77 protein-coding genes, 1 tRNA gene and 2 riboswitches are annotated in these 90,854 nt (G+C 65.6%); of the genes, 47 read left to right on the top strand and 31 right to left on the bottom strand.

The window, feature by feature from the left end:
- Positions 1 to 707 precede the first annotated feature (707 nt).
- A complete protein-coding gene (ettA, locus tag KF759_RS07630; protein WP_291224188.1) occupies positions 708 to 2,369 on the bottom strand; it encodes an energy-dependent translational throttle protein EttA in 1,662 nt (553 codons plus the stop codon).
- Between the two features lie 186 nt (positions 2,370 to 2,555).
- Here ettA and glyA point away from each other — a divergent pair, with 186 nt between their 5' ends.
- The 9 genes from glyA to KF759_RS07585 all read left to right on the top strand — a co-directional run bounded on the left by glyA (position 2,556) and on the right by KF759_RS07585 (position 9,863).
- On the top strand, positions 2,556 to 3,809 hold the full coding sequence (gene glyA, locus KF759_RS07625; protein ID WP_291224186.1) for a serine hydroxymethyltransferase: 1,254 nt from the start codon (positions 2,556 to 2,558) through the stop codon (positions 3,807 to 3,809).
- A gap of 70 nt (positions 3,810 to 3,879) precedes the next feature.
- Positions 3,880 to 4,398 carry a transcriptional regulator NrdR gene (nrdR, locus tag KF759_RS07620; protein ID WP_291224184.1) on the top strand — a complete coding sequence of 173 codons (519 nt, stop codon included), beginning with the start codon at positions 3,880 to 3,882 and terminating at the stop codon, positions 4,396 to 4,398.
- Positions 4,398 to 5,516: a bifunctional diaminohydroxyphosphoribosylaminopyrimidine deaminase/5-amino-6-(5-phosphoribosylamino)uracil reductase RibD gene (gene ribD, locus KF759_RS07615; RefSeq protein ID WP_291224182.1), complete on the top strand. Its 1,119-nt coding sequence runs from the start codon at positions 4,398 to 4,400 to the stop codon at positions 5,514 to 5,516. Before nrdR ends, ribD begins: the two co-directional genes overlap by 1 nt.
- 204 nt (positions 5,517 to 5,720) lie before the next feature.
- Positions 5,721 to 6,323 carry a riboflavin synthase gene (locus tag KF759_RS07610; RefSeq protein WP_291224180.1) on the top strand — a complete coding sequence of 201 codons (603 nt, stop codon included), beginning with the start codon at positions 5,721 to 5,723 and terminating at the stop codon, positions 6,321 to 6,323.
- Positions 6,320 to 7,426 (top strand): 3,4-dihydroxy-2-butanone-4-phosphate synthase, encoded by a 1,107-nt coding sequence (gene ribB, locus KF759_RS07605; protein WP_291224178.1) that lies wholly within the window; start codon positions 6,320 to 6,322, stop codon positions 7,424 to 7,426. Before KF759_RS07610 ends, ribB begins: the two co-directional genes overlap by 4 nt.
- Positions 7,427 to 7,470: 44 nt before the next feature.
- Positions 7,471 to 7,929 carry a 6,7-dimethyl-8-ribityllumazine synthase gene (gene ribH, locus KF759_RS07600; RefSeq protein ID WP_291224177.1) on the top strand — a complete coding sequence of 153 codons (459 nt, stop codon included), beginning with the start codon at positions 7,471 to 7,473 and terminating at the stop codon, positions 7,927 to 7,929.
- Complete coding sequence (gene nusB / locus KF759_RS07595) at positions 7,926 to 8,384, top strand: transcription antitermination factor NusB (RefSeq protein WP_291224175.1); 459 nt, start codon at positions 7,926 to 7,928, stop codon at positions 8,382 to 8,384. Before ribH ends, nusB begins: the two co-directional genes overlap by 4 nt.
- Positions 8,385 to 8,391: 7 nt before the next feature.
- Positions 8,392 to 9,363 (top strand): thiamine-phosphate kinase, encoded by a 972-nt coding sequence (gene thiL, locus KF759_RS07590; RefSeq protein ID WP_291224173.1) that lies wholly within the window; start codon positions 8,392 to 8,394, stop codon positions 9,361 to 9,363.
- Positions 9,360 to 9,863, top strand: coding sequence for a phosphatidylglycerophosphatase A (locus KF759_RS07585; protein WP_291224171.1), 504 nt, complete (start codon positions 9,360 to 9,362; stop codon positions 9,861 to 9,863). The genes thiL and KF759_RS07585 overlap by 4 nt, the downstream gene beginning before the upstream one ends.
- A gap of 24 nt (positions 9,864 to 9,887) precedes the next feature.
- Here KF759_RS07585 and KF759_RS07580 read toward each other — a convergent pair whose 3' ends face one another.
- Positions 9,888 to 10,292 carry a ribonucleotide reductase subunit alpha gene (locus tag KF759_RS07580; RefSeq protein WP_291224170.1) on the bottom strand — a complete coding sequence of 135 codons (405 nt, stop codon included), beginning with the start codon at positions 10,290 to 10,292 and terminating at the stop codon, positions 9,888 to 9,890.
- A 144-nt stretch (positions 10,293 to 10,436) separates the two neighbouring features.
- Positions 10,437 to 10,571, top strand: a riboswitch (molybdenum cofactor riboswitch).
- On the opposite strand from KF759_RS07580, the gene moaA reads away from it, so the two are divergent.
- From moaA to KF759_RS07505, 15 genes are all read left to right on the top strand, one after another.
- Positions 10,560 to 11,540 (top strand): GTP 3',8-cyclase MoaA, encoded by a 981-nt coding sequence (gene moaA / locus KF759_RS07575; RefSeq protein WP_291224168.1) that lies wholly within the window; start codon positions 10,560 to 10,562, stop codon positions 11,538 to 11,540. It overlaps the preceding riboswitch by 12 nt.
- 2 nt (positions 11,541 to 11,542) lie before the next feature.
- The gene (gene moaCB, locus KF759_RS07570; protein WP_291224166.1) at positions 11,543 to 12,544 is read left to right on the top strand and encodes a bifunctional molybdenum cofactor biosynthesis protein MoaC/MoaB; all 1,002 of its coding nucleotides are present in this window, start codon (positions 11,543 to 11,545) and stop codon (positions 12,542 to 12,544) included.
- Positions 12,541 to 13,797, top strand: a complete 1,257-nt coding sequence (glp, locus tag KF759_RS07565; RefSeq protein WP_291224164.1) for a gephyrin-like molybdotransferase Glp — start codon at positions 12,541 to 12,543, stop codon at positions 13,795 to 13,797. Before moaCB ends, glp begins: the two co-directional genes overlap by 4 nt.
- Positions 13,797 to 14,054, top strand: a complete 258-nt coding sequence (locus KF759_RS07560) for a MoaD/ThiS family protein (protein ID WP_291224162.1) — start codon at positions 13,797 to 13,799, stop codon at positions 14,052 to 14,054. The genes glp and KF759_RS07560 overlap by 1 nt, the downstream gene beginning before the upstream one ends.
- Positions 14,055 to 14,056: 2 nt before the next feature.
- Positions 14,057 to 14,554, top strand: coding sequence for a molybdenum cofactor biosynthesis protein MoaE (locus KF759_RS07555; protein WP_291224160.1), 498 nt, complete (start codon positions 14,057 to 14,059; stop codon positions 14,552 to 14,554).
- A complete protein-coding gene (locus KF759_RS07550; RefSeq protein ID WP_291224158.1) occupies positions 14,517 to 15,095 on the top strand; it encodes a molybdenum cofactor guanylyltransferase in 579 nt (192 codons plus the stop codon). The genes KF759_RS07555 and KF759_RS07550 overlap by 38 nt, the downstream gene beginning before the upstream one ends.
- Positions 15,092 to 15,466 carry a hypothetical protein gene (locus KF759_RS07545; protein ID WP_291224156.1) on the top strand — a complete coding sequence of 125 codons (375 nt, stop codon included), beginning with the start codon at positions 15,092 to 15,094 and terminating at the stop codon, positions 15,464 to 15,466. Before KF759_RS07550 ends, KF759_RS07545 begins: the two co-directional genes overlap by 4 nt.
- 285 nt (positions 15,467 to 15,751) lie before the next feature.
- On the top strand, positions 15,752 to 19,495 hold the full coding sequence (locus tag KF759_RS07540; protein WP_291224154.1) for a nitrate reductase subunit alpha: 3,744 nt from the start codon (positions 15,752 to 15,754) through the stop codon (positions 19,493 to 19,495).
- On the top strand, positions 19,495 to 21,039 hold the full coding sequence (gene narH / locus KF759_RS07535) for a nitrate reductase subunit beta (RefSeq protein WP_291224152.1): 1,545 nt from the start codon (positions 19,495 to 19,497) through the stop codon (positions 21,037 to 21,039). Before KF759_RS07540 ends, narH begins: the two co-directional genes overlap by 1 nt.
- The gene (gene narJ / locus KF759_RS07530; protein ID WP_291224150.1) at positions 21,036 to 21,722 is read left to right on the top strand and encodes a nitrate reductase molybdenum cofactor assembly chaperone; all 687 of its coding nucleotides are present in this window, start codon (positions 21,036 to 21,038) and stop codon (positions 21,720 to 21,722) included. Before narH ends, narJ begins: the two co-directional genes overlap by 4 nt.
- The gene (narI, locus tag KF759_RS07525) at positions 21,719 to 22,426 is read left to right on the top strand and encodes a respiratory nitrate reductase subunit gamma (protein WP_291224148.1); all 708 of its coding nucleotides are present in this window, start codon (positions 21,719 to 21,721) and stop codon (positions 22,424 to 22,426) included. The genes narJ and narI overlap by 4 nt, the downstream gene beginning before the upstream one ends.
- Entirely contained in the window at positions 22,423 to 23,328 is a 906-nt protein-coding gene (locus KF759_RS07520) for a peptidylprolyl isomerase (protein ID WP_291224147.1), read from the top strand. Before narI ends, KF759_RS07520 begins: the two co-directional genes overlap by 4 nt.
- Before the next feature lie 59 nt (positions 23,329 to 23,387).
- Positions 23,388 to 26,144, top strand: coding sequence for an MFS transporter (locus tag KF759_RS07515; RefSeq protein ID WP_291224146.1), 2,757 nt, complete (start codon positions 23,388 to 23,390; stop codon positions 26,142 to 26,144).
- Between the two features lie 123 nt (positions 26,145 to 26,267).
- Entirely contained in the window at positions 26,268 to 27,227 is a 960-nt protein-coding gene (locus tag KF759_RS07510) for a hemerythrin domain-containing protein (RefSeq protein WP_291224143.1), read from the top strand.
- A gap of 54 nt (positions 27,228 to 27,281) precedes the next feature.
- Entirely contained in the window at positions 27,282 to 28,352 is a 1,071-nt protein-coding gene (locus tag KF759_RS07505) for a hypothetical protein (protein WP_291224142.1), read from the top strand.
- 449 nt (positions 28,353 to 28,801) lie between these two features.
- Here KF759_RS07505 and KF759_RS07500 read toward each other — a convergent pair whose 3' ends face one another.
- The 5 genes from KF759_RS07500 to KF759_RS07480 are packed head-to-tail and all read right to left on the bottom strand — an operon-like array spanning position 28,802 to position 35,740.
- Positions 28,802 to 28,984 carry a hypothetical protein gene (locus tag KF759_RS07500; protein ID WP_291224140.1) on the bottom strand — a complete coding sequence of 61 codons (183 nt, stop codon included), beginning with the start codon at positions 28,982 to 28,984 and terminating at the stop codon, positions 28,802 to 28,804.
- 45 nt (positions 28,985 to 29,029) lie between these two features.
- Positions 29,030 to 29,368: a DUF2149 domain-containing protein gene (locus KF759_RS07495; protein WP_291224138.1), complete on the bottom strand. Its 339-nt coding sequence runs from the start codon at positions 29,366 to 29,368 to the stop codon at positions 29,030 to 29,032.
- Positions 29,365 to 29,883, bottom strand: coding sequence for a MotA/TolQ/ExbB proton channel family protein (locus tag KF759_RS07490; RefSeq protein ID WP_291224136.1), 519 nt, complete (start codon positions 29,881 to 29,883; stop codon positions 29,365 to 29,367). The genes KF759_RS07495 and KF759_RS07490 overlap by 4 nt, the downstream gene beginning before the upstream one ends.
- A gap of 18 nt (positions 29,884 to 29,901) precedes the next feature.
- Positions 29,902 to 33,831 (bottom strand): cobaltochelatase subunit CobN, encoded by a 3,930-nt coding sequence (cobN, locus tag KF759_RS07485; protein WP_291224134.1) that lies wholly within the window; start codon positions 33,829 to 33,831, stop codon positions 29,902 to 29,904.
- Positions 33,832 to 33,844: 13 nt separating this feature from the next.
- The gene (locus tag KF759_RS07480) at positions 33,845 to 35,740 is read right to left on the bottom strand and encodes a TonB-dependent receptor (RefSeq protein WP_291224132.1); all 1,896 of its coding nucleotides are present in this window, start codon (positions 35,738 to 35,740) and stop codon (positions 33,845 to 33,847) included.
- Between the two features lie 229 nt (positions 35,741 to 35,969).
- Here KF759_RS07480 and KF759_RS07475 point away from each other — a divergent pair, with 229 nt between their 5' ends.
- On the top strand, positions 35,970 to 36,887 hold the full coding sequence (locus KF759_RS07475; protein WP_291224130.1) for an AraC family transcriptional regulator: 918 nt from the start codon (positions 35,970 to 35,972) through the stop codon (positions 36,885 to 36,887).
- On the opposite strand, the gene KF759_RS07470 is transcribed toward KF759_RS07475, so the two are convergent.
- On the bottom strand, positions 36,865 to 38,523 hold the full coding sequence (locus tag KF759_RS07470) for an acetolactate synthase large subunit (protein WP_291224128.1): 1,659 nt from the start codon (positions 38,521 to 38,523) through the stop codon (positions 36,865 to 36,867). The two genes, KF759_RS07475 and KF759_RS07470, sit on opposite strands and share 23 nt — an antisense overlap.
- Positions 38,520 to 40,136 carry an FAD-dependent oxidoreductase gene (locus tag KF759_RS07465; RefSeq protein ID WP_291224126.1) on the bottom strand — a complete coding sequence of 539 codons (1,617 nt, stop codon included), beginning with the start codon at positions 40,134 to 40,136 and terminating at the stop codon, positions 38,520 to 38,522. The genes KF759_RS07470 and KF759_RS07465 overlap by 4 nt, the downstream gene beginning before the upstream one ends.
- A 125-nt stretch (positions 40,137 to 40,261) precedes the next feature.
- Between KF759_RS07465 and KF759_RS07460 the strand changes: the two genes are divergently transcribed.
- From KF759_RS07460 to KF759_RS07435, 6 genes are all read left to right on the top strand, one after another.
- Positions 40,262 to 41,383 carry a phosphotransferase gene (locus KF759_RS07460; RefSeq protein WP_291224124.1) on the top strand — a complete coding sequence of 374 codons (1,122 nt, stop codon included), beginning with the start codon at positions 40,262 to 40,264 and terminating at the stop codon, positions 41,381 to 41,383.
- Between the two features lie 42 nt (positions 41,384 to 41,425).
- Positions 41,426 to 41,521: riboswitch (TPP riboswitch) on the top strand.
- A 61-nt stretch (positions 41,522 to 41,582) separates the two neighbouring features.
- Positions 41,583 to 43,742 carry a TonB-dependent siderophore receptor gene (locus KF759_RS07455; protein WP_345777428.1) on the top strand — a complete coding sequence of 720 codons (2,160 nt, stop codon included), beginning with the start codon at positions 41,583 to 41,585 and terminating at the stop codon, positions 43,740 to 43,742.
- On the top strand, positions 43,742 to 44,311 hold the full coding sequence (gene pnuC / locus KF759_RS07450; protein WP_291224121.1) for a nicotinamide riboside transporter PnuC: 570 nt from the start codon (positions 43,742 to 43,744) through the stop codon (positions 44,309 to 44,311). Before KF759_RS07455 ends, pnuC begins: the two co-directional genes overlap by 1 nt.
- A 288-nt stretch (positions 44,312 to 44,599) precedes the next feature.
- Positions 44,600 to 45,046, top strand: coding sequence for an azurin (gene azu / locus KF759_RS07445; protein WP_291224120.1), 447 nt, complete (start codon positions 44,600 to 44,602; stop codon positions 45,044 to 45,046).
- Between the two features lie 96 nt (positions 45,047 to 45,142).
- Complete coding sequence (locus KF759_RS07440; protein ID WP_291224118.1) at positions 45,143 to 45,379, top strand: hypothetical protein; 237 nt, start codon at positions 45,143 to 45,145, stop codon at positions 45,377 to 45,379.
- Between the two features lie 157 nt (positions 45,380 to 45,536).
- Positions 45,537 to 47,537, top strand: coding sequence for a hypothetical protein (locus tag KF759_RS07435; RefSeq protein ID WP_291224116.1), 2,001 nt, complete (start codon positions 45,537 to 45,539; stop codon positions 47,535 to 47,537).
- Positions 47,538 to 47,925: 388 nt separating this feature from the next.
- On the opposite strand, the gene KF759_RS07430 is transcribed toward KF759_RS07435, so the two are convergent.
- From KF759_RS07430 to KF759_RS07420, 3 genes are all read right to left on the bottom strand, one after another.
- On the bottom strand, positions 47,926 to 50,409 hold the full coding sequence (locus KF759_RS07430; protein WP_291224114.1) for a transcriptional regulator: 2,484 nt from the start codon (positions 50,407 to 50,409) through the stop codon (positions 47,926 to 47,928).
- A 166-nt stretch (positions 50,410 to 50,575) separates the two neighbouring features.
- Positions 50,576 to 51,829 (bottom strand): 5-demethoxyubiquinol-8 5-hydroxylase UbiM, encoded by a 1,254-nt coding sequence (ubiM, locus tag KF759_RS07425; protein WP_291224112.1) that lies wholly within the window; start codon positions 51,827 to 51,829, stop codon positions 50,576 to 50,578.
- 92 nt (positions 51,830 to 51,921) lie between these two features.
- Positions 51,922 to 52,842, bottom strand: coding sequence for a uracil-DNA glycosylase family protein (locus tag KF759_RS07420; RefSeq protein ID WP_291224110.1), 921 nt, complete (start codon positions 52,840 to 52,842; stop codon positions 51,922 to 51,924).
- Between KF759_RS07420 and KF759_RS07415 the strand changes: the two genes are divergently transcribed.
- Complete coding sequence (locus tag KF759_RS07415) at positions 52,817 to 53,506, top strand: SDR family oxidoreductase (protein WP_291224108.1); 690 nt, start codon at positions 52,817 to 52,819, stop codon at positions 53,504 to 53,506. The genes KF759_RS07420 and KF759_RS07415 overlap by 26 nt on opposite strands.
- Positions 53,507 to 53,542: 36 nt before the next feature.
- Here the strand turns inward: KF759_RS07415 and KF759_RS07410 are convergent, their stop codons facing one another.
- Positions 53,543 to 54,709 (bottom strand): aminotransferase class I/II-fold pyridoxal phosphate-dependent enzyme, encoded by a 1,167-nt coding sequence (locus KF759_RS07410; RefSeq protein WP_291224106.1) that lies wholly within the window; start codon positions 54,707 to 54,709, stop codon positions 53,543 to 53,545.
- Between the two features lie 94 nt (positions 54,710 to 54,803).
- Between KF759_RS07410 and KF759_RS07405 the strand changes: the two genes are divergently transcribed.
- On the top strand, positions 54,804 to 55,268 hold the full coding sequence (locus tag KF759_RS07405) for an Lrp/AsnC family transcriptional regulator (RefSeq protein WP_291224104.1): 465 nt from the start codon (positions 54,804 to 54,806) through the stop codon (positions 55,266 to 55,268).
- 5 nt (positions 55,269 to 55,273) lie between these two features.
- A complete protein-coding gene (locus KF759_RS07400; protein WP_291224101.1) occupies positions 55,274 to 56,230 on the top strand; it encodes an SOS response-associated peptidase family protein in 957 nt (318 codons plus the stop codon).
- A 783-nt stretch (positions 56,231 to 57,013) separates the two neighbouring features.
- On the opposite strand, the gene KF759_RS07395 is transcribed toward KF759_RS07400, so the two are convergent.
- Positions 57,014 to 57,655, bottom strand: a complete 642-nt coding sequence (locus KF759_RS07395) for a HEPN domain-containing protein (RefSeq protein ID WP_291224099.1) — start codon at positions 57,653 to 57,655, stop codon at positions 57,014 to 57,016.
- Positions 57,656 to 57,753: 98 nt separating this feature from the next.
- On the opposite strand from KF759_RS07395, the gene KF759_RS07390 reads away from it, so the two are divergent.
- Positions 57,754 to 58,923 carry a peptidoglycan DD-metalloendopeptidase family protein gene (locus KF759_RS07390; protein WP_291224097.1) on the top strand — a complete coding sequence of 390 codons (1,170 nt, stop codon included), beginning with the start codon at positions 57,754 to 57,756 and terminating at the stop codon, positions 58,921 to 58,923.
- 262 nt (positions 58,924 to 59,185) lie between these two features.
- Complete coding sequence (locus tag KF759_RS07385) at positions 59,186 to 61,177, top strand: DUF2075 domain-containing protein (RefSeq protein WP_291224096.1); 1,992 nt, start codon at positions 59,186 to 59,188, stop codon at positions 61,175 to 61,177.
- Between the two features lie 63 nt (positions 61,178 to 61,240).
- Here the strand turns inward: KF759_RS07385 and KF759_RS07380 are convergent.
- A tRNA-Met gene (locus KF759_RS07380) sits at positions 61,241 to 61,317 on the bottom strand.
- Positions 61,318 to 61,573: 256 nt separating this feature from the next.
- Between KF759_RS07380 and KF759_RS07375 the strand changes: the two genes are divergently transcribed.
- The 3 genes from KF759_RS07375 to bfr all read left to right on the top strand — a co-directional run bounded on the left by KF759_RS07375 (position 61,574) and on the right by bfr (position 63,026).
- Complete coding sequence (locus KF759_RS07375) at positions 61,574 to 62,104, top strand: RNA pyrophosphohydrolase (protein WP_291224094.1); 531 nt, start codon at positions 61,574 to 61,576, stop codon at positions 62,102 to 62,104.
- 79 nt (positions 62,105 to 62,183) lie between these two features.
- On the top strand, positions 62,184 to 62,393 hold the full coding sequence (locus KF759_RS07370) for a (2Fe-2S)-binding protein (RefSeq protein WP_291224092.1): 210 nt from the start codon (positions 62,184 to 62,186) through the stop codon (positions 62,391 to 62,393).
- Between the two features lie 162 nt (positions 62,394 to 62,555).
- On the top strand, positions 62,556 to 63,026 hold the full coding sequence (gene bfr / locus KF759_RS07365; protein WP_291224090.1) for a bacterioferritin: 471 nt from the start codon (positions 62,556 to 62,558) through the stop codon (positions 63,024 to 63,026).
- Between the two features lie 8 nt (positions 63,027 to 63,034).
- Here bfr and KF759_RS07360 read toward each other — a convergent pair whose 3' ends face one another.
- Positions 63,035 to 63,460, bottom strand: a complete 426-nt coding sequence (locus KF759_RS07360; RefSeq protein ID WP_291224088.1) for a CopD family protein — start codon at positions 63,458 to 63,460, stop codon at positions 63,035 to 63,037.
- A 111-nt stretch (positions 63,461 to 63,571) separates the two neighbouring features.
- On the opposite strand from KF759_RS07360, the gene KF759_RS07355 reads away from it, so the two are divergent.
- The 7 genes from KF759_RS07355 (at position 63,572) to KF759_RS07325 (ending at position 70,057) form a co-directional block, all read left to right on the top strand.
- Entirely contained in the window at positions 63,572 to 64,294 is a 723-nt protein-coding gene (locus KF759_RS07355) for a DUF6776 family protein (RefSeq protein WP_291224086.1), read from the top strand.
- Positions 64,281 to 64,721, top strand: a complete 441-nt coding sequence (locus KF759_RS07350) for a polymer-forming cytoskeletal protein (protein ID WP_291224084.1) — start codon at positions 64,281 to 64,283, stop codon at positions 64,719 to 64,721. The genes KF759_RS07355 and KF759_RS07350 overlap by 14 nt, the downstream gene beginning before the upstream one ends.
- Positions 64,722 to 64,772: 51 nt before the next feature.
- The gene (erpA, locus tag KF759_RS07345; protein ID WP_291224082.1) at positions 64,773 to 65,144 is read left to right on the top strand and encodes an iron-sulfur cluster insertion protein ErpA; all 372 of its coding nucleotides are present in this window, start codon (positions 64,773 to 64,775) and stop codon (positions 65,142 to 65,144) included.
- A gap of 11 nt (positions 65,145 to 65,155) precedes the next feature.
- The gene (gene nudC, locus KF759_RS07340) at positions 65,156 to 66,115 is read left to right on the top strand and encodes an NAD(+) diphosphatase (RefSeq protein WP_291224080.1); all 960 of its coding nucleotides are present in this window, start codon (positions 65,156 to 65,158) and stop codon (positions 66,113 to 66,115) included.
- A gap of 59 nt (positions 66,116 to 66,174) precedes the next feature.
- Complete coding sequence (gene ampE, locus KF759_RS07335) at positions 66,175 to 67,056, top strand: regulatory signaling modulator protein AmpE (RefSeq protein WP_291224078.1); 882 nt, start codon at positions 66,175 to 66,177, stop codon at positions 67,054 to 67,056.
- Between the two features lie 108 nt (positions 67,057 to 67,164).
- On the top strand, positions 67,165 to 67,941 hold the full coding sequence (locus KF759_RS07330) for a ferredoxin--NADP reductase (protein WP_291224076.1): 777 nt from the start codon (positions 67,165 to 67,167) through the stop codon (positions 67,939 to 67,941).
- A gap of 637 nt (positions 67,942 to 68,578) precedes the next feature.
- Positions 68,579 to 70,057 (top strand): alpha/beta hydrolase, encoded by a 1,479-nt coding sequence (locus KF759_RS07325; RefSeq protein WP_291224074.1) that lies wholly within the window; start codon positions 68,579 to 68,581, stop codon positions 70,055 to 70,057.
- Positions 70,058 to 70,240: 183 nt separating this feature from the next.
- Here the strand turns inward: KF759_RS07325 and KF759_RS07320 are convergent, their stop codons facing one another.
- The gene (locus tag KF759_RS07320; protein ID WP_291224072.1) at positions 70,241 to 72,115 is read right to left on the bottom strand and encodes an MFS transporter; all 1,875 of its coding nucleotides are present in this window, start codon (positions 72,113 to 72,115) and stop codon (positions 70,241 to 70,243) included.
- 127 nt (positions 72,116 to 72,242) lie between these two features.
- Between KF759_RS07320 and KF759_RS07315 the strand changes: the two genes are divergently transcribed.
- Positions 72,243 to 73,898: a tetratricopeptide repeat protein gene (locus KF759_RS07315; RefSeq protein WP_291224070.1), complete on the top strand. Its 1,656-nt coding sequence runs from the start codon at positions 72,243 to 72,245 to the stop codon at positions 73,896 to 73,898.
- A 40-nt stretch (positions 73,899 to 73,938) separates the two neighbouring features.
- Here KF759_RS07315 and purD read toward each other — a convergent pair whose 3' ends face one another.
- The 14 genes from purD to KF759_RS07245 form a co-directional block, all read right to left on the bottom strand.
- Positions 73,939 to 75,222: a phosphoribosylamine--glycine ligase gene (gene purD / locus KF759_RS07310; RefSeq protein WP_291224068.1), complete on the bottom strand. Its 1,284-nt coding sequence runs from the start codon at positions 75,220 to 75,222 to the stop codon at positions 73,939 to 73,941.
- Between the two features lie 385 nt (positions 75,223 to 75,607).
- A complete protein-coding gene (gene purH, locus KF759_RS07305; RefSeq protein WP_291224066.1) occupies positions 75,608 to 77,185 on the bottom strand; it encodes a bifunctional phosphoribosylaminoimidazolecarboxamide formyltransferase/IMP cyclohydrolase in 1,578 nt (525 codons plus the stop codon).
- Positions 77,186 to 77,516: 331 nt separating this feature from the next.
- Positions 77,517 to 78,866 (bottom strand): hypothetical protein, encoded by a 1,350-nt coding sequence (locus tag KF759_RS07300; protein WP_291224064.1) that lies wholly within the window; start codon positions 78,864 to 78,866, stop codon positions 77,517 to 77,519.
- Between the two features lie 486 nt (positions 78,867 to 79,352).
- On the bottom strand, positions 79,353 to 79,685 hold the full coding sequence (locus tag KF759_RS07295) for a helix-turn-helix domain-containing protein (RefSeq protein ID WP_291224062.1): 333 nt from the start codon (positions 79,683 to 79,685) through the stop codon (positions 79,353 to 79,355).
- A 169-nt stretch (positions 79,686 to 79,854) separates the two neighbouring features.
- Positions 79,855 to 80,640, bottom strand: a complete 786-nt coding sequence (locus KF759_RS07290) for a zinc-ribbon and DUF3426 domain-containing protein (protein WP_291224061.1) — start codon at positions 80,638 to 80,640, stop codon at positions 79,855 to 79,857.
- A 60-nt stretch (positions 80,641 to 80,700) separates the two neighbouring features.
- Positions 80,701 to 81,483, bottom strand: a complete 783-nt coding sequence (locus KF759_RS07285) for a YiiX/YebB-like N1pC/P60 family cysteine hydrolase (RefSeq protein ID WP_291224059.1) — start codon at positions 81,481 to 81,483, stop codon at positions 80,701 to 80,703.
- A 76-nt stretch (positions 81,484 to 81,559) separates the two neighbouring features.
- Positions 81,560 to 82,459 carry a 50S ribosomal protein L11 methyltransferase gene (gene prmA, locus KF759_RS07280; protein ID WP_291224057.1) on the bottom strand — a complete coding sequence of 300 codons (900 nt, stop codon included), beginning with the start codon at positions 82,457 to 82,459 and terminating at the stop codon, positions 81,560 to 81,562.
- Positions 82,460 to 82,486: 27 nt separating this feature from the next.
- Positions 82,487 to 83,854 (bottom strand): acetyl-CoA carboxylase biotin carboxylase subunit, encoded by a 1,368-nt coding sequence (gene accC, locus KF759_RS07275; protein WP_291224055.1) that lies wholly within the window; start codon positions 83,852 to 83,854, stop codon positions 82,487 to 82,489.
- 13 nt (positions 83,855 to 83,867) lie between these two features.
- Positions 83,868 to 84,338 (bottom strand): acetyl-CoA carboxylase biotin carboxyl carrier protein, encoded by a 471-nt coding sequence (gene accB, locus KF759_RS07270; RefSeq protein ID WP_291224054.1) that lies wholly within the window; start codon positions 84,336 to 84,338, stop codon positions 83,868 to 83,870.
- Positions 84,339 to 84,386: 48 nt separating this feature from the next.
- Complete coding sequence (gene aroQ / locus KF759_RS07265; RefSeq protein ID WP_291224053.1) at positions 84,387 to 84,833, bottom strand: type II 3-dehydroquinate dehydratase; 447 nt, start codon at positions 84,831 to 84,833, stop codon at positions 84,387 to 84,389.
- A gap of 96 nt (positions 84,834 to 84,929) precedes the next feature.
- On the bottom strand, positions 84,930 to 85,466 hold the full coding sequence (locus tag KF759_RS07260; protein WP_291224052.1) for a TlpA disulfide reductase family protein: 537 nt from the start codon (positions 85,464 to 85,466) through the stop codon (positions 84,930 to 84,932).
- A gap of 11 nt (positions 85,467 to 85,477) precedes the next feature.
- Positions 85,478 to 87,703 carry a protein-disulfide reductase DsbD gene (locus KF759_RS07255; RefSeq protein ID WP_291224051.1) on the bottom strand — a complete coding sequence of 742 codons (2,226 nt, stop codon included), beginning with the start codon at positions 87,701 to 87,703 and terminating at the stop codon, positions 85,478 to 85,480.
- Between the two features lie 71 nt (positions 87,704 to 87,774).
- Positions 87,775 to 88,095, bottom strand: coding sequence for a divalent-cation tolerance protein CutA (gene cutA, locus KF759_RS07250; RefSeq protein WP_291224050.1), 321 nt, complete (start codon positions 88,093 to 88,095; stop codon positions 87,775 to 87,777).
- A 221-nt stretch (positions 88,096 to 88,316) separates the two neighbouring features.
- A complete protein-coding gene (locus KF759_RS07245; RefSeq protein WP_291224048.1) occupies positions 88,317 to 90,539 on the bottom strand; it encodes an endonuclease in 2,223 nt (740 codons plus the stop codon).
- Positions 90,540 to 90,854 lie beyond the last annotated feature (315 nt).

Raw genomic sequence — 90,854 nt, 5'->3', positions numbered from 1 at the left:
GGAGGAAAGCAGAGTCAAGCAAAGACCTTTCCCGAAGCCACGCGGATTGCCGCGACTGCATGAACGTCATTGGCGTTCTCCGTCGAAGGTTGTAGCGAAAACGGAAAAGACTGAAACACGGAGCACACGGAGTACACGGAGGGGAGCAGGGTCAAGCAAAGACCTTTCCCGAAGCCACGCGGATTGCCGCGACTGCATGAACGTCATTGGCGTTCTCCGGCGAAGGTTGTAGCGAAAACGGAAAAGACTGAAACACGGAGCACACGGAGTACACGGAGGGGAGCAGGGTCAAGCAAAGACCTTTCCCGAAGCCACGCGGTTTGCCGCGACTGCATGAACGTCATTGGCGTTCTCCGGCGAAGGTTGTAGCGAAAACGGAAAAGACTGAAACACGAAGAACACGAGGCACACGAAGGGAAGCAGAAGCAAGCAAAGATCTTTCTTGAAAGGAAATTCTTCTTGTGCTCCGTGTGCTCCGTGTGCTCCGTGTTTCAAGCTTTCCGCTTCAAAGGGAAGCAGGGCAAGCAAAGCTCTTTCTCGAAAAGAATTTCTTCGTGTGCTTCGTGTTCTTCGTGTTTCAAGCTTTCCGCTTCAAAGGGAAGCAGGGCAAGCAAAGCTCTTTCCCGAATAGCACTTCTCAGTGTGCTCCGTGTGCTCCGTGTTTCAAGCTTTCCGCTTCGAATCCCGCGGGTTCGCAGCCGCTGCCTTTATGCGAGCTTCTTGTAGCGCAGGCGATGCGGCTTGGCAGCCTCGTCGCCCAGACGCCGCTTCTTGTCTTCCTCGTACTCGCGGTAATTGCCCTGGAAGAACTCGACATGCGAGTCACCTTCGAAGGCAAGGATATGGGTGGCGATGCGGTCGAGGAACCAGCGATCGTGCGAGATCACGAACACGTTGCCCGGGAATTCGAGCAGGGCGTCTTCGAGCGCGCGCAGGGTTTCGATGTCCAGATCGTTCGACGGCTCGTCGAGCAGCAGCACGTTGCCGCCCTGCAGCAGGGTCTTGGCCAGATGCAGGCGGCCGCGTTCACCACCGGAGAGGCTGCCGACCATCTTCTGCTGATCGGGACCCTTGAAGTTGAAACGGCCGATGTAGGCGCGCGACTGGATCTCGATGCCGTTGATGTTGAGGATGTCGGCGCCGCCAGAGACTTCCTGAAACACGTTGTGGTTGCCTTCGAGTTTCTCTCGGCTCTGGTCGACATAGGCGATGTTGACGGTCGGGCCCTTGACGATCTCGCCCTTGTCGGGCTTTTCCTGACCGGTGATCATCTTGAACAGCGTCGATTTGCCGGCGCCGTTGGGGCCGATGATGCCGACGATCGAGCCTGGCGGCACCACGAAGGACAGATCGTCGATCAGCAGGCGATCACCGAAGGACTTGCTCACGCCCTTGAATTCCATCACCGCGTTGCCCAGGCGCTCGCCCGGCGGGATGAAGATCTCGTTGGTTTCGTTGCGCTTCTGGTAATCGACCGATTGCAATTCCTCGATGCGTGCGAGGCGCGCCTTGCCCTTGGAGCGACCACCCTTGGCATTCTGGCGCGCCCATTCGAGTTCGCGCTGGATGGCTTTCTGGCGTGCCTTTTCCTGGTTCTCTTCCTGCTTGAGGCGCTCGTCCTTCTGCTCCAGCCACGAGGAGTAGTTGCCCTTCCACGGAATGCCGCGACCGCGATCGAGTTCGAGGATCCACTCGGCGGCGTTGTCGAGGAAGTAGCGGTCATGGGTGACCGCGACCACGGTGCCGGGAAAGTCGTGCAGGAAATTCTCCAGCCACTCGACCGATTCGGCGTCCAGATGGTTGGTCGGCTCGTCGAGCAGCAACATGTCGGGTTTGGACAGCAGCAGACGGCACAGCGCGACGCGGCGCTTTTCACCACCCGAGAGCGTGGCGATCTTTGCATCCCAAGGCGGCAGGCGCAGCGCATCGGCGGCCACTTCGAGCTGGCGTTCGAGCGCGTGCGCATCGGATGCCGCGAGGATGTTTTCGAGGCGCTGCTGTTCGGCGGCGAGCTTGTCGAAATCGGCGCCTTCTTCGGCGTAGGCGGCGTAGATCGCTTCGAGTTTCTGCTGCGCGTCGAGCACTTCCGAAACGCCTTCCTCGACCGACTCGCGCACGGTCTTGTTCGGGTCGAGCTGCGGCTCCTGCGCGAGGTAACCGACCTTGATGCCCGGTTGCGGACGGGCTTCGCCCTGGAAGTCGGTGTCCACGCCCGCCATGATGCGCAGCACGGTCGACTTGCCCGCGCCGTTGAGGCCGAGCAGGCCGATCTTGGCGCCGGGGAAGAAGCTGAGCGAAATGTCCTTGATGATCTGGCGCTTGGGCGGCACCACCTTGCTGACGCCGATCATCGTGTAGATGTACTGCATGTGGGCTCCGGACAGGCTTGCGCCGGCGCGCGGGTGGCGTCGGTCGCGGCAGGGAAGGAAACGGGTGATTATCGCCGATCAAGGGGCGCTGCGTCATCGGTTGGGTGGCGGGCAGCCGTTTGTGCAGGCATAAATCTGCTGCAACGCGGTACCATTGCGGTTTCCCCGGCCGGCACAGGTTTCCCCATGTTTCCCAAGGATTCGCGCATCGAAGGTTTCGACCCCGAGCTGGCCAAGGCGATTGCCGACGAGCGCCGCCGCCAGGAAGACCATGTCGAGCTCATCGCGAGCGAGAACTACGCCAGCCCGCGCGTGCTCGAGGCGCAGGGCAGCGTGCTCACCAACAAGTACGCCGAGGGTTATCCGGGCAAGCGCTACTACGGCGGCTGCGAGTACGTCGATATCGCCGAATCGCTCGCGATCGAGCGCGTCAAGCAGCTGTTCGATTGCGACTACGCCAATGTGCAGCCGCATTCGGGTTCGCAGGCCAATCAGGCCGTCTATTTCGCCCTGCTCAATCCGGGCGACACGATCCTGGGCATGAGCCTCGCCCACGGCGGTCATCTCACCCACGGCGCCAAGGTCAATCTTTCGGGCAAGCTGTTCAACGCGGTGCAGTACGGCGTCAACGACAATGGCCTGATCGATTACGACGAAGTCCAGCGCCTGGCGACCGAGCACAAGCCGAAGATGGTGGTGGCCGGATTCAGCGCCTACTCGCAGGTGCTCGACTGGGCGCGCATGCGCAAGATCGCCGATTCGGTCGGGGCCTTGTTGTTCGTCGACATGGCGCACGTCGCCGGCCTGGTCGCCGCAGGCGTATATCCGAGCCCGCTGCCGCACGCGCACGTGGTGACCAGTACCACGCACAAGACGCTGCGCGGCCCGCGCGGCGGCATCGTGCTGGCGAAGAATCCGTCCGAGGATCTGGTCAAGAAGTTGCAGTCGATCGTGTTCCCGGCCCTGCAGGGCGGCCCGCTGATGCACGTGATCGCGGCCAAGGCGGTCGCCTTCAAGGAAGCGCTCGATCCGGCGTTCAAGACCTATCAGTCGCAAGTGGTCAAGAACGCGCAGGCAATGGCGAAGACCATGATTGCGCGCGGCTACAAGATCGTCTCCGGCGGCACCTTCAACCACCTCATGCTGATCGATCTGATCGGCAAGCCGATCACCGGCAAGGATGCCGAGGCCGCGCTCGGCAAGGCGCACATCACGGTCAACAAGAACGCGGTGCCCAACGATCCGCAGAAACCGTTCGTGACCTCGGGCCTGCGCATCGGTACGCCCGCGGTGACCACGCGCGGTTACGGCGAGGCCGACTGCATCGAGCTGGCCAACTGGATCTGCGACGTGCTCGATGCGCCCACTGATGCAAGCGTGATCGCGGCCGTGCGTGACAAGGTCACCGCGCAGTGCAAGAAATTCCCGGTGTATGGCTGAGGCCGATATCGACGGCAAGCGCTGAAAGCCTGTCTTCACGCTTGCCGCCGACTCCGCCCGTCACCCGCAGATGCATTGTCCCTACTGCCAGCACGACGATACCCGCGTCATCGACTCGCGCGAGTCCGATGATGGCGCCTCGATTCGGCGCCGGCGCGAATGCGCGGCCTGCGGCGAGCGCTTCAACACCTTCGAGACCGCCGAGATCAAGTTGCCGGCGGTGATCAAGAACGATGGCCGGCGCGAAGCCTTCAGCGAACGCAAGCTGCGCACCAGTTTCGACAGCGCCCTGCACAAGCGTCCGGTGTCGATCGAAGTGGTCGACGATGCCGTACGCGCGGTGATCGATGAACTGCGCAAGAGCGGCGAACGGGAACTGCCCTCACGTCAGATCGGCGAACTGGTGATGCGTGCGCTCAAGAAGATCGATCAGGTCGCCTTCGTGCGCTTTGCCTCGGTCTATCGCAGCTTCGAGGACGTGCAGGCGTTCCGCGAGGAAATCGAGCGCCTCGAGCGCGACCTGCCGGTGATCGAAGGCCTGCAGCTGCCGCTGCTGGGTGACGCCGCCGGCATTGCGCGGAAACGCTGATGCAGGCGTTCACGGCCAACGACCACGCGCATATGGCGCGCGCGTTGCGCCTGGCCGAGCGCGGCATGCATACGACCCAGCCCAATCCACGGGTAGGCTGCGTGATTGCGCAGGGCACCGACATCGTCGGCACCGGCTGGCACCGGCGCGCGGGCGAGCCGCATGCCGAGGTGTTCGCGCTGCGCGAGGCCGGCGCACGTGCGCGCGGCGCCACCGTCTATGCCACGCTCGAACCCTGCGGACGCAGCGGGCGCACGCCGCCTTGCGTGAATGCACTGATCGAAGCCGGCGTTGCGCGCGTGGTGTTTGCGAGCGAAGACGTTTCACAACATGCCAGCGACGCGAGTCAGCGCCTGCGCGATGCCGGTATCGGGGTCGAATCCGGTCTCATGCGCGAGGTTGCGCGCGAGCTCAATCGCGGTTTCTTCTCGCGCATCGAGCGCGGGCGGCCGTGGCTGCGCCTCAAGTTGGCGATGAGCCTGGATGGCCGCACCGCCCTCGCCAACGGCGCATCCAAATGGATAACCAGCGCGGCCGCGCGCGCCGACGTGCAGCGCTGGCGCGCGCGCAGCAGCGCGATCCTCACCGGCAGCGGCAGCGCGCTGGCCGACGATCCGCGTCTCACCGTGCGGCTGCAAACCGATGCGCCCGATGGCGGCGAGTTCGTCCCGCCGCTGCGTGTGTTGCTCGATCGAGAGTTGCGTACACCGGCGCACGCGCAGTTGCTCGATGGCAGTGTGCCGACCCTGGTGTTCCATGCGCAGGCAAGTACCCCGCAGGATGGGCGCTTTGCCCGCGTCGAATGCCTTGCCATTGCGAGCGACGCAGCCGGTCTCGAGCTGCGCGACGTGCTGCGCGTCCTTGCCGACCGCGGCTGCAACGAAGTGCAGGTCGAGGCCGGGCCACGCCTGGCTGGCGCGTGGCTCGCGGCAGGATTGGTCGACGAGCTGCTGCTCTATGTCGCGCCGGTGCTCCTGGGCGACGATGCGCGCCCGTTGCTGCATCTGCCTGCGCTTGCGTCGTTGGCGCAGCGCTGGGCACTGCGGGTCGTGGAACAGCGGCAGGTGGGCAAGGATTGGCGCCTGCTGTTGCGGCCAGGAATCGGGCCTGAAGCCTGAAACACGATGGACATGCAGCAAGATGTGGCTCGGGATTCATCCCGACAGGGAGCAAGTTGTGGGTCGGGATTCATCCCGACAGGGAGCAAGTTGTGGGTCGGGATTCATCCCGACAGGCTTGGCGCGGCAGAAGCGATCGTCGGGCTGAAGCCCGACCCACGGGCCGCGTCAACCGACAGGCAGACCAACAGACAGGACAAGACGATGTTCAGCGGAATCATCCAGGCAGTGGGCCGCCTCGCGGCGCGGCAGATGCATGGCGACGGCGCGCAGCTCCTGATCGCTGCGGACACACTCGATCTGAGCGATGTGGTGCCCGGCGACAGCATCGCGGTGGCGGGCGTGTGCCTCACGGTGACCGCGCACACCGGTACGCACTGGCACGCGGAGGCCTCCGCCGAAACCCTGCGCCTGACCACGCTGGGCAGCTTGCGCACAGGCGACGCCGTCAACCTCGAAAAGGCGCTGCGTCTGTCAGACCGCCTCGGCGGGCATCTGGTCGCGGGCCACGTCGATGGCATCGGCGCGGTTGCGCGCATCGATCACGAGCCCGGCGGCGCGCAGCGCTGGCAGTTCCGCGCGCCCGCCGCACTCATGCGCTACATCGCGGCAAAGGGATCGATCTGCGTCGATGGCGTGAGCCTGACGGTGAATGCCGTGGACGACGAAGGGTTCGGCGTCACCCTCATTCCGCACACGCTCGCGCACACCAGTTTCAGCGAGCGCGGCATGGGCGACGCCGTCAACCTTGAAGTCGATCTCATTGCCCGCTATCTGGAACGCCTGCATCCCGGAGCTGCCGCATGAGTCTTGCCAGCATTGCCGAACTGGTCGAAGAAATCCGCGCCGGCCGCATGGTCGTCGTGGTCGACGACGAGGACCGCGAGAACGAGGGCGATCTCATCATGGCGGCGCAGAGCGTGCGCCCCGAGGACATCAATTTCATGGCGCGCGAGGCGCGTGGCCTGATCTGCCTTGCGCTGACCGAGTCGCGTTGCCGCCAGCTCGGACTGCGGCCGATGGTGAGCAACAACACCTCGCCGCACCACACCAACTTCACCGTTTCGATCGAGGCTGCGCAGGGCGTGACGACAGGCATCTCGGCCTTCGACCGCGCGCGCACGGTGCAGGCCGCGGTAGCGGCCGCTGCCGGGCCCAACGATCTCACCCAGCCCGGGCACATCTTTCCGCTCACGGTGCGCAATGGCGGCGTGCTCACGCGCGCGGGCCACACCGAAGCCGCGAGCGATCTGGCTGCGCTCGCCGGTTTCGAGCCGGCCGGTGTGCTCGTGGAAATTCTCAGCGAGGACGGCTCGATGGCGCGCCGGCCCGAGCTCGAAGTGTTCGCTGCGCGACACGGCCTCAAGATCGGCACGATCGCCGACCTCATCCGCCATCGCCTGCGCACCGAACGGACCGTCACGCGCGTGTTCGAGCGCGCGGTCGATACCGAGTTTGGCGCGTTCCGACTCTTCGGCTACCGCGACGAGCTCAGCGGCCTGCCGCATTTCGCCCTGGTGCGCGGCGATGTCGGTGGCAGTGAGCCGGTGCTGGCGCGCGTACATCTGCGCGACACCTTGAGCGATGTGCTGCATCTGCGCGAGGAAGCGGGCACGATCACGGTCACCGCGGCGCTTCGCCAGGTCGCCGCGAGCGAGCGTGGCGTGGTGGTGGTGCTGTCCTCGCCTGACGAAGGCGCGCGTGCGCTCGATCGCCTGCAGGCGCCGGCGGCCGAGAACGCCGACGCGGCCTACGATGGTCGCCTGCATGGCGTGGGTGCGCAGATCCTGCGTGATCTGGGCATCGAGCGTCTGCGCGTGCTCGGCACGCCGCGTCGCTTCGCCGCGCTGGGTGGCTTCGGCCTCGAAGTCGTCGCCTATGAGGACGCCGGCCGCGGCGCCACCGCATAATGCGCAATCGCCGCGTCGCGGCCGCCTGCATGGAACCCTGATCGATGCCGACCTACCACGGCGAGGTGCGCGCAAATGCTGACGCGCGCATTGCCATCATCGCCAGTCGCTGGAACCCGAGCATCGTCGACGCCTTGATCGAGGGTGCGCTGCGCTGCCTGCGCGAGCATGGCGTGGCCGATGCCGACATCGATCTCATCCGTGTGCCCGGCGCCTGGGAGATCGCATCGACCGCCGACCGCATGGCCGGGCGCGTCGCCGCGGTGATTGCGCTTGGCTGCGTGGTGCGCGGTGACACGCGCCACTACGAGCACGTTGCCGACAACTGTGCGCAGGCGCTGATGCGCGTGGCCCTGGATCGGCGCATCATCGTGCTCAATGGCGTGCTCGCGGTCGAGCGCCATGCCGACGCGCAGGCGCGCGCCGGTGGCGAGCATGGCAACAAGGGCGAAGATGTGGCGCTGGCAGCGCTGGAAATGATCGATCTGTGGAGGAAGCTGTGAGCCATCCATCGCATGCATCAGGCATCGATCCGGCTGCGCGCTCGCGCGCGAGGCGGCGCGCATTGCAGGCGGTCTACGCCTGGCAGATGTCGGGCAATCGCATCGAAAGCATCATCGAGCAGTTCCGCCACGAGCAGGACATGCAGATCGCCGACCTGCCGTATTTCGAGGAACTGGTGCGCGGCGTGGCGCGGCTGCATGGCGAGTTCGATGCGGCATTGGCGCCGCTGCTCGACCGCGAAGTCGAGCGCGTCGATCCGATCGAACGCGCGGCGCTGCGCATTGCCGCGTTCGAATTGCGCGAACGCATCGACGTACCCTATCGCGTGGTGATCAACGAGGCGGTCGAGGCGACCAAGCGCTTCGGTGCCGAACACGGCCACACCTACGTCAACGGCGTGCTCGACAAACTCGCCGCGCAGTGGCGTTCGGCCGAGTACGCGGCTCGCGGTTGATGCGCTGATGGAATTCGAGCTGATCGAACGGATCCGCGCGCACTGCTCACTCGGCCGTGCCGACGTCTTGCTCGGTATTGGCGATGACGCCGCACTGCTGGCGCCACCGGCCGGGCACGAGCTGGCGGCAAGCACCGACACCCTGGTCGATGGCGTGCATTTTCCGCAGGGTGCTGCGCCACGCGACATCGGCTGGAAATCGCTGGCGGTGAATCTGTCCGACCTCGCGGCGATGGGTGCGAGGCCTGCCTGGGCCTTGCTCAACCTGACCTTGCCGCAGGCCGATGCGGACTTCGTCGATCAATTCGCGGCCGGATTCGCCGAGCTCGCGGGCCAGCATCATCTGGCGCTCGTCGGTGGCGACACCACCAGTGGTCCGCTCGCGGTCGGCGTGACCGTGCTCGGTTTCGTGCCAGCGGGTCGCGCCCTGCGCCGGAATGGCGCGCGCGTAGGCGATGGCGTGTTCGTCACCGGCACGCTCGGTGATGCAGTGGCCGGGCTGTATTGCACGCAGGCGCGCGGCGGCGCATGGGCGCAGCTGGGTGATTCCCAGCGATTGGCCCTGCTCGAACGCATGCGTCGGCCGACGCCGCGCGTGGCCGCCGGCATCGCGCTGCGTGACCAGGCCAGCGCCTGCATCGACGTCTCCGACGGCTTGCTTGCCGATCTGGGCCACATCGCGCGATGCAGCGGCGTTGGCATCGAGATTGATGCGCCCTTGCTGCCGGCCTCGCCAGCACTGCTCGACGCTTGTGACGAAGCCACACGCATTGCCTTGCAGGCCAGTGGCGGTGATGACTACGAACTGGCGTTTTGCGCTTCACCCGCACACGAGGCGACGATCCTGCGCGATCTGGCCCGCAGCGGCTGCGGCGCGACGCGCATCGGTCGCGTGACCGCGGGCGAGGGCGTGCGCCTGCTCGATGCGCAGCGCGGCGAGATCGTGCTGGCGCGCACGGGCTGGGAGCATTTCGCGTGAGTCTGGACGCAGCGCAGCGGCGTGCCTTGCTCGGCCATCCGGCTGGCTGGATCGCCTGTGGTTTCGGTTCGGGGCTCAGTCCCGTTGCGCCGGGCACCGCAGGTTCAGCCGCAGCCTTGCTGCCGTGGCTGATCTTGCGTGAATTGCCGTGGCCCCTCGTGCTCGGCGTGATCGCGCTGGTATTCGCGCTCGGCGTGTGGGCATCGAAGGTGGCGATTGCGCGGCTGCGCATAAGCGATCCCGGCGCGGTCGTGATCGACGAATTCGTCGGTCAGTGGATCGCTCTGCTGCCGCTCTTGTTTCTTGCGCATGGCTGGGTGTGGCTGTTCGCCGGTTTCGTGCTGTTTCGCGTGTTCGATGTGACCAAGCCGTGGCCGGTGTCGTGGGCCGACCGCAAGCTCAAGGGCGGTTTGGGCGTGATGCTCGACGACGTGCTCGCGGGCGCCTATGCCGCGCTGGTGCTGTGGTTTGCCTTGCTGATGAGCGCGACCGCGGCCTGAGCCCTGGACAGCGCATGGAGACGCTCATCCGAACTGCACCACGTCGCCGTTGCGGTCGAAGGTGGCGAAGTCGGCGACACGACCGTTGTTGATCGCATTGACCATGAAGCGCAGCGGCTGCACCGCCTCGTCGCTGTTGGGCGCAATGCCGCCGCGGCCGCTGAGGCTGCTGACGAAAACCAGATCCCAGTCCTGGCCGGTGTGTTCGGATTCGGCGGCCAGCGCGGCGAAACTCTCCACTTGTTCGGGCGCCTTGTCCACGCACAGCGCCAGCGTCAACGTGCCGCCTTCGCGGCGTTCGAAGCGCTCGCGCTGGTCGGGCGTCGCCGCCGCGGGCAGCTCGACACGCGCAAACACGAACAGCAGGCGCTGCGGCTCGGCTTGCTGGTGCGCGGCGCGCAGGAGTTCATCGAAGCTGGAAATCTGCATGGAAGCGGGAATGCGGCCGGAAAGAGTCGGGGATTTTCGCATGCCGGCCACGTGCGGCGGAATGCTCGGGCAAGGGTCGTGGCGTTGACCCGGATCAACCCGGCCGCCGCGGTTTGCCACTAAACTGCGCGGCAAGCAGGTCAATCCCTGCGAAACCTCCAAGCGTTCTGGCCTGGGTTCTGCGGAATATGGCTGGCACGCCGTGGCTGTTGCCACCGGGTCGATGTGGAAACGCGTCGGCCTCCCGTGATTGGAATGGAGTGGTACATGACGATCCTCACCGATCGCTTCGGGCGCTCCTTTCCGTATCTGCGCCTGTCGCTGACGCAAGCCTGCAATTTCCGTTGCAGCTATTGCCTGCCGGATGGTTATCAGGCCGATGGCAAGTCGCGATTTCTCGATCGCGACGAAGTGCTGCGGCTGGTGCGCGCATTCGCCGCGCTGGGCATGCGCAAGATCCGTCTCACCGGCGGCGAGCCGAGCCTGCGCAAGGATCTGCCGCAGATCATCGAGGCGATCGCCGCCGTGCCGGGCATCACGCGCATCGCGTTGACCACCAATGGCACGCTGCTGCCGCGGCATGTCGGCGTGTGGCGAGCGGCGGGCCTCACCGCGCTCAACGTCAGTCTCGACAGCCTCGATGCGCAGCGCTTTCACGCAATCACCGGGCACGATCGCCATGCCGAAATCAGCGAAGGCGTGGAGATGGCGCTGGGACTGGGTTTCGACTCCGTCAAGCTCAATGCGGTCCTGCTGCGTGGCGTCAATGATGATGAGTTGCCGAACTGGCTGGAATTCCTGCGCGAGCGCGATCTGGCCGTGCGCTTCATCGAACTCATGCGCACCGGTGACAACGCCGACTATTTCGCGCGCCACCATCTGCGTGCGCAATTCGTCGAGGAACAACTCGTCGCTGCCGGCTGGACGCTGCGCCAGCGCGCGAGCGATGCCGGCCCGGCGCGCGAATTCCAGCATCCCGACTATCGCGGCCGCATCGGCATCATTGCGCCCTATGCCAAGGATTTCTGTGCCGGCTGCAATCGTCTGCGCGTGACTGCACGTGGCGATCTGCGCCTGTGCCTGTTCGGCAATTTCGGCATTCCGCTGCGGCCCTTGCTGCAGTCCGACGCCGACCACGAGACGCTGGTCGCACGCATTGCCACCCAGCTTCATCTCAAGTCGGCGGGGCATGGCTTGCACGAAGGCAACACCGGCATCACGCCACACCTCGCGTCGATCGGCGGCTGAGCATGGACAAGAGCAACAGCAACGCCGCCTTCCACATGGCCGATATTCGCGACAAGCGCATCACGCGCCGCCGCGCGGTTGCAGTGGGCGAATTCCTGCCCGGTGCGCAGGCGTTTGCCGCCGTGGTCGAGCGTCGCCTGCCCAAGGGCGATGCCTTGGTGATGGCCGAAATCGCGGGACTCCAGGGCGCCAAGATGGCCTCGGCCTTGATGCCGCTGTGTCATCCGCTCGCGCTCGAATTGGTGCGCGTGCGCTGCGTGCCGGTCCCCGCGCGCCATGCGATCCGCGTCTACTGCGAATGCGCGACGCAGGCGCGCACCGGCGTCGAGATGGAAGCGCTCGCCGGCGTCAACGCCGCGCTGCTCACGCTCTATGACCTGACCAAACCGGTCGAGCCGGCCCTGGCGCTCGGCGGCATCCGCCTGCTGTTCAAGGAGGGCGGCAAGAAGGGCCTGTGGATTCATCCCGATGGCCTCGACGATGAAGAACGCGCGCACTATCGTCCGCGCGATCTCGCGCGCCTGGATGGCGTGCCTTGCGCGGTGCTCACGCTCAGCGATCGCGCCAGCCGTGGTGATTACGTCGATGAATCCGGCCCGGTGTTGGGCGAGGGCCTGCGGAAACTGGGTGGCGAGCTGCGCGTCGAACGCGTGCTCGCCGACGGCATCGAGCCCTTGGCGACGCAGTTGCGTGAACTGGCCGCGAGTGGGGTCCGCCTGTGCCTGTGCACCGGCGGCACGGGTCTGGGCGCGCGCGATCTCACGCCCGAGGCCCTGCGCAGCGTCGCCGATCGGCGCGTCGAGGGTTTGGCCGAAATGATCCGCAGCGAAAGCGCGCAGCACACGCCGCTGGGCTGGCTCAGTCGCGCCGAGGTGGTGCAGGTGGGTGCGATGCTGGTATTCGCCCTGCCGGGCAGCCCGCGCGCAGCGCGTCAGACGATGGCGATCCTCGCGCCACTGCTCGCACATGCCCTGGCGATGATCGACGGCAGGCCGCACGCATGATCGGCTATGACGAAGCGCTCGCGCTGCTCCGCGCGCAGTGCGCGCGCCTGCCGTGCGAGCGCATCAGCGCGGCGCAGGCGCTGGGGCGCGTGCTGGCGAGTGCGATCGACAGCGGCGAAGACCTGCCGCCCTTCGCCAATTCGGCGATGGATGGTTTTGCGCTGCATGCCGGAACCGCGCCACTGGCGGTCGGCACGCAATGGGATGTGCTCGGTGCGAGCGCGGCGGGCGATGCGCAAGCGGCGGCCCGCGATGGCGCCTGGGAAATCATGACCGGTGCCTGCCTGCCCGAAGGCATGGACAGCGTGATTCCGGTGGAGCAGGTCGAAGTACTCGCGCGCGACGCCGAAGATCGCCCACGACGGATAGCGCTGCGCGCGGACGTGACGCCGGGCCAACACGTGCGAGCGCGCGGCGAGGATGTCGCGCGCGGCGCGCGCGTGATCGATGCGGGCACCTGTCTCGCCGCCGAGCACCTGGCCGTGCTTGCTGCGCTGGGCGTGGCCGAGGTCGACGTCGTGCGCCGCCCGCGTGTGGCCCTGCTCAACACCGGGCGCGAACTCGTCGATGATCCGCGCCAGCCCCTGGCACCGGGCCAGATCCGCAACAGCAATGGGCCGCTGCTGGGTGCGCGCCTGCGCGCAGCCGGCGCGGAGCTCGTCGCGCAGCAGGTGGTCGGTGACGATGCGCAAGCATTCGTGACAGCGCTGGATGAGGTGCTCGCAAGCCGCGCCGATCTCGTGCTGAGCACGGGCGCAGTATCGATGGGACGCTACGATTTCATTCCCGACGTGCTGCGCGCGCAGGGTGCGCGGATCCTGTTCCACAAGGTGCGCATCCGCCCGGGCAAGCCGATCCTGCTTGCGCGGCTCGCGGGCGGCGCGCTGTTTTTCGGCCTGCCCGGCAACCCGGTGTCGAGCGTGGTGGGCTTGCGCTTCTTCGTCGAGCCGGCACTGCGCGCGCTGCTGGGCATGGTGCACGAGCGGGCGCTGCGCGTGCGGCTCGCGAACTCGGCAGGCAAGCCGGTCGCTCTGCGGCGCCATCTCAAGGCGCGCCTGCACGCCGATGCGCAGGGACAACTCGCGGTGCAGGTTCTGGGCGGGCAGGAGTCGTTCAAGCTCGCGCCGCTGCTGCAGGCCAATGCCTGGGTGGTGATCGACGAAGACGCCGGCGAAGTCGCGCCGGGAACCCTGGTGGCGGTGTACGGATTGGGCCATCTGCAACCGGCCGCGCTGGAAGGAGCTTTGCGATGATGATCGAGATCAGCCTGTTCGGTGCCTTGCGCGAATGCGAGCCCGGTGCGCGCCTGCAGCTGGATCTGCCGGGCGATGCCGGCGTGACGGAGTTGCGGGCGGCGCTGCTGGCGCATGCGCAGTCGCATTGGCCGGCGCCACGTGCGAGCCTGCTCGGCAAGTGTGCATTGGCTGACGAGCGCAGCATCCTGCGCGATGGCGATGCGCTGCCGGGCGGCGGACGCGTGGCGGTGTTGCCGCCGGTGAGTGGAGGTTGAGCATGAATCCCCATCATCTTTTGGTGGTCGACGCGGCGCAGGACAGGCTCGACCCGGCAGCGGCGATCGAATTCGTCTCCGATCCCGCCTTCGGTGGCATCGACGTGTTCATCGGTCGCGTGCGCGACCTCAACCACGGCCGCGAGGTCATCGGCATCAGCTACGACCTGTTCGATGCGCTTGCGCTCAATGGCTTCGCGCAGATCGCCGCGCGCGCGCAGGCGCAGTTCGGCCCGCACCTCAAGCTCTACATCGCCCATGCCAAGGGTCGCCTCGCGGTCGGCGATCTGGCGGTGGTGATCGCGGCCGGCACGCCGCATCGCGACGAGGCGTTTCGCGCCTGCCGCATGGTGATCGAGGCGGTCAAGCATGAAAGCCCGATCTGGAAGCAGGAGCATTACGTCGACGGCGACAGCGTCTGGAGCGAGGGTTGCTCGCTGTGTGGCGAGGTTGCCGATCACGATGACCAGCCGCAAGCGCATGACGGACACACGCACTGAGTCGCCCTGGAACGGCGTTGTGCTCGCCGGCGGGCGTTCCACGCGCATGGGCCGCGACAAGGCCCTGCTCGACTGGCAGGGCCGGCCGATGGTCGAACACATGGGCGGCGTATTGCGCGAGGCGGGTGCGCAAGGTGTCGTGGTCAGTGGTGATTACCCCGCTTTCGATGGCATCGCCGATGAGAAAGGCGGACTTGGTCCGCTGGGTGGACTCGGCAGCGTTGCCGCACACCTCGCCGATGGTGTGCTGGTCCTGGTGCCGGTGGACATGCCCTTGCTGGATGTCGCCTTGCTGCGCAGTCTGGCGCAGACCGACGCGGACTGCGTCTGTTTCGTCGACCACGTGCTGCCGTTGCGTTTGCGCTTGCACGATCGCAGCCGCGCGTGGCTGCGGCAGGCCCTGGAGTTGCCGCCGGCGCAGCGTTCGCTGCGCGCGCTGCATGCTGCACTCGGAGGCATGCAGTTGCCGCTGGCCGATGCGCAGCGTGCGCGCTTGATCAATTGCAATACGCCGGAGCAATGGCAGGAGCATGGGCGATGAAGATCCAGATGCAGGGCCAGGCGCTGCGCTTGCGCATCGATGAGGCCGAACTTGCGACTCTCTTCGATCAAGGCTGGATCGAGAACCTCACCTGGTTGAGCCACGAAGCCGCCTGCTGTCAACGGATCGAAATCGCCGACGCCGAGCTTGCGCTGCAGGGCGATGCGACGGCGTGGTGCCTGCGGATTCCACGCCAGCAACTTGCGGACTACGTCGCGCGCCTGCCGTGCCGGGACGGGCTCGAATGGAACTTGCCAATCGGATCACGGCGCAGCGTGCAGGTGAGTTTCGAGGTCGATGTGCGCGACAGCGTACGCAAGCGTGGAGCGTCGCGCCGCACTCAGCCCACAACGGGGGAAAACAGGGGCTGATCCAAATCAAGCGCGAGTCCGGAGCCGCGGCGTATACTGCCAGCGAGCAACGCCGTGAGCGGACGTCTTCCATCGACGTCGCAAGGACTGACACGACAGCACACAGCCGTTCGGCGTTCGCGCCGAGCGGTTTTTTTTTGAATCAGTACCGAACATGTACACATTTGAGTGCGGAAATCCGGCCTGGTGGCGACGCCCTTGCACAGACCGCAGGCGGCCGGCCAGCCCGTTCGCCGGTCTGATTGCGCCATTGGCTTCAATCTTGGTATGCCAGGAGACGTTTGGATGAGTTACTTCCTCGACCGCTTGCAATTCTTCAAGCGCAATCCGCAGCCTTTCGCCGATGGTCATGGCTTCACCAAGACCGAAAGCCGTGAATGGGAAAACGCCTATCGTGCGCGCTGGCAGTACGACAAGATCGTGCGCTCCACCCACGGCGTGAACTGCACCGGCTCGTGCAGCTGGAAGATCTACGTCAAGAATGGCCTGGTGACCTGGGAAACCCAGCAGACCGACTATCCGCGCACGCGCCCGGACCTGCCCAACCACGAGCCACGTGGCTGCCCGCGTGGCGCCAGCTATTCCTGGTACCTGTACAGCGCCAACCGCGTGAAATACCCGTTGGTGCGCGGCGCCTTGCTCAAGCTGTGGCGCGAGGCGCGCAAGAGCAAGTCACCGGTGGACGCCTGGGCGAGCATCGTCGAGGACACCGACAAGGCGAAAAGCTACAAGACCAAGCGCGGCATGGGCGGTTTCGCCCGCGTGCGCTGGGACGAGGCCAACGAGATCATCGCCGCCTCCAACCTCTACACGGTCAAGAAGTACGGTCCGGATCGCGTGATTGGCTTCTCGCCGATTCCGGCGATGTCGATGATTTCCTATGCTTCGGGCGCGCGCTACCTGTCGCTGCTCGGCGGTGCCTGTCTGTCCTTCTACGACTGGTATTGCGATCTGCCGCCGTCTTCGCCGCAGGTGTGGGGCGAGCAGACCGACGTGCCCGAATCGGCCGACTGGTACAACAGCCGCTACCTCATCGCCTGGGGCAGCAACGTGCCGCAGACGCGCACGCCCGATGCGCACTTCTTCACCGAGGCGCGTTACAACGGCACCAAGACCGTTGCGATCACGCCGGACTATTCCGAAGTCGCCAAGCTCTGCGATCACTGGATGCATCCCAAGCAGGGTACCGATGCCGCGCTCGCGTTCGCGATGGGACACGTGATCCTCAAGGAATTCCATGTCGACAAGCCGGCGCCGTATTTCGTCGACTACTGCCGTCAGTACACCGACATGCCGATGCTGGTTCGCTTGGAAAAACGCAGCGACGGACGTCTCGTGCCCGAGCGCTTCCTGCGCGCTTCCGATCTGGGTGGTCTGGGCGAGAGCAACAATCCCGAGTGGAAAACCCTCGGCTATGACGAGGGCAGCGGCCAGATCTGCGTGCCCAACGGCTCGGTCGGTTTCCGATGGGGCGAGAAGGGCAAGTGGAACATCGAGGAAAAGGACGCCCGGGGACGCGCCACGCGCCTGCGCCTGAGCCTGAAAGACGGCAACGACGGCGTCGAGGCGGTGAGCTTCCCGTACTTCGGCGGCATCGAGCATGACAGCTTCACCGCGTCGAAATTCGACGACGTGCTCGCACGCAACGTGCCGGTGCGGCGCCTGAAACTTGCCGATGGCAAGGAGTGGGCGGTGGCCACGGTGTATGACCTCATGCTGGCCCAGTACGGCATCGATCGCGGTTTCGGCGGCGACAATGTCGCCCGCAGCTTCGACGACAACCTGCCGGGCACGCCGGCATGGCAGGAGAAGATCACCGGCGTGCCGCGTGCCGACGTGATCGAGATCGCGCGCGAATTCGCCAACACGGCGGCCAAGACCCGTGGTCGCAGCATGATCATCGTCGGCGCGGCGATGAATCACTGGTACCACAACGACATGAACTACCGCGGCCTCATCAACATGCTGATGATGTGCGGTTGCATCGGCCAGACCGGTGGTGGCTGGGCGCATTACGTTGGTCAGGAAAAGCTGCGTCCGCAGACCGGCTGGCTGCCGGTGGCCTTTGGCCTGGACTGGAGCAAGCCGCCGCGGCACATGAATGGCACTTCGTTCTTCTATTTCATGTCCGACCAGTGGCGCTACGAGAAGATCGAGGTCAATGAATTGCTGTCGCCCTTGGCCGATGCGGCCAAGTATTCGGGCAGCCACGCTGACTTCAACCTGCGCGCGATCCGCATGGGCTGGTTGCCGAGCGCGCCGCAGCTCGATCGCAATCCGCTCGAGATCGCCAAGGCCGCCGATGCCGCGGGCATCAAACCCGCCGAGTACGTGGTGCGCGAGCTCAAGGCCGGTACGCTCGATTTCGCCTACGCCGATCCGGATGCACCGAAGAACTTCCCGCGCAACCTGTTCATCTGGCGCTCGAACCTGCTCGGTTCCTCGGGCAAGGGGCACGAGTACATGCTGCGTCACCTGCTCGGTACGCGCCACGGTGTGCAGGGCAAGGACCTGGGCGAGCGTGGCGCGATCAAACCCGAGGAAATCAAGTGGCACGATCAGGCGCCCGAGGGCAAGCTCGACCTGCTCGTCACGCTCGATTTCCGCATGTGCACGACCGCGCTGTATTCGGACATCGTGCTGCCGACCGCAACCTGGTACGAGAAGAACGATCTCAACACCTCGGACATGCATCCCTTCATCCATCCCTTGTCCAAGGCGGTGGATCCGGCATGGGAAGCACGCAGCGACTGGGACATCTTCAAGGGCATCGCCAGGACGGTGAGCGCGCTGGCGCCGGGCGTGCTCGGTGTCGAGAAGGATGTGGTGCTGGTGCCGACCCTGCACGACACCCCGGGCGAACTGGCGATGCCGCTGGGCGTGACCGACTGGAAGAAGGGACAGTGCGAGCCGATTCCGGGACGCACGATGCCGAGCGTTGCGGTGGTCGAGCGCGACTACCCGAACCTGTACAAGAAGTTCACCTCACTCGGGCCGTTGCTCGATGCACAGGGTAATGGCGGCAAGGGCATCAACTGGGATACCAAGGACGAGGTCAAGTTCCTCGGCGACCTCAACCACCGCGTGCGCGACGAAGGCGTCAGTCAGGGACGTCCCAACATCATCACCGCGATCGACGCCGCCGAATGCGTGCTGCATCTGGCGCCCGAAACCAACGGTCACGTCGCGGTCAAGGCCTGGGAAGCGCTCGGTGAGTTCACTGGCCGCGACCACACCCATCTGGCGGTTGGCAAGGAGCACGAGGCGATCCGCTTCCGCGACATCCAGGCGCAGCCGCGCAAGATCATCTCCAGCCCGACCTGGTCGGGTCTGGAAGACGAGCATGTCAGCTACAACGCCGGCTACACCAATGTCCACGAGCTGATTCCGTGGCGCACCGTCACCGGCCGCCAGCAGTTCTACATGGATCACGAATGGATGGTCGCCTTCGGTGAAGGCTTCATGCAGTACCGGCCACCGGTGAGCACCAAGACCATCGAGCCGCTGCACAACAAGCGTGGCAACGGCAACAAGGAGATCGTGCTCAACTGGATCACGCCGCACCAGAAGTGGGGCATCCACAGCACCTATTCCGACAACCTCATCATGCAGACGCTCTCGCGCGGCGGCCCGATCGTGTGGATCAGCGAGATCGATGCGCGCGAGGCCGGAATCGAGGACAACGACTGGATCGAGTTGTTCAACGTCAACGGCGCGATCGCCGCGCGCGCGGTGGTCAGCCAGCGCGTGATGGCCGGCATGGCGATGATGTATCACGCCCAGGAACGCATCATCAACGTGCCCGGATCGGAAATTACCGGCACCCGCGGCGGCATCCACAATTCGGTGACCCGCGTCGTGCTCAAACCCACCCACATGATCGGCGGCTATGCCCAGTTTGCCTATGGCTTCAACTACTACGGCACCGTCGGCAGCAACCGGGACGAGTTCGTGATCGTGCGCAAGATGAAGAAGATCGATTGGCTGGATGGCGAGCCGGTACCGGCCAATGCCCAGGAGGTGGTGTGATGAAGGTTCGTGCGCAAATCGCGATGGTGCTCAACCTCGACAAGTGCATCGGCTGCCACACCTGTTCGATCACCTGCAAGAACGTGTGGACTTCGCGCGAAGGCGTCGAATACGCATGGTTCAACAACGTCGAGACCAAACCCGGCGTCGGTTATCCCAAGGAATGGGAAAACCAGGAAAAGTGGAACGGTGGCTGGGTGCGCACGCGCGGCGGCAAGTTGCTGCCCAAGGCCGGCGGCCGCTGGCGCATGCTCTCCAAGATCTTCGCCAATCCCGACCTCCCGCAAATCGACGACTACTACGAGCCCTTCGATTTCGACTACCAGAACCTGCACGAGGCGCCTGAAGGCAAGCACCAGCCGACCGCGCGGCCGCGCTCGCTGATTTCCGGCGAGCGCATGCAGAAGATCCATTGGGGTCCGAACTGGGAGGAAATCCTCGGCACCGAGTTCAAGAAGCGCGCCAAGGACAAGAATTTCGACGGCGTGCAGAAGGAAATCTACGGCGCCTTCGAAAAGACCTTCATGATGTACTTGCCGCGGCTGTGCGAGCACTGTCTCAATCCCGCGTGCGTTTCGGCGTGCCCGTCGGGCGCGATCTACAAGCGCGAGGAAGACGGCATCGTCCTCATCGACCAGGACAAATGCCGCGGCTGGCGCATGTGCGTGTCGGCCTGCCCGTACAAGAAGATCTACTACAACTGGAAGTCGGGCAAATCCGAGAAGTGCATCTTCTGCTACCCGCGCATCGAGATGGGCGAGCCGACCGTGTGCTCGGAAACCTGCGTCGGTCGCATCCGCTATCTCGGTGTGCTGCTGTATGACGCCGATCGCATCCAGGAAGCCGCCTCGGTGCCGTCCGAAAAGGATCTCTACCAGGCCCACCTCGACATCTTCCTCGATCCCTTCGATCCGGCCGTGATCGAGGCGGCGCGCAAGGAAGGCATTCCTGACAACTGGCTCGAGGCGGCGAAGAATTCGCCGACCTACAAGCTCGCGATCGACTGGAAACTCGCGCTGCCGCTGCATCCGGAATACCGCACCCTGCCGATGGTGTGGTACGTGCCGCCACTGTCGCCGATCCAGTCGGCGGCCGAGCGTGGCCGCGTGGGCATGAACGGCGAACTGCCGGATGTGGCGTCCTTGCGCATCCCGGTGCGCTATCTCGCCAACCTGCTCACGGCGGGTGACGAGGCGCCGGTGGTGCGCGCGCTCGAACGCATGATGGCGATGCGCGCCTGGCGCCGCGCGATGAACGTCGATGGCGTCGAAGATACCAAGGTGCTCGAGCAGGCCGGCCTCACCGTCGCGCAGGCGCAGGACATGTACCGTTATCTGGCGATCGCCAACTACGAGGATCGCTTCGTGATCCCGACCGCGCATCGCGAGTACGCCAACGATGCCTTCGGCGAGCGCGGCGGCTGCGGCTTCTCGTGGGGCAACGGCTGCAGCGGTGACAGCCCGTCGGATCTGTTCACCCAGCGCAAGACCACGCGCTATTCGGTGCATCCGAACCGGCAGGAGAAGTTCGAGGTGGCCGAATGAGCATGCTCAAGCTGCTCGGCGTGCTGATCGACTATCCACAGGACGAACTGTGGCAGCATGGCACCGAGTTGCTCGCGGCCTGCGATGACGAGGCCTTGCCGAAGGCGCGACGCGGCGCGCTCGGCGAGTTCGTGCAGGCCTTGCTTGCCACCGATCCGTTGGATGCGCAGGATCGCTGGCTGCAGACCTTTGACCGCGGCCGTGCGATGAGTCTGCTCCTGTTCGAGCACATCCACGGCGAATCGCGCGATCGTGGCCAGGCGATGGTCGATCTGATCGATGCCTATCGCAAGAACGGCTTCGAGCTCGACGCCAAGGAGCTGCCCGACTACCTGCCGCTGCTGCTCGAATATCTCGATCAGCGGCCGCAGGCAGAGGCGCGCGACTGGCTGCACCACGTCAGCCATATCGTCAGCCTGCTTGCCGCGCGCGCAGCCGAGCGTGAAAGTCCCTACGCGCTGTTGTTCGAACTGCTCGTCGAGTATGGCGAAGGCAAGTTCGACCTCGCCCTGCTGCGTCGGCGCGTGCGCGAAGAACCGCGCGACGACACCATCGAGGCGATCGATCGCACGTGGGAAGAAGAAGCCGTGCGCTTCGGACCCGAGGCGCCTGCCGACGGATGTACGCCTTCCACCACAGCCAGGCCTGGCCACCTCGCCTCTCATTCACAGGTGCAATCATGAGTTACTTCGATCTGCTCGCGTTCCAGGTCTACCCGTACATCGCGCTGGCGGTGTTCTTCTTCGGCAGCTGGGTGCGTTTCGACCACTCGATGTACACCTGGCGAAGTGGTTCGAGTCAGATGCTCTCGGGCAAATGGATGCGCGTGGGCAGCAACATGTTCCACGTCGGCGTGCTGGTGGTGCTCGGTGGCCATCTGGTCGGCCTGCTCACGCCGCACGCGGTCTACTCGGTGTTCATCACCACCGCGCAGAAGCAGCTGCTGGCGATGGTGGTCGGCGGCATCTTCGGCGTGATCTGCCTGATCGGCCTGTTGATCCTGCTGGTGCGTCACATCGTCAACGCGCGCATCCGCGCCACCGACAATTGGCGCAACGTGTTGATTCTCGTGCTGCTGCTGGCCCAGTTGCTGTTGGGCCTCTACACGATCTTCATCTCCACGCATCACATGGACGGCAGCGTGATGGTCGTGCTCGCCGAGTGGGCGCAGCACATCGTCACCCTGCGCGGCGGTGCGGGTGAACTGCTGGCTGACGTGCACTGGGTTTACAAGGCGCACATCTTCCTCGGCATGACGCTGTTCCTGCTCACGCCGTTCACGCGTCTGGTGCACATCTGGAGCATCCCGATCAGCTATCTGTGGCGGCCTTACCAGGTCGTGCGTCGCCGCCAGCCCACCCTCAATTACGGACCGCGGCAGTCGTGAGCACCGGCAAGCTTCGCAAGATCCCGCTGACGATCATCGACTCGCGCGAGTCGGTGGCCAAGGACGCTCATGCCGAGCATCACGAGCATGATGCCGACGAGGGCCCGCGCAGCATCGGCCGGCCGCCGCCGTGCTTCGTCCATGTCGGCGAAACCGGCATCGACGAAGGTCAGATCGCGCAGGAAATGCAGCACCATCGCGATGCCGATCCGCAGCGTTCGCGCGATGCGGCCGCGCGCGCGCTGGTGGTGCGTGAACTCTTGCGCTTGGAAGTCCTGCGCATCGGCCTGGACGCCGCGGCTGACGCGGTGGATGGCGAAACCGAGGAGGAAGCAGCGATCCGCCTGCTGATCGAACGCGAGATGCCGGTGCCGGCACCCAGCCGCGAAGCCTGCGAGCGCTATTTCGAAGCCAATGTCGAACGCCTGCATCAGCCCGATCGCCTGCGTGTGCGTCACATCCTGCTCGCTGCCGCGCCCGAAGACATCGAGGCACGACTGGCCGCGCGCACCCAGGGTGAGGCGCTGATCCGCGAGCTGCGCGAGCATCCCGAACGCTTCACCGAGTTCGCGCAGCGGCACTCGATGTGCCCATCGAAGGATGAAGGCGGCGAATTGGGCTGGATCGAACGCGGTGACACCGTGCCCGAATTCGAGCGCCAACTGTTCATGCTGTCGCCCGGCCTCGGCAAGCTCACGCTCGAGACGCGCTACGGTCATCACGTGGTGTTGATCGACGAGGTCGCACGCGGCGCCGCGCTGTCGTTCGATGAAGCCGAACCCAAGATTGCGGCGTATCTGGAAACCCAGGCACGGCAGAACGCCATCCACCAATACCTGAGCCTGCTCGCCGACCGTTATGGCGTGCGCGGGCTCGATCCCGGCGAGGCGCGCGCGACCTGATCCGGAATCAGCGCTGCGCGATCGCTGTACCGCTTTTCAATCACGCACGAAGGCACTCCATGCAGGACTTCAATCCATTGGACAGCGGTCGTCAGCGGCGGGCGTTGTGGATGTCCACGGCCTCGTTCACCGTGTGCTTCGCGGTCTGGACGATCTTTTCGATCATCGGCGTACAGGTCAAGCAGGACCTGAATCTCTCCGAGACCCAGTTCGGCCTGCTCATCGGCATGCCGATCCTCACCGGCAGCCTGATCCGGCTCATGCTCGGCATCTGGGCCGATCAGTATGGCGGCCGACGCGTACAGGTCATCGTGATGCTCACGGCAGCGATCGCGACCTGGCTGCTCACGTTTGCCGATTCCTATCCGACTTTCCTGCTTGCCGCGGTCGGCGTGGGTATTGCCGGCGGCGCCTTTTCCTCGGGTATTTCCTACGTTTCGCGCTGGTTCCCGGCGGGTCGGCAAGGGCTGGCACTGGGCATCTACGGCGCGGGCAACGTCGGCGCCGCAGTGACCAAGTTGCTGGCTCCGATGGTGATGGTGGCCTGGGGCTGGAAAATGGTGGCCGAACTGTGGGCCGCCGGTCTGGTGGCGATGGCGCTGATCTTCTGGTTCAGCACCACGGATGATCCGGAACACGAAAAGCGCCGCCGCGAGGGCGTCAAGCCGCAGTCGCTGTCGAGCATGCTCGAACCGCTCAAGAACGTGCAGGTTTGGCGCTTCGCGCTCTACTACTTCTTCGTGTTCGGCGGTTTCGTTGCGCTGTCGCTGTGGTTGCCGCGCTACCTGATCGGCGTCTACGGTCTGGACATCGGCGTCGCCGGCATGCTCGCCGCTGCATACTCGATTCCGGGCAGCCTGTTCCGCATCTATGGCGGCGTGCTCTCGGACAAGTACGGCGCGCGGCGCGTGATGTACTGGACCTTCGGCGTCTCGGTGGCCTGTTGCTTCCTGTTGTCGTATCCGCCGACCGAATATCTCGTGCACGGCATCCACGGGCCGATCAAGTTCCATATCCAGACCGGGGTCGCGGGCTTCGTGGTGCTGGTCTTCATCCTCGGCTTCTTCATGAGTCTGGGCAAGGCTGCGGTCTACAAGCACATACCGGTGTACTACCCCGGCCATGTCGGCGCGGTCGGCGGCATCGTCGGACTGGTCGGCGGCCTCGGTGGCTTCCTGCTGCCGATCGCGTTCGGCGCCTTGAACGATCTCGTCGGCATCTGGCAAAGCTGTTTTGCGCTGTTGTTCGTGGTGGTGCTGGTGTCGCTGCTGTGGATGCACTTCTCGATCCGCGCGATGGAGCGTGGTGTGGCCGAGAAGGAGCTGCGCAAGCTGCCGGAATTGCCGGAAATGCAGCCCATCCACAAGCCCGAACACGAGGGCGTGCTCGGCAGTCACCTGCTCGAAGACTGGCGGCCCGAGGATCGTGGTTTCTGGGAAAGCCAGGGCAAACGGATCGCAAGGCGCAATCTGTGGTTGTCGATTCCATCGCTGTTGCTGTCGTTTGCCGTGTGGATGGTGTGGTCGGTGGTGGTGGCCAAGTTGCCCGCGGTCGGATTCCAGCTTTCGACCGATCAGCTGTTCTGGTTGGCCGCCTTGCCCGCGCTCTCGGGCGCGACGCTGCGAATCTTCTATTCCTTCGTGGTGCCGATCTTCGGTGGCCGCTTGTGGACTACGGTGTCGACCTGGTCGCTGATGATCCCGGCGCTGGGCATCGGTTTCGCGGTGCAGGATCCGCAGACGCCGTACTGGCTGTTGTTGATGCTTGCGCTGCTGTGTGGTTTCGGCGGCGGCAACTTCGCTTCATCGATGTCCAACATTTCGTTTTTCTTTCCCAAGGCGGAGAAGGGCCACGCGCTTGCGCTCAACGCAGGCCTGGGCAATCTCGGCGTGAGCGCGGTGCAGTTCGTCGTGCCGCTGGTGATTACCTTCGGCGTGTTCGGTGCCTTCGGCGGCGATCCGCATGTCGGCACCGATGGCGTTGCAGCCAACCAGCCATTGTGGCTGCAGAACGCAGGCTTCATCTGGGTGCCCTTCATTGCGGCCTCGGCAATTGCCGCGTGGTTCGGCATGAATGACCTGGCCTCGGCCAAGGCCTCGTTTGCCGAGCAGGCGGTGATTTTCCGTCGCAGCCAGAACTGGATCATGTGCTGGCTGTATCTGGGCACCTTCGGTTCGTTCATCGGTTACTCGGCAGCGTTCCCGTTGCTGGCCAAGATCGAGTTTCCGCATGTGCCCGTGCTCAAGCTCGCGTTTCTCGGGCCGTTGGTGGGCGCGCTCGCGCGCTCGTTCACGGGTTGGGTCTCCGATCGTTGGGGTGGCGGCCGCGTGACTTTCTGGGTGTTCATCGGCATGGCCATTGGCGTGCTGGGCGTCATGCACTTCACGCACACCAAGAGCTTCCCCGGCTTCTTTGCCTCGTTCCTGTTCCTGTTCTTCGTCAGTGGCGTGGGCAATGCCTCCACCTTCCAGATGATCCCGGCAATCATGCGCAAGGAAATCGGCAGGCTGATGCCATCGCTCTCACGCGAGGACAGCACGCGCCAGGCCGAGAAGGAGAGCGCGGCGATCATCGGCTTCAGTTCGGCGATCGCGGCCTACGGTGGCTTCTTCATTCCCAAGAGCTACGGCAGTTCGATTGCGCTCACCGGCAGCGCCGATGCGGCCCTGTGGGCATTCCTTGTCTTCTACATCAGCTGCATCGTGATCACCTGGGCGGTGTACACCCGGCGCGGAGGCTTGCTGCATGACATCGAGCGGCGGCCGCCGGCTGCGCCGCCCTCGTCACCGGCCGCGCCAGCTCCCGCAACAGGCTGACCACGATCCACGCAAGGGCAGCCCAGGCGGCACCTGATCGATTCGGTATCGACAGGTGCCGCAGGCCGCATCGCCGCGTGTCAGGAATCGTGCGACAGTGGTTGACCACTTGATGGCATCGTCATGAATCCCGTACTCGAACCTTCACCGCAGCGACGCCAGCTCGGCCGCTCACGCAGTTACACCTGCGACGACGTGCCACCACGCTTGTTGAACTGGCATGCGCCGCGTGCGAACCGCTGGGAACGATTGTGCGTGGAATCAGGCGAGCTCGCGGTGGAATGGCTCGATGCGGATGGCGTGCGCACGGAAGTCCTCGCCAACGGCATGACGCGCTGGGTCGCGCCGGGCACGCGCTGGCGCATCGACCGTATCGAGGCCCACGCGCGTTTCGCGCTGGAAGTCCATGCCGATGACGCCACTGCCGCCGCCGCGCCCTTGCCGCTGCGTGCCGCGCTGCTCGATGAGGCGCATTGCGTGACGATTGACACTGCTGCGGAACTCGCGCAGCTGCTCGATGAGCTGTCTGCGGGGGCACGCGCCCTCGTGCGTGCATCGTTCGACTTCAGTGCAGCGATGCGCGAAGCGATCGCACGCAGCACAGGCCGGCTGTGCTGGCATCCGCTCGCCGCTGATGGTGGCGGGCTCACCGCGCTTGTCGCGCGGGCAGGGCAGCCGATCGACCTGCTCGAATATCTCGGCCGCGATCATGCGGTGATCGAGTCTGCGCTCGCCGGCGCGCTGCGCGGGGATGCCGAGCGCATGCAATGGCTGCGCAACAGTCTCGCACGGCATCTGGTGATCGAAGAGGAGATGTTGTTTCCGGCCTATCTGGCCGCCGCTGGCAATCCCGGTTGGGTGCGCGGGTTGTGCAACGAGCACCAGCATCTCAAGCGGCACCTCGATCACCTGGATGATCCCGCTTCGCAGCGCCGTTTCCTGCTCCTGCTCGATGGCCACGACGAGAAGGAAGAACAGATCGTCTATCCGGACATCGTCCTGCGTCTGGGCAACGGATTGGTCGGTTTGTATCGGCAAGTCATGGACTTGGGTGTGGGCGAGGTTGTTGCGAAGACCGCATGAGGGTTTTCGTCGCGAAACCGCGTTCCAGACAGCAAGCCAACCACGGAATCCGCCATGCAACGCCTTGCCCGCACGCTCCTTCCCTTGCTCCTCGCCGTCCTGCCATTCGCGCAGGCGCGTGCCGACATCCTGATCGGCAGCTACAGCGGCGATGTCAATGAGCGCCGTCCGGTCCTGAGTTTTTCCGACGACGCCAATGGCGCCAGCGCGATACCGTTGCGCGTCATGGGCGGCCCGAACAGTGGCCTGATCGAACCGGTGTCGGGTGTATTCGAGCCTGGAGAAAACGTGCTCTATGTGGGCGACTTTCGCGGCCAGTCGGTCCGCGTGTTTTCAACCTCCATCACCAATGGTGATCCCGCGCCGCTGCGCGCGATCGGTCCGAGTTACGCGAATCAGGTTCACGGCCTGGCCGTGGACGCAGCACACGACGAATTGTTCATCGTCAGCAGTTGCTGCTTCAAGACATTCGATCGCAATGCCAACGGTGACGTCTTCTACAAGCGCTCCGTGCAATGGGGTGGCTTGTCCGGCAGCGTGACGCAGCAGAATTATCCGTCGAGCATCGTCTACATGCCGGCCACCGACGAAATCGCGGAAGCCGATACCGACAGCGCGTCGCCCTACACGCCCAAGGTTCTGGTGTTCAATCGCACCGACAGCGGCAACGTGGCACCCAAGCGCATCATCAAGGGTGCGAACACGGGTCTTGGTACCTATGCCGGTGCGCTCGCCTACGACCCGTCATCGCGCAAGCTGTTCGTAGGTGCTTTCACCACCAATCCCGACAACAGCCGCTCTGCGCGCATCGTGGTGTTCGACGACCTGGCCAATGGCGACGTGGTGCCGCTGCGCACCATTTACGGTTCCATTGCCGGCCTGGAATTGCCCGCCTCCAGTTCGATCGGTGGCCTCGCCATCGACCCCGAGCGGCAGCGCCTGATCGTTTCGATTTCCGATTTCGCGACAGCGGCCAACAACAAGATCCTCGTCTTTGCGCTTGCTGCAAATGGTTATGCGGCGCCATTGCAAACGATCGCCGGCCCGCAGTCGAGCCTTCCGACCAACCTGGGCGCGCCGATCTGGATGCCTGGCGATCGCATCTACCGCAACGGCTTCGAATAAGCGCCGGAATCGGGATGATCCGATCGTAGCCAAGGACTGCGTACCGGCCATGATGCGCGCGCCGTGGATGGCACGTGCACGCGCGGGATTGTTCGGGTTCCAGTCCGACGATGGCGTTTCCCGTTTCGATGCTTTCGGCACGAAGGCCGTCCCGCCAAGCGTAGAGCGGAGCTTGCTCCGCTGCTTTGGTGCTGTTGCGCATCGAAGCCGAGCACGCTTGGCGCTACAAGATCCGCCGCAAGGAAAGGGCAAGTGAACCTGCCCCGGCAACTTGACGCGCCTCGCCGCAACATGCGCGATCTGGCGCCTCGGGATCACGGGTATGGGTCCGCTGCAGGAGGTATCCGCGGCGACACGGAACCCATCGAGCCGGGGGCGTGAGTGATGTGATCCCGATGGCCTGACCGCCGGGCCTTCCGGCCTGGCATCGCTTGCCGCGATGGCCGTGTTCAGGCGGCCAACAGGCCGGCGACGAAGATCGAGGCGAACAGGAAGAAGACGGCATAGCCGATCACCGTCGCGATGACGCCGATCAGCAGGCCCTTGAGGAAGCTCGTGTCGAGGATCCAGGCATAGACCAGGGCACCGATCACGACCGCCGCCAGTATCGAAAGCGTCGGCGAGGGCAGCATGCCCTGCCGACTGCCGACCGGAGGTCGGCAGGAATGCGTCCTGGTTCAGGGCTTGCTTGCCGTCGCTTTCGTCGTTGCCGCTTCCGGCACGTAAACCACGCTGCCATCCTTCATGCGCCAGGCGACACCGGCCTTGGTGCCTTCACCCTGACCGCTCTGGCCATTGGCACGGAAGCGTTCGATCTTCTCGCCTTGCTTGACCAGCATCTCCATGTTGGCCTGGCCGGCATCCGTCACGATGGTGACGTTGTCGGCCTGCATCATTTTCAGGATCGGGTTCTTCGCCACGGTGATCAGCAGGGCGGCGATCACCACCAGGAACACGTCGATCAGGTTGACCACGGAGAGGATCGGATCGTCGGCTTCATCGTCGAGGAACTTCATGCTGCTTCCCTTGTTTCGCGCGGCTGACGTGCGAGACGATTGCCGGCAAGCCACACCAATTCCTCGGCCAGCCAGCGGCGCCGCACCGAAACGATCCAGAACGTGATCGCGGCAGTGATGAGCGCAAGAATGACCGCCGAAAACGCGATGGCGAGATTGTCGGCGACAGCATCCATCTGGCCGCCCGCGAGCGCCTTGAGCGCGGGCCCCATCGGGATCATGGTGGCGACGAGGCCGAGCATCGGTGCGGTGCGGGTGGCGATGCGCGGCAGTTCCAGCATGCGGTGGGCGACCACTTCGCGCTCGCTTTCACTCGCCTGCGGGTGTCGCGCGGCCCATTGCAGCAGGGCGTAGCCGGGGCAGGCGCCGGGCGGACGGCGGCGTTGCCAGCGCAAGGCGGCAAATTCGCCGAGCGCAAACAGCGCGTACACGAACAAGGCCGCGATCGCGACCAGGGAGATCGGCAGGAAGATCTGGCCGACTTGGTACATCAGGGTTTCGAGGAGCTGGCTCATGACGGGTCCTTGAACGATTCAGGCGACGTGGCGACGCAGGGATTGGCGCGCCATGCCGGCAACGATGACGAGGGTGATGACTGCGGGGATCCACGGCGGGCGCGGATCGTGCGGAGCGTCGGCATTGGCTGCTTGCTTCTCGAGCTTGATGCCTTCCACCTGTTGCATCGGTGCTTGGCTTGGCGCGGCCTGCGCAGCGCTGGCTATCGCCGCGCCGCTCGGAGTGAACTCGGCGAGCTCGCCACTGGCGAGGTATTTGAGGAAGGCCTGATTGTCGGTCTTCACGTCGAACCGCTGCGCCAGATCCTGATAGCGCGCCTTGAGTTCCTTGACGGTGGCTTCGGATGCCTGCCAATAGCCCTTGCGGGCGGCTTCAAGCATGCGTTCGATGATCTGAGCCTGGGCGTGCGGATTGTCCTTCTCGAACCATTGCCTGATGCCGAGTTGAAACTTGTCGCGCACGTAGACGTTGACCATTTCCTCCCACTGGTCGTCACGCACCACCGCATCCGAGACTGCGGTCCAGCCCCACAGGTTGTTGGTGGATTCGAGCACGCTCAAGGTGCCGGCATAGCCTTCGGCCATCAGCGCCTTGATGTAACCGGGATGGAACTCGCGCGTGCTCAGTTCCTTGGCCAGGAAGCCGGCAGCGGACTCGACCTTGCCGGCACCCCCGCCACGCAGGTTGGAGATGTAGAGCTTGGGCTCCTTGCCGTCGAGAGCGCGTACCGCCAGACCGATGCCGCCCAGATATTGAAACGGATCATCCGTGGTCAGCATGCCGTAGGTGTTGGAGGTGCGCGACAACACCGCGCCCTCGGTTCCCTTGAGCTGGCTTGCATACAGATTGAGAGTGCTGTTGCCGCCGACGCCGCGCTCGCCCCAGCGCGTCATGTCGGGTCCGTAGGCGTACTGCATCTTGTCCAGATACAGAGCAGCGAGTTTCTTGTCGCCCTCGGCCTTGCCGCCCCAGGTATCGCTGGCTGCGGTGGCGTCATCGAGGCCGGTGCCGTAGCGACCCGATGCCGAGGAGAATATGCGTGTTTGCGCCGCGTTTGCCGCTGCCGCGGCATCGATGCCCTGGGAAACCAGATCGGCCTGGATGCGCTGCGCATTGAGCGCAACCGCGTTGTCGTCTTCCTTGGCTTGGGCTGCCAACTCCACGGCGCGTGCAAGCTGCTTGATCGCATTCGGGAACTGGTCGCGGTAAAGGCCGGTGATCGACAGCACCACGTCGACGCGCGCACGTCCCAGGGTCTTGCGATCGACGAGCTTCACGTCCTCGACGCGACCGCCCTTGTCCCACACCGGTTCGACACCGAGCAACCACAGTGCCTGTGCTTCGAGCAGGCCCTGATGGCGCATGGTTTCGACCGACCACAGGCTGAAGGTGATTTTTCCGGGTGTCTTGCCTGATTCCTTGCGATGGGCTTCGAGCAGGGCCTCGGCGGCCTGCTTGCCGGCTTCCCATGCTTGCCTGGTCGGGACATGCGACGGATCGAAGGGATAGAGATTGCGTCCGGTCGGGTAGGCGTCGGGCTGCTTGATCGGATCGCCACCATAGGAAGTCGGAATGTGCCTGCCAGCGAGCGCGCGCAGCAAGGCGGGCTGTTCGTTGCCTGCGCCGATGGATGCGTACAGGCCGCGCGCACGATCGAGTTCGGCGGCCAGTTCCTTGTCGATGCCCGCGGGCGGCTTGCCGTCGACCAGCGTTGCCTGCAGCAGGCGATACGGTGGCGACTGCACGAGTTTGTCGTAGTCGATGGCGAGCGTTTCGTCGAGCTGGCCGGCACTGGCGCCGGCCTGACGCGCGGCTGCGTCGATGTAGGGCTTGCCCAGCATCAGCAGCACGGTGGCCAGGCGGTGTTCGGTCTCCGGCGCGCTGCCGAAACTGTGCAGACCCAAGGGCTGCGCCGTCTGTGCGAGCTCGTGCAGATGGGCATGGAGAACGTCGATGAAGGCAGGGAATTCGCTGCCGGCGCGCTGCTGGCTCCAACCCAGATCGGTGGCGATGTGGGCGCTGGCGACCTTGCGCAAGAGATCGGCCTTGATCTGCTCGCGCACGCTGCCGTCGATCTGACCCTGCCACTGATGCAGCAGGTCATGCATTTGCGTCAGCTCGTCGTGCAGTCCGGCCGGCCGGAACGGCGGGGTCTGGTGACTGATGATCACGGCGCGGCCGCGGCGGCGCGCTTGCAGGGCTTCGCCGATGTTGTCGGCGATATACGGATAGATCACCGGCACGTTGCCGACCGCGAGCATCGGATCATCATCCATCGCAAGGCCACGCTCCTTGCCTGGCAGCCACTCCTGCGTGCCGTGGGTGCCGAAGTGGACGAAGGCATCAGAATGCGTGCGCGCCCACAGATAGGCGGCCAGATAGAAATGATCCGGTGCGGCGCTGGTCGAGTGATAGATCGCCTTTTCCTTGTCGTCGATCGCGCCCGAGCGTGGCGGCTGTGGCAGCAAGACGACCTTGCCCAGCGCCAGTCGCGGAATCACGAAATGGGCGTCCTTGCCCGTCCCGAGCAACATCGGTGATGCGGCCGGATCACCACTGTCCTTGAGCAGCCGCTCGCGCGTGGCCTGCGGCAGTGTGTCCAGCCATTGGCGATAGGCCGACAGCGGCAGCTGCGCGGCGAGATCATCCTTGAGCAAGCCCTCGAGCTTGCCCTTGCGGTAGTACGGTTCGAGCAGGCGCTGCAGGCGCGGCAACAATTCCTTTTCGTCGAGGCTGCGCGTGTCATAGCCGGCGGATTCGAGCGCAGCGAGCGTGGTGGCCAGGCTCGCCGGCAAGTTGAGGAAAGAGGCCGCGAGGTTCTTTTCTCCGCTCGGATAGTTCCAGAAGAACATCGTCACGCGCTTGTCGTGCGGGCTCTTGCGCTGCAGGGCAACGAGGTTCATCGCCTTGGTGACGACCGCATCGAGCTGGGCATCGATCGGCTGCAGCTGATCGCTGGCCGCGTCCATTGCCGAGGCGACCTGGATGTCGAAGATGCCGGCATATTCGGCCTGCGCCATGTAGAAGGGCACGTCCATTACATTCACGCCGTGGGGGTCGGCACGCCAAGCCGCTTCATCGCCGCGCCGATAGGGCATGGCCTGAATCACCGGCACGCCGAGTTTTTCCATTTCCGCGCGCGGCCCGTCGGGGCCGAGCATGATGCGCGTGCTGATGACGGCATCGACCAGCGGCTTTCCCTGCGGTGCCAGCACGCGGCTCATCGCGCCTTTTTCCATTGCCGGATAGAACACCGCCATCGGTACTGCCCCTGCGCGTGCGACCCGTTCGATCAGGGCATCGATCAAGGCGCTTTGCAGGGATGCAATGGCCTGCTCGTGAAACGCGATTGCAATCACCGGCTTGCCGACATCGGCGGCCGTGCGCTTCCAGTCCAGATAGGCCTGCGGATCGGCGAACACCTGCGGTGCGGCAGGGTCGTAGATGCCGGCTTCCGGCACCAGGATCGGGTCCGGGATCGCCGCCGTAGATTTGCCCTCGAGCGTTGCCGCGAGCGTGGCGAAGAAGTGATCGAAGTTCTTGCGGCCGCCATTGGAGTAGTAGCTGGCCAGGCGGTCGATCACGGCCTTTGGCATGCCACTGCCGTCGGGCTTCTTGTCCCACACGAAGACGACCGGCGCGCTGGTCGCGGCCAGCGCCTTGCCGAGCTTGGCGCGCACGGCGTCGACCAGATAGCTGTCGATCAGCACCACATCGCGCCCGGCAAGGACCTCGGCGCCGGCGTCGGCCGGGATCTTGTCCAGATACAGGGCCTCGACATCAAACCCATGCGACTTGGCGATTTCGGCCAGTACCTTGAACTTGCCTTGCGGCACGTTGCTGGTGGCGATGAACAATGCCGAACGCGCCAGCGCATTGCCGCATGGGATCAGCAGCATCAACGACAGGAGGCAGGCGCGGGCGGCACGAAGGCAACTGAGCTTCACGGGCGTGTCCCTCTCAGAAGCGGTAGCGGACATTGGCCGAGATCGTGCGGCCGCGTTCGGCGTAACCGAACAGGGGGGATTCATCGGCCAGACGCAGGTTGCCGAGGTTCTCCACGGCAAGCTGCAAGTCCACGTGCGTGCCAATCGCCTTGCTCACGCGCAGGTTCCACAGGCGGTAAGCAGGGAGATTGCCCTGCGCCGAATACTGGCGTCCGACGTGTTGCACGCCCACGCGCGCGCTCCAGCCATCGGCGCCGTTCCAGTCGAGGTGCGAGGTGCCGCTCAGGCGCGGGCGGTACTCCAGCTCCTTGCCGCTGTTGCCGTCCTTGCTGTCCAGCCAGGCCAGACTCGTTTGCCACGACCAGCCGGCAGCAAGGTCCCAGGCGAAGCCGGTTTCGATGCCGTTGATGCGCGCTTCGTCGACGTTGTCGTATTGGTAGACGTGCCGCGGGCCTTCAACGCGCAGCAAGCGATAGGTGATGAGGTCTTCCACCGAGCTGTGGAATGCAGCGGCCTGCAGGGTGAACGGACCTTTTTGCCAGTTGGCGGAGAGCTCGAAGGAATCCAGGGTTTCCGGGCGGATATGGGCATTGCCCAGAAAAGTGTGCGGACCTTCGGCGCCGACATAGTTCGGCGAGATCTGCTTGAGCGTGGGCGCCTTGAACGCATGCCCGTAGCCGCCCTTGATCACCAGTTCCGGGGTGGCCTCCCAGACCAGATAGGCACGCGGGCTCAATTCGTGGCCGAACAGTTCGTGCTGGTCGTAGCGCAGGCCGGCGGTCAGGTGCAGGGCGTGGCCAAAGCTGGTTTCGTCCTGGACGAACAGCGCCTTGTGGTCGGCGGCGTCGTGACCGTTGAGCAGGCCGGCGTTGCTGAGTTCCTCGCGGCGTGCCTCACCACCGAAGGTGAGGGTTTGCTGGCCGAAGTCGGAAACCACAAAGCCATCGAGCACCTTGTCGGCCAAGGCCTGCGCACGCGTCGGTGCGACGCCTGCGGTACGGTGGTTGATGATGCTGGTCTCGCCGGAATATGCACGCAGTTGTCCGCGCCAGCCGGCGAAATCCGCACGCCAGGCCAGGTCGCTCTGGTGCCGACGAATGTCGTAGGTGTTGACGTACGAGGTGCCGGTGCGCGAGACGTCGTCGTAGAAGCGCTGCTCGTAGCCCTGGAACTGGTTGAACTCCAGTTTGTGGTGCTCGCCCAGTCCAAGCGTGGCGCCAAGGGTGCCCGCATGTGTGCGGTTGCCTTCGAGTTCCGCGTAGCGTGGATCGTCGCGGTCGGCCACTTGCGGGGTGTAGCCACTGATGCCGCTCAGGCGCACATCGAGCTGATCGCCCAGCGGGCCCGCGGCATACACCGAGCCCGCACCCTGACGATGGCCGTCATTGTCGGCGCTGCTCGCACCACGCAAGTTCAACTCGCCTTGCCAGTGGTCGCCCGGGCGCCGCGTGATGAGGTTGATCACTCCGCCGAGCGCTTCCGAGCCATACAAGGTGGACATCGGACCGCGGATGACTTCGATGCGTTCGACTGCGGCCATCGGCAACCAACCATATTGATAGTCGGAATGACCCACGACATCGTCGGTGGCGACGATGCGCCTGCCATCGACCAGGGTCAGCACGTGGCGGCCCTCCAGTCCGCGCAGGGACAAGGTCTTGCGGCCGCCAACCTGGCGTGGCGACAGAGTCACCCCGGGCACCTCGCGCACGGCTTCGAGCAGGTTCTGCGGATTGAGGGTGTCCAGCTCCTTGCGCTGCACGATCGTGGTCGAGGCGGGCGCGGTGCGCGTGTCCTGTTCCGACAGGGTGGCCGTGACCGTGACCGTGGCGAGTTCGGCCGATTCGCCGTTGGGATCGGCCTCCGCGTGGACGAACGCCGGCACAAGCGCCAGCTGGAGGGCAAGCACGATGGCCCTCGGCGGAGTCGAAAGCCTTGCCGGGGCAAGGGCACGGGTGCGGAACGAAGGCAGGAAGTCTGGTCGTGTCATGGGGGCTTGATCTATGGGATACTGATCGAAATGATAACGATTCGCATCCGCAACCGATTACCCGAAGATGCAAGCCCATTGCCCGAAAACGAAGGCCGCAGAGTCCGCCCGCAGGGAAATCCGCCGCCAATCGGGCGATTCCGATCGGGTGGATCCGACGACGCTCGATCGCGGTGGCCAGCTCTCGCACCGGCTTGCAAACGGGCTTTCCTGTGTCGTCGACTGCGGCGCGGTGCGCTGGCCCGAACCGGTTGAGCCAAGCCTGCATGTGCAGATCTGGTTGCGCGGGCATGCCACCCTGCGCGGCGCGGCATCGGCGCAGCGCATCAACCCGCATGGCTTTGTCCTGTGGCGGTTGGAGCCGGGTTGTCCATTGCCGACGATCGAAGCCAGTGCGTGTGCGAGGCATTTGGCGCTGAGCGTGAACTGCCCTCGCTTGCTGCAACTGGCCGGCGACGACGGCCGCCGCCTGCTAGAACGTCTCACGAGCGCTTCCGAGCCTTCGATGGGCTGCGCATCGAGCCAGCTCCTGCGCAGCGTCGCCGAGCTGCTCGAGACCTTGGCCGATGGCAGCAGCGGCAGCTTGTTGCGTGACGCCAAGTGCCTTGAGCTGCTGGCGCGACTGCTGCGCGCGCCAACCCAGTCACGTGCCCAGGCCCTGACACCGGCGCAGCGCGAGCGCGTACTCAAGGCGCATCAACTGCTGCTCGCAGATCTAAGCAGTCCAGCCGACGCAAGGGAGCTGGCGCGCAGCTGTGGCCTCAAGCCATTTCGGCTGAAACAGGGATTCCAGGAGCTCTACGGACAATCGATGCATCAGGTGTTCCAGACGGCTCGCATGCGCCATGCCTGGCAGTTGCTTGCCAGCGGAACGGCCAGCGTCGGTGATGCCGGACACGCGGTTGGCTATTCCAATCTCAGCCATTTCGGCACGGCGTTCCGCGCCCATTTCGGCGTGCAGCCGCGCGATCTCAAGCGGTGCGCAACACAAGGTCCGGACGCTGCACCGATCCGCGGCGGCGAAAGCAGGCACAGCCCTGCGCTCACGGCGCGATGCGCGCCTTGAGCGTACGCTGCAGCGAGCGCGGCAAGCGCGGCAGGCTGCGCAACAACCACGGCAGGAGCCTGCGTTTTGCCTTGCCCAGCGACTCGGGAACCATCGCCTCGATCAAATGCGGGCCCGGCGTCTCCAGCGCATAGCGCAGGGCCTTGATCAGGTCATCGGCGGTCTCGGCGCGTACGCCGTGCACGCCCATGCCCTGCGCGAGGCGCGCGAAATCCAGGCGCGGTTGGTCCAGATCCAGCTGCGCGCGCGCCTTGCCCCTTGCGGCCGCCGCGCCGACCCGATCGAGTTCGACATTGAGCACCGAATAGCTCGCGTTGTTGAACACGATCGCGGTGATGTCGAGTTGCTCGCGGGCCATCGTCCACAAGGACTGGATCGTATACATCGCCGCACCGTCGCCCACCAGCGCGAGCACGGGACGATCGGGGCAGGCGATCGCGGCGCCGATCGCGTTCGGCAACGCCTGACCGATCGCGCCGCCGGTGAGCGTGAGCAGGTCGTGGCGCGGCGCGCCAGCGGTCAGCACGCCGAGCATCAGTCCAGAGGTGATCGCTTCGTCGATGAGGATTGCGCGCTCGGGCAGCAGATGTCCGACGGCCTTGCACACCTTGGCGGCAGTCAAGCGACCGCGCGGCGCGGGTGGGCGCTGCGCGCCCTGCAAGGCCGGCGCCGACTCGCCCGCACCGAGCGCATCGACGAGTGCAGCCAGGCCCTGCACGGCATCCTGCGCCGGGCCGCACAGCGTGTGCACGATGCAGCCCTCGGGCAGCAGGTCACTGGGTCGGCCCGGATAGGCAAAGAAGGACACCGGCGATTTCGCATCCACCAGCACCAGATGTTGCACGCCGGCCAGTTGCACCTGAACCAGTTCGGCCAGATAGGCCAGTCGCTCGACGCGCGGCAAGCCGGCGCCGCGTTCCAGGCGCGTCGGGAAGGTTTCGGCGAGCAGCAGCACGCCGTGGCGCGCGGCCACGCGCGCAGCGGCGAGCAGGCCCGCCTCGCGCAGGGCGCCGCCGCCCAGCAGCAAGGCCGTGCGTGCACCGGAGGTGATGGCTTTGGCGATGCCCCGCACAGCCTCGCCATCTATGCCTGCCGGCGCCGCGGCTGCAGGTGTTGCGCAAGGCTGCGCGCCTTCGCTCCATGAGACATCGGCGGGCAGGATCAGGGTCGCGACCTGATGCGGCAGGCCACGCGCCGCGGCGATCGCATCGACCGCATCGCGGCACAGCTCGGCGCTGCTGCGCGAAGTGCGCACGAAGCCCGGCGAGACGTTGCGCGCGACGGTTTCGATGTCCGACTGCAGTTGCGCGTCGTAGCGCATGTGGGTGGTCGCGTGGTCGCCGACGATGTTGAGCAGGGGCACGCGTGCGCGCCGCGCATTGTGCAGGTTGGCCAGCGCATTTCCCAGGCCGCAACCCAGATGCAGCAAGGTCGCCGCAGGCTTGCCGCTCATCCGCGCGTAGCCGTCGGCGGCGCCACTGGCGACGCCCTCGAACAGCGTGAGCACGGCACGCATGCGCGGCTCATGGTCGAGTGCGGCGACGAAATGCATTTCGCTGGTGCCCGGATTGCTGAAGCAGACCTCGATGCCGGCATCGGCTAGGGTCTTGAGCAGGGCCTGTGCGCCAGTGGTCATCGTGATGCTCCGCAGATCGAGCGCGCGGCAGCGCGCGCGGTGAGGATGCAACCCGGCAGGAAGGTGCCTTCGAGTGAGCGCTTGCCGCAGGCACCGCCCCCGCCGAAACCCGCCGCCTCGCCGACGCAATACAGGCCATCGATCGGCGCATCCTTGCCGTCCAGCACGCGGCTGTCGAGATCGGTGCGCAGGCCGCCGAGGCTCTTGCGCGTGATGAGTTGGGTGTGGATCGCGATGAACGGGCCGGCACCACGTTGTTGCAGCGGAGCGGGCGCACAGGTACGCAGACGATCCGGGCCCCATTGCCGGGCGTGCAGGATGCGGCGGATCTGATCGTCGTTGGCCAGCTTGAGGCCGACGCCGAAATTCGCGTCAAAGGCATCGACGCTGGCCTGCAATTGCCCCGCATCGATGTCGTGCGATTCGGTGAGCGCATTCATCTTCTGCGCGAGCCCGGCAAGCGTGGCATCGACGAGCACATGCGGACTCTCGCGTTGCAACTGGTGCAGCAGGTCGCCGCGCCCGAGCAGGAGTTCGCGCAGGAAGCGCAGCATCTGCCGGTCGCGGATCGCCGGATTGTGCTCGGCGCCCGAGATCGCCAGTTCGCGCCGCGCGATGCGGCGGTTGAACAGTTGCCAGGTCCAGGGTTTGTCCTGCCCGGCAACGCGCTGGCACAGCCAGTGGGTGTCGAATCCGGTCACCAGCGGCTCGGGGCCGATGCGCCGGCCGCGATGATCCAGCCACAAGGCCGACTTGCACGGAATCAGCGACAGGCCGTGGCCTTCGAAGTGCGGAAACGGATGCGGTATGCCCGCGGCGTAATTCCACATCTCGCCGGCATGGTCGATGCGCGCGCCAAAGCCTTCGGCAGCCAGGTGATGCAAGCGGCCGTCGGCAAACGGATGCGCACCATTGAGCATCGCCGCCGGCAGCGGGCGGCTGCGCGGCCAGTTCGCGCGAACTTGCGCGTGGCTGCCGTTGATCCCGCCCATCGCAAGCACCACCGCCGCCGCGCGCAAGCCCACCTGCTCGCCGCTGACCTCGTCAACCGCGACAGCGCCATCGACGGTTCCGCCCGTCGCATCGAGCGTGAGCACGCGGTGGCGGTGCAGCAGGGTGAGCCGCGCGCTCCCCGCGGCCGCTCGCAGCGCCGCGAGCATGCGGCGCACGAGTTCGCGCGAAGTACCCCACAACACGTGGTAGCGCGGCAGGCTGTTGCCTTCCCCGAAGCGGCCGCGTTCCACCCAATTGACCGCAGGCAGAAACTTCAGACCCTGTTCGCGCAGCCAGTCGTGCACGTCGGGCCGTGAGCGCTCGACATAGTGCTGCGCCCACCGCAGCGGCCAGATGTCGTGCGGGCCGAGTTCGCCGAAACCGATCCAATCGCGCAGCGCGAGCTCGGGCGTGTCGTGGATCTTCGCGCGTGCCTGCAGCGGTGTGCCGACCAGGGCCATGCCGCCGAATGCCCACAAGGCGAGTCCGCCCAGACGCTCGGGCGTATCGCGGTCGACCAGCACCACCGATTTGCCCGCGCGCAACAGTTCGAGTGCGCAGACGATCCCGGCGAGGCCGCCGCCGATCACCAGCACATCCGCCGTCACCGTCTTGCCCATGCTCGAAGCCGGACCATCGCATGCAATTGCGCCGATGATACGCGCAGGCTCCACCCTTGCGGCGCACGCAGGCGACAGCAGGCCCGCCTCCGCGCCAGAATGCGCGACCTTGTTTGGAGATCTCGATGACGGATGGCGCGCACCGCGTGCATGGCCTCGCGGGGAAGGAGGTGGCACCGACCTGGCCGCCGCTCGGCGATGCCGAGCTGCACTTGCTGTTGCGCGCCTGGCCGCAACTGCACGGGCCGGTCACGATCCTCTGGCACAGCCCACGCCCGTTCTCGGTATCGGCGCGTGTGCGCTGCGGCAGCGATGAAGTGTTCGTCAAACGTCACCCGCTGCGCGTGCGCGATGCGATGACGCTCGGCGAGGAACAGGCATTCATCGCGCATCTGCGCAGCCACGGCCTGCCGGCTCCCGAGGTGCTGCTCGCCGCGGATGGCCGTGGCGCGATCGAGCAGGACGGTTTCGTCTACGAAATCCACGCGCTCGCCGCGGGCGAGGATCGCTATCGCGATTGTCCGTCGTGGACGCCGCTCACCGATCTGGAAGACGCGCATGCTGCGGGACGCATGCTTGCGCGCCTGCACAATGCCGCCGAAGACTTCGCGGCGCCGCCGCGCGCGGCCTGGTTGCTGGTCGCGCGCGACGAGGTGTTGCGCGCGGCCGATCCACTCGCGGCGATTGCGGCGATGGCGCCGATGCGGCCTGCGCTCGCCGATTTCCTGAGGCAGCGCGACTGGCGCAGCGCGCTCGCGCCGATCGTGGAGCGTCAGCAGCGCATCCAGCCGCTGCTCGCGCAGCAGAGGCGGCTGTGGACGCACAACGACTGGCACGCCTCGAACCTGTTCTGGCGTGGGGACGCGTTGAGTGCGGTGCTCGACTTCGGTCTTGCCGCACCGACCTTCGCGCTGTACGACCTCGCTACCGCGATCGAGCGCAATGCGATCGCCTGGTTGCAACTCGAACGCGGCGCGCAGGCAGTGCATGTGGCGACCGCACGCGCCCTGATCGACGGTTATTCGCAGCTGCGTGCGCTCGACGCTGCGCAGTGCCGTCTGCTCGCCGAACTGCTGCCGATCGTGCATGTGGATTTCGCGCTCTCGGAGATCGAATACTTCCACGGTGTCACCGCTTCGAGCGCCGATGCCGAGCTCGCCTGGCACACCTTCCTGCTCGGCCATGCGGCATGGTTCGACGGCGCGCCGGGACGCATGTTGTTCGAAGCGATCGCCGCCATCACGTGATGATGCGCTCGCGCCACGTACGGGCTTCGTGATCTAATGCGCGCCTTGAAGCGGGGGTGCCCGGCGTTGCCGGGCTGAGAGAGTCCCTTGGAACCTGATCCGGTTGATACCGGCGTAGGGAGCTTTGCTGGAGCAGTCGGTCCGTTCGCGGCAGGCTGCCCGCCGTCGCTTCGTCTTGAGCCACTGGACGAGAACGATGATGCGAACTCCGCTGCTTGCACTCCTGATTGCGCTGCTGCCGTCGCCGGCGCTGGCTGATGAGCCCGATGCGCCTGCGCGCAAGACGACCGAACTCGAGGCCGTGCGCGTCGAAGGCCATGCCGCGAAGAGCGACGAAGGCGCGGCGCTTGCGGGCTTTGGCAGTGGCGATGTGCACGCTGCGCCGGCGACGATCCGAACCATCACGCGCGAGCAGCTCGACGACCACCACATCCGCACCCTCAGTGAGCTCGCACACGAAGACGCGGCGCTCGGCGACAACTACGCGCCTGTCGGCTACTACCAAAACCTGTCGATTCGCGGTTTTCCACTCGATCTGGGTACCGGTTACCGCCTCAACAACATCCTCGTCAGTGGCGAGCAGATCCTCGCGCTCGAAGACAAGCAGGCGGTGCAGGTGCTCAAGGGGCTGGCCGGCATCGATGCCGGCGTGATCGAGCCCGGCGGCGTTGTCAATTTCGTGAGCAAGCGCCCAGCCGAGGTACGTGCGGCGACGATCGGTGTCGATTCGCACGGTTCAAGGCATGTCGCGGTCGATGCGGGGACCTGGCTCAGCGAAAGTTTCGGCTTGCGTTTCAACGCGGCCGGCGAGTCCTTGCGCAGCTTCGTCAAGGACGCCGATGGTCATCGCAACTTCTACGCACTTGCGGCCGATTGGCAGATTGCGCCGGGCGCCAAGCTCGAACTCGATGGCAACTACCAACGCAGCGCGCAACTGTCGGCGTCGGGTTACCAGCTGCTCGGTGGGGTTGTGGTGCCCGGTGAGATCGATCGCAGCATCCTGCTGGGTCATCAAGGCTGGCAGCGGCCGGTCGGCATCCACAGCGCCAACACCAGCGCACGCCTGTCGATCGATCTGGCGCAGGACTGGCAGCTGCGCCTGGCCGCGGGCCGAAGTCGCAGCGTGATCGATGACAACGTCGCCTTCGCCTATGGCTGCTACTACAGCGCCGCATGCGCCGATGGCTCCACGCCGGGCAACTACTTCGCGCCAGACGGCAACTACGATATCTACGACTACCGCAGTCCCGACGACACGCGCACCAGCGATCAGGCGCGCGCGACGCTCGCAGGCAGCTTCCGCAGCGGCGCGGTCGAGCACCAGCTCGATGTCTCCCTCGGCGCGTTCCATCGCAGCATCGAGCGTCATCGCAACGTCAACGAATACGTCGGCAGCGGCAACATCTTCGATGTCGTGGTGCCGCAGTTTCCGCCTTCGCCTGCGCAACCCGGCGTGCGCGTGCTGCGGCTGGACAGTTGGCAGCGCAACCTCTCGCTGCTGGATCGCATGAGCCTGGGCGAGCATTGGCAACTGCTGATCGGTGCGCAGCATGCGCGCATCGATGAGCGCGCCTGGAACAAGCGGGCCGAGCTCGAACGTGCGGCACGGCTGACCAAGACCCTGCCGCAGGCCGCGCTGTTGTGGCAGATGCAGCCCAGCCTGACGACGTATCTGAGCTACAGCGAAGGCCTGTCGCTGGGCAGGCAGGCGCCGTTCTGGACCAGCAACGACGGCGATTCGCTCGGCCCGCGTCATTCGCGCCAGCTCGAAGCCGGCGTCAAGTGGCGCACGAGCGATGCGCTCGATCTCAATGCGTCGCTGTTCCGCATCCGCCAACCCTGGCAGTTCGCACAACCGGACGCGTCGGCCGCAGGCTTCACCTTCGTCGAACGCGGCGAGGAAGACCGCAGCGGCATCGATCTGTCTGTCGATGGGCGGGTGAGTGAAAACATCGAGGTGCATGCCAGCGTGGTCTGGATCCGCGCGCGCGCGCGGCGCAGCGGGACACCCGCCTACGAGGGCCATCAGCTCGTCAACGTGCCGGCCTGGCGCAGCAGCGTTTACCTCGACTATCGCTTCAACGCCTTGCCGCAAACGATGCTCTATGGCGGCTGGCGCCACGCCGCGCCCAATCCGGCCACGCCCGACGGTCATGTGCGCGTGGATGCCTACGACGTGTTCGATCTCGGCCTGCGCCACACCAGCCAATGGCGCGAACACAAGCTCACCTGGCGCATCGGGATCGACAACGTGTTCAATCGCTTCTACTGGCGCGACACCGGCAGCAGCGAGGGCGACAGCTATTTGTTTCCGGGTGCGCCGCGCATCATGCATGCCTCGTTGAGCATGGATTGGTGATGAGCTGGATCGAACTTGCCGCCGCAGTACTGAGCGCGCTGGGCGTGTGGTTGACCGCGCTGCGCCAGCCGTGGTGCTGGCCGATCGGTCTGGTCTCTGTGCTGGTGTATGCGCTGGTGTTCGTCGATGCCAAGCTCTACTCGGATGCGCTGCTGCAAGGCGCGTTCGCAGTGATGATCGTCTACGGCTGGACGCGCTGGCTGCGTCATCTGGACGACGGCGGCCGAGTGCGCATTGCCAACTTGGTCGTGCCCGATGCCGCGCTGCATCTTGCACTGGGCGTCGTCGGCGCACTCGCGCTCGGCTATGCGATGCAGCGCTGGACCGATGCGTCCTTGCCGTGGCTCGATGCCGCGCTCGCTGCGTTCAGCCTGGTTGCGCAGTGGTGGCAGGCGCGGCGCCATGTCGCGGCGTGGCTGTTGTGGATCGTGGTCGACGTGATCTATGTCGGCATCTACGTCTACAAGGAATTGCTCATCACCGCAGTGCTGTATGCGGGATTTCTCGTGCTGGCCGCGCTCGGCCTGCGCGCATGGCGCAAGGCCGCGGCAGGCACCGAAGCGGCTTGAGTCGGGGCGACGCTGCCGTGCATCACCTGCAGCGTCGAAGCGGGCTGCGGTGTCTGCCTGCGGTGGAAACCAGCGAAGACCGTGCGAATCGTCGAACCCGGCCAGTCGCGGCAACTGCGCGCGGGAAACGATGATCCTTGCTTGTGGATGCGCCGCGGTCGGCTTGTCGTTCAGCGCGCGGACGTGCAGCGCGCATGGGCGCGTGACGGCTTTGACCGCGGTCAAGGCGTGTTCACGTGGATGAGAACACGATGCATTTCCCATTTCTCACAACCACGGAGTATTCCCATGCGCAGCCTGATTGCCGTTGCCTTGCTTGGCCTGTTTTCGTCGCCGCTGCTGGCGGCAGAATGTGCGCTCACCATCGAGGGCAATGACTCGATGCAGTTCAACCTCAAGACCATCACCGTGCCCAAGACCTGCAAGAGCTTTGCGGTCACGCTCAAGCACACCGGCAAGCTGCCGGTCACCGCGATGGGCCACAACTGGGTGCTGTCGACCGCTGCCGACGAGGCTGGCGTGGTTGCCGATGGCATGAAAGCCGGCGCGACCAATGGCTACGAAAAGCCCGGCGACACGCGCATCATCGCGCGCACCAAGTTGATCGGTGGCGGTGAATCCGATACTGCCAAGATCGACGTTGCCAAGCTCAAGGCCGGTGAATCCTATGCCTACTACTGCACCTTCCCCGGCCATGCCGCGCTGATGAAGGGCACGCTCAGCCTCGGCAACTGATCGGGCAATGCCGCGACCCGCGCCAATCGCGCGGGTCGTGTCGCGGCTCGCGTGATCGTCGACAATGCGTTGTTCACGATGAGCAGGCCGCCCGCGATGCGCAGTTTCACCGATTCCAACGATCAGCCCTGGCAGGCCGCGCTGCTCGATGCCTCCTATGGCCGCGTGATGCTCGTGTTCAGCCCCTTGCACAAGGGCGCGATCCGTCGCACCCCGCTGGCGGTGGAAAACATGGCCGAAGCGATCGGCCTGCTCGCCGCGCTCGATGAGGCGGGCTTGCGCGCACTGCTCGGGGAAGCGCAAGCCTGGGACCCGGCTGGCGACGAGAGCTGAGGACTCGGCCCTGCAAGCGGGGCAGGTGCCGACCGCGCCGCGACACCGTCATCCCATCGTGAACTGATCCGACCGCGCCCTCGCGAGCCTGGTCTAACGCATGTGTCGCACGACATGGGTGCAGCTGCCGGCCGCGCTGCAGCGCCAGTTTGCGCCTTTGGACGCGGGCGCCTGTCCGCGCCCCACATCGAAGGCGCATCGCTTGTTCATCACTTGGGCATCGAATCGGGACGCGCAGTGCATGACCCGCGCACGACGGCCCGCGCCTGTTTGCCGGAAGGTCGGGCAGGTCGGGAGCGATGTGGCAGCCAGCCCTTGCCCCGGCTTCATGGTGCTCATGGTCAGGGGTCGATGTCGGCGGGGAATGGCGGAAACGGGGAGGGAGCGTCGCAGGATGCGCTTCGCTGAACAAGGTGCCCGGCACTGGGAGTGCTTCTCGCAAGTTGTTGATGAGAAAGGAACACATGTCATGTCGAGAGAAAAATCCAAGGTGGCTCTGACCCTTGCGATTGCGGTCGCATGGGGAATGTTCGCAAACACCGGCCAGGCGGCTGCCTTTGGCGATGAGGCCGCTTCCGTGCCTTTGGCGGTGGATTCAGTGCAGTACATCGGGGATGGCCAGGGCTGGGCCAGCGATGGCCGCCATGTGCTGCTCACACGCGACCAAGGCAATTCCTGGGGCGACATCACCCCGGTCGGCTTGCGCGGCCCCATCGAGAAGATCCATTTCGTCAATGCCAAGGCCGGAGTGATGGTGAGCTCCGATGAGATGAAGGCCGGCGTGCTGCAGACCCAGACCACCGCCGATGGCGGTGCAAGCTGGTCGTCGCCGACGATGATTTCCCTGCCCGTCGGTGAGTCGGTGCCGCAAGTGCTGTCGCTGTCGTTCACCGACGCCAAGACCGGTTGGTTGATGGTGCAGTTGCCGACCAGCGTGGGGCCGGACCTGGTGTTCCTGTATCGGACCGGCAATGGCGGATCGGTCTGGCAGCAGTTGCCGCAGCTGCCCGCGGCGGGCGTCATCAACTTCACCTCGGCCAAGGACGGGCGCTTGAGCGCCGGTGACCGCCAGTGGCAGACCCACGACGGTGGCGAGAGCTGGCAGGCAGCGGGCAGCGCCGATGTCGAACTGGCGAACCTCGTGTCGGCGGCAGAAAGCGCATTGAGCGAAAAGCTCACGGCCGACGAGCAGGTCATCGACGTTCAGTACGATGACGCCAATCGCGTCTGGGCCGTGGTGCTGGGTGGCTTCTGCGAGACCGAGTCCAACTGCACGCAGTATTCGCGCCTGTGGGCGGTCGACAAGCAGGGCGTGGTGGGCGACATCACGCCGCAGGTGACGCGCGCGACGTTTGCAGGCCTCGATGGCGCCGATTATCTGGGCAAGGCGCCGATCTACGCGCCGAAGGCCCTGCCCGGTCTGGCAATGACCAGCGCGGTGATTCAGGCCCAGGTGGAGCCCCGAATCGGCCACAACCTGCCGCAACTTGCGTCGGATGTGAACGTCAGGATGATCCAGTCCGCGCTCACGGCGCACGGCATCTCCACGGCTGCCGATGGTCACTACGGCTACACAACCACCAACAACTATTCGACGTGGCAGCGCAGGCTTGGCTACAGCGGCATGGACGCCAACGGCATTCCCGGTCCGAGCTCCCTGGCTGCGCTGGGCCGGAATCGATTCGTGGTCACCAACAAGATCATTCTTGGCGGGACAACGACCGTGAATGGAAAGCGAGTCAGTATCCGCACCCGCAACATGTTGCTCGCGGCGCAGCGCCTGCTGGGTCGCACGCTGCGGGTGGTGCAGGGTGGCTATTGCGAACCCAACTGCGCGGCCTTGTCGGCAGGTACCCACAACTGGGGTGGCGCGGTCGACATCAGTGTCAGCGGGATGAGCTCGACAACCTATTGGAAAACCGTCAAGGCCCTGCGCCAGGTCGGCTTCGCCGCCTGGTATCGACCCAGAGCGCGTTGGGAGCCGCACATCCACGCGGTTGCCATTGGCGATACCGATGTTGCGCCCATTGCGCGCGACCAGATCGCCGATTACTGGGCCGGCAGGAATGGCCTGTCCGGGCACGCGGCTGACAACACGCCTTCGGCCTATCGCGTGCCGTTCACCTGGTGGGAGCGGTCTCCGTACTTCCGGCCGTAAGGCGCGACATTCGGCGAGTCTCCCATGCGCTTGAACTGAGCAGGGAGACTGGCTTGCACGGATAGGAATGTGGCCGGCCTGGCTTCGGCGAACCCGGGAGAATGGCAACCGCTGAACCGGGAGGCCTGCGCGGGAGCCGCGCGCTTTCGCGGGCGTCGGGCCAGCTTCGCAAGCGGCCCGGCGCCCTGCGGATGTCGGCGTGGCAGACAGGTCTCCCCGCGGGTCTGCCAATGCCATGCTGCTGCGGAGGAAGGTGGATGAATGACTCATCCTCGGCTGTCGGGAAGGTGCACAGCGCGCCTTCCCGACATTCCTTCAGCTGCGGACTGCCGCGTCGGCATCGGGCGCGCTTCGCACACGGCGCCATCGGCTCGCGCAATCCGCCTGCTCAGTGCCGCGGTGAGGGATCGGCGTTGCGCGCAGCCTCGAGCGTGGGCAGCAAATCCACCGGCAGCGGGCGCTCTCCGGCGAGGGCGAGAACCCGGCGTGCTGCGACTTTCGCGCCGCTTGAATTACCTTCGGCCATGCGCACACGCAGCTGCAGCAGCGCAACCTCGTAACTCTGCTCGGGCAGATCGGGCGAGTTGACCAACAGCTGATTCAGCAGTTGCGAGGCGTCGCGGACGCGCTTTCGGGCCAGCAGGAACTCGGTGTAAGGCTCGACCACGACCATCATGTAGGTCACGTTCTGCGGTGTGGCGTTTGCCAGGGCGAACGCGGCGCGGTAGTCGGCCTCCGCGCCTTCGAGGTTGCCGTGGCGTGCATTCCAGTACGCATAGGCAACGCGACCGTCGATGTTGGTGGCGTTCTTGAGGATTTCGATCTGACGGGCGTCAAGCACCGGCATGGGCGTGGATTCACTCCACGGTTCGGCGCCGGCCTGGGCACGCACGACGATCGACAGCAGGTTTTGCATGTTGACGCTGCGAACGCTGTTCGTGGCAACGCCCTGCAGCATCGAAAAGCCAGCCGCCGCCGTGGCGGCGGAGCGCTCCCAGTGATGCTGGATCAGCTGCAGCCAGGCGCGTTGGCCTGCGATGTCGGCAAGTTCGTCGACGCCGCGATCGCGCAAGTCGTTCTCCTGGATATCGCGCTTTACGGCGCGCTCCTGCTCGTCGAGCAGGGTCTGCGCTTCGTTGAGGCGCCCCAGGTGCATCAACGCAAAGGTGCGAATGCGCAGATACGAAGACTGCTCGTAACTGCTGGTCTTGCCGGCCTTCTGCAGCAAATCGCGCAACCGGTCGGTCGTGCGCAGTACATCGGCCCAGCGCAACAGCAAAACCTGCTGGTAGGCCGTCCACTCGATATTGGAGCGCAAGCTGTCGATCGCGCCGTAGGCTTCGAGGACCTTGGCGCTCTGTGCAAGCTGCAGCGAAGCTTCGCCGAGTCGGCCGTCGCGTACCGCCAGCGCCCCCATCGTGCCGGTCACCTTGGCGGCCCTGAACTCATCGCCCTGTTCATCGAACATCTCTCGCGCGCGCACGAGATCGCGCATGGCGTCGGCCTTCTTGTCGGCGAAATAGGCGGCGATCCCGCGCAGCTGCATGGCGGTGGCGAGATCACGCGGCGAGTTGGCGCCTTGCAGCAGCGCGATCGCCTGATCGACCAGCCCGGGCCAATCGGCTTCACCGAGCTGGCGCATTGCAGTGGCCTTGCGCAGCAGCACGCGTGCATAGGCAACCGGTTGCGTCGACGCGTTCAAACGCTGCAACCAGAGTTCCGCCTTTTCCCTGGCGGCGCTGTTTTGCCCCCGCTCCAGTTCCAGATCGACCTCGAGCAGTCCGGCTTCCGGTCGATGGCGATCCGCGTCGGACAGGCGCGAGAGTTGCAGCAGCGCGCCTTCGTAATCGCGCGCGCGGATCGCCTGGCTGATCAGTTCGAACGTCTCGTCGATGGATCCATCCAGGCCCGGCCCCGAGTGACGCAGACGCTGATTGAGGCGCTGCACTGCGAGACGGCCGGCGGCAAGCAGATCCCCTGCGCTGGCATCCACGCGTATCTTGCCGCTGTCCTTTCCGTAGGCTGCCAGGGCAACCACCCAGGTCTGCTTGACCTGATAGGCGCGCGGAGCCACCACCAGCGCCGCATCGAGTTCGCGTGCAAGCTCCGCGAGATCGACATCGGCGGCGACATCGCCGACGCGCGTGAGCGCCTTCTCGATCGGAATCACGGCCGCGCCCTGCCGATTCAAACCCTCGGCGATCAGGGCCATCAGACCGATTCTGGCCCAGCTTTCCGCGGCATCGGGCAGTGCGCCGGGCAGCACCCAGGTTTGGGAGGGTATCGATGCAGCGCTCGGTGCGGTCGGCGCTGCCTGCTGATCGGCGCGCGTCGACCACCAAACCGCCACCGCGGCGCACGCAAGCAGCACGCTGGTCAGCAGCCACGGTCGCAGACGATTCGCCTTGGCTGTAGCGGTTGCCGCAGTCGGTCGGCGAGCCTGCGCCGGCAGGTCGGCCGGATTCGCCAGCGGCGCGGCCGTGGCCTTGGCCGGCGCGGTTTGAATTGCGTCGACTGGGTCGGAATCCAGTGGCGTGGGCGACGCAACGATATCCGCGGCTGCGACGGTGTCGACATTGCCGACCCAGTGATAACCGAATCCCGGCACGGTGCGGATGAGGCGTTGGCCCTCGCCATCATCCCCGAGCAGCCGCCGCGCGGCAGCGATCGCGTGCGCCAACTGGTTGTCGGAAACATTGCTGCGCTTCCATACCGCATCGATCAGTTCGTCGCGCGCAATTGCGCGCTCGCGATGTTCGATCAGATAGGCAAGACAGTCGAAGACCTTGCGCGGTACCTCCAGTTCAAGCTGGTCATGACGCAGCAGGCGCGCGGTCGGGTGAAGCTCGAAGCATTCGAATCGGTAATGCATGTGCTGTTGGAAGCTGCGAGAACCGAGGCAGGCACCTTTGTAACCCAAACCCGATGAAAAGTCCGAAAGGAGTCCGCGCATGAACCATGTTCGCGCCGGATCATTGAAGGGTCGCGTGCAGCCGGCAACGCTCGCCCGCTCAAGGCATCACGCGCGGAAGCTGCTTTCAGGCGCTGGCTTGGCTGCGCGGGATTCGCGGGCGCAGTATCTCGAAGGTGCGGCCGAGCTGGTGCACGAGCGAAGGCGGGCGTGGTGACTCGTCGAGCAGACCCGCGACCAAGGCGCGACGCAACATCGGCAACGCACGCACGGCGCCGATCGCCAGCTTGCGCAGAGGTTGCGCGAATGCGCGCTCGTCGGTGAACAGGCCGGCGACCGCCTGGGTGCCAGCGAACATCACGGCGCTGCCGGCGCGGTGCTGTCGCTGGTAGCGGGCGAGCCATTGCGGATGACCGGGATCGCGGTAGCGCTGCAGGCCCTCACCCGCGGCGCGGGCGAGCAGTTCCACGCTGGCGACGCCGAGATTGAAACCATGCGCGGTCACCGGATGCATGCCGACTGCGGCATCACCGGCCAGCGCGAAACGCGGCGCAACGAATCGCCGCGCCCAGGTCGCCACCAGCGGATAGGCGTGGCGCGTGCTGGCCAGCTCCATCTCGCCCAGCCGACCCTCGTAATGCGCGGCGATCGCCTTGGCGAACTCGGCATCGGACAGTGCCATCAAGGCCTGCGCGACATGGCCGGGCACGGTGAGCACGGTCGAGGACAGGTGCTCGCCCAGCGGCAGCAGTGCGCGCGTGTGACCCTGGCCGAACCATTCCCAGGCAGTGCCGTCGTTGGCGACGGCGTGGCGCATGCGCGCAAGCACCATGGTCTTGCCGAAGTCGTGCATGTGCACGGGGATGCCCATGCTGCGTCGGGTTTGCGAGAAGCGGCTGTCGGCGGCAATCAGCAGGGCGGCATTGAGCAAGCGGCGATCGGCGAAGAGAATGCGCGCCTGCGTCACATCGGTGCTCACCGACTCGACCGCAACACCGCAGTGCACGCGGATGCGCGGCTGCCCGCAGACTGCCTGCCATGCCGCGCTGCGGATGTGATGGTTGGCGACGAGCACGCCGATGCGGTCATGACCGAACGCGCCGGCATCGACCTCGAAGCCGGGATTGGCGCCATCCATCACGCGCGCCTGCCGGATCGGTGCAATGCCATCGGCAGGCAGTCGCTCCCACACGCCGAGTTCCCGCAACACGCGCATCGTTGCGTTGGTGAGCGCGATCTCGCGGCCATCGTAGGCCGGCGCCGTCAGCGCTTCTGCTTCCTGGCGTTCGACGATGTCCACTTCGATGCCGCGTGCGGCCAGCGCCAGCGACAGGCACAGACCGGCCGGGCCGGCGCCGATGATCACGACGTTTTCATTCATCACATGCACTCCAGGGGCAACGGCGCGGCGTTGCAAAGCGTGTCGGCAAGACTTCAGTGTGCGCCGCGTCGATGCCGGCGTCTTGATCCAGATCAACGCCGCGCGCGCGGCAGCCACTGTGCAAGTGCATGCTCGGCGAGTTGTGGCCATTCGCGGTTGGCCGCGGGACTCGCAGGACTGGGGTGCGGCAGATAGGCGATCGGCAAACCATCGCCGACGAGTCGTTGCGCGCGCTGCTGGGCATAGCGGCCGACGCCGACGATCGCGCTCGGCTGCAGAGCGCTGATCGCGCGTTCAAGCGCGTGGTCGCAGATCGCATCGAGCGCACGCGTCTCCGCCGCGGACAAGTGCGCGGGAATCAGGTTGCGGTCGTGCTTGAGGAACAGCAACGGACAATAGTTCCAGACGAAGAAGCGTTCGAAAAAGGCCGCGGGCTCACCCACACGCTCGCGCGCCCAGCCCCACAGCCGTCGTCCGCTGCCCTCGTCGCGGTGGCAGGCCATGCCGAGAATCGGATACTTCGGATGTTGTGCGGGCAAGGTAGGCGACAGGCGCGTGACGATGCCGAACCAGTCTCGCACCATCGCGATGCTGCCGAACGGCACGCCGGTCTGCGTCATGCCCCACGGGCCGGGGTTCATGCCGAGCAGAAGCACGCGACCGCGGGTGTGGCCGTAACGCTGCAGATACTGGCGATGACCGTGCCAGGCGTAGTCGAGTGGGTTGTAGACATGGCTGGGCGTGCGCCAGTGCAGTGCGCCGACCGCGCGGGAAAAATCGCGCGCGATGGGCACCAGTGGCGAGACGGGATGTGTTGCTGCCGTCATGTCGAAGGTCCGCTCTCGGACTGCGCTGTGCGTCGCGTCGTGTGCGTGGCTGCGTCGTGAAACATCGCCCGCATGATAGCGTGGCAACTTGAGACCGATGCCCATGCGATCGAGCGGGTTCGGTATCGGCGTGTCATCGGCGAGTTGCGGAGCGTGTTCGATGCGTGTGCTGGTCAGTGGCGCCAATCGTGGTCTGGGGCTGGAATTCGTGCGCCAACTGCTCGCGCGCGGTGATGCGGTGATCGCGGCCTGTCGCGATCCGGCAGCTGCAACTGCGCTCGCCTCGCTCGCGGCGACACGCAGCGATCAGCTGCAGGTGCTCGCGCTCGACCAGGCCGATGCGGCTTCGATCGCGCAGTTCGCGCGCAGCCTCGTGCAGCGCGGCGAGCGCATCGATCTGCTGCTCAACAACGCCGGCATGTTGCCCGCGGGCGAGCGTTTCGGCGCGATCGATCCGGCGGTGCTTGCTGCAACGCTGGCCACCAATGCGAGCGGCCCGTTCCTGCTCACGCAGGCGCTGGCGCCGCTGCTTGCCGATGGAGCCAAAGTGGTGAACCTGTCGAGCGGGCTGGGTTCGATCGCAGGAGTGCAGGACATGCGCACACCCAGTTACGCGATCAGCAAGGCTGCGCTCAACATGGCCACGCGTCAGCTTGCCGCCGCGCTGCGTGAACGCGGCATCTGCGTGGTCGCGGTGTCGCCGGGTTGGGTGCGCACCGCGATGGGCGGCGCCGAGGCCACGCTCAGCGCCGAACAGTCGGTGCATGATCTGCTCGCGCTGATTGATCGACTCGGCGTGAGCGACAGCGGGCAGTTTCTCACCCGCCTGGGCGAGGCCATTGCGTGGTGAGTACGCGCCACGCCCGCTGCTTGCCGCAATGCCGAATCAGCGCGGCGGCAAGGCCTGCTGCAGATCGGCCCACAGATCTTCGACATCCTCGATGCCCACCGACAGCCGCACCAGGCCGGGCGTGATCGCGTAACGCTCGCGCGTGGCCTCGTCGAGCACGCGATGGGTGAGGCCGGCCGGATGCTGGATCAGGGTATCGACCGAACCCAGACTCACCGCGGGTGTTGCCACCTTGACCTTGCGCATGAGCTGCGCCGCGGCGGCGTGACCGCCCTCGAGATCGAAGCTGATCATCGTGCCCGGGCCCGTCATCTGCGTGCCGAGCAGATGCGCGTTGGCGACCGTGCCGAGTGCGGGGAAAAACGTCTTGGCCACGGCTGCATGCGTGGACAGGCGCTGCGCGAGCGTGATCGCGTTGGCCTGCGCGCGCTCCACGCGCAATGCGAGCGTCGGCAGGCTGCGATGCAGCAGGTATGCGGCCAGGGGGTGCAGCAGGCCGCCGGTGACCGCGCGCACCTGCCGCAGCGCCGTGCCCCATTCGTGATCGCAGGCGATCACGCCCGCGATCACGTCGCCATGGCCGCCGAGGAACTTGGTCGCGCTGTGCATGACCAGTCGCGCGCCCTGCCGCAGCGGTTGCTGCAACACCGGCGTGGCGAAGGTCGAGTCGACCAGCACCGGGACCTTGCCCGCGGTCTTGACCACGGCGGCGATGTCGACCAGATCGAGCGTCGGGTTGGACGGCGTCTCGATGAACACCAGCGCGGTGTCGCTGCGCACTTCATCGGCGATCGCGGCCGCTTCGATCCAACGCACCGGCACGCCCATGAGACCCGAGTCGAGCAGGTGGTCGTTGGTACCGTAGAGTGGACGTACCGCGAGCACATGCGAGCCACGCCCGCGCGCGGCGAGCAGGCAGGCCGCGGTTGCTGCCATGCCCGAGGCGAATGCGACCGCATCGCTGCTGCCTTCCAGTTGCGCGAGGGCGCGCTCGAAGCGCGCCACGGTCGGATTGAACAGCCGCGCGTAGATCGGGTTGTCCGCCTGCGCGGCGCCGGCCACGAGTGCATCGAAACTCGCGGTGCCGGCGTCGAGGTCGCGGATCGGATAGGTGGTGGACAAGTCCAGCGGCGGCGCGTGCACCCCCAGTTCGGCGAAGTCCTCGCGGCCGGCGTGCACGGCCTGCGTCTGCGAAAATTTCATGGCGTCGACCTGTTCGGAGATGTGGCACAAGTCTAGAATGCATGACGTCGCGCCGGCGCATCGGCCGAACTCTATTTCGCAGTGGATGCTTTCCGTGCAACTGGACCGAATCGACTTCGAGATCCTGCGGCAGCTGCGCAAGAATGCTCGATTGCCCAACAAGACACTGGCGCAGCGACTGGGCGTGGCGCCCTCGACCGCGCTCGAGCGCGTGCGTCGCCTGCACGAGATCGGCGCGATCCACGGCCACCATGCCGAAATCAGTCCGGCTGCGGTGGGCATCGGCTTGCAGGCATTGGTCAGCGTGCGCCTTGCGCGTCATTCGCGCGAAGAGGTTGCAGGGTTTCATGCGCATCTGGGCAGCCTGCGTGAAGTGCTCGCGTTCTATCACGTCGCCGGCGCCGATGACTTCCTCGTCCACGTCGCGGTGCGTGACAGCGACCACCTGCGCGACTTCGTGCTCGATGCCTTCACCACGCGCCCGGAAGTCGCGCGCATCGAAACCAACCTGATCTTCAGTTTCCGGCGCAACCCGGAAGTGCCGGTCTACAGCGAATAGTTGCGATGTGCTACTCCGCGCAAATCCAGGCCGACTTCCGCAAGTACCAGCGCGAGCAGAGCGCCGTGCTCGATATCGCCGCGTTCGCGCGCCTGTACTGGCAGCGCGATCAGGGCGCACGGCTGCGCATTCCCAAGGCTGTGGACGCGGCGTTCATGCAGCCGCGCAACGACGGAGAACGCCGCATCAAGGCGCTCATCGACGCCTTCGATGCGCGCGAGACGCAGCGGCTCGAGCAGGATCTGTTCAAGCAGAAGAAGCGCCTTGCCGATGCGCAGCGTGCGCTCGCACTCAAGCACACCAAGGCCGCGGCCGAGAACGAGCGCATTGCCGGCGACAAGATCGAATGGACCTTGCGCAAACTGGCCGATCTGCGTCGCAGCGATCTGCTTGAGCGCGACGCGCGGATTTTTCCGGGCTGGTACGCGCCGGTGCTGGTCGGCGAGGGTGGCAAACGTGTGCTGCGACCGATGCGCTACCAGTGTCGCCCCGCCGGCAAGCCAGCCAGTTACGACACGCGCTATCCGGGCACCTACAACGCGCGGCGTGACAATCTCGAAGGATTCTGGCGTGGTCAGTTCGGGCACAGCCATGCGCTGATGATCGTGCATGCGTTCTACGAAAACGTGGCGCGCCATGCCGCCGAGCATCGCGCACTCGAGCCCGGCGAGCAGGAACAAAACTTCGTGCTCGAGTTCCGCCCGCGGCCTGCGCACGACATGCTCGTCGCCTGCCTGTGGTCGCACTGGCAACACGGCGATGAGGCCCTGGATTCATTCGCCGCGATCACCGATACGCCGCCCGCCGAGGTCGCTGCGGCGGGCCATGACCGCTGCATCGTGCCGATCAAGCCCGACCATATCGATGCCTGGCTGCACCCCGATGCGACGAATCTTGCGGCCTTGCAGTTGATCCTCGATGACCGCGACCGCCCGTACTACGAACATCGCTTGGCGGCATGAGAGGCCGGAGCGGCGGCGACCGCGGTCGGGCCTTCCGGCCCTCCTACCAAAGCCGCTGCAATCCCAACCTGGCCACGCGCGGTTGTAGGAGCGGCGGCAGCCGCGACCCGGCCGCACCCGATCACACGCAGCGCGGATCCGGCCTACGCGCTGGTGTAGGAGCGGCGGCAGCCGCGACCCGGCCGCGCACGATCACACGCATTGCGAACATGCAGCGTCGCGGTCGGGCCTTCCGGCCCTCCTACCCGGCATGGCGCAGCGCGGACCCGGCCAACGCGCAGTTGTAGGAGCGGCGGAAGCCGCGACCCGACCGCACACGATCACACGCATTGCGAACATGCAGCGTCGCCGTGGGGTCTTCCGGCCTCCTGCATGTGATGCCCAGGTCGGGCCTTCCGGCCCTCCTACCCGGCACTACCCGGCATGACGTAGAGTCGAACCGCGCAACGCGCTGGTGTAGGAGCGGCGGCAGCCGCGACCCGCCCGCACACGATCACACGCATTGCGAACACGCATCGCCGCGGTCGGGCCTTCCGGCCCTCCTACCCGGCACGACGTAGAGCGGAACCGGATCACGCGCGGTTGTAGGAGCGGCGGCAGCCGCGACCCGGCCGCGCACGATCACACGCATTGCGAACATGCAGCGTCGCGGTCGGGCCTTCCGGCCCTCCTACCAAAGCCGCTGCATTCCCAACGGGAACACGCGCCAGGCTTCGGGCGCATGCGCGGCCGCGTGCAGCCTCCCGCCGGGAGCAGGTGGCCCGCAGGGCCGGGTGAGGGCCGCTACACGACCGGGTAGAGCACCTCGCCCAGATCCTCGTCCGGATGCTCGAGCATGATCGCGAGCACCAGCGGCACGAGGCTGTGCAGGATCGCCACGCCGTCGCGCAGTTGCGCGCGGTTGACGGTACTGTTCCAGGTGGCGCCGCCGTGCACGAGCTGGTTGCGCAGCACGTAGAGCCGGTCGAACACGATCGACAGCACCGCCGCGGTGTCCTTGTTCACGATCGCCGCAAGCGCCGCTTTGCGGCTGTTGTTGAAGCCGGTTTCCCAGCGATTGCTCGCGTCGTGCTCGCGCAGCGCGGTCCAGAACGGCTCGAACACGAACTTGTTTTCGATCAGGGTGCGAATCGGCCCGCTGAACTGGCGAAACAGCGCATCGTGGAGGCGTGCTTGCGCATCGAGCGCAATCAGGCGCGCATGGAACTGGCGCAGGCGTTCGCGCTCGCTCTCCTCGCGGCTGAACTCGCGCGCGTAGGCGGCATTGAGCGCGATCCACTGGAAGATGAAACGGGCGTCGTCATCCTCGCCCTCGCGCTCGGAACGCGCAAGCCAGCTGATCGCGCGGTGCAGGCGTACGCGCCAGGTTTCGGGCGCTTGACCGATTGCGTGCAGGATGTCCTTGAGCTGGGCTGCGGCATTCATGCGGCAAGTGTGACATGTGTCGGGCGCGCAGACGGATTCGCGCTTCCCGCGCAGGTATATGCTCTCGACCGGGTTCGCGTGAAACAGGGGGAAGGCCAATGAGCGTGTTGCCGATGTTGATCCTGGGTTCGCTCGCTTGGGCGCAGGTGCCCGCCGGTGGTGGTCCCGCGCCGGTGTTGCCGGGTGATGAAATCAGCGCGCAGCAGCGCGCGCGCATCGATGCAATGCTCGAGCGCAACGTGATCGAGCTCGAGCGCAAGGGCGTGCTCGCTCCGGCCGTGCCGGCGATGCTGTTGCAGGGCGGCCTGCAGTGGCCGCTGCGTGCTGCACCGCCGATCGCGGGCGATCCCGGCTTTCACGGCATCTCCAATTTCGTCGATCTCGATTCCGCCTATCCGGATCAGTTGCTCGATTGGAATTGCGGCACGCGCACCTACGATCTCGACGATGGCTACAACCACGCCGGCATCGATTTCTTCCTGTGGCCCTTCTCGTGGCTGCTCATGGACCAGCAGGCGGTCGACATCATCGCGGCCGCGCCCGGCACGATCATCGGCAAGACCGACGGCAATGACGACCGCAGTTGTCCCGATCACTACTCGGCTGACTGGAATGCCGTCTATGTGCGCCACGCCGACGGCAGCGTGGCCTGGTACGGACACATGAAGAAGTCCTCGCTCACGAGCAAGGCCATCGGCGCGAGCGTCGCGGTCGGTGAATACCTCGGCAAGGTCGGCAGTGCCGGCTTCTCCAGTGGCCCACACCTGCATTTCGAGAATCACTCGGCAGTGAGCAATTACACGATCCTCGAGCCCTACCACGGCAGTTGCAATGCCCCGGCTTCGCTGTGGGCGCAGCAGCGGCCGTACTACGACTCGGCCATCAACAAGCTCGCCACGCACTCGGCGGCGCCGGTGTTCCCGGAGCCGAACTGCCCGAACCCCGTCGCCGAAACGCCGAACTACGCGGACCGCTTCAATCCCGGCAATACGGTGTATTTCGCGGCCTACTACCGCGACCAACTCGGCCCGCAGGTCACCAGTTTCAGCATCCTGCGGCCCGACGGCAGTGCATTTTCGAACTGGAATTTCAAGATGTCCGATTCAACCAGCGACCCGTTCTACGCGGCTTCGTACTGGTACTGGTATTGGAGCCTGCCGGGCAACGCGCCCTCCGGCTTGTGGCGCTTCAAGGCAACCTACGAAGGCGTGACCCGCACGCACAACTTCTTCGTCGGCGACGTGATCTTTGCCGACAACTTCGAATGAACGGTTTCCGACGCGCCTGGGATGGGCGCGTGGGGGCCTGCAACGAAACCTTGGGGCATGCCGATCGGCAGTGTCGATGGGCACGCATTGTCGGTGTTTTTCCGCACAAGGCAGGACATCGGTGGTCGCCGCGCGCAGCGGCACGGATCGTCGTGCATCCATCTTCGCTTGGCTTGGGTGTGGGCTAGCTGCGTGGTGCTGTCGGTGATGGATCGCCGTCGCGCTCCTGTTCTATCCTGGTCCGCGACCACCGGGGAGTTTGATGGATCGTTGGGGGTATGCCGCCACGATTGACGTGTTTTTGTCCGAGCCTGCCGAGCAGGTGTTCGGCAAGATCACGACACAGTCGACCTTCGCTGATTTGCTCAGTCAGAAGACCGCATGGCTGGCGGAAATCGAAGTGTTGCGCAGCGCGCTGCGCGCGTCGGCCATGCCGTCGGGCAAGATCTTCTTCGAGTACACGATTCCGCGCTTGGGCGGGCGGGCCGATGTCATTCTCGTGCTTGGCCCGGTCTTGTTCGTGATCGAGTTCAAGGTTGGCGCGGATCGCTTCGATCGCGCCGCGATGGACCAGGTCTGGGATTACGCGCTTGATCTCAAGAACTTCCACGAGACCAGCCACGAGCTCACGATCGTTCCCGTGCTGGTGGCCACGCAGGTCTCCGCTGCGCCAGCGATTCTCGAACTGCGGATCGACAGGGATCGCTTGGTGCGGCCGGTATGCATGGGCTCCGATGCGCTGGTGAACTTGTTCCAGCAAGCACTGGCCTTCTTCACCGGCACTCCGATCGATGCGCAAGACTGGCAGACGGGGCGCTATCGACCGACGCCGACCATCGTCGAAGCCGCGCGCGCACTCTATGCCGGCCATGACGTGGGTGACATCTCGCGCAGCGATGCGGGTGCGGAAAACCTGGCCGTCACCTCCCAGCGCGTCGCGCAGATCATCGCGCAGGCGCGATCAGAGCAGCACAAGGCGATCTGCTTCGTCACCGGCGTGCCGGGCGCCGGCAAGACCCTGGTGGGCCTGGACATCGCCAATCGGCATACCGATGCCGGCAGCGATCTCTACAGCGTCTATCTCTCGGGTAATGGGCCCTTGGTCAAGGTGCTGCATGAGGCGTTGGCGCAAGACCACGTCCATCGTGCCGGAGAGCGTGGGCAAACGATCCGGATCGGCGAAGCGCGCAGCAAGGTCAAGCAGTTCATCCAGAATGTGCACCACTTCCGCGATGACTGCCTGACTGATACAGGCCCGCCGATCGAGCATGTGGCCTTGTTCGATGAAGCGCAGCGTGCGTGGAACCTGGCCCAGACTGCCCACTTCATGGCACGCAAGAAGAATCTCCCCGGCTTTGCGCAGTCGGAGCCCGAGTTCCTCATGTCCTGCCTCGACCGCCACGCGGACTGGGCCGTGGTCGTGTGTCTGGTTGGCAGCGGCCAGGAAATCAACACCGGTGAGGCCGGCATCGGCGAGTGGCTTGCGGCGCTCGAGCGCAGTTTCCCCACGTGGCGCGTTCATCTTTCGCCGCGCCTGCGCGAAGTGGAGTTTCACGCCGACGCGGCGCTGGATGCGCTCGCGCGTGATCGGCGCGCCCGTTGGGAGCCGTGCCTGCATCTGGCGACGTCGGTGCGCTCCTTCCGCAGCGAGCGTGTGTCCGAATTCGTCAACTTGCTGCTGGCTCGTGACGAAGAAGCCGCGCGCGCAAGCCTGATCGAAGTCCTGCGTGGATTTCCGATCCGTTTGACAAGGCATCTGCCGATAGCGCGCCAATGGCTGCGTGAGCAGGCGCGCGGCAGCGAGCGCTACGGCATGGTTGTTTCATCGCGCGCACAAAGGCTCAAGCCTTTGGCGATCGATGTACGCGTGGCCGTCGACCCGGTGCACTGGTTCCTCAAGGGTAAGGATGACGTGCGCTCCGCGTACTACCTCGAGGATGTCGCCACCGAGTTTCAGGTGCAGGGTCTGGAACTGGACTGGTCGTGCGTGGTGTGGGATGGCGACCTGCGGTTTCGACCGACAGGCTGGGAACATCACAGTTTCGAGGGCAACCGCTGGAAACGCGTGCGCGATCCGATGAGGCAGCGCTATCTGCTCAATGCCTATCGTGTGTTGCTCACGCGTGCACGCCAGGGCATGGTGATCGTCGTGCCCGAAGGCGCGCCGGACGATCCCACTCGCGACTGCGCCTACTACGATCCGACCTTCGAGTGGTTGTCGGGCCTGGAGATACCCGTGCTTCCGGCGCGGTGAGTGAGGCGTGACGATGCCGCAGCACCGTCGGCCGATTCTTCGAGAGTCGATGAATTCTTTGGATGGTGGCTATGGGTGGACTCGAACCACCGACCCCAGCATTATGAGTGCTGTGCTCTAACCGGCTGAGCTACATAGCCAGAACGCGGATTGTAACGGCTTTGGCGCCGCACTTGTGTTGCCTTCGCCGTGGCTGTTCGCAAAGCCGCCGGGTATCGCGAGACGACGCTGGGGCGACGGCAGGCGCGGTTCGGCTCGGCCGCGCGGGCAGGCGCAAAGGGCGTGCGATTCTAGTCGGCGCGGCGGCGCTGTCAAGCGCGAAGGCGGGCCGCGGCTTGCCGCTCGCGCAAGGCGTATGGAAGAATCGGGCCAATACTGCTTGATCCACCCACGCAGATGATCGACCCCGATGGCTACCGACCCAACGTCGGCATCATTCTTCTGAACGCTCAGGGCCACGTGTTCTGGGCGCGTCGCGTCGGGCGCGACGGTTGGCAGTTCCCGCAGGGCGGAATGAACAGCGACGAGACGCCGATCGAGGCGATGTATCGCGAGCTGGAGGAGGAAACCGGCTTGCTGGCGCACCACGTCGAAGTGCTCGGCGCCACGCCGGGCTGGTTGCGTTATCGCTTGCCCGAGCGCCTGGTTCGGCGCCACAACCGACCGGTGTGCATCGGCCAGAAGCAAGTCTGGTTCCTGCTGCGTCTGATCGGTGACGAATCGTCGGTACGGCTCGACGCCAACGAAAAGCCCGAGTTCGATCTGTGGCGCTGGGTCGAGTTCTGGTATCCGGCCGCGCATGTGGTCAACTTCAAGCGCCGGGTCTACGAGCAGGCCCTGCGACATCTGGTGCCGTTGGCCGAAGTGAGCTGTTCCCTGACGCTGCGCCAGCCGGTGTGGCCGGACAAGGCCGTCGAGAACGGTTGAGCGTCGCGTCAGCGTTGATTGCTATTGACAATCATTCTTGTTTGCGTTGGAATGGCGCCGCTTCATCGAGGACGCCGCCATGTACGTGTGCATCTGCAATGCCGTGACCGATCGGGACATTCGCGCCGCCGCGCATGCCGGTGCGAGCTCGTTCGCGGATTTGCAGGCGCGTACCGGCTGTTCGGACTGCTGCGGCAACTGCGAGAGCCTTGCCCGCGAATTGTTCGATGAGGCCAGCGGCAAGCACATGCGACCCCTGGGGCTGCCGAGCATCGCGCACGCAGCCTGAGGCTGCGCGACGATTCCACCGACACTTTTCACCCCCGCGCAGCGATGCGTGGTGGCTCGTCGCGTGCCGGCGCGATGCCGCGCGCGAGGGTCATGGCGCTATAGTGCGACGACTCAGTCACTCACGGGCGCGATTGTCGCCTGCCCCATCCGGAGAAATTGCATGAAGGGCGACCCGAAAATCATCGCGCACCTCAACAAGGCGCTGTTCAACGAGCTCACCGCGATCAACCAGTATTTCCTGCATTCGCGCATGTACCGCAACTGGGGCTATGGCGAGCTCGCCGAGCACGAGTACAAGGAATCGATCGACGAGATGAAGCATGCCGACATGCTCATCGAGCGCATCCTCTTCCTCGAAGGCCTGCCCAACCTGCAGGCGCTGGGCAAGCTGCTGATTGGCGAAACGCCATGCGAAGCCATTGCCTGCGACCTGCGTCTGGAAATGCTGGCCGTGCCCGACCTCAAGGCTGCGATCGCCGATTGCGAAAAGCTTGGCGACTACGTCAGCCGCGAGCTGTTCGAGAAGATCCTCGAGTCGGAAGAAGAACACATCGACTGGCTCGAAACCCAGCTGGGGTTGATTGAGAAGCTCGGCGAGAACCTCTACCTGCAGAGCAAACTCTCCAGCTGAGCGCTTGCTCAGGGCCTGAGCACCACCAACAGCACGATCGCGATCAGCAGCAGTGCCGGCACTTCATTGAACACGCGCAGCCAGCGGCTGCTGCGCGTGCTTTCGTCGCGGGCGAACTGGCCGACCATGCGTGCCAGCATCACGTGATAGCCGATCAGCACCGCCACCAGTGCGAGCTTGGCGTGCAGCCAGCCTTGCTGCAGATAGGCGAGGTTGTGCCACGAGAACGCGACCAGCGTGGCAAGGCCAAAGCCGAGTGCAAGCGCGCCGCCGATGTGGGTGATGCCGAGCAGGCGTCGCTCCATCACCTTGAGTCGCTCGCGGATGGCGCTTTCCGTGGCTTCGACGTGATAAACGAACAGGCGCGGCAAGTAGAACAGGCCGGCGAACCAGGTCACGACGAAGATGATGTGGAATGCCTTGAGCCAGAGCATGGGTGTGCCGCCGATGAAAACCCCGATTCTATCCGCTGCTGCGCCGCGCGTTGACCGCTGCGGCAGGCGCGACATATAAGCGAGGGCTTGCCCCGACGAAGCAGATGTTTCATGGCACGAATTCCCGAGTTTGTGGTGCACACGCGCGACCCTTCGCGCGAGCTGCGGCAGCGCGTGCTGCTGGTACTGGCGTGGCTGGCTTCGCTGGCCCTGGTCGGCGTGCTGGTGGCGGTGTTGGCGGCACGGGGCGTGGTCAACCAGGGCGTGAGCGCCGAACTCAAGACGGCGCGGGCGCAGAACAACGAGCTTGAAGCGCGCATCGCCATGCTCACGCGCTCCGAGCAGGTCGCCAAGACCGCCCTTGTCGAATTGCAGGATTCGATGCGCGAGCGGGACGCCCAGGTTGATGGTTTGCGTGCAGACCTCGCCTTCTACGGACGCCTGCTTGGCGGCAAGCGCGAGGGACTGGCGGTGTATGCGCTGCGCATGACGCCGGTGGCCGACTCCAGGGCCTGGAACTTCATCGCCACGCTCACCCAGAACTTCAAGCGCGGTGACGACACCAAGGGCCAGCTCACGCTGGCGATCGAGGGCGTCAGCGAGGGCAAGGTGCTCACGCTTGAATGGAAGGCGCTCGTCGCCGAGGGCAACGATGCCGGAATCGGCTATTCGTTCAAATATTTCGAGCAGGTGCGCGGTACCATTGTGCTTCCAGACGGGTTCACGCCGAGTCGCGTGGTGGTGCGTGCCGAAGGCGACGGCGCGCGCACCGAGCAATCCTTCGCGTGGGCTGATGCCGTCAAGGGTCAGGAGAGCGAGCATGTTTCGCAGTGACAAGCGTGAACGCGTGATGACGACGATCAGCACCTTGATCGCCGCAGGCACGAAAATCCAGGGCGATGTCGGCTTCGAGGGTGGTTTGCACCTGGAAGGCCGCATCGAGGGCACGGTGACGGCGCAGACGCCGGGCGCGGTGCTCACGCAGAGCGAGAAGGGCAGTGTCAAGGGTCGGGTGCGCGTGTTCAATGCCGTGATCAATGGCGGCATCGAAGGCGACCTGCACGTGAGTGAGCGGCTTGAGCTCGGCGCGACCGCGCGCATCGTCGGCAATGTCTACTACAAAGTCCTGGAAATGGCGGCCGGTGCACAGATCAACGGCGCGATGATCCACGATGCCGAGTCGCCGCGGCAGTTGACCGGACCTGCCGAGACCGACGCGGGTGATGAGACACTTGCCGCATCGGCACGCGCTTCGGCTTGAAAATCGCCGCGCTCGGGCCGACATCGCCCTGATGCCCCACGGACTGCAACCATGAATGCGACTACAGCCGTTCCCACCTACCAGGACGCCGAGCAGCCGCCGCTCGTCTTCACCGGCGCGGCTGTCGACAAGGTACGCGAGCTGATTGCCGAGGAAGGCAATCCCGCGCTCAAGCTGCGTGTCTACATCAGCGGTGGTGGCTGCTCGGGCTTCCAGTACGGTTTCAGCTTCGACGAGGAGCGTGCCGAGGACGATTTCGCGCTCGACCGCGATGGCGTCACGCTGCTGGTCGACCCGTTGAGCCTGCAATACCTCGCCGGGGCCGAAGTCGACTACACCGAATCGCTGAGCGGCGCCCAGTTCGTGATCCGCAACCCGAATGCGAAGACGACCTGCGGTTGCGGTTCGTCGTTCACGGTCTGACCTCGATCCGCTTGCGCGCAACCACCAACATCTTCGCCGGCCTCGACTTGGATCGCCATGCCGAGGACCGCGATGATGTCGCATGGGCGCAGGCCCAGGTGGAGGACCGGCGCAGTCGCTATCTGCTCTTGTCTGAAGATCCGCGCGCGGGACATCGCGCGCTGGTCACGGCCGCTGGTGATCGGCTGCGCCTGCTCGGCAGCGTCGAGCAGCGCGCGTTGTTGCCGCAGGCACAGGCCACCTATCTGGGTGAGGACGGCGATGGGCCCCTGTTCTCGATTCGTGTCGACGCGCACGCGGGCGCGTGCGTGGCGAGCGAACTGGCGGCGCGCGATCTGGATCTGCGCAGCGCCGGCGTGGCCCTGCCTGCATTCGACAGCAGCCTGTTTGCCTACGCACGTGCGCTCGCTCATTGGCAGGTGCGCACGGTTCATTGCGGTGTCTGCGGCGCCGTGCTCGACTTGCTCGCGCTGGGTCATCGAGCCCGCTGCAGCAACCCGGCCTGCGCCACCGAACACTTTCCGCGCGTCGATCCCGCGATCATCGTGATCGTCGGTTGGCGCGACAGTTGCCTGCTCGGTCGGCAGTCGAGCTGGCATCCGACGCGCTGGTCGACGCTCGCGGGTTTCGTCGAACCCGGCGAATCGATCGAAGACGCCGTGCGCCGCGAGGTGCAAGAGGAATCGGGCGTGGTGGTCGGCGAGTGCCGCTATCACTCCTCGCAGCCGTGGCCGTTTCCCTCGGCGCTGATGCTCGGTTTCGAGGCGAGCGCGATCGATCCTGCAATTCGCGTCGGGCGCGAGCTGGCTGATGCACGCTGGTTCAGCGCCGGCGAACTGGTCGACGGCATCGTCGCCGGCGACCTGAGCGTGTCGCCACCTCTGTCGGTCTCGCACGCCTTGATCGCACACTGGTTGCATGGTCATGGTGTCGATCTTGCTGCAATCACGCCGCCAGCCGCGCAAGCCTGAGGCAAGGCCTGCCTTGGGCTAGAATGTCGGGGTTTGCAGGCGCCTAGCCGGAATCCCCGATGGCTCAAACCTTGCTCGCGATCGTCCTTGTCCTGCTTGCCGGTCATGCCGTGCCGGAGCTGGCGCGCTGGCGTGATTTTTCCTGGCTGCAAGGCTGGAATGCGCAGTGGCTGGGCGACACCAGGACCTCGCGTTATCGCCCCTTGCTGCTGCCCCTGGTTCTCGTGCTGCTGTGCCTGGTGCTGCAAGCCCTGCTCAGCCAGGTGCTGTTCGGTCTTCCAGCCTTCGCATTCGCGACCATCGTGTTGTTCTTCGCCTGGGGGCCGGGCGACCTCGAAGCCGACATCCAGGCCGTGCTCAAGGCACCCGACAGCGATCGCCGTCATGCCGCGCTGCAGGCGCTGCGGCCAGACACCAACAGCGAACCCTTGCCACTGGAACCGGTGGCCGTGGTCGAAGCGGTATTCGCCTCGGCCCTGTCGCGCTGGTTTGGCGTGTTGTTCTGGTTCGTGCTGCTCGGACCGGGCGGCGCCCTGGGCTATCGCGCGGTGCAATTGTTGGCGCGGCGCAGCGCATTCCGCGAAAGCTTCGATGCCGACCAGCTTGAAGCGCTCGAACGAACCGCGCGCATCCTCGACTGGGTGCCGGCGCATCTGCTCGCGTTCACGCTGGCCCTGGTTTCCGACTTCGACGCGGTGATGGGCACCTGGCGGCAATATCATGCCGCGCACGGGCGCGGCTATTTCACGCTCGATCTGGGTTTTCTCGGCGCGCTTGCACGCGCCGGCGTCGACGCCGATGTCGAGGCCGGCGATGGCTATGCGCAGGATGTCGGCGATCCGTTGGTCGAGCTCGCCGATGCCCGCACCGTGCTGCGCCGCGTGCTGGTCGTTTGGCTGGTGTTGATCGCACTTCCGGCCCTGCTTCTGGTGGGGCGCTGAGCATGCCGATGCCGGTTCCCTGATCCGATGAGTCCTTTCATCCCGCCCGCGCTTGTCGCCGCGCCTGCGCGCCGTGCCGCAAGTTGCCATTCCTGAGTTTTCCGATCGATGGCTGCATTTACCAGCGAGCGCGTGCTCGCAGTCCACCACTGGAACGAAGGCCTGTTCAGTTTCCGCACCACGCGCAGCGACAGCCTGCGATTCGACAGCGGCCATTTCGTGATGCTCGGTTTGCTGGTCGACGGACGACCGCTGATGCGCGCCTACAGCATTGCCAGTCCGCACTGGGAAGAACATCTCGAGTTCCTCAGCATCAAGGTCGCCGAGGGCCCGCTGACCTCGCGCTTGCGCCATCTGCGCGTGGGCGACGAACTCATCGTCAGTCGCAAGCCCACCGGTACGCTGACCCTGCACGACCTCAAGCCGGGTCGCCACCTGTACCTGCTGTGCACCGGTACCGGCCTCGCGCCCTTCCTCAGCCTGGTGCAGGACCCGGAAACCTACGAGCGTTTCGATCGCATCGTGCTTGCGCATGGCGTGCGCCATGTCGCTGACCTTGCCTATCGCGAGTACCTCACGCAGACCTTGCCGCAGCACGAATTTCTCGGGGCGATGGTGCGCGAGAAACTCGTCTACTACCCGGCAGTGACGCGTGAGCCCTTCGTCCATCAGGGTCGGCTCACGGCCTTGTTCGACTCGGGTGCGCTGCCGCGCGATTGCGGCTTGCCAGAACCCGATCCGCAGCATGATCGCTTCATGCTCTGCGGTGGCCCGGCGATGCTCGCCGACCTGCGCAGCCTGCTCGATGCGCGCGGTTTCGGTGTGTCGCCACGCATCGGCGTGCCCGGCGACTACGTGATCGAACGCGCCTTCGTCGAGAAGTGATGGCCGCCCGGCTGGTATTTGCGCCGCGTGGTCGAGCATGGCGCGTTGGCCGGCACGCCTTCGATGCGATCGTGCGTTGCGGCGCTTTCGTGAGAGGCGTCCGGATTTGGCGCGTTCGCCCTTGACCAGATGCCGTGGAGCGGCGACCGTATCGCCGCTATTGCATGGTCAGGCATCCGGTCAACGGGAAAAGGAATGATCCGATGAATGCGAAAGTCATGTCTGCGCGATCCATCATGGTGTGGTGCGCGTTGGCGACCGCATTGTGCGTGCTCAACATGGGCGCGATGAGGGTTCTGGCCGTGCGTGCCTGTGGTGATCGCGGACTCGCTTCGCTGTCGAGCGTCGCGTTCGGTATGCACACACGCGTGGTCTGCAATGCTCCGTCACCGCCATCCGGGTCGGTTGGTGGGAACGCGCGCGCAAGCCTGTCGACAGGTTCCTCCCAGATCACCCGGTGACGACTGAGCGATCCGGGTGTCCCGGGTTCAATGGGCGTGCTTGGCTTGCGGCAAGGCCGGGGCCGACTCCGTCGGCGATCCTCGGCCGAACCGAAGACCGCGCCAGGTGGGCTCGAAGGCCCGAGTCGCCTGTGCGCAGGAGAATCCGCACCGCGCGGCTGCGGTAGCATCGCGTGATGATCCTGCCCGTGTTCAAGCGTTGGCTTCGCCGCGCCCTGCTGTTGGCTGCGCTCGCCCTGCTCGCGGCGCTCGGCGTGCTGCTCGTGCATGCCTTCAAGGCGCGCGCGATGCCGGACTTGCAGCCCTGGCACCGCATCGCGCTCACGCAGGAATTCCACGCACGCTCGGCGCCCGCGGAGTTCACCTGGGCCGACTATCTGGCCGGTGAGCAGAAGCTGTTCGATGAACTGCATGCCCAGCTTGCCGCCGCCGCGGTACCCGGCCTCCTGCGCTACGAAACCGGGTCGCGGATTGGTCCGCAGCAGGGTGAGCGCGACTGGAATCGCAGTTACGAGTCGACCCCCGCAGCGCCGCGTGGCGGTGTCTTGCTGCTGCATGGCCTGACCGATTCGCCCTACAGCCTGCGCGCGCTCACGACGCTCTACGAGCAGGCCGGCTTTGCGGTGATCGTGCCGCGCCTGCCGGGGCACGGCACGGTGCCGGCCGGGCTGGTCGATGTGCGTTGGCAAGACTGGGCAGCGGTGGTGCGCATGGCGATGCGCGAACTGCGCACGCGCGTCGGCGTGGATCGACCGATCCATGTTGTCGGCTATTCCAACGGTGGAGCGCTGGCGCTCGAATACGCGCTCGATCGCATCAATGGCGACGATGCGCAGCTGCCACGTCCGCAGCGCATCGTGCTGCTGTCGCCGATGATCGGTCTGCGGCCGTATGCATCGATGTCGCGCTGGTTGCCGCTGTTCAGTCGTTTGCCGTACTTCGAGAAGTCACGCTGGATCGACATCCTGCCCGAGTTCAATCCCTTCAAGTACAACTCGTTTCCGACCAACGGCGCATTGCAGTCGTACCTGCTCACGGTCGCGGTACAGGCACGCCTCACCACCGCACGCGCGCTTGGCCGCATCGGGCAGTTGCCGCCCATCCTCGCCTTCCAGTCGGTGCTCGACAGCACGGTGAGCAGTGCCGGCGTCGTGCATGGCCTGTTTGATCGCCTGCCCGCGAATGGCAGCGAGCTGGTGCTGTTCGACATCAATCGCGCAAGCCTGCTGGCACCGATGTTCCGCTCCGCCGCGGCGGGCGAACTCGAGGTACTGCACGGCACCACGCCACGAGCCTATCGCCTCGACATCATCGGCAACCTTCGCGCCGATACGCTCGAAGTCAGCGAGCGCTCGATTGCGCCCGGCGCGCAGGACGTGGTCGAGCAGCCGCTTGGCCTTGCGTTTCCGGCCGACGTCTATTCACTCTCGCACGTGGCCTTGCCATTTGCCTGTGACGATCCGCTGTACGGGCTGTGGCCGCGGCAGGACGAAGACTACGGAATCCGGCTGGGCACGCTGTCGCTGCGCGGTGAGCGGGGTGCCCTGGTGGTGAGCGCCGAGCAGCTCAACCGGCTCACCTGCAATCCGTTTTTCGGCTGGCTCAAGGCGCGGATCGAGACGACCCTGCCGACGCCCGCGCCCGTTTCAGGCTGAGCCTGGGCTAGCGCCGCAACCGATTTCGCGCCCGATTGCCCACTGCGTGGAAGCCCGGGCGCAATGGAACGCACCCGTGCGCCAGGATTGCCGCGCGGCGCAGGGTCATCTGCATGCGCGGCCGATGCCCGGGCGCGAGCTGATCGATCGGCCCGCGCATCGCGCCTGAATTCGTGCGGTTGGTCAGGCCAGATCGCCGCGCAATTCACGCACACACGCTTCGAGCGCCGCGGCGCTGGCCTCGGTGGGGGCAAGCTCCGCGCCGGCGACGAACTCGATGCGGGCGCGGAAGCGGCGCGGCAAGCGCGAGCGACCGAGCGCGCTGTCGCGGCGGCTGAACACCGAACCCCACAGGCCGCGCAGTGCGCAGGGCACGACCGGCACCGGACGCCGCGCGAGGATGCGCTCGACGCCGCTGCGGAACGGCGCGATCTCGCCATCGCTGGTGAGGCCGCCCTCGGGAAAGATGCACACGATGTGGCCTTCGGCGAGTGCCTGATCGACCTCGGCAAACGCGTGCTCCAGCAGTGCGGGATCTTCCTTGTGGCCGGCGATCGGAATCGCCTTGGCGGTGCGGAAGATGAAGCTGAGCACGGGGATGTTGAAGATCTTGTAGTACATGACGAAGCGGATCGGCCGGCGCACCGAGCCAGCCACGATCAGTGCGTCCATGAAACTCACGTGATTGCACACCAGCAGCGCGGCGCCGCGTTCGGGAATGTTGTCCAGTCCGCGCGTGTCGATCCGATAGAGCGTGTTGATGAGGATCCACGACAGGAACCGCATCAGGAATTCGGGGACGAGCGTGTAGATGTAGATCGCCACCAGCGCGTTGAGCAGCGCGACGGCAAGGAAAATCTGCGCAATCGACAGGCCCAGCGCCGCCATGCCCATGCCGAACGCGGCGGCGCCGACGATGAACAGCGCGTTGAGGATGTTGTTGCCGGCGATCACGCGCGACAGTTCGCTGCGGTCGGCGCGGCTCTGCACCAGTGCGAACAGCGGCACGATGAAGAAGCCTGCGAACAGTCCGACCAGCACGAAGTCGGCGACGATGCGCCAGCTGCCCGGCGTGGCGAGGAAGGCGAGCGCGGACAGTTCATGCAGACTGGTCGGCTGCGAGCGTGCGAAATACAGATCGAGGCCGAACACGGTCAGGCCGATCGATCCCAGCGGCACCAGACCGATCTCGACCTTGTGTCCCGACAGGCGCTCGCATAGCAACGAACCAGCACCGACACCGACCGAGAACAGTGCCAGCACGAGGATCTGCACGGCCTCGGTGCCGCCGAGGAAGTGCGTGGTGTAGTTGGGCAGCTGCATCGTGAACACGCCGCCGAAGAACCAGAACCACGAGATCCCCAGCACCGAGTTGAACACCACGCGGTCCTTGACCACGAAGCCGAGCACGCGCCAGGTTTCGGTGAACGGATTCCAGTTGAAAACGAGATCGGGCGCGGTTGCCGGCGCCGGCGGAATCGCGCGGCTGGTGAGCCAGCCGACGATCGCGGTGGCGATCACCAGGGCGCTCGCCCACAGCGGGCCGTAACTCATCGCCACGCCACCCGCGACCATGCCGATAAGCACCGCGAGCGAGGTGCCCATCTCGACCAAGCCGTTGCCGCCGACCAGTTCGTGGTTCTTGAGCGCCTGCGGCAGGATCGCGTACTTGATCGGCCCGAACAGGGTCGAGTGCAGGCCCATGAGGAACAGTGCGGCAAGCAGCACGGGGATGCTCTTGAGCCAGAAGCCGCAGGCGGCCAGGATCATCACTGCGATCTCGAACAGCTTGACCCAGCGAATGATGCGCGCCTTCTCGTATTTCTCGGCGAGTTGGCCAGCGCTGGCCGAGAACAGAAAGAACGGCAGGATGAACAGCGCCGGCGCGATGTTGGAGTAGAAACCCACCGCATGTTCATCCAGGCCCATGTGGTAACCGACCAGCACCACCAGCGCATTGCGGAAGGCGTTGTCGTTGAACGCGCCCAGTGATTGGGTGGCGAAGAACGGTGCGAAGCGGCGCGTGCCAAGCAGGCTGAACTGGCTGGTCTCGGACATGCGGTCCCCTGGGTGATCTGGCATCGATGGAATCTAGCAGGCCCTGACGCCCCAATGCAGGCCTTGGCGTTCATCGGGCCGCGTTAGACTAGGCGACTTTCCTGCCCTGTCCATGGACTTCGATCCCATGCGTCTACGCCTCTTGCTCGCCTCGTTGCTTTCCCTTGGCCTGTTGCTGGCACTGCCCCTGGCTGCACAGCCGAGCGCGCCGGCGTCGCCGAAACTGCAGGCGGTACCCAGTCCCGATCTGTCGCGCCTGACGCCCGAGCGCGCCAGGGAACTGCGCGAGCAGCGCGCGAGTTTCGACAAGAGCAAGGACGTGCTGATCGGTGATCCACTCGCCGAGACCTATGCCCTGCTCGGTGCTGCCTATGCGCGCAATGGCCTGTTCGATGCTGCCGATGTCGCACTCGCCGATGCCACGGTGCTGGCGCCGCGCAATGGTGGCTGGGTCTATCTGCGTGGCCTGCTCGCGGCGATGCGCGACCAGCATGCACAGGCCCTGAAGCTGTTCGAGGGCGCGCACACGCTTTCGCCCGACTATCTGCCGATCGCGGTGACGCTCGCCACCGCGCTCATGGACGCCCGCGATCTGGAGGGTGCCAAGCGCGTGCTTGAGCCGTGGGCGCAGCGCAAGCAAGCGGTGCCGCTGACCTTGCTCGGTGACATCGCGATGCAGCAGAAGCGCCCCGCCGACGCGGTGGCGAGCTATCGCCGCGCGCTCGAGTTCCAGCCCGAGGCCAATCGCCTCAACGGTCTGCTCGCCGATGCGCTCGCCGCCAATGGTGATGCCAAGGGCGCAGCCGCCGAGCGCGTCAAGGCCGGTGACCGCATGCCCGGCCTGAGTGATCCGATCGGACGCCACATGTTCGGCGATCGCGCCTCGGCCGGTGATGCAGCCAAGCCTGCAGCCAGCCCGCGCGACCAGGCGATCGACAACGCACTCGCGCAGATGGAGGTCGGCAAGTATCCCGAGGCCCGCCGTACGCTCGATGCCGCGCTGCAGGCAAGCAAGAACGACTCGATGCTGCTCGCGCTCTACGGCCGCGTCGAGACTGCCGCAGGCAATCTCGATGCCGCGGCATCCCGCTTGCGCAGCGCGCTGGCCGCAGATCCGAAAAACTCGATGGCCCTGACCAGCGAGGCCCTGATCGCACAAATCCGCAACGACGATGCCGGCGCCGAACGCCTGTACCGCCAGGCGATCGAGATCGAACCCAGGCTGGTCAGCGCGCGTCTGGGTCTGGGTACCTTGCAGCAGCGCAACAAGCGCTACGACGATGCCCGTGTGCAGTACAAGGCGGTGCTGGGCGTGGACGCGCTCAATGCAGAGGCGTGGGCGCGCCTGGTGGCCGTCGATGCAATCAGCGGTCGCTGCGCGGAAACGCTCAAGACCCTCAACGACGCCTTGCGCGGCTCGCCCGATTCGCCGTTCCTGTTGCAACTGTTCGTGCGCAACGTCAGCACCTGCGCGGCGGCGAGCGCCGATGAAAAGCGCATGGCGCTCGATTACGCGAAGAAGATCTATCAGGCCAACAGCGCGCCGGTGCTGGCCGAAGCCTATGCGCTGGCGCTCGCGGCCAATGGCAAGTGGGACGAGGCGGTGGCCACCGAGCAGGGCGCGATGTTCATCGTGCTGCGTGATGGTGGCGAAAAGGCGCTGGTCCCGTATCGCGAGATCCTCGACCAGTTGCGCGCGCACAAATTGCCGACCTTGCCATGGTCGGCGAGTTCACCGCTGTTCAATCCGCAGCGTCCGCAGGTCGCGCCGCCCGCGAAGTAAGTGGTGCGCGCCGGAACGCCCGGGCAAGGCGTTCCGGCGGTCAGCGCCGCGCGAGTGCGCGATGGCCGATGTCGCGGCGCCAGAATGCGCCCTCGAAGTGGATGTCGGCAGCGGCCGCATAGGCCTTGTCGCGGGCGGCGGCGATGTCAATGCCGCGTGCACAGACGGTGAGCACGCGGCCGCCGGCGCTCACGATGCGGCCCTGCGCATCGAGCGCGGTGGCCGCGTGGAACACCTTGACGTCGGGATCCGGCTCGACGCTCAGGCCATCGATCACGTCGCCGCTGCGCGCCTTGCCCGGATAGCCGGCAGCGGCCACCACGACGCCGATCGCCGGACGCGCATCCCAACTCGCCATGCTGCGGTCGAGGCGGCCATCGAGCGCATCCTCGATCAGGTCGACGAGGTCGGTCTTCAGGCGCATCAGGATCGGCTGCGTCTCGGGATCGCCCAAGCGCGCATTGAACTCGATCACCTTGGGCGCGCCGTCTGCATCGATCATCAGGCCCGCGTAGAGGAAGCCGATGAAGGGCACGCCTTCGGCGGCCATGCCGGCGATGGTCGGGCGGATCACTTGCTCGAGGATGCGCGCCTCGACCGCGGGCGTGATCACCGGCGCCGGTGAATAGGCGCCCATGCCGCCGGTATTGGGGCCGAGGTCGCCCTCGTCGCGCCGCTTGTGGTCCTGGCTGGTCGCCAGTGGCAGCACGTTGCGGCCATCGCTCATGACGATGTAGCTGGCTTCCTCGCCGACGAGGAACTCTTCGATCACCACCCGCGCCGACGCTGCGCCGAAGCTGTGCGCGCCGAGCATGTCGCGCAGCGCGAGTTCGGCGTCCGCCTGGGTGAGCGCGACCACCACACCCTTGCCCGCGGCAAGGCCGTCGGCCTTGATCACGATCGGCGCGCCGTGGCGTCGCACGTGGGCCAATGCGAGCTCGAGATCCTCGAAAGTTGCATGGCGCGCGGTCGGGATGTTGCGGCGGACGAGGAACTCCTTGGCGAAGGCCTTCGAGCTTTCCAGTTGCGCCGCGATGCGGCTGGCACCGAAGCAGCGGATTCCGGCAGCATGAAAACGGTCGCTGACCCCTGCCGCGAGTGCGGCTTCGGGACCGACCACGGCGAGCGTGATGCCTTCGCGCTGGGCCAGCGCGAGCAGACCATCGACGTCGGTCATCGAGACCGGCGCATTGCGTACCCGCGGTTCGCGCGCGGTGCCGGCGTTGCCCGGGGCAACGATGATTTCGCGCACGCGCGGCGACTGCATGAGTTTCCAGGCGATGGCGTGCTCACGCGCACCGGAACCGATGACGAGGATTTTCATGGGGTGGGGAATCGGGCTCGGGGGCAAAGGGGGCGGGGCCCGAAGTTTGCCATGCAAACTCAGGGATTGATGCCGCGCAGCGGCGTCGCTGCCCCCTTAAGTCAGGGGGCGATTCGCGCCGCAGGCGCGAATGGGGGTGTGGGAAGGCAAGGCCGGGGCCCGAAGTTCGTTTGGCGAACTTCGGGATTGATGCCGCGCAGCGGCGTTGCTGCCGGACGTTGTTGGTTGTCGCTGGCACGAGGACCCTCGCGGTGCGAATGCTGCGGGCAATGCCCCCTGAGTCAGGGGGCGATTCGCGCCGCAGGCGCGAATGGGGGTGTGGGAAGGCAAGGCCGGGGCCCGAAGTTCGCCATGCAAGCTTCGGGATTGATGCCGCGCAGCGGCGTCAATGCCGGAAATGACGGATGCCGGTGAACACCATCGCCATGCCGTGTTCATCGGCAGCGGCGATGACTTCCTTGTCGCGCATCGAGCCGCCAGGCTGGATCACCGCGCGAATGCCGGTTTGCGCGGCGGCATCGATGCCGTCGCGAAACGGGAAAAACGCATCCGAGGCCATCACGCTGCCGGTGACGTCGAGTTTGGCGTCGACGGCCTTCATCGCCGCGATGCGCGCACTGACCACGCGGCTCATCTGGCCCGCGCCGATGCCGATGGTGCGGCTGCCGCGCGCGTAGACGATCGCATTCGACTTGACGAACATCGCCACATGCCAGGCAAACAGCAGGTCATGCAGTTCGCTCGCGTCGGGCACGCGACGCGAAACGATCTTGAGGTCGGACAGCAGCAAGGTATCGCGATCGCTGTCCTGCACCAGCAGGCCGCCGGCGATACGCTTGTAGTCCAGTGCCGGCGCCGCCGTTTCGTCCCATGCGCCGGTGGCGAGCACGCGTACGTTGGGCTTGCTGGCCAGCACTTCGACCGCTTCGGCATCGACCGCGGGCGCGACCACCACCTCGACGAACTGGCGCCCGATGATCATGCGCGCGACTTCGGCATCGAGCCGATGGTTGAAGGCGATGATGCCGCCGAACGCCGATACCGGATCGCAGGCCCAGGCGCGCTCGTAGGCTTCGCCGAGGTTGGTACCCAGCGCCACGCCGCAGGGATTGGCGTGTTTGACGATCACGCAGCTGGGCGTCTTGCGGAAGGCCTTCACGCATTCGAGCGCGGCATCGGCATCGGCGATGTTGTTGTAGGACAGTTCCTTGCCGGCGAGGATGCGCGCGTGGGCGACGGTGCCCGCGGGCGGGTGGCGCTCGACGTAGAGCGCGGCTTCCTGATGCGGATTCTCGCCGTAGCGCAGCGTCTGCCGACGCTCGAAGGACAGGCGCAGTGCATCGGGGAACGGCGTCGGCGCATCGCCGTCGATGCGCGTGCCCAGCCAATTGGCGATCAGGCCGTCATAGCGCGCGGTGTGGGCAAACGCGCTGGCCGCAAGCCGGCGGCGCAGCGTGAGCGAGGTGCCGCCCTTGGACAGCGCATCGAGCAGTTCGGCGTAGTCGACCGGATCGACGGCCACCGCGACGCGCTCGTGGTTCTTCGCGGCCGCGCGCAGCATCGCCGGCCCGCCGATGTCGATGTTCTCGATGGTCTCTTCGAGTGTGCTGTCGTGCTGATTGGAGACCCGCTCGAACGGGTAGAGGTTGACCACCAGCAGGTCGATCGGCGCGATCCCGAACTCGGCCATGATCGAGTCATCGACGCCGCGGCGACCAAGCAGGGCACCATGCACCGATGGGTGCAGGGTCTTCACGCGCCCATCCATGATCTCCGGAAAACCCGTGACCTGGCTGACGTCGGTGACGGCAAGGCCGGCCTCGCGCAGCGCGCGCGCGGTGCCGCCGGTGGAAATCAGCATGACGCCCAGCGCATCGAGCCCGCGCGCGAGATCGACGATGCCGGTCTTGTCGGAGACGCTCAGCAGGGCGCGGCGAACCGGCACCGGATGATGGCTGGACATGGCGCTTTCAATGCGGGAAACCAGCGATTATAGGGGCGTTTCCGTGCGCCGCCACCTGCTCGAGGCGGGGCGCGGTTGCGGCTGGTTTTGGCCGCGCCGTCCAGCCGTCGAGGCCGTGGAGCCGGAGTCCCTTGCGCAAGCTGGCGCGGCTGATTCCCGGAGAATTTGCCGTACGCTGTTGCTTGCCGCCGTGCCGGCCAGGCGCGCCGCGCTCACGATGCTCGTGGTCGAGGTCTTGCCGGTGCTCGCCGACCACGGCATGGTCGTCTCGGCTTGCGAGTCGCTGGCGAAGAACGGGAAATCATGGCGATCCCGCCCGCGAAGATCGGCTTCAGTTCGTGCGCGGCGGCGTCGGCCGTGCGTGCGTTGAATGCCCGGAATCGAGCCTCACGGCGCGGGACGTCAGATGCAACACCACCGTTCTGGGTTGCCCCGACGCGCGGTCTCCGCGAATGAGGATGCGCCGCCCATCGGGGGAGAGACGCACCAGGTCGATGGAACCCCAATCTTCGTCCCCGACGCCCAGTTCGGTGCTCAGCGAACGCAAGGACGTCATGCCGGTCGCCGATGTCCACAGATAAGGCCGATCGTTATAGGTTCCCGATGTCGGATTCGCGGGATCGGCGTTCTGCATATAAAGGCCAGCGACCACCGAGCCGTCGGATGAGGCGTCCTGGGCGTAATAAGTGCCATGAGGATCGGGATCGGCATCGGGAAGTGTGCCCAGAAACCCGAACTCGCCATTGTCTTTCAGGAACCAGTTGTTGGCGCCGAAAACGATGCTGCAATCGCTGTTGCAGGCGATGACTCCAGCCAGCTCGCTGCCATCGGGGGCCCGGAGAATGGTCGGAGGGCCGCCGCCCACCCAGCGAACTGCAATGAGCACCGGCCAATCGTTGTCACCGGCGAGGACCGTGTAACCGATGACGATGTTGCCATCGTCGGAAACCGCGCTCGCTATCGCAGAGTTGGCGAAATCGGGAGTTGGCAGAAGGTGCTGGGTGCCGCCATCGATGGCCCAGACCCAGGCTTGAGCCGGTTCGCCTGGGTTGATTCCACCGCCCACTGCAAACCGGAAATTCCTCGAAACGCTCTTTGCCTCCGAGTTGGTCGCTGTGCTCCCTGCCAGCGTCTGCCAGCCGCTCATACGATTCCACGTCACGATGTTCGCCGGGTCGGGCGGCCGCGAACCGTCGCTTGCAAGGACTGAAGATCCATCGGGCGAAATGAATACCGACGTCGGGGCGAGTGCCTTGGGCACACGCTCCCACATGCGCGTGTCCGGATGCCAAAGCACCAGCGTGTCGCCCTGCTTTCCCGCGATCGTGCCGTCGTTGGCGATTGAAATGGCAGCAGTGATGTCGGGATCGGCTGGCGTTGCCTCGGCGACGGGAATGTCATCCCACGTCACGCTGTACACTTCGCTGAACCGGCGCGCGCCGTAGGAACTCGTGGGCGGTTGCGACACTGTCCGCCCGGTTTGCACAGGAACATCCGACGCGGACTGCGCCACGCCGTCGCCGCGATTCTGCGTCGATATCGCCGAGCGCCAATTCCCGATGGCATCGTCGACCCTGTCGTGAGCCGCGCCGGCTGTCGCCGAAAGCAGCGCAAGAGCGCATAGCGTGTGAATGGACGCGCGCCGGGCGCGTGAAACGAAGATCGTGCGAACGAATCCCATGGCTGCTTGCTCCTTGTTTCTGCCTCGGCAGGTGCTTGCAGTCGGCCGCATTGCGTGAACTCTCGCAGCGCGGCCGAGTGGAAACCCTACGCCGCGAGGAGCGGGAGCGCAATCGATCCACCCACGCAGGCAGACGCCTGTCGCGATCCGCGGGAGTCATTCGGCAAAGACCCGGAAGAATCCGGTTTCGTCTGGTGCGTGCTCTTGCGGAGCGATCCGACGACCCGATTCGCCCTGGGGCCATCGCCAATCCAAAATCACCTTTCTCGCAAGAAAGCCGGAGAGCCGCATGCGTTCAAGGAGGGCAGCTTGCGGCGCTGCATTGGCCGCACGGCGTCGACCGAGCGCGGCACGCTGCGCTCTGCACAAGCCTGCTTGCCTGGGATGTTCGGCGAGAAAGGGCTGAGACTCGGCCGAGTCGCACAGCTGATCAGATGCGAGAAGGGATCGCTCGCGCAGCGCCGATGCAAGCCGGCGCGCTTGAGCTCAATCGGTCAGGCCGTAGAGCTGGAGTTTCTTGCGCAAGGTGGCGCGACTGATTCCCAGTGCCGTTGCCGCGCGGCTTTGGTTGCCCTCGTACCAGCCGAGCACCTCGCGCAGCAAGGGCAGTTCGACTTCCTGCAACACCAGTGCATGCAGGCCCCCGCCGGGCTCGGATTCCACGTCGGCGAGGTAGCGGCGCACCGCGCGCGCGACGCATTCGCGCAAGGCAGGTTGCAAGGTCGGTTCGTGCGACGCGTCGGCGCGCAGCGAAGTGGCAGCAGTCACGAGCTCAGGCCCCAGATTGTCGAAGCGTGCTTCCCTGTAGCGAGCGGGCATGCCCGCAGGCATGCCGAAAGACGATAGTAGCGAGCGTTGCGCGCCTTGGTAAGCCCCGGTTTGCGCTTGTTTGCAGATTTCACGACGAATGTGTTTCGGCGCGGTCACTTGCGCGTGTGTGCTGATGCACATCTGCGGGATCGCGCGCAAGCGCCTGTTGTGATTCGCACTACTGGAAACTGAACTCGAAAGCGACCGCATCCTTGCCCGGATCGGCAACTTCGAACACGAGCGCGGCGCTGGCGCCGGCGGCGATGCCGCTGCTGATGGTGTGGCTGTCGGAAAGATAGTCGCGCGGCTGGAAGCGACGCATCGCCACGCGCTTGTCGTCGAGATTGGACAGCGAGACCTCGACCGTCGGCCAGGTTTGCGCGAACGGTGCATCGTTGCGCAAGGTCGCCGAGATCACCAGCGCGCCCGGGACTGAAGGATGCGGATGGATGTCACGCGAAAGAAGTTCGAGGGTGGCGACCTCATGGCGCAGCGGCAGGCTGCAATGCAGCTGCGCGCACAGCGGCTCGAGTACGCTGCGCACTCGCGGATCGTCGATCCAGCGCGCGCGCTCCGACCAGGCGATCTGCACACCCAGCAACAACAGCAGGCCGGCGCAGGCCAGCACCCAGCCGCGGTCGCGCGTGGTGCGCGGGCGCTTCGCGCGCGCGAAGGTTGGCAAGCTGCTGCGCCGATGCTGGCGCTTGCGCGCGGCCGGTTCGGCGAACAAGGCGATCTGCGCCGGATTGGGCCGCAATACCGGCGCGTCCAGTCGTGGCGGTTCGCTGCGGGCGAGATGCGCGGGCAGGCGCTCGATTGGCTCGGGTGGCAGTTGTGCGGCAAGCGTGACGAGAGCGTCGAACACGATCGCGCAGTCACTGCAGCGGACATTGCCGTGTGCGGCGGCAATCGTTTCACCGTCGATGCGATAGATCGTCAAGCACTGCGGGCATTGCGTATACATGGATGACGCGGGCGCGAACGAAGCAGGTAGTCTAAGCCAGCGGCCTGCGCTGCGTCAGCTTCACTTCATTGCGGAACCGGAGTCGACCGGTGCAGCCGCTTTCGCCCAGGTCAACAGGTGCGGATCGAAGCCGTGTTCGAGAGTCGGCTTGATGATGCGGAAATAGGGCGAGACATCGAAATCGCGCGGCGCGAACAAGCGCGAATCACGAATGTGGAGGATCTGCCGCGCGTAGCGCTGACCCATTGCGGTTTCTTCCCAGCTGACTTCGATATCGGGCAGGATCGGATAGCGCACCGATTCAAACGCGGCGGCAATCAGCGAGGAGCAGATCGCGCGCGTGGGGTCGCCGCCGCCGAGTGCGAGCAAGCGGCGCCGATACCGCTCGGGAACCGGTGGTTCGGTGATCAGGTAGCGCGCCAGATCGAAGATGTTGCGCAGGTCGTAGCGCTGTCCCAGTCGCGCGATCGCGTAGCCGATGACGCTTTCGATTTCTTCTTCGTGCAGGCCGACCGGACGGCAGATGCGCGTGTGCACGTGCGCGTAACGGCTCACCGGCACGGCGCGCACGCCGTCGTTGACGTCGGCCTCGACCAGCATCGTCTCGCCGCCGAAACGATCCGCGAGCGCGTCGCCCACATACAGCGCAGAATGCGACCAGGTCGATTGGGTGATGTAGCGGATCGCGCCGGCAAAGCGACTGGTGCCCTCGACCAGCAGCACATCACCCTTGCGCAGGGTCGCGGCAAGCAGGCCGGGACGGCTGGTGGTGATCGACAGGCGGTCGCGCGGCCGGGCGAGGAAACCGGCAAGCTTGCGGCCGAGCCAACGGGGCAGGCTCACGAGGACCTCACGGGCAGGAACCGAACGACATTCTAGTCACCGTGGCGCACGGAATCGGCACTGCGCTGGCGCAAGTTCAGCTGCGCCGCCGACCATCGATGCGCACCCAATCCTCGCGCTGGCTCACCTGCAGTCGCTCGAACCACTGCGCGTAGATCGTCAGCAGTTCTTCGTGCTGGCCCCGCAGGATGCCCGAGATCGCGAACGGTGCACCGGGTTTGCAGGAGCGTGCGAAACGGGGCGCAAGCTGTGCCAGCGGGCCGGCGAGGATGTTGGCGACGAACACATCGGCGGGTGTGTCGGTGAAATCTTCCGGCGCGTACAGTTCGAGACGATCGGCCACCGCATTGCGTTCGGCATTGTCGTGACTCGCCTGCAGCGCCTGCGGATCGTTGTCGATGCCGATCACCTGCGCCGCGCCGAGCTTGAGTGCGGCGAGCGCGAGCACGCCCGAACCGCAGCCGAAATCGATGAGCTGCTTGCCGGCGAGATCGAGACCATCGAGCCATTCCAGGCACAGCGCCGTGGTCGGATGCGTGCCGGTGCCGAAGGCCAGCCCCGGGTCGAGGCGCACGATCACCGCATCGGGTTCATCTGTGGGCGGCTCGAAGTTCCAGGGATAGATCCACAGCCGCCGACCGAAGCGCATCGGCTTGAAGTCCTCCATCCACACCCGCGTCCAGTCCTGATCGGCGATCTCGCGGAAGCGCAGCTGCGCGGGTTCGAGCTCGGGCAGCAGATCGAGCAGAACCTGCAGCAGGCCCGCGCGATCGGTGTCGGCGTCGAACAGTGCCGACAGGGCGATCTCGCCCCACAATGGCGTCTCGCCGACCCCGGGTTCGAGGATCGCGCGCTCGTTGGGCGTGTCGGCGTCGGCGTCGAGCAAGGTCACCGCAAGCGCGCCGGCGTCCTCGAGCGCGAGTTCGGTGCGCTCCTGGTCACTGGCGCGGATCGTGAGGGAGAGTTCGAGCCACATCGTGGGTTGATCGATCGCGGGCCGGAATCAACCCAGGCCGATCGACTTCTCGCGCATCTCGGCCATGCGCTTTTCCAGGTAATGGATGTTCTGGCCGCCGCTCTGGAAGCCGCCATCGGCCATGATGCGCTGCTGCAGCGGGATGTTCGACTTGACGCCTTCGATCACCATTTCCGACAGTGCGATGCGCATGCGCGCAATCGCGGTGGCGCGGTCGCGGCCATGCACGATGAGCTTGCCGATCATCGAATCGTAGTTGGGCGGAATGCGATAGCCGTCGTAGATGTGCGTATCCACGCGCACGCCCGGTCCACCCGGTGATTCGAAACGCTTGACCGTGCCCGGACTGGGCAGGAAGCTGTCGGGATCCTCGGCGTTGACGCGGCACTCGATCGCGTGGCCGTTGAGCACGACATCGCTCTGGCGGATCGAGAGCTTCTCGCCGCCCGCGATCAGCAGTTGCTCGCGCACGAGGTCGATGCCGGTGACCAATTCGGTGACCGGGTGTTCGACCTGGATGCGGGTGTTCATCTCGATGAAGTAGAAGCGGCCATTCTCGTAGAGGAACTCGAAGGTGCCGGCGCCGCGATAGCCGATGCGCTTGCAGGCCTCGACGCAAACCTCGCCGATCTGCGCGCGTTGTTCGGGCGTGATGCCCGGCGCGGGCGCTTCCTCGACGACCTTCTGGTGACGGCGCTGCATCGAGCAGTCGCGTTCACCCAGATGAATCGCGTTGCCTTGGCCGTCGGCGAGCACCTGGATTTCGATGTGACGCGGATTCTCCAGATACTTTTCCATGTAGACCTCGCCATTGCCGAACGCGGCCTTGGCTTCGGACTTGGTCATCTGGATCGCGCTCGACAGATGTCCTTCGGTGTGCACCACACGCATGCCGCGGCCACCACCACCGCCGGCTGCCTTGATGATGACCGGGTAGCCGATTTCGCGCGCGATTTTGGTATTGGCTACCACGTCATCGCCGAGCGGGCCACCCGAGCCGGGCACGCAGGGCACGCCCGCGGCGCGCATTGCGCGAATCGCCTCGACCTTGTCGCCCATCAGCCGGATCACCGGCGCGGTCGGACCGATGAAGATGAAGCCCGACTTCTCCACGCGTTCGGCGAAGTCGGCGTTCTCCGACAGAAAACCATAGCCCGGATGGATCGCCTGGGCGTCGGTGACTTCGGCGGCGGCGATGATGCGCGGGATGTTGAGGTAACTGTCGGCAGAAGGCGCAGGCCCGATGCAGATCGCCTCGTCGGCCATGCCGACATGTTTGAGATTGCGATCGGCGGTCGAATGCACGGCCACGGTGCGGATGCCCAGCGTATGGCAGGCACGCAGGACGCGGAGCGCGATTTCGCCGCGATTGGCGATGACGATTTTTTCGAGCATGGGATTCGTCGCTTCAACCAATCACGAACAAGGGTTCGTCGAATTCCACCGGCTGACCGCTGTCGACGAGAATGGCAAGCACGGTGCCGGCAACATCGGCTTCGATCTGGTTGAACATCTTCATCGCTTCGATGATGCCGAGCGTGTCGCCGGCCTTGACGCTCTGGCCGACCTTGACGAAGGGGGGAGCTTCCGGATTGGCCGAGGCGTAGAACGTGCCGACCATCGGTGACTTGACCACGGTGCCTTCGGGCAGCGCCTTGCTGCCCGCGGCGGGTGCGGGCGCTGCGGCAGCCGGCGCGCTCGCGGCGCTGGCAGGGGCCTCGACGCGCATGGGTTGCGCCGACATCGCGGGCGCCGACATCACCATGCCCTTGGGCATGCGCGACAGGCGCACGATTTCCTCGCCTTCCTTGATTTCCAGTTCGGCGAGGTTGGATTCCTCGAGCAGGTCGATGAGTTTCTTGATCTTGCGCAGATCCATGGGCTTCTCTCGGTGGGGCGACGCCGGTTTGCGCTCGGCGCGCAGTGATCAGGTGGTGCGTTCGATGCGGGCAATTGCCGCGGCCAGTGCCAGGCCGTAGCCAATGGGTCCGAGTCCGCAGATCACGCCGACTGCAAGATCGGAAAACCAGGAATGCTGGCGGTATGACTCGCGCGCGTGGATGTTGCTGAGGTGGACCTCGATGAAGGGCACGCCGACCGCGGCCAGCGCGTCGCGCAGCGCGAGGCTGGTGTGGGTGAAGGCGGCCGGATTGATGAGGATGATGGCGGTGCCGTCGGCGCGCGCGGCATGCACGCGCTCGATCAGGATGTGCTCGGCATTGGACTGGAGGCTCGTCAGGGCGTGGCCGGCCGCGCTCGCGCGTGCGGCGAGATCGGCGTCGATCTCGGCCAGGGTCGTGTGGCCGTAGATCTCCGGCTCGCGGCTGCCGAGCAGGTTGAGGTTGGGGCCGTGCAGAACGAGGATCTTCGCCACCAGGCAGTCCGGGTCTCAAAACAGGGGCGCTAGTCTGGTCGCTCGGGCCTGATCTGTCCAGTTCGGCGATGTTTGCGAGAGTTTTGCCGAGATTGGCTACAAATGTGGTTTTATCCACTCATCGAGCGCCGTGGCACTGAACTCACCAAAATGCTGGGCGAGGATGCGCCCATCCCGCCCGATCAGCACCGTGTAGGGCAGGACTCGCCGCGCATTGCCGTACGTTGACGACAAATCGCGCTTCGATGCGGGCGGATCGATGAGGATCGGATAGCTCACGGGGTGGTCGGCAAGAAAGTCGCGCGTGGCCGCTGTCTCGTCCACCGCAATGCCGACCACCGCAAGGCCATGGGGTGCCTCGCGTTGGGCGACCTTGCTGAGCAAGGGCATCTCGTTGCGACAGGGCGCGCACCAACTGGCCCAGAAGTTGAGGACGACGAGTTTGCCGTTCCATTCGCTGATGTGGCGCAAGCTGCCGTCGACATCGGGTCGCGCGAAATCGGCACGCAGGCGACCCACTTCGGCGTAGGCAGCGCCGCCGCGCTGCGGCTTGAGCCAGTGCCCGGCGAGCGCACCCGCACCCGCGGCGAGCAGGGCCGCGAGCACGATCCAGAGGTGGGGGCGTTGCAACATCGCCGCCGCGCTCAGGGACTGCCGATGAGCGCGCTTTCGACGATGCCGTGGGTGAGCACGGTCGGCAGCACTTGCCCCGGCCCTTCCTGACCGGCGCGGAACACCACATAGAGCGGCACGCCGACTGCCTTGTAGTCCTTGAGGAAGGCACTGATCGCCGGGTCTGAATTGGTCCAGTCGCCGGTCATCAGCACCATGTCATTGCGCTTGAGCAGGTCGCGGAATGCATCGGTGTGGATCACGGCCTTCTCGTTGACCTTGCAGGTCACGCACCAATCGGCGCCCATGTCGACGAAGACGCCGCGACCTGCGGCGCGCAGCTCGGCCAGACGCTGCGCGGAGTAGGGGACGGCGTCGCTGGCGGCGGCCTGCGACGAAACCGGTGCGAGCGCATGGATGCGCGCCAGCGGCAGAAACGCCGCGAGCACGACCAGGGCCGCAATCGCACGCAGGGCGAAACTGCGCGAACGACTGCGCTCCCAGGCCCACAGGCCGAGCGCGAGCACCACGGCCCCTGCCAGCAGGTAGCCGACCGCGTCGATGCCCCGCTGGTTGCCGAGCACCCACGCCAACCAGACCGCGGTGAGATAAAGCGGAAACGCGAGCAACTGCTTGAGCGTTTCCATCCACGCGCCCGGTCGCGGCAGGCGCTGTGCCAGCGCGGGCACGAAGCCGATCAAGAGAAACGGCAGGGCCAGTCCCAGACCGAGCATGAGGAAGACCAACAAGCCCAGCCACGCCGATGCGGTGAACGCGTAAGCCAAGGCCGAACCCATGAAGGGCACCGTGCACGGACTGGCGACCACCACCGCGAGCACGCCGGTGAAGAAATCGCCGCTGGCGCCCCGGCGCGCGGCAAGGCCGCTGCCGATATTGGTGAGGCCGACGCCAATGTTGAACACGCCCGACAGGCTCAAGCCAATCGCGAACATCACGTAGACGAGGGCACCGACGAACAGCGGCTGCTGCAATTGGAAGCCCCAACCCAGCGCATGACCCGCGGCGCGCAGGCCGAGCGCCGCCAGCCCGACCGCGGCAAACGCGACCAGCACGCCGGCGGTGTAGATCAAGGCGTGGCGTTTGGCTGCCTGTGCGCTCTCGCCGCTGTGGGCAAGGCCAAGCACCTTGAGCGAAAGCACCGGCAAGACGCAGGGCATGAGGTTGAGGATCAGGCCGCCGAGCAGGGCCGACAGCAGCACCACCAGCAGGTTTGTCGGCGCCTGCCGTGGCGCGCTGCTGCGTGAGGCGTTGTCGGCCGAGGCGTCGGGAGAGGCTGCGCGCGCTGGCGCGGGGACGAAGGCGGCCTTGGCCGCGGACAGTTCCGCAGCGCTCGCCGCGGGCAGCGCAATCGTCACGTCCTTCTGCATCACCGGATAGCAGATGCCGTTGTCCTGACAGCCCTGATACTCGGCGTGCAGGGTGATCGACTGCGCGGCGCCGTTGTCGCGCGCGAGATCGATCGGCAGTTCGACTTCGTCGAAGTACACCGGCACGGTACCGAAGTGCTCATCGGTGTGATCGACGCCCTTGGGCCATTGCGGCGCGCCGAGCGCGACGCCCTTGCCCGCGGCGATCGCGACGTCACTCTTGTCGCGATAGAGGTAATAGCCCTTGGGCATCGACCAGCGCGCAAGCACCCTGGTCGGGCCGAGTGCGATGGCTTCGAACACGAAAGCCTGCTCGGCCGGCAGCGGCATCTGCGTCGCCACGCCGATCGCGCCGGGTTGGTTGCTGCCAAGCTGGATCAAGGGCGCCTGGCCAGCGCTCAGCAGCCCGGTCGCGGGCGCAGCCGCTGCCGGGGAAGCCGGCAGGTCGAGCTTGAGTTGGGTCGGATGGGGCGGGTAGCAGATCTTGGGTTCGATCTCGTGGCAGCCCTGCACCGTGATGGTGACAGCGGCGCCCTGGATCGCTTGCGCGAGCGTGTAAGGCAGGCTCGCGGAGAGACTGCCGTGATAGATCTCGACATCGCCCTGAAACTCGTCGTGCACGGGCTCGCCGGCAGGCAGTTCGAGATGGCCGAGTGCGAGATCGCTTTGGCTGCTCTTGGCCTTGATGCGCTCGCGATACAGGTAATAGTCCTTGGCGATTTCGACCTTGATCGCAATGCGGCCGGGTTCGGCGACGCTGGCGCTGAGCTTGAAGGCCTGCTCGACCGGCAACAGGCCATCCTGCGCCTGTGCCATTGCGCCACCTGCAAACAGGCAGGCGCCGAGCAGCGCGATCCACGGCTTGAACATGAAGCGAATCTCCCGATGATGGCCTCGCGCGAGCGGCGGGCCGGGCTTTGACCATTTTCCAGCGGCAACGTTCACGGCGCGCCTGTCTGTGTGTCCAGCCAATGCAGGTAGGGCGCGCTGCCGCTGCTCGCGCTGAAAGCGAGCAATTCCGGAACCTCGTAGGGGTGCAGCTCGGTCACGCGCGCGACCAATGCGTCCCAGCACACCGATGCGGTCTTGATCAGCAGCAACGCTTCATCGTCATGCTGGACCTGTCCCTGCCAGCGATACACCGATTGCACCGCCGGCACCATCTGCACGCAGGCGGCCAAACGCTCCTCGACCAATGTGCGGGCGATGCGCTGCGCGCTGGCCGCGTCGGGACAGGTGCAGTGGACGAGCAGGGCGGACATGCGAGGCGAGGAGCAGCGAAGGGGTCTGCGATGGTCGCACAAATCGGAATCGGGAATCGGGAATCCGGTTGGCGCTGGACTTCAACTGCATTGTCCCTTCTCCCGTCACAGAGAAGGGCATCCTCCGGTTTTTCCGGCAACCTTCGGTCGAGATTCGACGCAAATCAGCATCGGCAATCGGCCGCCTCGCGTGAAGCAGGGCGGCCGTTGCCGGTGGATCTTCAGTTCGACTCGAAGCCGTTCCTGAAGATCGTGTCGTCCGGCTGCGCCAGTTCGCAATTTGCGGGCTGGCTCGACTGGAACAGCGCAAGCGTCGCCCACTCGGGGTGATCGACGAAGGGATTGCGGTTGCCCTGGAAGGTCTGGATGAGGTCGTTGCGCGCGACTTCCTCGGCATCGGGCGGATCGGCCAGGTGCCAGGCGAGCAGGTCGGTGAGCAGGCCCATGTAGGCCTTGGCCGCGGTGTTGTTCGTATTGACGATGAGGCTGCGCGTATCGGTGAGCTCGAGATCGGGAATGTTGCCATCATGCGCATCCTCGGCGCTGATGCCTTCGTAGCGGATCGCCATGTAGAACATTGCGCGCGCCATTTCGCCCTTGCGGTGATCCCATACTTCGAACGAGCCGGTGCTGCCATCGGGCGTCTTGACCCAGTTGGAATGACCGGGGCCGCCGACGCCATTGTTGGCTTCGGTGGCCAATTCGCCGCAACCGCTGCTGCAGTTCGCATAGGGCTTGTTGCCACGCGATGCGTTCTGGTCCTTGTCCGACAGCCACAGCATGTGGGTGTCGGTGTAGGCGGCCAGGCTGCTGTTGGCAAAGCCCAGCGAATTGGGCCAGGTGTGCTCGCGGTTGTAGGTGAGGCCGCCGCCCTGGCCGGCGCGATCGCTGACCGTGTTGTAGGAGCGGTTGCGGTAGACATCGATGATCTTGGCCGGATTGTTCGGATCCTGCTGGGCGAGTTCGAGTATGGTCCAGGTGTTGGTGCCCGAGCCGCTGTAGGGATAGATCGTGTGGCCCTTGATCGTCTCGTGCAGCGAGCAGCGCAACTGCGCGGGCGAGCTGGTGTTGACGTGCTGGTAATAGGCATCGACCGTGCTGCTGTCGGCGACGCTGAAGTGGATCGGTGCCGCCGTGCCCAGCGCGATGCCCGAGCCGTTGTGCACGAGGCTGCCATCGATCGTGAACACGCAGGCGGCGCCGGCGGGCAGCAATTGATCCGGAGTCAGCACGTGTTGCGTGCCGCCGCCGCTGGCGGTGATCGCCTGAGGATTGCCGGCGCAGGAGAGCGCGAATGCTCCCGCATCGGCGGTCACCGCTTCATTGAACACGATGCGGATGTCGGCAGCACGCGGCACGTTGACGGCGCCGTCGACCGGCTGCGTGGAGACGATGGTCGGCGGCGGAATGTTCTGTGGATCGAAGGTCGCGAAGCCAATCACGACGTCGCCGCCCGTGAGCGTATCAAGCGTGCCGTCGAGGTCGGTGATCTCGGATGCGTGCAAGGTCCAGGTGCAGGACTCGGCCTGCGCAAAAGCCGGTGCGACGGTGAAGGTATAGCTGGTCGGCCCGGCACTCGCAGCCAGCGTGTGCGCGCCGGAAATGCTGCAGCTGAGCGTGTACCAGGCGCTGCCGAGCGTGACCGGTTCATTGAAGACCGCAGCGAGCGTCGCCGCGAGCGGCACCTGGACCGCGCCGTTCGCGGGAGAGGTCGAAACGAGGGTGGGCGGATTATCGACCGGCGGACCGCCGGCGACCGCGAAGCTGACATCGTCGATCGCCAGGCCGTCTTCGGCGCCCTGGATGTCTTGATCGGCCCAGCGCACCCAAAGGCTCTGACCGACACCGAGATTGAGCCCGGTGATCGAGGCGCTGATCACGCTGCGGTTGGCGCTGGCATTGCCGTCGCGCGGGCCGATTGCACCGCTGGTGACGGGCGAGGCGAAATCGAGTGCGGAGATCGAAGTCCAGGTTGCCGCGGCGTCGACGAGCGAAGTGGCATCGAGGCTGTACTGGAACTGCAGCGCATCGGCACGACCGCTTGCGCCCAGGCGCCACTGCTCGCCGGTGTAGCTCACGACGATCTCGCTCAGCGCGTTGGCGGTGTCGTTGCGCAGCTGTGCGCCGAAGGTCGGTTGCAGGCTGCCCGATCGGATCGAGCCCAGCGCGCGCTCGCTGCTGCCGACCGTGCCGTAGCTGTAGGTGTTGCCGCTGTTGAGCGTGCCATCGTCTGCTGCATAGCTGGTGTTGGCGTTGGTGCCGGCTTCGACGAAGGACCAGCCATCAGGCACGCTGGTACCGGTATTGGCGGCAGCGAGACTGTCGAAGGATTGCACGGGTGGCGTGCCACCGACCAGCGAGACGTACTGTGCGGCGGCGTACGGCGTGAACAGGACAAGCAGGAGGCTCGACGCGATGCGCGCCGTGGATTGACGTTTGGACATGAGGATCCCCAGGAAAGCCCGCGTCCGCTGCGGCCAGACAGTGCAAACGCCGGAGTCTATCAGGCCTGCAACCTGGCAGGTCCCGCACCTGCGAGGGCAGGGCGCCGGATGCCGGCGTGCACGCCGTCGCGGCAGCGCCGGGTTCGCTGCGCACGAGCAAGACATGTAACCCGTGGGCTGCAAACCTTGAATGTGCCCCGGGCGACTCCATCTGGACGTCGTGCCCGCAGCCCCCTTCCCCAAGGGCTTGCTGCGCGGCTAAACTTGGCACTCAGCAGTGTTGATTGCTAACAAATCCAGATTAATCCTTTCCCG

The sequence above is a fragment of the Dokdonella sp. genome (assembly GCF_019634815.1).
In the GTDB taxonomy this organism is placed as follows: domain Bacteria; phylum Pseudomonadota; class Gammaproteobacteria; order Xanthomonadales; family Rhodanobacteraceae; genus Dokdonella_A.
The sequence above is the reverse complement of the archived record's forward strand: the minus strand, read 5'-3'. Positions and strand labels throughout refer to the sequence as shown.

Excerpts from the sequence above, each read along its gene's own strand:
- ettA (WP_291224188.1), bottom strand. The coding sequence starts at position 2,369 with ATGCAGTACATCTACACGATGATCGGCGTCAGCAAGGTGGTGCCGCCC.
- glyA (WP_291224186.1), top strand. The coding sequence starts at position 2,556 with ATGTTTCCCAAGGATTCGCGCATCGAAGGTTTCGACCCCGAGCTGGCC.
- nrdR (WP_291224184.1), top strand. The coding sequence starts at position 3,880 with ATGCATTGTCCCTACTGCCAGCACGACGATACCCGCGTCATCGACTCG.
- ribD (WP_291224182.1), top strand. The coding sequence starts at position 4,398 with ATGCAGGCGTTCACGGCCAACGACCACGCGCATATGGCGCGCGCGTTG.
- KF759_RS07610 (WP_291224180.1), top strand. The coding sequence starts at position 5,721 with ATGTTCAGCGGAATCATCCAGGCAGTGGGCCGCCTCGCGGCGCGGCAG.
- ribB (WP_291224178.1), top strand. The coding sequence starts at position 6,320 with ATGAGTCTTGCCAGCATTGCCGAACTGGTCGAAGAAATCCGCGCCGGC.
- ribH (WP_291224177.1), top strand. The coding sequence starts at position 7,471 with ATGCCGACCTACCACGGCGAGGTGCGCGCAAATGCTGACGCGCGCATT.
- thiL (WP_291224173.1), top strand. The coding sequence starts at position 8,392 with ATGGAATTCGAGCTGATCGAACGGATCCGCGCGCACTGCTCACTCGGC.
- KF759_RS07580 (WP_291224170.1), bottom strand. The coding sequence starts at position 10,292 with ATGCAGATTTCCAGCTTCGATGAACTCCTGCGCGCCGCGCACCAGCAA.
- moaA (WP_291224168.1), top strand. The coding sequence starts at position 10,560 with ATGACGATCCTCACCGATCGCTTCGGGCGCTCCTTTCCGTATCTGCGC.
- moaCB (WP_291224166.1), top strand. The coding sequence starts at position 11,543 with ATGGACAAGAGCAACAGCAACGCCGCCTTCCACATGGCCGATATTCGC.
- glp (WP_291224164.1), top strand. The coding sequence starts at position 12,541 with ATGATCGGCTATGACGAAGCGCTCGCGCTGCTCCGCGCGCAGTGCGCG.
- KF759_RS07560 (WP_291224162.1), top strand. The coding sequence starts at position 13,797 with ATGATCGAGATCAGCCTGTTCGGTGCCTTGCGCGAATGCGAGCCCGGT.
- KF759_RS07555 (WP_291224160.1), top strand. The coding sequence starts at position 14,057 with ATGAATCCCCATCATCTTTTGGTGGTCGACGCGGCGCAGGACAGGCTC.
- KF759_RS07550 (WP_291224158.1), top strand. The coding sequence starts at position 14,517 with ATGACCAGCCGCAAGCGCATGACGGACACACGCACTGAGTCGCCCTGG.
- KF759_RS07545 (WP_291224156.1), top strand. The coding sequence starts at position 15,092 with ATGAAGATCCAGATGCAGGGCCAGGCGCTGCGCTTGCGCATCGATGAG.
- KF759_RS07540 (WP_291224154.1), top strand. The coding sequence starts at position 15,752 with ATGAGTTACTTCCTCGACCGCTTGCAATTCTTCAAGCGCAATCCGCAG.
- narH (WP_291224152.1), top strand. The coding sequence starts at position 19,495 with ATGAAGGTTCGTGCGCAAATCGCGATGGTGCTCAACCTCGACAAGTGC.
- narJ (WP_291224150.1), top strand. The coding sequence starts at position 21,036 with ATGAGCATGCTCAAGCTGCTCGGCGTGCTGATCGACTATCCACAGGAC.
- narI (WP_291224148.1), top strand. The coding sequence starts at position 21,719 with ATGAGTTACTTCGATCTGCTCGCGTTCCAGGTCTACCCGTACATCGCG.
- KF759_RS07515 (WP_291224146.1), top strand. The coding sequence starts at position 23,388 with ATGCAGGACTTCAATCCATTGGACAGCGGTCGTCAGCGGCGGGCGTTG.
- KF759_RS07510 (WP_291224143.1), top strand. The coding sequence starts at position 26,268 with ATGAATCCCGTACTCGAACCTTCACCGCAGCGACGCCAGCTCGGCCGC.
- KF759_RS07505 (WP_291224142.1), top strand. The coding sequence starts at position 27,282 with ATGCAACGCCTTGCCCGCACGCTCCTTCCCTTGCTCCTCGCCGTCCTG.
- KF759_RS07500 (WP_291224140.1), bottom strand. The coding sequence starts at position 28,984 with ATGCTGCCCTCGCCGACGCTTTCGATACTGGCGGCGGTCGTGATCGGT.
- KF759_RS07495 (WP_291224138.1), bottom strand. The coding sequence starts at position 29,368 with ATGAAGTTCCTCGACGATGAAGCCGACGATCCGATCCTCTCCGTGGTC.
- KF759_RS07490 (WP_291224136.1), bottom strand. The coding sequence starts at position 29,883 with ATGAGCCAGCTCCTCGAAACCCTGATGTACCAAGTCGGCCAGATCTTC.
- KF759_RS07470 (WP_291224128.1), bottom strand. The coding sequence starts at position 38,523 with ATGACCACTGGCGCACAGGCCCTGCTCAAGACCCTAGCCGATGCCGGC.
- KF759_RS07465 (WP_291224126.1), bottom strand. The coding sequence starts at position 40,136 with ATGGGCAAGACGGTGACGGCGGATGTGCTGGTGATCGGCGGCGGCCTC.
- KF759_RS07460 (WP_291224124.1), top strand. The coding sequence starts at position 40,262 with ATGACGGATGGCGCGCACCGCGTGCATGGCCTCGCGGGGAAGGAGGTG.
- KF759_RS07455 (WP_345777428.1), top strand. The coding sequence starts at position 41,583 with ATGCGAACTCCGCTGCTTGCACTCCTGATTGCGCTGCTGCCGTCGCCG.
- pnuC (WP_291224121.1), top strand. The coding sequence starts at position 43,742 with ATGAGCTGGATCGAACTTGCCGCCGCAGTACTGAGCGCGCTGGGCGTG.
- azu (WP_291224120.1), top strand. The coding sequence starts at position 44,600 with ATGCGCAGCCTGATTGCCGTTGCCTTGCTTGGCCTGTTTTCGTCGCCG.
- KF759_RS07440 (WP_291224118.1), top strand. The coding sequence starts at position 45,143 with ATGCGCAGTTTCACCGATTCCAACGATCAGCCCTGGCAGGCCGCGCTG.
- KF759_RS07430 (WP_291224114.1), bottom strand. The coding sequence starts at position 50,409 with ATGCATTACCGATTCGAATGCTTCGAGCTTCACCCGACCGCGCGCCTG.
- ubiM (WP_291224112.1), bottom strand. The coding sequence starts at position 51,829 with ATGAATGAAAACGTCGTGATCATCGGCGCCGGCCCGGCCGGTCTGTGC.
- KF759_RS07415 (WP_291224108.1), top strand. The coding sequence starts at position 52,817 with ATGCGTGTGCTGGTCAGTGGCGCCAATCGTGGTCTGGGGCTGGAATTC.
- KF759_RS07410 (WP_291224106.1), bottom strand. The coding sequence starts at position 54,709 with ATGAAATTTTCGCAGACGCAGGCCGTGCACGCCGGCCGCGAGGACTTC.
- KF759_RS07400 (WP_291224101.1), top strand. The coding sequence starts at position 55,274 with ATGTGCTACTCCGCGCAAATCCAGGCCGACTTCCGCAAGTACCAGCGC.
- KF759_RS07395 (WP_291224099.1), bottom strand. The coding sequence starts at position 57,655 with ATGAATGCCGCAGCCCAGCTCAAGGACATCCTGCACGCAATCGGTCAA.
- KF759_RS07390 (WP_291224097.1), top strand. The coding sequence starts at position 57,754 with ATGAGCGTGTTGCCGATGTTGATCCTGGGTTCGCTCGCTTGGGCGCAG.
- KF759_RS07385 (WP_291224096.1), top strand. The coding sequence starts at position 59,186 with ATGGATCGTTGGGGGTATGCCGCCACGATTGACGTGTTTTTGTCCGAG.
- KF759_RS07375 (WP_291224094.1), top strand. The coding sequence starts at position 61,574 with ATGATCGACCCCGATGGCTACCGACCCAACGTCGGCATCATTCTTCTG.
- KF759_RS07370 (WP_291224092.1), top strand. The coding sequence starts at position 62,184 with ATGTACGTGTGCATCTGCAATGCCGTGACCGATCGGGACATTCGCGCC.
- bfr (WP_291224090.1), top strand. The coding sequence starts at position 62,556 with ATGAAGGGCGACCCGAAAATCATCGCGCACCTCAACAAGGCGCTGTTC.
- KF759_RS07360 (WP_291224088.1), bottom strand. The coding sequence starts at position 63,460 with ATGCTCTGGCTCAAGGCATTCCACATCATCTTCGTCGTGACCTGGTTC.
- KF759_RS07355 (WP_291224086.1), top strand. The coding sequence starts at position 63,572 with ATGGCACGAATTCCCGAGTTTGTGGTGCACACGCGCGACCCTTCGCGC.
- KF759_RS07350 (WP_291224084.1), top strand. The coding sequence starts at position 64,281 with ATGTTTCGCAGTGACAAGCGTGAACGCGTGATGACGACGATCAGCACC.
- erpA (WP_291224082.1), top strand. The coding sequence starts at position 64,773 with ATGAATGCGACTACAGCCGTTCCCACCTACCAGGACGCCGAGCAGCCG.
- ampE (WP_291224078.1), top strand. The coding sequence starts at position 66,175 with ATGGCTCAAACCTTGCTCGCGATCGTCCTTGTCCTGCTTGCCGGTCAT.
- KF759_RS07330 (WP_291224076.1), top strand. The coding sequence starts at position 67,165 with ATGGCTGCATTTACCAGCGAGCGCGTGCTCGCAGTCCACCACTGGAAC.
- KF759_RS07325 (WP_291224074.1), top strand. The coding sequence starts at position 68,579 with ATGATCCTGCCCGTGTTCAAGCGTTGGCTTCGCCGCGCCCTGCTGTTG.
- KF759_RS07320 (WP_291224072.1), bottom strand. The coding sequence starts at position 72,115 with ATGTCCGAGACCAGCCAGTTCAGCCTGCTTGGCACGCGCCGCTTCGCA.
- KF759_RS07315 (WP_291224070.1), top strand. The coding sequence starts at position 72,243 with ATGCGTCTACGCCTCTTGCTCGCCTCGTTGCTTTCCCTTGGCCTGTTG.
- purD (WP_291224068.1), bottom strand. The coding sequence starts at position 75,222 with ATGAAAATCCTCGTCATCGGTTCCGGTGCGCGTGAGCACGCCATCGCC.
- purH (WP_291224066.1), bottom strand. The coding sequence starts at position 77,185 with ATGTCCAGCCATCATCCGGTGCCGGTTCGCCGCGCCCTGCTGAGCGTC.
- KF759_RS07300 (WP_291224064.1), bottom strand. The coding sequence starts at position 78,866 with ATGGGATTCGTTCGCACGATCTTCGTTTCACGCGCCCGGCGCGCGTCC.
- KF759_RS07295 (WP_291224062.1), bottom strand. The coding sequence starts at position 79,685 with ATGCCCGCTCGCTACAGGGAAGCACGCTTCGACAATCTGGGGCCTGAG.
- KF759_RS07290 (WP_291224061.1), bottom strand. The coding sequence starts at position 80,640 with ATGTATACGCAATGCCCGCAGTGCTTGACGATCTATCGCATCGACGGT.
- prmA (WP_291224057.1), bottom strand. The coding sequence starts at position 82,459 with ATGTGGCTCGAACTCTCCCTCACGATCCGCGCCAGTGACCAGGAGCGC.
- accC (WP_291224055.1), bottom strand. The coding sequence starts at position 83,854 with ATGCTCGAAAAAATCGTCATCGCCAATCGCGGCGAAATCGCGCTCCGC.
- accB (WP_291224054.1), bottom strand. The coding sequence starts at position 84,338 with ATGGATCTGCGCAAGATCAAGAAACTCATCGACCTGCTCGAGGAATCC.
- KF759_RS07260 (WP_291224052.1), bottom strand. The coding sequence starts at position 85,466 with ATGTTGCAACGCCCCCACCTCTGGATCGTGCTCGCGGCCCTGCTCGCC.
- KF759_RS07255 (WP_291224051.1), bottom strand. The coding sequence starts at position 87,703 with ATGTTCAAGCCGTGGATCGCGCTGCTCGGCGCCTGCCTGTTTGCAGGT.
- cutA (WP_291224050.1), bottom strand. The coding sequence starts at position 88,095 with ATGTCCGCCCTGCTCGTCCACTGCACCTGTCCCGACGCGGCCAGCGCG.
- KF759_RS07245 (WP_291224048.1), bottom strand. The coding sequence starts at position 90,539 with ATGTCCAAACGTCAATCCACGGCGCGCATCGCGTCGAGCCTCCTGCTT.